Genomic DNA, 113858 nt, shown 5'->3' with positions numbered 1-113858 from the left:
TCATCCGCGGGCGCCGCCTCGGCAGCGGGCTCCTCGGGGGCGGGTTCCTCCTGGACGGGGTCGGCCATGACGTCGGCCAGGTCGGCCTCCACGTCGGCGGCTGCGTGCTCCACCTCGCTGGCCTCAGCGGGGGTCAGCTTGGCTTTCAGCTGGCGGTTCTCCTGCTCGATCGAATCAATCATGTCGATGTAGCGGTCCACCAGCGGCTGGTTTTCTTCGTTGCCCTTGGCCAGGCTGTACACCAGAGCGCCCAGCTGGCGCTGAGCCTTGCTGATTTTGGCCTGGTTGGACAGGATCTTGGCCTGGGTCTTGCCTTTTTCGGTCAGGTCGTTGGCGACGCTGACACCCAGCTCCACATATTCACGGCTCTTGGCCAGAATGGTATCCTTCCACTTTTCTGCATCCATTTTCAAAGACACCTCGCTTCTCGGTAATCTGCCGGCGGTCCGGGGTGTCGCACCCGGAACGCGGCCTGGTACAGCATCAGTATACCGCACTTTGGACCGGGATGCAACACGTTGCCCGACGCTTTTACAGTTTTGCGGCCTTCCGCCCGCTCACAGAACGCTGGTATAAAATTCCCGCAGCATGGCCCCTTCGGGGATCAGTTCCCGGCTGATGGGGTCCACGTGTTCAAAGCGGCGGGCGGTCTCATCCCACATCTCGGTGTAGCGGCTGTCGGGGGACATCTGGCGCCCCACCTCGGGCAGCAGTCCAGCGATGATGGACAGCTCATAGGTGAAAGCGGTGTCCAGCAAAAAGTCCGCCGTGTTCTTGAAACCCTTAATATACCGAGTCTCCCCGTCCAGCACCCGGTCCCACATGGCCAGGGTCTTTTCGGGGCTGCGGCCCCGGGCCGCGGCGTCCCGCAGGACCCGGCGGCACAGCCGGATGTCCTGGGTGCTGATGAGCCGCCGGCCCTCCTGGCAGTACTCCTCCCGCAGGCCGGCATAGATCCGGTAGATATGCCCCGAGGGCACCAGGCTGGTAAGGACGGGGTTGAGGGCGTGTATGCCCTCCACAATGCAGACGCCCCCCTGCAGGTCGATGGCCTCGGTCACATCCGAGCGCTGTTCGCGGACAAAGTCGTAGGTGGGCAGGACGGTCTTGTCGGTCTGGCTCAGCTCCTGGAGGCACTGGCGGATCAGGGGCATATCCAGGGTGTCGGGGTGCTCGTAATCCAGGGAGCCGTCCGGCATTTTGGGGTAGTACTCCGACCCGCGGAAGAAATTGTCCAGGCTGATGACCTGGGCGGGGGTGCCCCCGTCCCGCAGGGTGGCGGCCAGTTTGTGGGCGGTGGTGGTTTTGCCGCTGGCGGAGGGGCCGGTGAGCATGATGATCTTGGCCCCCGACTGCCGGATTTTCTTGGCGGCATAGCGCAGGCGGCGGCAGTAGCTGGCCTCGCTGATTTCCACCAGCTGGGCCGGGCTGCGGGCTGCCACGTTGCACAGATCAATCTCCACCAGGCGTTTCGGTACCCAAATCGTAATCATAAAACGCAGACACTCCTTTTTTGCGCTCCAGAACCTCGTCGAAGCGCTGAATGTATTCGTTGGGATACTTGAAGTTGAAGATGCGCTGCATTCGGTGGCCTGCGGTGTCCACCAGTTTGGTGCTGCCGCCGGCCCCCGCCGACAGAATGGTCTGCACTTCCTCCATGATATAGATGTTGTAGTAGCCCTCGCTGCCCGGCTTGCTCCAGCCGACATTTTCGAGGTTCTGGAGGGTGTTTTTCTGGCGGTAGAGGTAATAGGGGCGGTAGCCGGCGGCGGGCAGCAGGCTGCATTTTTCCAGCATGGCGGCCACGTCGGCGTAGGTGTTGTCCTCCTGATCTTCCATCACGATCCGGGAGGCCCGTTTCAGGGTCAGGGTGTGGACGGTGATATTCTCGGGGTCCAGGGCGATGGCGGTTTTCAGGCTGTGTTCAAAGCCCTCCACCGTGTCCCCCGGCAAGCCGGCGATCAGGTCCATATTGATATCGGTGTGGCCCGCGGCCCGGGCTGCCGCATAGCAGTCCAGAATATCCTGGGCCGAGTGGCGCCGGCCGATCCGGGCCAGCACCTCATCCGAGAAGGTCTGGGGGTTGATGGAAATGCGGGTGGCGCCGTATTCCTTGATGACCGCCAGCTTTTCGGCGTCGGTGCAGTCGGGGCGGCCCGCCTCCACGGTGTATTCGGCCAGGCCCTCCAGCGGGAACTGGTCCCGCACCGTACCCATCAGCTGGCGCAGCTGGTCCGCCGACAGGCTGGTGGGGGTGCCGCCGCCGATGTAGATGCTCTGCAGATGCAGGCCGGCCTTGTCCGCCTCCGTGCGGATGGCCTCCAGCTCCCGGCACAGGCAGTCCACATAGGGCTGGACCAGTTTGCGGTCCCGGTCCAGGTTGCAGCTGACAAAGCTGCAATAGCTGCACCGGGAGGGGCAGAAGGGAATCCCGATATAGAGGCTGTAGGCTTTGGGCTCCGACCCGCGGCGGAGAATGGGCTCCTGCAGGTCGGCGATGGCCTTGGCCATCCGGTATTTCTCCTCCGAGCAGTCGAACCGGCCCAGGAACCACTGGTCGATCTGGGCCTCGGTCCAGCCGGCGGCCCGCTTGTCGTGGATCAGGCGCACCGGGCGGACTCCGGTCATCTTGCCCCAGGGGGGACGCAGGCCGGTCCAGCTGCGGAGCAGGTCATAGGTCAGGCTGGCCAGGGCAAACTCGGGGGTATCCTCCTGGGGCAGCGGGGCGGACGCCCTGCGGCTGGCCCCCTTTTCCCGCACCAGCACCGAGAGGCCCGTGTCGTCCCGGCTGGCCCAAACACAGTCTTCGTCCTCAGCGGGCGGGGTCAGGGTCAGGGGCGCCATGGGGTAAAACAGCCGGACCAGATGTTCCACGTCGTACCCCGACGGCAGGCCGGTAATATAAATCTTCATATTCCAATTCCTTATGAAAGGGCTCCCTTGCAGGCGCTCTTGATATACCAGTTGTTTTTCAGTTCCTGGCCGAAGGTGGACAGTTCCCCGTGGCCCGGCAGGACCTGGGCCTCAGCGGGGATGGGCAGGGCGGCCAGCTTGCGCAGGGAGTCGTTGATCTGGCGGCTGCTGCCGCCGGGCAGGTCGGTGCGGCCGATGCTCCCTGCAAAGAGGGTGTCCCCGGTAAAGAGGTAGTTCTCGCACAGCAGGCAGACGCTGCCGGGGGTATGGCCGGGGGTGTGCCAGACGGTGAAGGATATCTCATCCACCTGGATGACCTCCCCCTCCTCATAGCCGCTGTCCGCCTCCTTCAGGGGGAAGAACTGGCTGTTCTCCACATCGGCGGCCTCGCACCAGAGTTTGGCGCTCCATTTGGCTTTCAGTTCCTCGGCGGCCCCCACATGGTCAAAGTGGCCGTGGGTGCAGAAGATATGGGTCAGGCTGGCGCCCTCTTGCTCCAGAATCTCGTTGTAGTCCGAGGCGGCCGCCGCCGGGTCGATGACCACGCCGTGGCCTGCGTCCGAGATCAGCAGGAAGGTATTGGTGTACATGGGGGCCTGCCCCACTACATGGTATGCCTTCATCTTATTCTCCCTTCTTCCACTCGTCGGTATCCATCACGATGGTGCAGGGGCCCTCGTTCACCAGGGATACCTGCATATCGGCGCCGAATTCTCCGTGCTGGACCTCCTTGAGGCCCTGTTTGCCCATTTCTTCCAGAAACAGCTCATAGGCCTCCACCGACAGGGGCGGCTTGGCGGCCCGGATGAAGCTGGGCCGCATCCCCTTTTTGGTGTCCCCGTACAGGGTGAACTGGGACACCACCAGGGCCGAATATCCATTGTCTTTGGCGCTGCGGTTCAGCTTGCCGTTCTCGTCGTGGAAAATCCGCAGGCCGGCGCACTTTTCCGCAAAGCGGGGCACCATGTCCAGGGTGTCGGTGTCCTTGACCCCGAACAAAATCACCAGCCCGGGGCCGATGGCCCGGGGCTCGCCGCCGTTCACCCGCACGCTGGCGGAGGACACGGCCTGTATCACAGCTCTCATGAACTTTGTTTAACTCCTTGTCACCTTGAGCACGTCCCGGATCTTGGCCAGACGGGCCACCACCCGGTCCAGGTGCTCGGTATTGTTGATGCCGACGGTCAAATTGATGACGCCGCAGTTGTCGGCCTGGCGGGCGTTCATGGTGTAGATGGGCACCCGCATATCCGACAGGGCGTTCAGCACGTCTTTCAGCAGGTCGGTGCGGTCCAGGGCCACAATTTCCAGCCCGGCCTTATAGCTCTCCTTGACGCTGTCGGCCCAGTAGGCCTTGACCCAGCGGGGCGCGTTGGAGGGGTCCCGCATGCTGGCCTGGGCGTTGGTGCAGCTGGCCTTGTGGATGGAGACGCCGAAGCCACGGGTGATGAAGCCCACAATGGGGTCCCCGGGCAGGGGGCTGCAGCACTTGGCGAACTTGATGGGGGTGTTGTCGAAGCCCTCCACCACCACGCCGTCGGTGGAATGCACCTTGCGCAGGTCCACCTTGGGCAGCTCCATGGGGGGATTTTCCGCCGCCCGCAGCTTCTGGTACTCCTCCTTGAACTTGGGGACGCAGTTGGCAATGGTGATGCCGCCGTAGCCGATGGCCGCGTACAGGTCCTCGGCGCTGTTCTGGCGCATCCGGCGGCAGCAGCTGCCCACGAATTCGTCCAGCTTGTCGTCGGGGATCAGAATGCCCTCCCGGCGCAGCTCCTTGGCCAGGGCGTCCCGGCCCTCCGCGATGTTTTCATCCCGGCGCATCTTCTTGAACCAGTTGCGGATTTTGCTCTTGGCCTCGCTGGTCTTAACGATCTTGAGCCAGTCGCGGCTGGGGCCCTTGTCGGCGGGTCCCAGAATCACCTCGATGATCTCGCCGGTGACCACCACATGGTCGATGGGGACCATCCGGTTGTTCACCTTGCAGCCGATCATCCGGTTGCCCACCGCCGAATGGATGGCGTAGGCAAAATCAATGCAGGTGGCCCCGGCGGGCAGATTGATGACGTCGCCCTTGGGGGTAAAGGCAAAGACCTCCTCGGGCAGCAGGTCGCTCTTGAGGTCGTGGAGCAGGTTGCCGGAATCCTCCGACACCCGCTGATTTTCCAGCAGCTGGCGGACCCAGGCCAGACGGTCGTCCAGCTTGTCGTGGCCGCCGATGCCCTCCTTGTACTTCCAGTGGGCGGCGACGCCGTACTCGGCCTGTTCGTCCATCTGGCGGGTGCGGATCTGCACCTCAAAGGGAATCCCCTCGTGGCCGATGACGGTGGTGTGCAGGCTCTGGTAGCCGTTGGGCTTGGGGGTGGAGATATAATCCTTGAACCGGTTGGGCAGCGGATGATACATATCGTGGATCAGGCCCAGGGCGCTGTAGCACTCGGTGATGGTATCCAGGATGATGCGGACCGCATACACGTCGTAAATCTCATCGAAGGCCTTGTTCTGGACGAACATCTTGCGGTAGATGCCGTAGATGCTCTTGACCCGGCGCTTCATGGTGGCGCCCTTGATGCCGCTCTCCTCCAGCCGCTTTTCGATGAGGCTGGAGACGTTGGCCAGGAACTCCTCGCCCGAGCGCTCGTTCAGCAGCTTGCTGATCTCCTCGTAGCCGATGGGGTCCAGATAGTGGAGGCTGCGGTCTTCCAGCTCCTCCTTGATGTTCAGGATGCCCAGACGGTTGGCGATGGGGGCATAGACCTCCATGGTCTCCCGTGCCTTGTCCCGGCGCTTCTGCTCGGGCCAGGCGTCGCCGGTGCGCATATTGTGGAGCCGGTCGCACAGCTTGATGATCATGACCCGCACATCCTGGCTCATGGCCAGCAGCATCTTGCGCAGGTTTTCGGCCTGCTGCTCCTCGATGCTGGAGAACTGGATCTTGGTCAGCTTGGTGACGCCGTCCACCAGCAGGGCCACGTCGGCCCCAAAGGTGGATTTCACCTCGTCCACCGTGGTGGGGGTGTCCTCCACCACGTCGTGGAGCAGGGCCGCCGCAATGCTCTCGCTGTCCATGCCCAGGTCCAGCACCAGCCGGGCCACCGCCAGCGGATGGCAGATATAGGGCTCGCCGCTGCGGCGGCGGACATCCTTGTGGGCGTCGTCGGCCATGCGGTAGGCCTTCTCGATCATCTCCATGTTGTAGGGCCGGCCGCTGGCCTGAATGGCCTCCAGCAGCTTGTCGTAGGTGATGATCTCGGGCCGCGCCTCCGAGGGGACCATATAGTCCACCGCCTCGGCGGGGGACGCGGTGGCCACCACGGTGCCCACCTCTCTCACCTGATGCTGCAGATGGCTCTTGGCGGTATAGGAATCCTGCTCAGGGGCAGGCGCAGCTGTCTTTTTTCCCTCTGGCATATTACTTTTCCTCCAAACACTTCAGGATGGGTGCATCGGCCAGGTTTTTCTTCCCGGACACCCGCACCAGCTCCAGATAGGGCACACCGTCCCTCTCTGCCTCCTCCACCAGGCCCACCTGTTTCAGGGCAGTCACCGCCACCAGGGTTTTGCCGGTGCTGGCGGTGCCCATCCGGGCGCACAGGGGCTGCAGATCATCGGCGTGCCAACGCCGGGTTTTCAGTTCGCGGTAGACGGCGGCCACTTCCTCGCGGGAGGGGCAGATGAGCTGCCGTTCCTCCGCCGAGAGGCTGGCGCCCCGCCGCAGCGCATCCACCAGCGCCGCCTGCCGGGGTGCGTCGGGCCCCAGGCCCGCCGGGTGCAGATCCAGGATGCGGCCCGAAATCTGGGCGCCCCGGGCTCCCTCATACACCGACAGGCTGAGGGCTGCGTCCACTGCGTCGCCGGTCTGGTAGGGCACCCGCTCGGGGGCCATGCCGAACCATACGGCGTACAGGCCCGCGCCTCCCTGATGGAGCCGCAGGCGGCTGTGTTTGCCCTCCGACACCGGGTAGATCCCCTCCACCACGGCGTTTTCCAGCAGAAAGACGGGGGCCGGGTTGTCGGCCCCAAAGGGGGCCATCCGCTCCACCGCCCGGATCTCTTCCACCGTCACCCGGGCCAGCCGCAGGGACAGGTCGCACACCAGGGGCGGCGCCTGGATGACCGGACACTCCCGGGCGGCCCACTCGTTCATCCGGCGGCGCAGCTCGGGCAGGTTTTCCTCCCGCACCAGCAGGCCGGCGGCCATGGCGTGGCCGCCAAAGCGGATCAGCAGATCGGAACAGGCGGTGATGCATCCGTGAAGGTTGAACCCCGGCACGCTGCGGCCGCTGCCCTTGGCCTCGCCGTTCTCAGCGATGGACACCACCATCACCGGGCGGCCGTATTTTTCCACCAGGCGGGAGGCCACAATCCCGATGACGCCCTGATGCCAGCCGCTGCCCCACAGGAGCATCACCCGGTCCTCGGTGCGGTCGGGCTCGGCGGCCAGCATTTCTTCCACGGCCCGCTCGATCTTCTGTTCGGTCTCCTGGCGCTGGGCGTTGATTTCGTTCAGATGATGGGCCAGGCAGGACGCCCGGTCCGGGTCCTCACACAGGACCAGCTGCAGGGCGGTGGCGGCGCTGTCCATCCGGCCGGCGGCGTTGAGCCGGGGCGCGATGCCGAAACTGACGTTGTCGGCGGTGACGTTCTTCCCCGCCAGGCCCACTTCTTCCAGCAGGGCCGCCAGACCGGGCCGCTCGGTGTGCTGTAAAATCTGGAGGCCTGCTTTCACGATGGTTCGGTTTTCGCCGTTCAGGGGCATGACGTCGGCCACCGTGCCGATGGCCGCCAGGTCGCTGCAAAATTCCAGCAACTCCTCGGGCATGCAGTCCTCCAGGGCGGCGCAGAGTTTAAAGGCCACGCCGGCGCCGCACAAGTCCTTGAAGGGGCTGTGGTCGTCCTCCCGCCGGGGGTCCACCACCGCCACCGCCTCGGGCAGGGTGCTGGGGGGCAGATGGTGGTCGGTGATGACCAGGTCAATCCCCAGAGAGGCCGCATAGGCCGCCTCCTCCACCGCCGAGATGCCGTTGTCCACCGTGACGATCAGGGTATAGCCCTTTTCGTGGATGCGGTCGATGGCCCGCTTGGACAGGCCATAGCCGTCCCCTTCCCGGCTGGGCAGCATGCATTTTACCACGCCGCCCAGGCCCTTGAGCTGTTCGTACAGCAGGGAGGTGGCCGTCACGCCGTCCACGTCGTAGTCGCCATAGACCACGATGGTCTCCCCCTGCTCCAAGGCCTGCCGGATGCGGGCGCAGGCCTTATCCATATCTTTCATCAAAAAGGGGTCGCTGAGGCTGTCCTCCCCCGCCAGGAAAGACAAAGCCTCCTCCGGCTGGGTGAACCCCCGGGCGGCCAGCAGACCCGCCAGCAGGCTGGCTCCCTTCATCTGCTGGGCAAAGACCGAGGCCTGTTTGGCGTCGTCCCACTCCTCCCCCGCAAAGGCGGCCTCCTGTTCCAGCTGTTCGGTCCGCTCCTCGGCAATGGCCTCCTGCAGGCCGGCCACTGCCTCCCGGTCCAGGGTGCGGAGCTCCCACGGGCGGCCGGTCATCGCAGACCCTCCCCCGTGAGGCCGTCGCTGGCCAGCATCCCCTCCAGGGCTGCAATTTCGCTGGACACGTCCAGCGCTGCGTCGGACAACAGGGTGTCATAGAGATTTTCGTACGCCGTATTCAGTGTATGCAGGATTCCGCCAATGTCCCGGCGGATGGCTTCGGCGTTGTCCCCCTTCTGGCCCTGCACGTCGTTGTAGGTGTGCAGCAGCTTGAGGGTGGTGGGGATATAATATTCCGCAAACCGCCGGGCCTTGGGCGCGCTCTCGGGATGGCTCTCCAGCCAGGCGCAGATGGATTCGGTGGTCTGCTGCATTTTTTCCAGTTCGTCGGCGGCGGTGGGGTCGGTCATCAGCCGGCGCTCCTCGGCCAGCACATGGGCGAACCGCCGTGCGGTGTCCAGGTGAAGGGTCTTGGGGCCCTGGGCCGGCTCCTCCGCCGTTTTTTCGGGTTCGGGCTGCTTTTCCGCCGCCGGGGCGGGCGGAATGTTATGGGCCGCCCGGTAATCGGCGGCGCTCAGATAGAGGCAGTCGTCCTTTTCATCCAGCCAGCCCACAAGCCAGCCCTTTTCGATCAGCTCCCGCAGCCGCTTGCGGAGCTTGCGCTTTTTCATCTGGAGCAGACCCGCCAGGTCGTCCAGATACACCCCCTGGGACACGTCCATGGCCGCAAAGGCGTCGGCACAGCGGTTCAGCAGCTTGGAAGCTTCCAGGTTCTCACTGCCCGCCACGGTTCCCACAACAGAACCGATGCCGATGCCCATCAGGCCAAAGCCGGTGGCCAGGACCACGGTGTATTCCAGGGTCCCCTCCCACAGCATATCGGTGGCCATGAAACAGCCCAGGCTGCCCAGAAAACCCGCAAAAATCAGGACGCCGAAGCAGATGACCATGGCCAGACCAATGCCAAAGCGCTTGCGGGCGTTCCAGCGGATGGTCTTTTCGTAGTCCGGGATGGGTTCGGAGGTCTCCGGGCGGGCATAACTGTCCCACCGGGTCCGGGCGCGGCCCGGCTGGCCCCCAAAGTCGGCGGTATAATCGTAGGGCTCTGCCTCAAAGGCCGAACCATTCCGGGCCGCTTCCCGACGGCGGCGGCGCTCCTCCCGATTCTGGCGGCGGGCCTTTCCCCGCTCCAGGTTGAAGGCGTCCCGCAGGGCGTCGTCCACCTCCCCCACCACGTCGTTCATCAAGTGGGTGAAGCTGCGGCCCACTTCGGCGGCCTGGCGGCCGATCTCATCGCCGTAGTCCTGAAACCCCTGGCGGAATGCATCCGAAACCGTCACGCCCAGGTCCCGCAGCTGCCGTTCCAGCTCCTGCTGGATGGCATCCTCGTCCTGTTTTCTTTTCCGTTCCTTCTCGTCCATGCGTTCTCCCTCAATCTCCCGCCGGGTGATACCGGCTCACCAGAGCCGAAGCCACCCGCAGGCCATCCACCGCGGCGCTCATAATGCCGCCGGCATATCCTGCGCCCTCGCCGCAGGGGTACAGCCCTGCCAGCTGGGTGCACTCATAGGTTTCGCCCCGCACCAGCCGCACCGGGCTGGAAGTCCGGGTCTCGAGGCCGGTGAGAATGGCCTCGGGGGCGGTATAGCCCGCCAGCTTGCGGTCAAAGGCCCGCAGACCGGCCCGCAATGCCCCGGTCAGCTCCGCCGGCAGCAGGCTGCCCAGATCCGCCGGCACCACGCCCCGGTTGTAGGTGGGCTGGACCCGGGTGATTTTCAGCTCGCCCCGGCCCTCCAAAAAGCTGACCACGTTTTCCGCCGGGGCCGCATAGGGTCCGCCGGCCCGGCCGGCCGCATAGGCCCGGGCCTCCAGCTCCCGCTGGAAGGCGATGGCCCGCCGGGGATCGTCCCCGAAGTCGGCGGGGCCCACCCCCGCCACCACCGCGGCGTTGGCGTTCCGGCCCGCCCGGGCATGGAAGCTCATGCCGTTGGTGACCACACGGCCGCTCTCGCTGGCCGCCGCCACCACCTGGCCGCCGGGGCACATACAAAACGTATAAACACCCCGTCCATTTACCTGCTGGGATAGCTGATACTCTCCGCGGGGCAGGGCCGGATGGCCTGCGGCGTCGTGGTAGAGGCTCTTTTCGATTTCGCTCTGCAGGTGCTCGGCCCGGAAGCCCACACTGAAGGGCTTGCAGGCGAAGGTCAAACCCCCGTCCATCAGGGCCTCAAAGGTATCCCGGGCGGAATGTCCCACCGCCAGTACCAGCGCCTCACAGGGCAGAGGCCCTGCGGTGGTGTCGATGCCGGTCAAAACGCCGTTGCGGGTGTGCAGGCCGGTGAGGGCGGTGTTAAACCGCACTTCGCCCCCCAGGGCCTCAATCTCCTTGCGGATGGAGGTGATGACGCCCCGCAGCAGGTCGGTGCCCACATGGGGCTTCTGCTGCCAGGCGATTTCCGCCGGCGCACCGTGGGCCAGAAAGACCCGGGTGACGTAATCGCACAGGGGGTCCCCGATGCGGGTGGTGAGCTTGCCGTCCGAAAAGGTGCCGGCGCCGCCCTCGCCAAACTGAATGTTGGCGTTTTCGTCCAGCTCACCGGTGGCGGAGAAGTGTTCCACCGCCCGGACCCGGTCTTCCAGAGCGGGGCCCCGCTCCAGGACAATGGGGGCAAACCCCTGCTGGGCCAGGGCCAGGGCTGCAAACAGCCCCGCAGGCCCCAGGCCGCAGACCACCGGCCGGGTTTTCAGGGTCTGGGCGCCGGGGGTCAGCACCAGCTGCGCCTCCTGGCGCAAAGCAACGCAGGGCAAGGCCCCTGCATAGGCAGGTTCCTCACCCTCATCTTTGAGCGTTACTGCAATGGTATAGACGAGCTTGGGCCGGCCGTGGCGGGCGTCCACCGACAGGCGGGCCACCCCCATCTGCCGGACCTTGCTCTGGGGCAGGCGCAGCAGGTGCAGCGCCTGGGCACGGGCCTGCTCCTCTCCGGCAGAGAGGGGCAGGCGGATATCTCGAACCAGGATCATGTGCTTGTGTTTCCGTTTCTCTTATAGTGTTGGACCGTTCAGTTGCTCTGAATCCGGCACTGGACGGTATAGCTGCCCAGGGCAAAGACCCGTCCGTCCGCCGGGACGTAGATGCTGCAGGCGATGTTCTGCTGTCCCAGGGATACCGCGAAGTCGTCGGCGTCGATCTGCGCCACCACCTGGTCGGCGGTGAGGCCTTCCAGCACCGAGGCCGGGCCGCAGAGGGTCACATTCATCAGCCGCTCGGTCTCCACCGTCAGCTGATAGGTGGAGGGCAGGTTGACCACCTCAATGTTGTCGGCCGGGATGTTCAAAGTCTTGGTGGCCATGGCGCTGCAGTTGAAGCTGACGGTGACGGTGTCCACGTTGTCCAGAGAGACAAGGCCCGAGGGCAGGGTGATGGGCATTTCGTAGACCTTGTCCAGCGCAAAGGTGGACAGGTCGATGGTGCCCACCGCCAGCTCGGAGAGGTTCTCCACCGTGTCGGCCGGGCCCGCCACCCGCAGCTCGGTCTGGCTGAGGGAATAAATCAGCACCGAGTCGTCAAAGTTGGGGGGCGTATTCACAAACCGCACATTGATGGGTAGGGTCGCCGTCTTGTACACCGTCAGGGTGACGTCCACCGTCTCATGGTCGGCGGTGACGTAGTTGAACTCCAGCTCGTGGCCGTTCTCGTTGTAGAAGCGAAGGTTGGTGTTCACCGTGACGCTGTCGCTGAGGATGTCGCTGTAGCTGACCTCGGCGGTGCAGGATGCCACGTCCGCCAGCTCGCTGGACGGACCGGTCAGGGTCACCGTCTCGTTGGAGGCGGCGGTGCTGTAGAGGATGTAGCCATCCTCAATGGTCAGGTAGCGGGTATTCACCTGGATGGGGAGGGTCTTTTCCTCCACCACGTCAAACACCACGTCCACCGTGTTGTCGGCGTCGGCGATGGACACCGAAATGTTGCTGGCCACAGCGGTGTTGACGCATCGGACCCGCAGCTGGAGGTTCTTGGTGCCGCTGGAACGGACCGAGGAGTAGTCGGGATAGACCACAAAGTCCTCCTGGGTCAGGTCGCCGATGGTGTAGCCGTCGCCCGAGATGGTCAGGTCCACGGTGCGCTCGGGTGCCTCCACAATGCTGAGGCCCCGGGAGGTATAGACGCTGGACTCATAGGTATAGTCCACCGGCACGCCCTTTTTCACGATGGTGGTGTTGGGTTTGACCACGGTGGTGACGGCCACCCACATGAGGAGCGCCACCAGAAAGGCAATGCCCAGCCGGACCCGGCGGTCCTCCAGAAGGGAACGGTTCTGCCCTCCGTCGGCACGGAACGGCTTTTTGATCGGATTCATTTCCCCTCTCCCTCCTTCTTTCTCCAGTCCATCAGGGACAGAACCTGTCCCTTGAAGGTATCAAAACCCTTGCTGCGGTCGGCAGCGGCTTCCTTGGGGATCATCTCGTCCACCAGACGGGTGTAGAGGGTCTGGCGGTCAAAGTGGCGGATCAGGACGCCGTTTTTGGCCATCGAGATGATGCCGGTCTCCTCGCTCACCACAATGGCGATGGCGTCGGAGTTTTCGGCAATGCCCAGGCAGGCCCGGTGCCGGGTGCCCATATCCTTGCCCAGATCCAGGTTGTTGGACAGGGGCAGCACGCAGCCCGCCGCCTTGATGCGGCCATCCTCAATGATGGCGGCGCCGTCGTGGAGGGGGGTGCCCTCGTAGAAGATGGTGCCCAGGATCTCGGGGTTGACCTCACAGTCCACCGGGGTGCCGGTGCGCTCGATTTCCGCCAGGTCGGTGCGGCGCTCCAGCACGATCAGGGCGCCGGTCTTGGTCTCGGAAAACCGCTCGGCGGCGTCGCAGATGGCAATGATGGCGCTGCGCCAGCTGCCGCGGGTGGCGGGGTCCACATGGCGGACCCGGAAGAACTTCAAAAACCACTGGTCGGTCTGGCCCATCCGCTCCAGAGCGCGGCGGATCTCGGGCTGAAAGACCACCACCAGGGTCAGCAGACCGACCTGGAGCAGCGAATTCATAATCCAGGTGACGGTGCGCATGTTGGCGGTGGTGGCCACCACATAGATCACGCCCACCACCAGGGCGCCCCGGGCCAGCTGGCCGGCGCGGGTGCGGCTGACGATGCCCAGGATCTGATAGATCACAAAGGTGACGATCAGCACATCCAGCAGGTCGGCCAGATTAAAGGTTTGAAAGTTTGCGATGATGGAACTCCAGTTCATTGGTTATCACTCCTGTCAGCGGGGCTGAATCAAGGCGACGGCGTGGGCGGCAATGCCCAGCCCCTCCCCGGTAAAGCCGAGATGTTCCTCGGTGGTGGCCTTGACGCTCACCGCATCCACCGGCAGGCCAAAGGCTGCCGCCAGATTCTGGCGCATGGCGGGGATATGGGGGGCCAGCTTGGGCCGCTGGCAGAGGATGGTGGCGTCGATGTTGCCCACCTTCCAGCCGGCCTTTTCCACCAGGGCGGCCACCGCCCGGGCCAGGGCCAGGCTGTCGGCCCCGGCATAGGCGGGGTCATTGTCGGGGAAGTGCTGGCCGATATCCCCCAGCGCCGCCGCGCCCAGCACCGCATCCATGACGGCGTGGGTCAGGACGTCGGCGTCCGAGTGGCCCAGCAGGCCCTTTTCAAAGGGCACGCTGACGCCGCCCAGAATCAGAGGGCGGTCCTCCACCAGGCGGTGCACGTCATAGCCATGTCCAATACGCATCTTGGTCTCTCCTTGCATCGGGGCGCCGGGCAGGTCCTCCCGGGTTGTAATCTTGTAGTTGGCGTAGTCTCCCTGGGTCAGCCGCACCGGCAGCCCCGACAGCTCAAACAGGCTGGCGTCGTCGGTGACCAGACGGGCTTTCTGGGGGTCCAGCTGTTCGGTGACCCGCAGGTATGTATCCCGGTCAAAACACTGGGGGGTCTGGATGGCGTACAGGCTGGACCGGTCGGGGGTCAGGCTCACCAGGCACTGGGCCGGGACGGTTCGTCCGTCCCCCGGGGTGCCGCACTTGATGGTGTCCTTCACCGGCACTGCGGGCGCCGCGGCGCCCCAGCCTTCGGCGCCGTTCAGGGCCGCCTCGATGACCTCCTGGCTCACAAAGGGCCGGGCCGCGTCATGGATGGCCACCAGCTCCTTCACCGCCGCCAGCACGCCGTTGCGGGCGCTCTCGGCCCGGGTGGACCCGCCCGACACCAGCCGCACCGGCTTGTGACAGCGGGCGGCCTCCTGTTTGGCCAGGGTCGGGTCGGCCCCGGTCACAAGGATGATCTCACTGATTTGGGGACACGCATCAAACGCCCGGAGGCTGCGGCCCAAAACCGTCTCGCCCCCCAGGTCAAAAGCAAGTTTATCAAAGCCCATCCGGCTGGAGGAGCCTGCTGCCAGTATCACGGCGGAAGCTTTCTTTTTCATTTGTCTGTCCTCATCCTTGTTACTGGCCTGCCAAATGCGCAAAGGTCCAGTATATCCTACAAAAATCCGATTATTATTATAACGCATCGACTTGTAAACTGCAACTGTTTCAGCCCCGCGCACAAAACAAAAGATCCCCGCCAGCCGGGGCGGGGAATTTCCATTTTTTTACACTTTTGCTCCCGGTGCCGAAAAACCCGCTTCCACAGTGGGATAATCCCCCGGCCGGGGCCCTTTTTGCCCCCCTGCAGCAAAAACAGCGCACGGACTTTCATCCGTGCGCTGCTTTCAACTTTTGTTCAATGCGGTGGTGCCGTCCAATGTTTTAGGCGAGCAGGGGCTGGAGAGCGGCAGCCAGAGCGTCTTTCTGGGCCTGTGCCTCGGCCAGGTCCTTGCCGAGGGTGGTGAAGTAGGTCTTGATCTTGGGCTCGGTGCCGGAGGGACGCACCACGACGGTGGCGCCGCCTTCCAGAGTGTAGATCAGGACGTTGGCTGCGGGCAGGCCAGTCTCCTCGGGTTTCTCGTAGTCGGTGACCTTGACCACCTTGTGGCCGGCGAACTCAGCGGGGGGATTCTCCCGCAGTTCCTTCATGATGCCGGCCATCTTGTCCATACCGGTCAGGCCGGGGAATTCGTAGCTGTCCACCTTGTTCAGGTAGCGGCCGTACTCCTTATAGATCTCCTCCAGGCGCTGCTTGATGGAGGAACCGATGCTGCGGTAGTAAGCAGCCATCTCGCAGATCAGCATGGAGCCGATGACGGCGTCCTTGTCGCGGACGTAGGGACCAGCCAGGTAGCCGTAGCTCTCCTCGAAGCCGAAGATGAAGCGGTCCACTTCGCCGGCGGCCTCCAGGTTGGCGATCTGGTCGCCGATCCACTTGAAGCCGGTCAGGACGCTGCGCATCTCGACGCCGTAGTGGGCGGCGATGGCATCGGCCAGCGGGGTGGAGACGATGGACTTGACCGCCACGGGGTTGGCGGGCATGGTGCCCTTCTCGATGCGGCCGGCGCAGATGTAGTCCAGCAGCAGAGCGCCCATCTCGTTGCCGCTCACCAGCTCATAGCTGCCGTCGGGGCACTTCATGGCGATGCCCACGCGGTCGGCGTCGGGGTCGGTGGCCAGCATCAGGTCGGCGCCGGACTTCTCAGCCAGCTCCAGGCCCAGCTTCAGGGCGTCGAAGATCTCGGGGTTGGGATAGGAGCAGGTGGTGAAGTAGCCGTTGGGGTACTCCTGCTCGGGAACGATGGTGATATCGGTGATGCCCATGTCGTTCAGCACGTGGGTGACGGGCACCAGGCCGGAACCGTTCAGGGGGCTGTAGACCAGCTTCAGGCCGGCGGTCTTGCACAGGCCGGGACGGACCTGGCGGGCCTCGATGGCCTCGTACAGGGCGTTCTTGCAGTCGTCGCCCACAAAGCGGATCAGGCCCTGCTCGACGCCCTCAGCGAAGGAGATGTACTTGGCGCCGGTGAGCACGTCGGTCTTCTGAATCTCGTCGTAGACGATGGCGGCGGCGTCATCGGTCATCTGGCAGCCGTCGGGGCCATAGGCCTTGTAGCCGTTGTACTTGGCGGGGTTGTGGGAAGCGGTGACCATGATGCCCGCGTTGCAGTTGTAGTAGCGGGTGGCGAAGCTCAGGGCCGGAACCGGCATCAGAGCATCGTAAATCCGGACCTTGATGCCGTTGGCAGCCAGAACGCCGGCGGCCGTCTTGGCAAAGATATCGCTCTTGAGGCGGCTGTCGTAGCTGATGGCCACAGTCTGGGTGCCGCCCTGGGTCTTGACCCAGTTGGCCAGGCCCTGGGTGGCCTGACGGACAACGTAGATATTCATCCGGTTGGTGCCGGCGCCCAGCACGCCGCGCAGGCCGGCGGTGCCGAACTTCAGCGCAACAGCAAAGCGGTCCTTGATCTCTGCATCATTTCCCTCGATTTTTGCCAGTTCAGGCTTGAGATCGGCGTCCTCCAGGTCGGCCGCCATCCAGCGCTTGTATTCATCCAGATACATTGTGAACACCTTACCTTTGCTTTTTTTCGCAGGGCATACTGCCCCTATCTTCGTGACTATACTTATAGTTTATGCCACCGGGACAAGTATGTCAATTCTATAATATGCAACAAGATGTATCCCGCAAAACCAGCAAAAGGCACAAAAAATGTGCAGTGCCTTCCGGCACTGCACGATAAGATGAAACCCTGTGGTTTTATTCCGTCTCGCCGGCGGCTTCGCTGGAAGCCTCACCGGAGGCGGCGCTGTCGGCCGAGGGGGCCGGCTCGCCGCTGAGGACCGACTGGAGCAGCGTCTGGGCGCCGGCCACCGATTCCTCGTCGGGCATCATGACATACAGCTTCTGGCCCTGGGCCGAGTAGCAGTGGGTGCTGGAGGAGCTGCTGCCGGTGACGGTATAGCTCTCGATGTCCCACACGGCAAAGTCGGACAGCTGCATCCGCACCAGGGCGGTGATCTGATTGGAGGACAGGCTGGTGACAAAGTTGTCCGACACCGCCGCCAGCAGGCGGCTGTAACTGGTGAGGATGGCGGGGCTCTTGATCTTGTTCAGCATGGCCTCGATGACCTTCATCTGGTTGATGCCGCGCTGGATGTCGCCGGTGGGGAACGCATGGCGCTCCCGGGCAAAGGCCAGGGCGGCGGCGCCGTCCAGATGGTTCCAGCCCTCCACAAAGTCGGTGGGATTGTAATAGCCGGGGCTGCCCACCGAGGTAAAGGTGTAGTCGGAATAGACGTCGATGCCGCCCAGAGCGTCCACCACATCAATGAATCCGGCGAAGTTGATCCGCACATAGTGGTCCACCGGCACCCCGTAGAGGCCGCCCAGGGTCTCCATGGAGGTTTCCACGCCGTAGAGGCCGGCGTGGGTCAGCTTGTCCTTGCTGTCGGTGCCGGCCAGGTCCACGTAGTAGTCCCGGGGGGTGTTCACCAGGGCCACCCGCTTGGTCAGGGGGTTGACTGCCGCCAGAATATTCACGTCGCTGCGTGCGTTGTCGGTCAGATCGCCCCGGGTGTCCACGCCGCTGAGGTAGACCACAAAGGGCTCGGTGGTGATGGCCATGGCCTCGTAGTCGGTGATGGTTTCATCCCCGATGGTGACCTTGTCCAGGGCGTCCAGGCCCTGCTGGGCCCAGACGCAGCCCACCGCCATGGCGGCGCTGAGCACCAGGGACAGAACCCGGGTCAGGAACCCCCGCACCTTGTACCGCTGGCACTTGTAGACCAGCAGCCAGACCAAAACCAGCAAAGCGGCCAGAACCGCCAGGTAATAGACGGGCAGCATCTTGGTGCGGTACAGCTGCACGAGAGCTGCCGCGCTCAGGACTGCCTGCAGGAACAGGATCAGCATAAGTAAGCCTCGGATGGGTGAATGTTCGGACGCTTTGGCGGCCGTGCGGGCGGTGGTGCGGGCCGGACGGGTCCCGCGGCCCGCATGGGCCGTGGGGGCCGCATGGGACGGCGCAGAAGGCGGCGGAGCGGGCGGCTCCTGGCCGGGCTGGAAAAAGTCCCGGCTGTCCACCGTCACCGGATCGGCAGCCGACTTTTCGTCGCTGCGCCGGATCTTCTGCGGCTGATGCCGCGATGTACCGGACGAGCGCTCCTCCGGCTCAAAGTCAAAGTCCATAGGGTTCAAGCTCCTTTGCATCAGCCGGCCGGCACAAGGGTCAGCACGGCGCGGGCGGGCAGGCAGGTGGCGGTCTGATCCTCCAGGGTCAGCCAGCCATACCCCTCGCAGACATGGTCGGGGCAGGGCGAATCCACAAAGCGGGCCGCCCCGTCCTTGATTTCAATGTGGACGGTGAGATAACCGGTATCCACGTCGTATCGCTGGTTCACGTCCAGCGGCAGGTCCAGAACGGTGCTGTCGTCGCCGTAGACCAGCTGGGCTTTCAGCGGGCGTTCGGGGTCCTTGCCGGCGTCCCGCAGCAGAAACAGTGCGGCCGCCGCGGCCAGGATCACCGCCGCAAACAAAAGATTCACAAGCAGTTTTTTGTGCTGCATAGACACTCCTTACTGGATGTTCAGCTCCTCCAGCTGGGCCAGCCAGGCCGCCGCCGAGGCGTCGCTGGGCATCCGCCAGTCGCCGCGGGGAGACAGGGTGACGCTGCCCACCTTGGGGCCGTCGGGCAGGCAGCTGCGCTTGAACTGCTGGGCAAAGAACCGCCAGTAGAAGCTGCGCAGCCACTTGTACAGCACCGCGTCGGGGTACTCGGGCCGGCCCGCAAAGGCGGCCTGTGCCAGCCGGAAGATCTTCCGGGGGCCAAAGCCGAACCGCAGGACGTAATACAAACAGAAGTCGTGGAGCTCGTAGGGGCCCACCAGCTCCTCGGTGCGCTGGGCGATCTCCCCGTCCTTGGCGGGCAGCAGCTCGGGCGAGACGGGGGTGTCCAGAATATCCACCAGCACCCGGCGCAGTTCCTCGCTGGATGCGGTGTCGGCCTCGTACTGAACCAGGTGGCGCACCAGGGTCTTGGGGACGCCGGCGTTGACGCCGTACATGCTCATGTGGTCGCCGTTGTAGGTGGCCCAGCCCAGAGCCAGCTCGGACAAGTCGCCGGTGCCCACCACAAAGCCCCCGTGCAGGTTGGCAATGTCCATCAGTTCCAGGGTGCGGACCCGGGCCTGGCTGTTCTCAAAGGTGACGTCGGGGGTCTGGCCGTCGTGGCCGATGTCCGCAAAGTGGCTGCGGACGGTGTTGGTGATGTTGACCTCCCGGAAGGACACCCCCAGCTCCTGGCAGAGAATTTCGGCGTTGCTGCGGGTCCGTCTGGTGGTGCCGAAGCAGGGCATGGTCACCGCCAGCACGTCGGCGGCAGGACGGCCCAGCTGGCGCATGGCACGGGCCGCCACCAGCAGGGCCAGGCAGCTGTCCAGGCCGCCCGAAATGCCGATGACCGCCGTTTTGGCGTGGGTGTGCTCGATCCGCTTGGCCAGGCCGTCGGCCTGCATCCGCAGGATCAGCTCGCACCGCTGGGCGCGGCGGAGGGGATCGCCCGGCACAAAGGGAGCCGGATCAATCCGCCGGGTCAGGACGGTGTCGGTGACCTCCAGGTCAAAGGACACAGTCTGATAGCCCTCCTCCGAGGGGACAAAACTGGTGTTGCGGGCCCGCTCGGCCAGCATCCGGGCGCAGTCCAGCTCGGTCTCGGCGTCCCCGCCCGCGAAGGGCTGGGACTCGGCCAGAAGGGCGCCGTTCTCGGCGATCAGGTTGTGGCCGGCAAAGACCATGTCCTGGGTGCTCTCGCCGTGGCCGGCGGAGGCGTACAGATAACCGCACAGCAGCCGGGCCGACTGGTTGCTCACCAGATCCCGGCGGTACTCCGCCTTCCCGACGGTTTCGTCGCTGGCGGACAGGTTGGCGATGACGGTGGCGCCCGCCATGGCGTGGAAGGTGGAGGGGGGCAGAACGCTCCACAGGTCCTCGCACAGCTCCACGCCCAGCACAAACTCGGGCATCTGGCGGCAGGCAAACAGCAGCGAGGTGCCGAACAGGGTCTCCTGTCCGCAGACCGTCACGGTGCGGACGGTCTTGCTGCCGGGGGCGAAGTGGCGCTTTTCGTAGAATTCACCGTAGTTGGGCAGGCAGGTCTTGGGGACGATGCCCAGCAGCCGGCCGCAGCAGACCACGGCGGCGCAGTTATACAGCTTGCCGTTCACCATCAGGGGCAGGCCCACCAGAGCCACCAGGTCCAGCCCTTCGCTGGCCCGGAGGATCTCCTCCAGCCCGGCCAGGGCCGCCTGCTGCAGCGCCTGCTGGAAGAACAAATCCCCGCAGGTATACCCGGTGAGGGCCAGCTCGGGCAGCACCGCCAGCTTGACCCCGCGCCGTGCGCAGTCGTTGAGGGCCGAGACAATCTGCCCGGCGTTATAGGCGCAGTCCGCCACCCGCAGCGCGGGGGAAAGGGCCGCTGCTTTCAGAAAACCATCCTTCATACAAGACACATCCTGTCCAATTTTACACCAGCATTTGACGCTCCAAAGAGCATGGATCGGCTTTAGTATAGCACATTTTCACCAAAACGAAAAGAAACAAACTGTTAAAATCGCAGAAAAAGGAGGCCTGCTGTCCAAAGCAGGCCCCCAAAACGTCTCAGGTGGAAAACGAGATAGACCGTAAGCCGGGTTCTGTATTAAACGACGATCTGTCTAGGCCCGCCATTGCTGACGGGCTCGTGCCGCCTTCAGGACACGCGAGCAGCGCTTGTACGTCCCATATAGGCGTTGCTTCCGGTAGGGTTTACAAAGCCGAATGGTCACCCATCCGCTGGTGAGCTCTTACCTCGCCCTTTCATCCTTACCGCACAAAGGTGCGGCGGTTTCCTTTCTGTTGCACTTTCCCTGGGGTCACCCCCGGCTGCCGTTAGCAGTTACCGTGCTCTGTGAAGCCCGGACTTTCCTCAGAGCGGTCAAGCCGCCCCGCCGCCGTATGTTCCACTCGTTTTCCACGCTACATGATACCATAATCCGGCGTCATTTGCAAGTCTTGGGATTTTTTGTTATACTTATATGACATTTCAGCCCGGAAAGGAGGCCCCAGGCCATGCGGCTGTATTTCCCTGTTCCCCCGCAGGCCGGGCCTGAGGGGGTCCTGCTCCGCAGCTTTCTGCGGGAGTGCCGCCTGTCCACCGACCTGCTGCGGGCGGTGAAGTTCCGGGGCAGCGGCTTTTGGGCCGACGGCAAACCGGTTCTGGCCAACCAGCGGGTCTTTCCGGGTCAGGTGGTGTCCTTCGCCTTCCCCGAGGAGGAGGGCGGCTGTGAGCCCCAGCCGGAGATCCCGGTGCGGACGGTTTACGAGGACTTTTTCGCGGTGGTGCTGGACAAGCCCGCCGGCATTGCGGTCCACCCCACCCTCAACTATCCCGGCGGCACCCTGGCCAACGGCTACGCCGCCCTGCGGCAGGCCGCCGGCCGCAGCCCGGTCTTTCGGCCGGTGAACCGGATCGACAAGGACACCAGCGGCCTGGTGCTGGCGGCCCAGACCAGTTACGCCGCTCCCCTGCTGGCCCAAAACGTGGACAAGCTCTATTATGCGGTGGCCGAGGGTGAGCTGCCCCTGGGTCCGGGGGTCATCGACGCCCCCATCGGCCGCCGGGGCGACAGCATCATCGGCCGGTGCGTTACCCCCGACGGCAAGCCCAGCCGCACCGAGTATACCATTATAAAGGCGGAAAATGGCCTCAGCCTGGCGGCCTGCGTCCCGGTCACCGGGCGCACCCATCAGATCCGGGTCCACTTCGCCTCCATCGGCCATCCCCTGGCTGGGGATGACCTGTACGGCGGGCACCGGGACCGGATCGGGCGTCAGGCCCTTCACTGCGGCCGGCAGCGGTTCCTGGTGCCGGAGGGACATCCCATGCCCGACGGCTTTTGGATCGACATGCCCCTGCGGCTCTCCCCCGTCACGGTGGAAAGCCCCCTGCCCGCCGACATAATTGCGTTATTTTCGTGAAAAGTCGGTGAAAGCTTCATCCAAATTCTGTGCAAAACCTTGCCTCAGGGCCTGCACGGTGTATAATTTAGTTAAGAACGTACGGTCCGGCAGCCGCTGGTCTGGCCGGGCTGTATTTTTTGCGCGTTCCGCGCCCCCGCTGCGGGGCGGGGCCGGACAGGCTTTCTTCCCTGTCCCGTTCCCGGCCGCCGCCGGGTTTTTGATGCGATATGCCTTCGCTTTTGTATAGATGCATCCAATCCCACCGGAAGGAGAACCACTCTTTTGATTGACGATAAAATCAAGGAGCCGCAGGACGTTCAGCCGAGCGCCCCGCCTCCCCTGACAACAAAAGAAAAACTGCGGGCATTCTGGGCCCGGGTGCAGTGCAGCAGCCTGCTGCGCCGCCACCATTTCCGCGCCCGGACCCGCCGCCGCATGGAGGGCTTCGGCGCCTTCCTCAGCCGTTTCCCGCTGGCCCGGCAGGCCGGCGACTTTCTGTATTCTCTGGGCTTCGCCGGCGAATACAGCATGATCCAGGCCGGGCGGGTCATTGAATCCGCCGCCATCTGGCTGTCCGCCGCCTTCCTGCGGGCGTGGCAGGATGTGGCCGACACCGCTTTCCCCGGCGCCCGGACGGTGCTGCGGGAGCTGTTTGAGCCTCTGTATGTGCTTTGCCGCGGTGTGCGCAACATCTGGGTTCACGGCACCAACGTCCGCCGTGAAAAAGGATTTTGGGCCGGCATTGTGGCCGACCTTCAGTACTTAGGCCGCGGTGCGGTCCGCTATGCAGGCCTGCTGCCCCGGATGGTGGTGTACCTGCTGCCCCTGGGCTCTCTGGCCATCCTGCTGACGGTGGTTCAGGTCATGGTGGGCAGCCCCTACACCCTGGCCGTGGACGTCAACGGCGTCACGGTGGGCCATGTGGCCAACGAAGATACCTTTGACTCAGCCCGTGAGGACGTGCTCCAGCGCGTCAACTACGCCGGCACCTCCGGCGAAGCCGAGCTGACCATCGAGCCTACCTACCGGCTGGCCATTTCCACCGAGGTTCTGGACGAAAGCCAGATGGCCGACGCCATCCTGTCCGCCGTCAGCGACGAGATCAGCGAGGGCACCGCCCTCTATCTGGATGGGGAACTGACCGCCGTCTGTGCCGAGGGCGACCAGCTGGAGCTGTACCTGGACGGGATGCTCTCGGCCTATCAGGATGACGCAGACCCCACCGCCGTGGTCAGCTTCAACCGGACCGTCACCCTGGAGGACGGGCTGTATTTCACCGACAGCTTCAAGGATTACGCCGATGTGGTGTCCCTGCTGTCGGGCGTGCGCCAGGCCGAGCGGGTCTACACCGTGCAGCAGGGCGACAGCATCAGCCTGATTGCCACCAAGAACAACCTTACCACCGCGGAGCTGTGCGAGCTCAACGACATCACCACCGATACCGCCATCTTCCCCGGCGACGAGCTGATCGTCACCCGGGAGGAGGCCATGCTGGAGGTCCAGATCACCCGGACCGTCACCTGGACCGAGGAAATCCCCTTCTCCACCCAGAAAACCCAGTCCAGCGAATACGCCTTCGGCACCACCCACACGGTACAGGAGGGTGAAAACGGCATCCGCACCATCACCGCCGAGAACGTCTACGACACCGAGGGCAACCTGCTGGAACAGACCATCGTCAGCAGCGAGGTCACCAAGGAGCCGGTCAACCGGGAGATCGTGGTGGGCACCAAGCTGCCCAGTGGCAGCGTCGCCCAGGTGGGCAACGGCACCTTCATCTGGCCGGTGCCCCAGTACACCTATTGTTCCCGCTGGTATTCCAGCAGCCACAAGGGCGTGGACATCTGCGCCCCCGCCGGCACTCCCATCTACGCTTCCGCCAGCGGCGTCATCAGCAAGGCCGGCTACGAGCGGAACGGCGCCGGCAGCGGCTACGGCTACTCCATCATCATCAACCACGGCAACGGCTACAGCACCGTTTACGCCCACTGCCTGTCCCTGACCGTCAGCGCCGGCCAGGCGGTCAGCCAGGGCCAGCTGATTGGTTACGTCGGCTCGACCGGCCGTTCCAGCGGCAACCACTGCCACTTTGAGATCCGTTACAACGGCCGTTACCTGCCGCCTCAGAATTACTTCAACAAATAAAGGAGGTTTGTCCCTATGTCCACTCCGCACATTGCCGCAGAACCGGGCGATTTCGCCAAAACTGTCCTGATGCCGGGCGACCCGCTGCGGGCCCAGTTCATCGCCGAGACCTTCCTGCAGGATGTCCGCCAGGTCACCGCTGTCCGCGGGATGCTGGGCTTCACCGGCACCTATGAGGGCCGCCCCATCAGCGTGATGGGCAGCGGCATGGGTATGCCGTCCATCGGCATCTACTCCTATGAGCTGTTCAAGTTCTACGGCGTCGAGAACATCATCCGCATCGGCTCCGCCGGCAGCTACACCGACAAGGCCAAGCTGTTCGACGTGGTGCTGGCCTCCGGCGCAGTCAGCGAGTCCAGCTACGCCAAGACCCAGAGCGGCTTTGAGGGCCACATCACCTTCCCCAGCCGTTCCCTGAACGAAAGGCTCAAGGCATCCGCTGCCAAGCAGGGCATCCCCCTCATCGAGGGCAACATCCACTCCTCCGACGTGTTCTATCGCCAGCCCTCGGACGAAAAGCCCACCTACTGGGAAAAGCTGCGGGACGAGCAGGGCTGCGTCTGCGTGGAAATGGAGAGCTTCGCCCTCTTTGCCAACGCCCAGATCCTGGGCAAGAACGCCGCCTGCCTGCTGACCATCTCGGACAGCTTTGTCTCCCCCGAGATCACCACCGCCGAGCAGCGCCAGAAGAGCTTCACCGACATGATGAAGGTGGCCCTGGGCGCAGAGTATTGAGGAGAACACCATGTCTGAACTGACCCGTGAGGAAAAACAGGAGCTGATCCGCCTGGCGCTGGACGCCCGCACCCGGGCTGTAGCCCCCTACAGCCGCTTCACGGTGGGAGCCGCCCTCCGCAGCACCGACGGTCAGATTTTCACCGGCTGCAACATTGAGAACGCCGCCTTTACCCCCACCAGCTGCGCCGAGCGCACCGCTCTGTTCAAGGCGGTCAGCGAAGGGGTCACCCATTTCACCGACATTGCGGTGGTGGGCGCCCGGATGGGCGAGGTCAACGAGCTGGTCACGGGGCCCTGCGGGGTCTGCCGCCAGGCTCTGTATGAGTTCTGCGGGCCCAGCCTCAATGTCATCATGGCCAAAACCCCCGACGACTTCATCGAGCGCACCCTGGGCGAACTGCTTCCCTTCGGTTTCGGCCCGGCCAACATCTGACGCAAATTACCTAAAATTCCAAAGCAAAACACCCGTGATTGTGTTGGTTTTCGCTATTTTTCGGCCAATATTGTAAAGATTTTGTAATGGAAAACCGCTTGAACCTCACACATTTTGTAGCTATACTGGAATATAGAGAATGCGGCGTTATGCCCCCGCATTCCGCATCATGTTTCTGTCCGTAAATGGTTGCAGACAACTGTTAAAAAGGAGATAATTCTTATGAATATGATTTCGCGTCGTAAGTTTATGGCCGTGGCTGGCGCAGCCGCTGCTGTTTCTGTTCTGACCGCCTGCGGCAGCTCCTCCAGCACCGCTTCCAGCACTGCTGCTTCTTCCAGCACCGCTTCCAGCGCTGCCTCCGGCGAGGCCGCTGAGGGCACCGCTGTTTCCTACGTGGCTCTGTGCTGCGACACCGGCACCATCGATGACGAGAGCTTCAACCAGGCTTGCTGGACCGCTGTCCAGAACTACATGGGCGAAAACTGCCAGTACTACATCCCCGAGGCTGACGCTTCCGATGAGGACCGCGAGACCATGATCCGTCAGGCTGTCAACGACGGCGCTGACACCGTTGTCTGCGTTGGCTACCTGTACGGCGCTTCCCTGGCCTGGGCTGCTGAGCAGTACCCCGACACCCGCTTCATCGCCGTTGACGTGACCCAGGCCGACATCGGCACCGACACCATCCCCGCCAACTGCTACTGCATCACCTTCAAGGAGGAGCAGGCAGGCTACCTGGCAGGTTACGCCATCGCCAAGGACGGCTTCACCAAGCTGGGCTTCCTGGGCGGCATGGCTGTTCCCGCTGTTATCCGCTACGGCTACGGCTACATCCAGGGCATTGACGCTGCTGCTCAGGAGACCGGCAACGCCGTTGAGGTGAACTACTACTACGGCGGCCAGTTCTACGGCGACGCCAACATCACCTCCCGTATGGAGGGCTGGTACACCAGCGGCACCGAGGTCGTCTTCGCCTGCGGCGGCGGCATCTACACCTCCGCTCTGGAGGCTGCCATCAAGTCCAACGGCTACGTCATCGGCGTGGACGTTGACCAGAACTACATCGGCGCCAACGGCGTGGCTGACGGCACCTACAGCTACAACCCCTTCATCACTTCCGCTATGAAGCAGCTGACCGTCGCTGTTGAGTCCGCTCTGGGCGACATCGACGACGGCGAGTGGACCACCATCGCTGCTACCAACGGCAACTTCGGCCTGGAGGAGGGCGACTACGTCGGCCTGCCCACCGCTGAGGACAGCTGGAATTTCCGCACCTTCACCGTCGATGAGTACGAGGCTGTCAAGGCCAAGATCGCTTCCGGCGAGATCGTTGTGGACAACTCCAGCGAGGACAGCGTGAAGCCCACCACCAGCGATCTGGTCAAGGTCACTTACGTTCAGTAAGCTGGTCTCATAACCAGGCTGGACAAGCTTCGGTTTCCATCGAGCGGGGCACCCCCACGGGTGCCCCGCTTTTTTGTCCCCTCTCTCCGGCCTCCCCTGCCTTCAACCCCTCAAAAAGTCGGATTTTCAGGGATTTTGCGCCGCAAAAAAGCGCATAAAGCTGTGCTTTTTTATCTTAATTTTTTTGCAGATTTTTCGGCAGGTTCCACAAGTAAAGTCATACTTTTTCGTCGAACTCACCGGTTTCAGTAGTATCCCACCGTTTCCGGCACAAAATCTCTGTCTTTTTTGCAAAATGCCAGATTTTGAGACATATTTTCCTTGCAAAGTAGCATTAGAATACGTTATAATGGATAAAGTGATAACAAAGCGTTACCATCATGTGAAAGGAGAGTGAGCAGATTGGCCGAGGATTATGTGATCGAGATGCTCCACATTACCAAGGAATTCCCTGGAATCAAGGCGAACGATGATATTACCCTCCAGCTGCGCAAAGGTGAAGTTCACGCTCTGTTGGGCGAAAACGGCGCCGGCAAGAGCACCCTGATGAGCGTGCTGTTTGGTCTGTACCAGCCCGAGCAGGGTAAGATTCTCAAGAGTGGCAAGGAGGTCCAGATCCGCAACCCCAACGACGCCAACGCGCTGGGCATCGGCATGGTCCACCAGCACTTCAAACTGGTGGAATGCTTTACCGTTCTGGACAACATCATCCTGGGCGTGGAGCCCAACAAGCTGGGCTTTCTGCAGAAAGCCGAAGCCCGCAAGAAGGTCATGGCTCTGAGCGAGAAATATGGCCTGCGGGTGGACCCGGACGCGCTGGTCAGCGACATTTCGGTGGGCATGCAGCAGCGCGTCGAGATTCTGAAGATGCTCTACCGGGACAATGAGATCCTGATTTTTGACGAGCCCACCGCCGTTCTGACCCCCCAGGAGATCGACGAGCTGATGGAGATCATGCGGGGCTTCAAGAAAGAGGGCAAGAGCATCCTGTTCATCACCCACAAGCTCAACGAGATCATGGCGGTGGCCGACCGGTGCACCGTCCTGCGCAAGGGCAAGTATGTGGGCGTCACCGACATTGCCAACACCAACCAGGAAGAGCTGTCCCGCATGATGGTGGGCCGCGACGTTCAGCTGCAGGTGGACAAGTCCCCCGCCCATCCCGGCGAGGTGATCCTGGACGTCCAGGGCGTGAACGTGCCCAGCTCCACCCACAAGAAGAGCGCCGTCCGGGATGTGTCGTTCCAGGTGCGAGCGGGCGAGATCGTCTGCCTGGCCGGCATCGAGGGCAACGGACAGACCGAGTTTGTCTACGGCCTCACCGGCCTGGAAAAGGTCACCAAGGGCAAAATCACCTTCTGCGGCAAGGACATCACCCACGCTTCCATCCGGGAGCGCTCCAAGTCGGGCATGAGCCACATCCCCGAGGACCGTCACAAGCACGGCCTGGTGCTGGACTACAGCCTGGAGAACAACATGGTGCTGCAGCGCTACTGGCAGTCCGAGTTCCAGAGCCATGGCTTCATCCGCAAGGACAAGGTGCGGGAGTATTCCGACCGTCTGATTGAGCAGTACGACGTCCGCAGCGGCCAGGGCAGTGTCACCATTGCCCGCAGCATGTCGGGCGGCAACCAGCAGAAGGCCATCATCGCCCGCGAAATCGACCGCGACCCCAAGCTGCTGGTGGCTGTGCAGCCCACCCGCGGCCTGGACGTGGGCGCCATCGAGTATATCCATCGCCAGATCGTGGCCCAGCGGGACGCCGGCAAGGCGGTTCTGCTGGTGAGCCTGGAGCTGGACGAGGTCATGAACCTGTCCGACCGCATCCTCGTCATGTACGAGGGCGAGGTCGTGGGCGAGTTTGACCCCAAGACCACCACCGTCCAGGAGCTGGGCCTGTATATGGCCGGCGCCCGCAAGCAGGGGAAAGGAGAATAAGCGCTTTATGGATACCAAGAAAAAGATGCTTTCCCGCGGGGGCAACAGCCGGTCGGCCTTTGTCAGCGTGCTGGCAGCTCTGCTGTGCATCCTGATCGGCCTGGTGTTCGGCTATCTGGTGCTGCTGGCCATCAACGCCGAGCACGCCTGGACCGACGGCTTTGTCCGCATCCTGAAGGGCGGCTTCTATGACGCCCCCTACGGCGTGGGCCGCACCCTGGCCAACGCCGCCCCCCTCATCATGACCGGTCTTTCGGTGGCCTTCGCCTTCAAAACCGGCCTGTTCAACATCGGCGCCGCCGGCCAGTACACCCTGGGCGCCTACGGCGCTCTGTACTGCGCCATCGTCCTTCACCTGCCCTGGTATGTGGGCCTGCTGGCCTCTGCCATTCTGGGCGGCCTGTGGGGCGCCATCCCCGGCCTGTTCAAGGCCTATCTGAACATCAACGAGGTTATCACCTCCATCATGTTCAACTGGATCGGCCTGTATCTGGTCAATGAGATTGTGTACGGCAACGGCACCGGCGTGATGTACGACTCCCGCAACACCCGTACCTGGAACCTCCGCCGCCTGGAAGGCGCCGAGGGCTCTATCATCCCCGACTTCGGCCTGAACAACATGTTCCAGACCAACAGCACCACCATCGCCATCTTCCTGGCCATCGTGGTGGCCATCGTGATCTGGATTGTGCTGGACAAGACCACCTTCGGCTATGAGCTGAAGGCCGTGGGCCTCAACAAGAACGCCGCCCGCTACGCCGGCATCAACGAGAAGAAAAACCTGGTGCTGTCCATGGTCATCGCCGGCGCTCTGGCCGGCTTTGGCGCGGGCCTGTACTACCTGTCCGGCGTGTCCGAGTGGAACCCCCTGAACTCCACCACCCTGCCGGCCATGGGCTTCAACGGCATTTCGGTGGCCCTGCTGGCCAGCTCCAACCCCATCGGCACCATCTTCTCGGCCCTGTTCATCTCCCACATCACGGTGGGCGGCTCGTTCCTGTCCACCCGCTACTACCCCACCGAGGTGGCCGACCTCATCAGCGGCATCATCATCTATCTGTGCGCCTTCTCGATGCTGTTCCGCGGCAAGATCGCCAAGCTCCTGTCCGGCGGCAAACGGGCAGATAAGACCGGCAAAAAGGAGGACTAAGCTATGCTGTTGCTCATCAAATATACCCTGCTGTACGGCATCGTCCTGATGCTGGTAGCCCTGGGCGGCATGTTCAGCGAGCACTCCGGCATCATCAACATTGCCCTGGAGGGCATCATGGTCATCGGCGGCGTCGCCGGCGTCCTGGCCCTGACCCTTCTGCCCGCCACCATGCCCGCATGGCTGATCGTAGTTCTGTCCATTGTGGCGGCGGCCCTGGCCGGCATGGTCTATTCCCTGCTGCTGGCCTTCGCCTCCATCAACCTGAAAGCCGACCAGACCATCGGCGGCACCGCTCTGAACCTGCTGGCCACCGCAGTGGCGGTGGTTCTGGCCAAGTACTTCAGCGAGAGCGGCAGCGCCAAGCTGAACTACACCAACCGTCCCTTCCTGTTCTCGGTGGGCGGGCTGGAGCTCAGCGTCTTTGTCCCTCTGGGCATTGTCCTGCTGGTCATCAGCTATATCGTCATGTACAAGACCCGCTTTGGCCTGCGTCTGCGGGCCTGCGGCGAACATCCTCAGGCCGCCGACTCGGTGGGCATCAACGTCTACAAGATGCGCTACGCCGGCGTCCTGATCTCGGGCGCCCTGGGCGCCATCGGCGGCATGGCCTATATCGTTCCCCCCGTCCAGACCTGGAACTTTGAGGTGGGCGTGGCCGGCGCCGGCTTCCTGGCCCTGGCGGTCATGATCTTCGGCCAGTGGAAACCCTTCCACATCTTTGGGGCGGCCATGTTCTTCGCCGTGTTCAAGAGCCTGGCCAACATCGCCGACTCCACCTTCCTGGCCAACCTGGGCTGGTCCAGCAACATCTACAACATGATGCCCTTCATCGCATCCATGATTATCCTCGCGTTCACTTCCAAGAACAGCATGGCCCCCAAGGCCGAGGGTATCCCCTACGACAAGGGATCGCGCTAAAAACACACCCAACGCGGCGGCAGGCGGCAACAGCTTGCCGCCGTTTTTGCCCTCTCCGCCGTGTGCGGGGAAGCTGGCGAGCGCAGCGAGACTGAGAGGGCCAAAGAAAGGACACTCCCATGCAGAAAGTTTTGGTCATTGGCTGTTCGGGGGCGGGCAAGAGCACCTTTGCCCGCCGCCTGCGGGATATCACCGGCCTGCCCCTGTACTACCTGGACAGGCTCTGGCACAAAGCCGACCGCACCCACATCACCCGGGAGGAATTTGACCGGGTGCTGGCGGAATGGCTGGCGCGGCCGGCCTGGATCATCGACGGCGACTACAGCCGCACCCTCCCCCAGCGGCTGGAAGCCTGCGACACCGTCTTTTTCCTGGACTTCCCCCTGGAAGTCTGCCTGGCGGGGGTGGAAAACCGCCGGGGCGCGCAGCGCCCGGACATGCCCTGGGTGGAGGAGGAGCTGGACGCAGAGTTCCTGCAATACATCCTCGACTTCGGCCAGGCGCAGATGCCCGCCATCCGCGCCGGGCTAGAGGCGTACCGGGGCCGCCGGCAGGTCTTTGCCTTCCACAGCCGGGCCGAGGCGGACGCCTGGCTGAACGCCCTGGCGGTGACCCTCCGCCCCTACCGCCCCGAGGACTGCCCCGCGCTGGCGGCCCTCTTTTACGAGACGGTCCACACCGTCTGTACCGCCCACTACACCCCCGCCCAGCTGGACGCCTGGGCCCCCGCAGAGGGCCCCGACCTCGCTGCCTGGGACAAGAGCTTCCGGGCGCACCGGGCCCTGGTGGCGGAGCTGGACGGGCAGCTGGCGGGCTTCGGGGATCTGGACCCCGCCGCCGGCTACCTGGACCGGCTCTACGTCCACAAGGACCTGCAGGGCCGGGGCGTCGCCACCGCCCTCTGCAACGCGCTGGAAGAGGCTGCCGCCGGGCCGGTGGTCACCCATGCCTCGGTCACGGCCCGCCCCTTCTTCGCCAGGCGCGGCTACCGGGTCCTGCGGGCGCAGCAGGTGGAGCGCAGAGGGGTGACCCTGGCCAACTATGTGATGGAAAAAGCACCGGCGGGCGATCTGTGAAGTTTCTGCCAACTTTCGGGCCGGGGCCTTGCCTTTGGGCAAAAGTCATACTATACTGGAAGCAACCTATCAATCGGGATTGGAGTGATCTTCTATGCGTATCTACGACATCATTGCAAAGAAGCGGGACGGCGGCGTCCACACCCGCGCCGAGCTGGAGGCCCTGATCCGCGGCTATGTGGCGGGCGACGTGCCCGATTACCAGATGGCCGCCTGGATGATGGCGGTCTACCTGCGGGGGATGACCGACGAGGAGACCGCCATTTTGACCGACATCATGGCCCGCAGCGGCGAGATGGTGGACCTGTCCCCCATTGCCGGCATCAAGGTGGACAAGCATTCCACCGGCGGCGTGGGCGACAAGACCACCCTGGTGATTGCACCCATTGCGGCGGCCTGCGGGGTCAAGATTGCCAAGATGAGCGGCCGGGGCCTGGGCCATACCGGCGGCACCATCGACAAGATGGAGAGCGTGCCCGGCACCCGCACCGCCCTGACCCAGGAGGAATTTTTCGCCCAGGTGAACCGGATCGGCATTTCGGTCATCGGCCAGAGCGAGAACATCGCCGCGGCGGACAAAAAGATGTACGCCCTGCGGGACGTCACCGCCACCGTCAGCTGCATTCCCCTGATTGCCTCCAGCATCATGTCCAAGAAGCTGGCTTCCGGCTCGGACGCCATCCTGCTGGACGTCACCACCGGCACCGGCGCCTTCATGAAGACGGTGGAGGACAGCGTCCAGCTGGCCAAGCTGATGGTATCCATTGGCGGCCACCACGGCCGCAAGGTGGCCGCCATGATCACCGACATGGACACGCCTCTGGGCCACAACATCGGCAACAGCCTGGAAGTGATGGAGAGCATGGAAGTGCTCAAGGGCCGCGGCCCCGCAGACCTGACCGAAGTCTGTCTGCAGCTGGCGTCCTATATGCTGGTGCTGGCGGGCAAAGGAACCCCGGAAGAATGCCGCGCCATGGCCCAGCAGGTGATTGCAGACGGCAGCGCCTTTGCCAAGTGCAAAGAGATGTTTGCGGCCCAGGGCGGCGACGTGCGGGTTCTGGAGGACTACAGCCTGTTTGACCAGCCGGCGGCCAGGTATGAGGTACTGGCCGAGGCCGACGGATACATTACGGCCAACGACGCCGAGAAGATCGGCATTGCCAGCGTCCTGCTGGGAGCGGGACGGGAGAAAAAGGGCGATCCCCTGGACTACGCCGCCGGCATCATCCTGCACAAGAAGCGGGGCGACTACGTACGCCGGGGCGAGAGTCTGGCCACCTTCTGCGGCGCGCCTGAGCGCTTTGCAGCCGCCGAGGCGGTCTACCGTTCCGCCTTCACCTTCGGTCCCGAGAAACCCTCGGAACTCCCCCTCATCTACGCCATCGTCACCGACACCGGCGTCTCTTACTTTTTTGAAAAAAAGTAAGCAAAAAACTTTTTACTGGGTACCATAAAGTTTCCGGATCTCCGGCAGTTCCGCGGGACCTTTACGCTCCGGCTCACTCGTTACGTTTGGGCCTGCGGCCCGGTACGATGCAAGGCAGCGGCGGCGACTGCGTCCGGTGGACGAAACAGGGAGCCGCCGCTGGCGCAGCGCTCCAATTTTCACAAGGGCATTCATGTCCGCCGGGAAAATTGGCTAAGCGCAAGAGGCACGAACGGCGACTGCGTCCTGAGGACGAAACAGGGAGCCGTGAGTGGCGCAGCGGTCTAAATTTTCGGCTCATCCAATGCGCCGAAAATTTAGGGAACCGCAAGAGGACAGCCGTCCCGCTCGCTCGTTACGTTTGGGCCTGCGGCCCGGTACGATGCGAAGTCTTACGATCTAAAAAGCACAAAAACCCCGCTCCTTCCATGGGAGCGGGGTTTTTATTTCAGCAACTCATTTCCTGGTTTCTACTTCAAGGATTTTCCGCAAAAAGGACATCGTTCCAGCTTTACTCCATTGAATGGAAAAATGCTTGCCGCAAAAGGGGTACCGCCGGAAAGCGAAATCAAACACAAACAAAAGGCTCAGAAGGACCGCGCCGCTGATAAAATGTTCAAAGGCCCAAAGAGCACATACCACCAGCACACCCACCACAAAAACCGCTTTGAACAGAGCCATCTGAAACGGTATCTTCATTTGTGTTCACCTCAGACCTTAGCTTTTGGGCAGCAACGCAGAATTTTTCAGTTGGCAGATCGAGGGCTATGCGGGTTTTTACGGATTACTGTGCAGCCTTCTCGGAAGCCGCCACCACATGGGCAGCCAGCACCGAGGTGGTCATGGCGCCCACGCCTCCCGGCACCGGGGTGATGGCACTGGCCACCGGCTCGGCCTCCGCAAAGCGGACGTCGCCGCACAGCTTGCCGTCCTCATCGTTGTGGATGCCCACATCCACCACCACCTGGCCCGGGGCAATGCAGTCCCCGCCGATGGCGCCGCGCTTGCCCATGGCCACCACCAGGATATCCGCCTGACGGCAGAGCTGAGGCAGGTCTTTGGTGCGGGAATTGCACATGGTCACGGTAGCGTTTTTGCGGTCCAGCAGCATGGCGGCCGGTTTGCCCACCACCAGGCTGCGGCCCACCACGGTCACCCGTTTGCCTTCCAGGGGGATGCCGTAATGGTCCAGAATATCCACACAGGCCTGGGCCGTGCAGGGGGCATAGCCCACCCCGCTGCCGGTAAACACTCCCGCCAGGGATGCGTCGGTGATGCCGTCCACATCCTTTTCGGGGGCCAGGGCAGCCCGGACCGCCTTGTCGTCGATCTGCGCGGGCAGCGGCCGGAAAATCAGGCAGCCGTGGACGCCGGCGTCCTCGTTGATCTCCTCCAGCACCGCCATCAGCGCCGCCTGCGGGGCGTCCGCCGCCAGCAGATAGGGCTTCACCGCGATGCCCAGCTTGGCGCAGCGGTTCATCACGCCCCGTTCATAGGACAGATCGTCCTCCCGCTCGCCCATCCGCACCACCGCCAGGGTGGGCACAATCCCTTTTTCCGCCAGGGCCGCCACACGGGCCGCCGTCTTTTCGTTCAGGGCGGCAGCGGCCTGCGCGCCTTTCAAAAGCGTTGCCATGGTCAATTTCCTCCCAGTCGTGCGCAAACCTTGGCGTAAACCGCCTCGGCCCGCGGTACATATTCTTTCAGCAGGGCCGCCACACGGGCGTCCAGCTCTTCCGCCCGGGCCCGGTCGGCCATCAGGCGGGTGTTGACGCTGACGTTCAGCCCGGCGCCCTCCAGCGCCGCCCGGCAGAACACCGCTCCGCATCCTGCATCCGACACCGCCAGCACGCTGCCCTTGGCCTCGTATTCTTCCAGCAGGACGATGGCCTCACAGCAGCACTCCATGATTTCCAGGGGCACAGCGGCGGCCTTTTCCAGGGCGGCCGCCATGATTTCGGCCCGGGCGGGTTCCTCTTTGGGGATGGAATAGGCCTTGGCCAGGGGCGCAAAGGCCTCGGCGTCCGCCTCTACCAGCCCTTCCAGCCGGGCCCGCAGGGCGGCGGCCTTCTCATTCAGGGCCAGGATGTCCGGCTCCACGGCGGCATATTTCTTTTTGCCCACCGTCAGGCAGCCCACCATGTTCCCCAGGGCGGTGCCCACGGCGCCCACCAGGGCCGACCCGCCGCCGCCCCCCGGTACCGCCGCTTTGGAGGCCAGTTCCTCCAAAAACTGCTCACAGCTTTTGTGCATCATTTCCATCTGTAAATTCCCCTCTCGGTGATGACGCCATCCAGGCGGATGTCCAGCGGCCCCGCGGCGGCCGCCTCCACTTTTTGTACCTCATAGGCCACCCCGTACACCGCCGCGCCGGTGCACCGGGGAAGATACCGGTCATAGTAGCCTTTGCCCATGCCCACCCGCCGGCAGGCCTCGTCAAAGGCGGTACAGGGCACCAGAACCAGGTCCAGGGTCTCGGGCGGAAAGATCTCCGCCCGTTCCAGCACCGGCGCACGGATGCCATACGCCCCCGTCTCCCAGCCCTTTTTCGGGTGGGGCCGGGCGGCGGTCATGGTGCAGTCCGGGCCGCACACCGGCCAGGCAATCCCATACAGGCGGCCTTCCGGGCCCTCCAGCAGGGCCGACAGGTCCGGCTCCCCGCCGAAAGCGGCATACCCCAGCACCCGTTTTGCGGCCTGCCAGGCCGGCAGGGACGCGATGCGGGCACAGATGGCCGCATCGGCGGCTTGCCGCACGGAGGGGTCCAGCGCCCGCCGCGCCGCAATCCCCTGCTGGCGCTGGGCTTTCTTGGCCTCGTCCAGGGTCATTGGCTCCGCCTCCTCTTTGCTGTTTCGGGCCTCAGTCCTCGAAATAAAACAGCTCCTCAAACTTTTTGTCCAGCGCGATGCACAGAATCAGCGCCAGCTTGGCGGTGGGGTTAAACTGCCCCGTCTCAATCGAGCTGATGGTGTTGCGTGAGACGCCCACCATCGCCGCCAGCTGTGCCTGGGACAGCCCCGCCGCCGCCCGCGCCTCTTTGAGCCGGTTTTTCAAAACCAGTTCCGAATTCATACGCCGCCTCCCTCACAGGTGCAGCCAAAACTGCACCGAAAAGATCACAAACGCCAGCAGGCAGCACAGCCCGCTCACCAGGTTGACCCGCTGGTCCAGCCGCTTGTACATCCACAGATGGACAAAGGCCGCATATCCCGTGGCAATGGCCGGATAGTCCCACACCTGGGCCAGCGCCTCGCCTGCAGCCCAGGCGCGGCCTGCCCGCACCAGCCAGAAGGCCGCGCACAGCCCCACCACAACCAGGGCACTGCGGGTCATGATCTGGCCCTGGATTCGCTCCTCGTATTCGCCGTCGCCCTCCTGCCGGGCTCTGCGCAGGATTTCTTCCTTTTTCATGGAACCGCCTCCCTTGGGTTTGACAAGTTTTATTTGCATTTTCAGTATAACACAGACAAGTGTACTTGTCAACACGCCGGGCGGGATACAAAACAGCCCCGCCTGTCACAGCGGGGCCGTAAAAACATTATGCGCCGAAGCCTGCCAGCACCGTCAGCACCGCCGACGCCACGCACTGGACGATCACCCAACGGATGACCACCTGTTCGTCGCTCCAATCCAGCCGCTTGCGGGCGTGGTCGTGGAGGGGGGTCAGGGTGTTTTTCAGCACGCTGATGTGCAGGAAACGCTTGAGGCTGATTTTAATGATGCCCAGGCTGCCGTCCAGGATAAACACCATCGCTGCCAGCAGGAAGGCAAAGGGATGTCCCGACTTGAGGGCCAGAACCGCTAGGAAAAAGCCCATGGCGCGGCTGCCCGCGTCGCCCATCAGGACGGTGGAGGGCTTGGCGTTGGACCACAGATAGGCCAGCAGAGCGCCCACAAACACCACCGTGGCGGTGACGTAGCTGCCCAGATACTCGCCGTACAGCATGGCAAAGGTGCCCATGCTCACCACCGCCAGGCTGGCGGACAGGCCGTCCACGCCGTCGGTGCAGTTCACCACATTGATGCTGGCCCAGATCAGGATAATGATCAGCAGCAGGTACACCGGGTACGGCAGCACAAAATACCAGCTCAAAAACCGGACTCCGCAGCCGTTGAAGTTGAGATAGGTGACGCCGGCCACCGCCGCAATCACAAAATCAATCAGGCCTTTTTTGTACTCGTTCCACGCGGTGTCCGAGGCATCGTCCAGATACCCCGACAGCATCGAAGCAATGAGCAGGACCATATAAATGACCGTCTCCAGGTGGAACGGCATAAACGCCAGGGCCACCAGCACGATGCACAGCACAAAAATCAATCCCGCGCCCCGGGCCTTGCCCTTGGACAGCGCGCCATCCACCGCAAACGCGCGGCCATGGTCCTGGGGCAGCCGGCTGCGGAACAGACTGGTCAGCAGGGCCGTCAGGACAAACGCCAGCACAAACGCCAGCGCATCCACACCCCGCTGGCCAATGGTGGACAACAATATTGTAACCATGATAGCTTCCTCATTTCTGTTTTTGCATTCCTTGTACTCTCTACAGAGGAAGTGTACCATGTCCGGCCCGAAAAATCAATCACAAGCTGGCAGCCGGCCTCCCCTGCAAACCAAAAAGGGGGCGGGCCTTGCGGCCCGCCCCCGGAAAACTGGGTCTGCACACCCAGCTGGTTCTTTTTTGGTGCGGCAAACTACAAATAATTTGTAATAAACCTTTGGTGCTATACGAAGCGCTTCGTATGTGTGCAAGATCAACGGACATCAAAAAGTGCGATAGACGCGCGTGCCCCTGCACGGACTGCATTCATACAACTAAAACGTGTAAAATGCGAGTATTTAAAGAACAGGTACTTATCAGACAGTAGCAGTCTTCACAGTGCAATTGTTGGTGATCACGATAGCAGCATAGTAGTTGGTAGTGCCATCCAGAGCGGTGGTCTCAACCATGCTAACGGTGCCAGCGTAATCATATGCAGCATACTTGCTGTTGATCTGGGCATTCTTGTTCAGAGAGTTCTTAACCAGATTCTGAGTGATAGCATCGACCTTATCAGCGATCTTGTTCAGAGCAGCATTCTCGCTGTAGTTAGCATCAACCTTAATAACACGAACGCCAACGATCTTCTCGCCGTCTTCGTCCACACTAGTAGACCAAGGCATAAAGTCGCCACCAACTGCCAGCGAGCCATTCAGCTTAACAATGTCGCCGCCAATGATCTTTTCCAGATTAGCCTGCACTTCTTCTTCAGTAGCCTTCTCTGCGCAAGCGTTAATAGCCTTGCTCAGCTGAGAATCCAGAGTAGCATCAGCGGTGAAGGTAACCTTCACATCGCCAGTCTGACCATTGTTGACAGCAGCAACAACGCCAGTAGCGGGAACCTGCTCGTCCTTATCACCATTGGTGTTGTTGGAGCAGCCAGCCAGCATGCTGACAGCCATAACGCCGGACAGAGCCAGAGCCAGAACCTTATTCAGTTTCATTTGGAAATTTCCTCCTTGTTGTTGTTTGTAACTCGCACCAAAACATTTGGGGAACAGGTCACCATCCCCGTTCCTTGAGCATAGTTTAACACAACACCGTTTCCTTTGTCAAGGCAGAAGTGCCAAAAGCTGGACAAAAAGGAAATCTTTATAAATTTTAGGCGTACAATCGACAATAAATTTTGGTCCTACACCCAAAATCTTCCATCCCTGCGCTCTTTTAAGGCGCAAAATAAGTGCGATGGTGCAAAAAACAAAAATCCACCGCACAGGGTATTCCCATGCAGTGGATTTTTGTTTAGGCTATGAAACAAAAGAGACTTTCTCTGTCTCTTTGACACTAAAAAGCCCCCAACGTCGCACCGTCAGGGGCTTTCTCCTCACGAAAAGGAAATAGGGTCATTGAGGATCACTTGTCAGCAGAAACAGTCTGCGTGATGGAAACGCCAACCACCCATGCGTCAAAAGCAGAATCGCCCTCGCCGATGGTCTTTTCGTAGGCAACCACGTTGCCCTTGTAAGAGTTGGTGTAGCCCTCAACCTTGGTAGCGGTATTGCTCTTCAGCTTCATGACCTCCAGCTTACCGGCAATATCGTTTGCCACTTCGCTGGCAGTGTCAAAAGCCTCGTTCTCCACATTGTAGACAAAGACCTTCACATAGGTCTCGCTGCCAACCGTGGTCTGAGCTTTCCATGCGCCGCCAAGACCCATATCACCATAGCCAGTCAGCTGGCGAACGGTGGTGCTGACACTGCTGTCTGCAATACCGTTGGTGACCTGAGCCGGGGTCAGAGTTCCTGCAACTTTGGAAATCGCATCATCCAGTTCCTTGTCGTTGCTCTTATAGCTCACCATGACCTGAGCACCATTCAGGGCACTGCGAACAGTAGAGGTACGATTGTCAAGGAGACTGCTGATGCTGCTGCCGCCACCGCAAGCAGTCAGCATGCTGACTGCCAGGACGCCGGACAGCGCCAGGGAAAGAATGCGCTTGAGTTTCATTGGACCTTTACCTCCTTTAAAGAAGTAAAATTTTGCCTGGGGTTACCTGTTTCGAGTCTTGGACCTTTGCGGGATAAGGACGGCCCCTACCCCGTCTAGTCATATAATAGTACAACTTCCGCGATTTGTCAATCGTACCATTTTTCGCCAAGAGTTCTTCTCAAAAAATTTACATTTAATAAAAACAAGCGCCCTTGCCTTTCGGCAGGTGCGCTTGTGGGCATTCGAGCTTTTGTTTTCAAAGTTGGGGTTCTGTTTCCCAACTTTGGTGGGATGATATTTCACCCAAAACTCAAATATTTTTACTGCTTTTTTATTGTAAATTTTTATCGTAAATCAGGTTTTATGTTCCTCTTTTGCGGTCTGGTTGATGCCGATTCCCACCACCCAGGCCGACGCCTGATCGCTGAACGCCTGGCGCACGCTGACCGAATAGGTATATGTATAGTTGAAATAACTGTCGATCACCACCTGGCGGGAGCAGGAGCTGCTCAGCAATTCATCCGCCATTTCGTCGATCTTATTCACGATGGCCCGGGCCACTTCGTCCTCGCTCCAGTCGCCAGGATAGATGAACAGCCGGGACATCCGGGTCACGCCGCTCTCGGTGGGGGCGCTCCGGGCACTGTACCCATCGGTGCAAGAGGCCTCCCGCAGCTCATCCGCCAAGGTTCCTGTATTCTCTCCACTGAGAGGGGTGCTGCGGCTCTTGATCATATAGGTGGCGGCAGCGGCGGTGCCGCTGTCCAGCGGGGCGTCGTTGGTGACCACCGTCTGGGCGGACATATTGGCGATCAGATCCGCCGCGCCGGCCATGCTGCGCGTCCCAACCTGTTTGGGCTGCGAACAGCCGCTCAACACCAAAAGAGCCAGCACTGCCAGCAGCAGGACCAGTCCGTGCTTCATCTTGCGCAACGCGCATACCCCCTTCCCGGCTCATGTCGGCACACAAGCCCATTGTGTTTTTATTGTACACCGCGCAGGCAGGTTTTGTCAACCGTCCGTATAGAGGACTTGATTTTGCGGGCCATTCCGGGTAATATGGAAGCAGCATTTTCAGCGTGCCGCCGTGCGGCAGGCTGCAGGGGCGCGCCGGCCGCGGGGCGGGAGTTTTCCCCTGAGATGCCGCGGACTGGCGGGTCGCATCGAGGGGTGACGCACGCCGCCGGACACCGCGCCCCGGCGCCGCGTCCGCCTGTGAATCCGGCAGGCCTGCGGCTCTGGCACCCGGGGCGAACCCCGGCCAAACGGACAGGGCCGGGCGCGTCATATCCTGTCCCATCGGAAGTAAAGGAGGAAATCCGGATGAAAACGATTGGTTTTATTGGCTGCGGAAACATGGGCGGAGCCCTGGCACGGGCGATCTGCCGCACGGTGGAGCCGGGCAATGTTGTTTTGGCAAACCGCACCCCCGCCAAGGCCGAGGCCCTGGCGGCTGAGCTGGGCTGCCGCACCGGCTCCAACCAGGACGCCGCCCTGTGCGATGTGGTATTCCTGGGCGTGAAACCCCAGATGATGGCCGACATGCTGGCCCAGCTGCAGCCGGTGCTGGCGGGCCGCAAAGAGCGGTTTATCCTGTGCACCATGGCGGCGGGCCTGACCATGGTACAGATCCGCCAGATGGCCGGGGGCGACTACCCGGTGGTGCGGATCAACCCCAACATTCCCTCGGGGGCCGGCGCCGGGATGATTCCCTACTGCACCCTGGGCCTGGAGGACGGCGAGGAAGAAGCCTTCTGCCAGCTGATGGCGGGGGCCGGCATGCTGGACAATCTGCCCGAAAACCTGATGGACGCCGCCTGCTGCGTGTCGGGCTGCGGCCCGGCCTGGGCGTATCAGTTTATTGAGGCCCTGGCGGACGGCGGCGTGGCCTGCGGAATGCCCCGGGCCAAGGCGCTGCAGTACGCCGCCCAGATGCTGCTGGGCAGCGCCAAGATGATGCTGGACACCGGCAGCCATCCCGGCGTCCTGAAGGACTCGGTCTGCAGTCCCGGCGGCACCACCATTCAGGGTGTCCGGGTGCTGGAGGAGCGGGGCTTCCGCGGGGCGGTGACCGACGCGGTCATCGCCGCCTATGAAAAGACCATCAAGCTGCGGGAGGGCTGATGTCATGCGAATTGTCGTCAAGGTCGGCACCTCTACCCTCACCTATCCCACCGGCCATCTGAACATCCGCCGCACCGAGGAGCTGGTGAAGGTCCTGAGCGACCTGAAAAATGCCGGCCACGAGATGATTCTGGTTTCCTCGGGCGCCATCGGCATGGGCGTGGGCAAGCTGTCCCTGCCCAGCCGTCCCGCCGACATGGCGGGCAAGCAGGCCTGTGCGGCGGTGGGCCAGTGCGAGCTGATGTACACCTATGACCGGCTGTTTGCCGAGTACAACCACACTGTAGCCCAGATTCTGCTGACGGGCGTGGACGTGGAGCACACCGAGCGCCGCCAGAACTTCGAAAACACCCTCTACCGCCTGCTGGAGCTGGGCGCTCTGCCCATCATCAACGAAAACGACACCGTGTCCACCATGGAGATTTCCTCCATCGGCGACAACGACACCCTGGCGGCCATTGTGGCCTGCTGTGCCCGGGCGGACCTGCTGGTGCTGCTCAGCGACATTGACGGGCTGTACACCGCCAACCCCCGCACCCATCCCGACGCCCAGCTGATTCCCCTGGTGGAGAACGTCACCGAGGACATCATGAGCCTGTCGGACGGGGCCGGTTCGGCCCTGGGCACCGGCGGCATGGCCACCAAGCTGCGTGCTGCCCGGATGGTCACCGCCGACGGGGTGGAAATGGTGATTGCCAACGGAGCCCATCCCGAGCTGCTGTACAGGATTGCCGAGGGCGAAGCCGCCGGCACCCGGTTTGCGGCGCGGCCCCGGGCCAACAAATAAAAAGGAGGCTGACCCATGACCACACACGAGATTCTCACCGCCGCCCGTGACGCCAAAGGCGCTCTGGCCCTGGCCGACACCCAGCAGCGGAACCATGCCCTGATGGGGATGGCCGACGCCCTGGACAACCCGGCCAACCGGGCCGCCATTCTGGCCGCCAACGCCGCCGACATCGAGGCCGCCCGGGGGCGGATCTCAGAGGTGATGCTGGACCGTCTGGCCCTGAACGAACAGCGGCTGGACGGCATGGCCCAGGGCATCCGGGACGTGGCGGCCCTGCCCGACCCGGTGGGCGCTGTGCTGCGCCGCATCGAGCGGCCCAACGGCCTGGTGATCGAAAAGACCGCCGTTCCCATGGGCGTGGTGGCCATCATTTACGAAAGCCGCCCCAACGTCACCAGTGACGCGGCGGCCCTGGCCCTCAAGAGCGGCAACGCCTGTGTTCTGCGCTGCGGCAAAGAGGCATGGCGCTCCAGCAAGGCCATTGTGGACGCCCTGCGCCAGGGGGTGACGGCCGCCGGTCTGCCGGCTGCTGCCGTCAGCCTGATTGAGGACACCACCCACGCCTCCGCCAACGCCCTGATGACCGCCGTGGGCTATGTGGATCTGCTGATCCCCCGGGGCGGCGCGGGCCTGATCCGGGCCTGCGTGGAAAACGCCAAGGTCCCCTGCATCCAGACCGGCACCGGCATCTGCCACATCTATGTGGACGACACCGCCGATCAGGACAAGGCCCTGGACATCATCGAAAACGCCAAGGCCAGCCGTCCCAGCGTCTGCAACGCCGAGGAGGTCTGCCTGGTTCACAAGGACATCGCCGGGGCATTCCTGCCCAGGCTGGCCCAGCGTCTGGGCCCCGATCGGGAAGCCCGCGGCCTTCACCCGGTGGAGCTGCGGCTGGACCAGAAGGCCGCGGCCATCATCCCCGGCACCCCCGCCGGGCCCCAGGACTTTGACACCGAGTTCCTGGACTACATCCTGGCGGTGGGGGTTGTGGAGGACGTGCAGCAGGCCATCGGCCACATTGCCGAGCATTCCACCGGCCACAGCGAGGCCATCCTGAGCCAGACCCAGGAACACATCGACCTGTTCACCGCAGCGGTGGACAGCGCGGCGGTGTACGTCAACTGTTCCACCCGCTTCACCGACGGCGGCGAGTTCGGCCTGGGCTGCGAGATGGGTATTTCCACCCAGAAGCTCCACGCCCGGGGTCCCATGGGCCTGGCCGAGTTGTGCACCTACAAGTACATCATCCGCGGCAACGGTCAGATTCGCTGACCGCCCGCCTTCAGCGCAAACAAAAGAGCCGTGGAGCGGCAAAGCTCCACGGCTCTTTTTTCGGTTTTATGGGGGTTCAGGGGATGCCCGGCCGGTTTTTACTCCAGACCAGCCATCTCCTTGATGGCCTTCAGAGCGAAGGTCAAGGTGCGGCCCATGGCCACGCCTGCCATCAGGCAGGGGTAGTTGTTGGCAAAGAAGCTGCCGGACATATCGCCGGTGATGTACAGGCCCTCCATGGGCTCGTTGTTGGTGTCCAGAGCCTGGCCCTTTTCGTTGATGGCGATGCCCTGCTCGGTGGTCAGCAGCGAAGCGCCCAGCCAGCAGCCATAGAAGGGAGCCTTGCGGATGGCGCTCAAACGGTAGGCCGGCTTGCCGAAATCGTCGTCCTTCTGCTGATCGTACAGCTCATTGTAACGCTCAACGGTGGCCAGGAAGGTGTCCTTGTCGGCGCCGGTGAAGCCCAGCTTGTCGGCCAGCTCCTCCAGGGTGTCGGCGCGGAAGAAGCAGCCAGCGGCCTCAGCCTCCTCCATCTTGGGCAGCACATAGTCCGGACCGCCGTTGCGGGTCTGGGCCGAGCAGCCGATGGTGTGGAAGCGCTGCACGTCCTCGTACCAGTTGTCGTCGTGGATCTGGGCGTAGACGCGGCCCGGCTGATGGGCGGCGGCGTAGACGATGTCGTTGTAGGGGCAGCTCTCGTTGGCAAACCGCTCGCCGCGGCGGTTGACCTTCAGGAAGGGCTGGGTGCCGGGGTTATACTGCTTGATGGGGCCGGGGAAAGCCTTGCCGCCAAAGGCGCTGGGGCTGTCGATGTAGCCGGCGTCCTGTCCCGGAGGCACCACGCCGCGGTCGAACAGCATGGGAGCGGACTCCTTGTCCAGGTTGGCGCCGGCCCAGACGGCGGCGCGGATGCCGTAGCCGCGGTCAGCCGGCGAGTAGGAGCAGGCGGTGGTGACGCTGGTGCCCAGGGGGTCCAGCTGCTCCATCATGTAGGGGTTGCCGGGGTAGCCGCCGCAGGCCAGCAGGACGCCCTTGGCCGCATTGATGCGGATGAAGTGGCCATCCTCGTTGCTCTGGGCGATGATGCCGGTGATGCGGCCGTCGCTGTTCTTCTCCAGCTTGGCCAGGGCGGTGTTGAAGTCGATGGAGTAGCCACGCTTCTCAATATAATCCTGGAATGCCTGGTTGCGCTGCATACCAGAAGCGGACTCAGAAGCCATGTAGTTGTGCTCCTGGACGGGGTAAAGATAATCGGTGTTGTGATCGGCGTTCTCGGCGGGCCATGTTGCCTCGGAGCCAGAGGTGAACTCACAGGTCCAGCCGTACTCGCCCTCCAGAATACCAGCCACAAAGTCGTGCATGGCGGCAGACTCATCGATCCAGGTCTTGACCACGCGCTGGTCGCACTTGCCGGAGGCATAGCGGGAAATCTCGCTCAGCAGCTTGGCGCGGTCGCAGGGCTCGGCGCCAGCGGCCTTGGCGGCGGCGGTGTCGATGGCTCCGTACCAGTGACGGGTATCCTGAACGGCAGCATTCTGCTCAATGATACGGAAATTCAGGCCGTTCTGTGCGGCAAAGGCAGCAGCGGCCATACCGCCGTTGCCAGCGCCCACGATGACAATATCGGTGTCCCAGGTATCGGTGATGGCCGCCTCATCGATATCGGGCTCGGTGCCCAGCCAGTCGTTCTCATCGCCGGAGGGCAGCTGGACCGAGGTCACAACCGCCTCACCCTTAGCCTGGGCAAAGCAGCTCTGAGCTGCCTTCATGACGGCATCCGAAGTGATGGTGGAGCCCGACACGCCGTCGATCTCAGCCGAGCCGGCGGCCAGCAGCTGCTCTTTCAGCTCCTCGGCAGCGGCAGCGCCATAGGAAGCCGTCTCACCCGAGGTATCCACCACCACGTCGGTGACAGCGCTTTCGCTGAAGGTCATGGTGACCTTGACGGTGGAGGAAATGCCCTGGGCGGTGCCCTCATAGGTACCGGGAATGTAGGTGGCCCCTGCTGCCACCGAACCCGAGCCCGAAGCAGCCCCCGAGACAGCCGAACCGGCCGACTCACAGGCGGCCAGGGCGCCGGCGGTCACGCTGCTCATGGCAGCAGCGGCGGCGATCTTCAGAAAACCTTTGCGGGAAATCTTCTTCATTCTGAATCCGTTCCTTTCTCTTCTTGGGTGTGTACACTTCCATAGGGCCGCCCGGTGCACGTCGGCCGGCCCCTGCCAAACGTCGCCCCCAGGCCTTCTCTCCTGGGGGCACAATCATTTGATCCTATATTAGGGTATCACATAGCGACGTGATTGTCTATCCGCTTTATACGAAAAAATCGGCCCAAAGTGTTTCCTTTTGCACCGTATTTCAGATACCATTTCAGATTTCCGGTCCCATCTTGCGTTCCGCAGAATCTTCTATATAATAAGGTAGAACCTTTCACCCCCACTGATGTACGAAAAGGAAATCATCTATGATTCATAACGCACAGGAAACTTCTCATCTCCCCTCTCCCCCCGCCGGGCTGGACGCCCTTGCGGCGCGGGTGGAGGAACTTCTGTCCCGGCAGGGCCGCGCCGTGGTGGCCATCGACGGCCGGTGCGGCAGCGGCAAAACCACCGTGGCCGCCCTGCTGGCCCGGCGGCTGGACTGCACCGTCCTCCACGCCGACGACTTTTTCCTCCGGCCCGAACAGCGCACGCCCCAGCGGATGGCCCAGCCGGGAGGCAACTTTGACCGGGAGCGGTTTTTCACTGAGGCCCTGTCCCCCCTGCTGGACCGCCGGGACGCCCTCTACCGTCCCTACGACTGCCACACCGGCCAGCTGAAGCCCCCGGTGGCCGCCCCCTGGAAGCCGGTCATTCTGGCGGAAGGCTCCTACAGCTGCCACCCCGACCTATGGGCCTGCTACGACCTCCACGTCTTTGTCACCGCCGATCTGGAGACCCGGCTGGGCCGCATCGCCCAGAGACCGGGGGTCAACCTGGAGAATTTCCGTACCAAATGGATACCTTTGGAAGAAAAATACATTTTGTCATCGAATCTGGAGGACCGCTGTGAGGTGATCCTCCACACCTGAGCCCCGAGGCGCCGTCTTTTCCACAGGACGGCGCCTTTTGCGTGGAAAGCCCCGTCTCACTCCATCCCCCTGGAACAGGGCGATTTCACCCAGCTTATCCATGTTTTTGGGGCTGCGTTCCGCTTTTTGTTGTAAAAGCAACATACATTTTCCCCGCATTGTACTATAATCACCTCAGAACCCCAACACATCCAAGGAGGATTTCCCCATGATTCGACAGATCATTCATATAGATCAGGAAAAATGCAACGGCTGCGGCCTGTGCGCCACCGCCTGCCACGAGGGCGCCATCGAGATGGTGAACGGCAAGGCCAAGCTGGTGCGGGAGCACTTCTGCGACGGTCTGGGGGACTGCCTGCCCGGCTGTCCCACCGGAGCCATCACCTTTGAACAGCGGGAGGCCCCCGCCTACGACGAGGCCGCCGTCCAGCGTGCCAAAGCCCAGCAGCAGGCCCCCCACCACGCGGGAGGCTGTCCCGGTTCCCGGGCCGTCCAGTTCCAGGCTGCCCAGGCCCCCGAGGCCCCTGCCGCCGTTCCCTCCGGCAAGCCGGTGTCCCGGCTGGGCCAGTGGCCGGTCCAGATCAAGCTGACCCCGGTGCAGGCACCCTTCTTCCAGGGGGCCAAGCTGCTGATCGCCGCCGACTGCGCCGCCTATGTCTATGCATCTTTCCACGAGGATTTCATGCGGGGCAAGGTAACCCTCATCGGCTGTCCCAAGCTGGACGGGGTGGACTACGCCGAAAAGCTCACCGACATCCTCCGCCTCAACGACATCCAGAGCGTCACCATCGTCCGGATGGAGGTGCCCTGCTGCGGCGGGCTCCAGTCCGCCGCCCAGCGTGCGCTCCAGGCCAGCGGCAAGTTCATCCCCTGGCAGGTGGTGACTCTTTCCCGCGACGGACGTATTTTAGACTGATTTTCTACACAAAGTAAACCGAAACACCAAAGGAGGTGCTCTATGCGCAATCTGAATACACGCAAACTGGCCGTCATCGGCTGCGGCTTTGTGGGGTCGGCCTCGGCCTTCGCCCTGATGCAGAGCGGCCTGTTCTCCGAGATGGTCCTGATCGACGCCAACCACGCCCGGGCCGAGGGCGAGGCCCTGGACATCAGCCACGGCCTGCCCTTCGCCAAGCCCATGAAGATTTACGCCGGCGACTACCCCGACCTGGCCGACGCATCCCTGATCGTCATCACCGCCGGGGCCGGCCAGAAGCCGGGCGAAACCCGGCTGGACCTGGTGAAGAAAAACATCTCCATCTTCCGGTCCATCATCCCCTCCATCACCCAGTACAACCGGGACGCCATCCTGCTGATTGTGGCCAACCCGGTGGATATTCTGACCTATGCCGCCGCCAAGCTCAGCGGCTTCCCCGAAAACCGGGTCTTCGGCACCGGCACCGTTCTGGACACCGCCCGCCTGAAGTACCTGCTGGGAGAACACCTGCAGGTGGACAGCCGGGCCGTCCACGCCTTCATTCTGGGCGAGCACGGCGACAGCGAAATTGTGGCCTGGAGCAGCGCCAACGTGTCGGGCCTGCCCCTCCACAACTTCTGCGAGATGCGGGGCTACTTTGACCACGACGCCGCCATGGAAGCCCTGGCCGCCGGGGTCAAGAACAGCGCCTACGAGATCATCGAGAAGAAAAGCGCCACCTATTACGGCATCGCCATGTCGGTGCGCCGGGTCTGCGAGGCCATCGTCCGGGACGAGAAGTCCATCCTGCCGGTGTCGTCGGTGCAGCACGGCAGCTATGGCATCGACGGGGTGGCCCTGAGCCTGCCCGCCGTGGTGGGCAAGGACGGCGTCGAGACCATCGTCCCCATCGCCCTCAGCGAGGAGGAAATCGCCGCTCTGCGGGCCTCGGCCCAGACTTTAAAGGACGTCCTGGCCGAACAGGACCTCTGATCCTCCGCCTGTCCGTCCAAGGCGGACAGGTGACCCCACGCATCGAGCAGAAATGCCCAAAGGAACCCGTTAAAATTTCATCAACCTGACGAAACGTTCTATACAACGCCTGTTTCTGTTGACATTCGGCTGTCTGCATGGTATTTTATAGACGATAATTAAAGTCTGCACTGTGGCAGACTTTCCAAGTTGGATTGTTACCGGTAATGCGGGCTAGACCAACTCCGAGGATGTCTTTTTTGTCGTAGAGAAAGAGGCATTGAGGGGGTTGGTCTTTTCTTTTTCCCGTTTTGCCGTTTAAATTGGCATACTGCGACAAGGAGGCTGCAGGATGCGCATTAAAAAAGTCATCAACAACAACATCCTGTGCGTCATTGATGAAAAGGGGCACGAGAGCATCGTCACCGGCCGGGGGCTGGGTTTTGGCCGGAAGGTGGGCGAATTCGTGAACCCCGCCGGGGTGGAAAAAATCTACCGGATGGAGGACAAGACCGGCCAGCGCCGGCTGCGGGAACTGGTGGAGCAGATTCCCCTGGAGCACCTCCAGCTGACCGAACAGATGATCGAGGCCATCCGCGCCGAGATCCACCAGCCCCTCAACGAGTCTCTCCTCATTACGCTGGCCGACCACGTCAGCTTTGCCATCCAGCGCAAGGCCCAGGGCATCGAGTTCAAAAACCCGCTGGCCGGCAGCATCCTCTGTTATTACCCCACCGAATACCATCTGGGCCAGAAATGCCTGGACATGATCCGCACCCAGTGCGGCGTCCAGCTCAACGCAGACGAGGCGGCCTTCATCGCCCTGCACATCGTCAACGCCGAGCTGAACACCGACATGAGCGAAATGTACGGCATCACCCGCCTCATCGACGGGGCGGTGGAGGTGGTGGAATACTTCTATCGGGACCAGGGCGCCTTTGACCGGGAATCCCTGGACTTCAACCGGTTTGTGGTGCACCTGCGCTACTTTGCCCAGCGGCTGTTCCAGGACAAGATGATCCCCGACAGCCCGGACGAAGGCGACGTGGCCTTCCGGGAGATGATCGCCCGCAGCTGTGCCCAGCACTACAAATGCGCCCAGTGCGTGGCCGAGTATGTGCGGAACACCTGGCACAAAGAGCTCTCCCAGGAGGAGCTGGTCTATCTGACCATCCACCTCAAGAGGGTGTCGGCCGGCCTGCGCCGGAACACCGGCACCGCTCCTACCCCGTAACGTCTGCGCCCCCGGCGCAGGCTGCACATAGAACCCGCGGCCTCCTGCCTGCCCGGCAGGAACCGCCTTTTGCCCGAATATCCACCCAAAAATGACAGGAGGTAAGCAATTTTATGAAAGACAAGATCTTCGGCGTATTGCAGCGTGTCGGCCGGTCCTTCATGCTGCCCATCGCCCTGCTGCCCGTGGCGGGCCTGCTGCTGGGCATCGGCAGTTCTTTCACCAACGAGACCATGCTGGAGGCCTACGGCCTGACCGGCGTCATCTACCCCGGCTCCATCATCTACACCGTGCTGGACATTATGAACCAGTGCGGCAGCGCCGTCTTTAACAACCTGGCCCTGCTGTTCGCCATGGGCGTCGCCATCGGCATGGCCAAAAAGGAAAAGGAAGTGGCCGCCCTGTCCGGCGCCATCGCCTATCTGGTCATGAACACCGCCATCTGCGCCATGATCAATGCCGCCGGCGGCGTGGAAGCCATGGCCCCCAACACCACCACCTCCATGCTGGGCATCACCACCCTGCAGATGGGCGTGTTCGGCGGTATCATCGTGGGTCTGGGCGTGGCTGCTCTCCACAACCGCTTCTATAAGATCCAGCTGCCCCAGGTGCTCTCCTTCTTCGGCGGCACCCGCTTCGTTCCCATCGTCAGCACCGCTGTCTACCTGCTGGTGGGCATCGCCATGTTCTACGTCTGGCCGGTGGTTCAGACCGGCATCGGCATGCTGGGCAACCTGGTCATCAGCTCGGGCTACGCCGGCACCTTCATCTACGGCCTGGTGGAGCGCGCTCTGATCCCCTTCGGCCTGCACCATGTGTTCTATATGCCTTTCTGGCAGACCGCCGTGGGCGGCACCGCCATCATCGACGGCGTCACCGTTCAGGGCGCGCAGAACATCTTCTTCGCCGAACTGGCCTCCAAGACCGTCACCGAGTTCTCGGTGGACGCCACCCGGTTTATGTCCGGTAAGTTCCCCCTTATGATCTTCGGTCTGCCCGGCGCCGCTCTGGCCATGTACCGCGCCGCCCGCCCCGAAAAGCGCAAAGTGGTGGCCGGCCTGCTGCTGTCCGCTGCTCTGACCTCCATGCTCACCGGTATCACCGAGCCTCTGGAATTCACCTTCCTGTTCGTGGCTCCCGTGATGTACGCCGTCCACTGCGTGTACGCCGGCCTGGCCTACATGCTGATGCACATCCTCAACGTCTGCGTCGGTATGACCTTCTCGGGCGGTCTGATTGACCTGACCCTGTTCGGCATCCTCCAGGGCAACGCCAAGACCCACTGGATCTGGGTGGTCATCGTGGGTGCTGTCTACTTTGTCCTGTACTACTTCACCTTCACCATCATGATCCGCAAGATGGACCTCAAGACCCCCGGCCGCGAGGCGGACAACGAAGAAACCAAGCTGTACACCCGTGACGACTTCAAGGAAAAGACCGGCATCGGCCCCGACGGCTCCAAGGGCGCCAGCGGCGATACCGTCTCGGCCACCATCCTGCGTGGTCTGGGCGGCAAGGCCAACGTCTCGGACGTGGACTGCTGCGCCACCCGTCTGCGCGTGACGGTGGTGGATTCCTCCAAGGTCAACGACGGTCTCCTCAAGCAGAGCGGCGCCTCGGGCGTGGTCCACAAGGGCAACGGCATCCAGGTCATCTATGGACCTCAGGTAGCCGTCATCAAGTCCAACCTGGTGGACTTCATGGAAACCCCTGCCGCCAGCGCTCTGGATACCGCTGCTCCGGCTCCCCAGCCGGCTGAGCCCGCTCCCAAGCCCGCCGCCCCCGCCAAGACCATGACCGCCGCCGTTCTGGGCGCTCACATGGCCGGCACCGTGGTGCCCATGGCCGAGGTGAAGGATGAGGCTTTTGCCTCCTGCGCACTGGGCGAGGGCGCCGCCATCGAGCCCACCGAGGGCAATCTCTATGCCCCCGCCGACGCCATGGTGGACAACCTCTTTGACACCCACCACGCCATCAGCCTGGTGACCTCCTCCGGCGCAGAAATCCTGCTCCACATCGGCATCGACACCGTCAAGCTGGAGGGCAAGTACTTTACTCCCCACGTCCAGGCGGGCCAGAAGGTCAAGAAGGGCGACCTGCTCATCAGCTTTGACATGGACGCCATCCGGGCCGCAGGCTACCTGTGCACCACCCCCATGATCGTCTGCAATACCGACGATTACGCCGCCGTCAAGGTGCTGGCCTCCGGCCAGGTCAAGCCCGGCCAGGATCTGGTGGGCCTCGAATAATTTCGTTTGCGTTTCTCCTCCTCATTGTTCCAGATACAGCCGCCCGTCTGCACTCCCTTGCAGGCGGGCGGCGCCTTTTTGTGCCCGGCGCTCCCCGCTCTGCGGTAAAGCTCTCCCGGCCAGGACAGCGGAACCGCGCCTCTCTCCCCTCTGTTCGGGCAAAAGCCGCTGTAAACTGCTGCCAGCTGCTTGCAGGCTGCACCAGGGCCGGCTTCGCCTGGGTGGACAGCCCCCCGCCGCCCTCTGGCCTCTCTCCACGCCCCAGTTTACCGCCCGGCCAAGAAAGCCCCACAGCCCCCGGCCCGTCCGCCGGGGGCTGTGTCTGTCTGACAAAGGAAAAGCGGCGCTTTCCAAAGGCGAAACCGCCCGGAAAGCGCCGCTTTCAGCGCAGGGATATAGAGATGCCGCCTTAGGCCAGACCAGCCAGCTGAGGCAGCGCCATACTGATGGCGGGAATATAGGTCACCAGCATCAGGCCCAGCAGGATGGCTACATAGTAGCACAGCATATAGGGCATGGTCTTGGACAGGCTGGTGCGGCCCACCTTAATGGCCACAAAGAGGGTGTTGCCCACCGGCGGGGTGATGTTGCCGATGCAGAGGTTATACACCAGGATCAGACCGAACTGGATGGGGTCCATTCCAAAGGTCTTGACGATGGGCAGGAACAGCGGGGTAAAGATCAGGATGGCGGGGGTGACGTCCATGAAGGTGCCTGCCACCAGCAGGATCACGTTCATGATGAGCAGGATGATGATGGGGTTGTCGGTGATGCCCAGCAGGGCGGCGGAAACTGCCTGGGGGATCTGCAGGAAGGCCATGACCCAGCCCAGAATGTTGGACACGCCGATCAGAAAGACCACCATGCCGCTCATCTTGGCGCTGTCCACCACGATCTTCCAGAAGCTCTTGAGGGTGATGTTGCGGTAGCAGATGCCCAGGATCAGGGCGTACACCACAGCGATGGCCGAGCCCTCGGTGGCGCTGAAGACACCGGCGATGATGCCGCCGATGACCACGATGATCAGGGACAGGGAGGGAATGGCCTGCAGGGTGGCCTTGCCCAGGTTGGACCAGCTGAACTTGCCGGGGGTGCCCTTATAGCCCTTCTTCTTGGCGATGATGATGGCCACCACCATGCAGCAGACCGCCCAGATCAGGCCCGGCAGGTAACCGGCCATGAACAGAGCTGCCACCGAGGTGCCGCCGGCGGCCAGAGAATAGGTAATCAGTGCGTTGGAGGGAGGAATCAGCAGGCCGGAGGGAGCTGAAGCGCCGTTGGTGGCAGCGCACAGGGCCTCGTCGTAGCCCTGCTCCTCTTCACCTTCACGGACCATGGAGCCGACGGCGGCGGCCGCAGCCGAGGCCGAGCCGGAAATGGCGCCGAACAGGGCGTTGGCGCCCACGTTGGTCACCAGCAGGGCGCCGGGCAGCTTGCCCAGAATGGCCATGACGAAGTTGACCAATCGCTTGGCGATGCCGCCCTGGTTCATCAGGTTGCCCGCCAGGATGAAGAACGGAATGGCGGTCAGGCTGAATTTACTCATGCCCACAAAGATGCGCTGGGCGCCGGTGACCACCGAAATATCCAGGGGAACGGTCTGCAGGATAGTGAACAGGGAGGCGATGCCGATGGAGTAGGAGATGGGCACGCCCACCACCAGCAGAACCGCGAGGATGACAATAATCATCCCGAGAGATTGCATGGCCATAACTTACGCTGCCTCCTTCTTGCCTTTGCAGATATCGTAGATGTTGAGGATGGTGTAGAGGATGTTGATGACGCCGCAGATGGGCATGGTGACATAGAACACGCCCACCGCAACCCCCAGCGAGGAGGTCATCTGGCCCATGGCCAGCTGGGTGATGGCGTAGCCGCCGTACACCAGGATGATGCCGGAGAAGGCCATAGCCACCAGCTCACCAAAGACAGCGAAGAATTTCTGCAGGGCAGGGGGCATTTTTTCCACCACCACGGGGATGTTCATGTGGCCCCGCTCGCCGGTGATGAGGGACGCGCCAAACAGGCTGGCCCAGGCAAACAGATAGCCCACCAGCTCCTCAGACCAGGTGGAGGGGTTGTTCAGGACGTAGCGGGTAAAGACCTGCCAGACGGTCAGGGCCGTCATGGCGATGAGGCTGACCCCCGCCAGACCATTCATAATGAGATTCAGCACCTTACGGATGGATTGCATAACGTGGAACACTTCCTTTCTCGCGCTCAGGCCTCGTACTCGGCGTTGTAGGCCTGGATCCGCTCATAAATGGGGGCCAGGTCGGGGTATTGGGCCAGCATCTCCTCGTGCATGGGGGCCACAGCCTCCTGGAAAGGAGTGATGTCGGGGTAGATGAAGTTGACCCCCTGCTCATTCTGGGCCTTGTCCTTGGCGGCCTCTACGGCGTCGCCCCAGGCGTCCCGCTGGGTCTGGTTGACGATCTCGAAGCCCTCGTCAAAGATGGCCCGCTCCTCGGCGCTCAGGTCCTCCATGAAGCCCAGGTTGCCGATGAGGATGTCGGGGATCATCTGGTGCATGGTGTAGGAATAGTACTTGCAGACGTCGCCGTGGCCGTTGTCGGTCAGGGCCAGCTCGTTGTTCTCGGCGCCGTCCAGCATCTGGGCCTGGAGGGCGGTATACACGTCACCGAACCCCATGGGGGTGGCCGAGCCGCCCAGCAGATCCATCATCCGCACGTTGGTGGGAGACTGCTGCACGCGGATCTTGAGGCCCTTCAGGTCGGCGAGGGTGTTGATGGGGGTCTTGATGGTGTAGAAGTTGCGGGTGCCGGCGTCCAGCCAGGTCACCGCCTCAAAGCCTGCCTGCTTGGTGGACTCAAAGATGGGGCCCACCACCTCGGGGTCATCCATGGCGGCATGGTAGGCCTCGGCGCTGGAGAACAGATAGGGCAGGTTGAACAGGGTGTAGTTCTGGGAGAAGGTCTCCAGCAGGGAGTTGGACGCCACGCAGAAGGTGATGGCGCCGGTCTGGGTCAGCTGCACCATCTCGTTCTGGGAGCCCAGCAGCTCGCTGGGGAAGATCTGAACGTCGTACTTGTCCCCCAGCTTTTCCTCGATGAAGGACTCAAAGGCCAGCAGACCGGTGTGGGTGGGGTGGTTGGTGGACTGGTTGTGTCCAATGCGGATGATTTGCAGGCCGTTGTCGGCAGAGCCGGCACAGCCGGACAAACCGCTCGCAGCCAGAACGGCCATCGCCGCCAGGAACGAGCGGCGAGAAATTTTTTTCATAAGCATTCTCTCCTCCTTGGTAACCAAAGTTATCCCGGCAAAAAGCCGCACTTTGTTTCATATTTCTACTATATCCTACTTGCATTCCAAAAGCCAGATGGAATACCTCACCAATTTACTCCCCATTCTTTGTACACAAATGCAATGTATGGCAAATTCTTCCCCGGTTGATGTAGACATTTTGCACAAAAACGGGTTTTATTTGTGCATATAAGTGAGATGGGGTCAAAAGGCCTTCCTTTTCCTCCCGGTTTTGCCAGCAAAAATCAGCCCCCGGGCGGGTTTAAGACGGCAGGCCGGGACCCGGCCGCTCTCCTTCCCTCTTGATTTACAAAATTCGTCAAAGGAAGCCTCTTTTCTCCACAGAAGAAGGCCGTTTCTTAATTTTTCTTTTCAATCAAAATATTTCAGCATAAAATTCTTGACAAGCCTGCGGCAGATTGCTACTATATGTGATACGGCATTTTGCGATTATACTGTGAAACAGGAAACAATCGGGAGGTTTTTTATAGTATGAAGAACAAGATTTTGATGGCAATGGCAGCCGCAACCGCACTGGTGGTTCTGGCAGGCTGCAGCAGTTCCTCCAGCACCGCTTCCAGCGCTGCGGACAGCACCGCCGCCAGCAGCACTGCCAGCAGCGCAGCTGCATCGGAGGAGACCACTGAGACCACCGGCAAGGCCGATGGTGTCTACACCGCCCAGATGGACGACGCCTCGGCTGAGGCTGCCTACGGCTGGCGCGACGAGCTGGTGGTGGAGTACAAGGACGGCAAGATCGTTTCTGCCACCTTCGAGAGCTACGACGCCGACGGCAACAAGAAGAGCGAGACCACCGCGGAGACCTACCCCATGGATCCCTCGCCCGCTGACTGGATGCCCGAGCTGAGCGAGAACATCGTGAAAGCCGGCACTTCCTCTGAGATCGACGGCATCACCGGCGCTACCCTGGCCACCAACAACGCCAAGGCTATGCTGGCCGCCATCGAGGCTGAGGGCGAGCCCGACCAGACCCTCGTGGTGTCTGAGCCGGAGGCCTAATCCACTTTTCTGTCACATTCCATAGCATTCCATCCTGAAGATCGGTATAAACCGTAGTCTGGGGCCGCATCAATCCCAGACACTTTACCATAAAACACACCGGCAAAGCCTCCCCCAGGGACCGCTTTGCCGGTGTTTTTTTGTTTGGGACAGGCCAGGTGCTTTCTTGACTGGGTCATCCCAGGGTGCTATATTTAACTATATAAAAAGGAAGATTCAACACACTGAATCATCGGGCACCATCCTTTGAGACAGCGCCCTTGAAAGGAGACTTTCGCTTTGAAACACCGTATTCTGGCGGCGCTGCTGAGCGCCGCTCTCTGTATCTCTTTGGCGGGCTGTGCCGACGCACTGGATATCCCGCAGCCCACCCTGGAAGAACTGCTGGACGAGGTAAATGCTGAGCACCAGAGTATCCAGAGGGAGGAGCTGGACCCCACGCCCTATCTGCGCACCAGCCTTTCCCTGGAGGATCAGTCAAAAGCCAGGGAGTACATGACAGAGACCTTCAGTGACTATAACCCCGATTTGAAACTGAACCACAGCCAGGCTGTGGAGGATGTCAACTACCTGTTTGAGGCCTGCTACTATGCCTATGGACTCTACGACTACTTTGGCGGACACCCGGCATTTGATGCTGCGCAGGAGGCTATTTTACAGGATCTGGAAGATCAGGACACTGTGACCTGCCAGCAGCTGGAACAGATCATAGCCAGTCACCTGGGCTTTATCAAGGATGGGCATTTCAGCATCAACCAGAACCATCCGGCACCCTTTCAGATCCCCTTTTTCTTCCGTCAGACCGCCTTCCTGAAAACGGAAAACGGCTACCAGACCGTCGATGGCAAAACGGTGGAGTCAGTGGAAAATCATGCAGACCTGGATGATCTGTTCAAGCGTTCCATCTCCAAGCAGGGGCAGATTGTTTACTATCCGGTACTGCTGAAAGAAGCAATGTTCGATGGACAGTCGGAGTTTGAAAAGCACACCTGCGATGAAGAACTGACGGTTCATTATACCGATGGCACCACTGAAACGCTGACAGCTGAACCCTGGAAACAGTATTTTGAACATCTGTCCAAGAACAAGAATACAGAACTGCGGCAGACAAAGGAAATCCCTGTCTTCCAGTTCAACAATTTTAACACAGAATATAGAGATGAGATTCTGGACGGTGCAGAGCAGCTTAAGGATGAACCCGTTTCCATGCTGGATTTGCGTTCCAATACAGGCGGGGACAGTACCATGGGTGACCAGTGGCTGAGCACCTACGGAAATACCGGGCGAAGCTTTCCCTCCAACAATGAATCTTTCAGTACGTTGAATGGTAAGTCATCGGGCCTGTCTCTGCCAGATAAATGGATCTCTCATGATAACCTGTTGATTCTTCTGGCCGGAAAAGTGTCCGGCTCTGCGGCAGAAGATCTGATTGAGAATGCCTGCAACCTTGAAAATGTGCTGATTATTGGAGAAAATACATTTGGCTCCTTGCTGGCCAATGCAGGATACATTGAACTGCCCAACAGCAAATGCAGTGTGACCATGTCAGCGTCTTATGTTTTTCTTCGCCCGGACAGTGACCCGTTTGAAGAATTCCGGGGTTTTGAACCGGATTTCTGGGTGCCCGCCGGCGAGGCCGAAGCCCTGGCCGCCAAGCTGATCCAGCGGCTTTCCGGGGCCGGCGAATGATTGGAGATGGGGGTGTGCCCTTGGGGCGCACCTTTTTTGCTTGGGCGGAGCTTCCCCGCCCGGGCCGGGACAACAAAAAAATCCCGAGTACCAAAGTACTCGGGATCTGGTGGAGGCAAGCAACCCAAATCCGAACCGCTTTCCCCGGAGGCAGCCAAGGCGGCTACGTCATCCAGTGAAATGATTTTGGTTCCTTCTTTGTAGTTGAAGGTAAGCAGGACTTTGTCATCATACAGGTAAATGGCATTCACAAAGGTGTTGACCAGGGTTTTCCGGTGGCTCTTAATCTGCGGGTTCAGCTTACGGAACCGGGTCAGCCAGAACCTGACGAAGTCGGCGCTGAGCTTGGGCTTTGCCAGCTTTTCCTCGGTGATCCTGACTTCCAGCTCCTTCTTCTGGGCCTCCAGGACTTCCAGGTGTTCTTTGGTGGAACTGGTCAGGATACCGGCCTGAATCGCGTTGAGCATATTCTGGATGCCGGTTTCGGTCTCCTTCAGCTGCTTTTCCAAGAGGGGGAGTGTGGTGTTTTCCTGATCCTGAAGCTGCATCACCATTTCCACAATGGCGTCGATGGCTTGGTCATCCTGGAGCATCTCCAGGGTGGCATTTACCACCAGGTCTTCCAGCCAGACTTTGCGGACTGTTTTCTTTTTGCAGCTGTGGGTGCGTTTGGCCTTGGCACACTTATAATAGTGGTGGACCGTTTTGTTCCGACCGGTGCCGCACTCGCCAAACATCATAGACCCGCACATCCCGCAAAACAGCTTGGTGGTAAGCAGATAATCATCCTCCGCTTTGTGCCGGGCAGGGGCCCGGCGATTTTTTGCAATCTTTTCCTGAACACGGTCGAACAGTTCCTTCTCAACGATAACCGGAATCGTGTCCGGCATCACAATGTCCTGAAACCGGTTTTCTCCGATGTAACGCCGGTTGGTCAGCAGGGTCTGGACGCTGTTATAGGTGAATTTCTGATTGCGGTTGGTTGTCACGCCCTGGCTGTTGAGCCAGTTCATGATCCCTTTCATGGTGGCACCCTCGGCATACCGTTTGAAGGCTTCTACCACAAAGGGAGCTTTCAAAGGGTCAATCTGGAAGTGATGGTCTGCATCAATCACATATCCGATCGGGACGGTACCGCCATTGTACTTTCCTTTCAGGACATTCTCGGTCATGCCGCGCACCACCTTTTCGGACAGCTCAGCCGAGTAATACTCGGCCATGCCGGTCAGCATACTTTCCATCATGATGCCGGCAGGGCTGTCTGAAATGGGTTCGGTGGCAGACACCAGCTTTACATGATTCCTTTGGAGAATGTGCTTGTAATGGGCCGCATCGTACCGGTCACGGGCAAAACGGTCCAGTTTCCAGACCAGGACCATATCAAACAGCCGCCGTTCGCTGTCCTTCACCATCCGCTGAAACTCCGGACGATTCGCGGTCTTGGCTGAATAGGCGCGGTCAATGTAGTGATTGACCACAGTGATGCCGTTCTTTTCAGCGTAGGCGGTACATTCGCGGATCTGGCCCTCAATGGACTCCTCCCGCTGGTTGTCGGAGGAATAGCGGGCATAAATGACGGCAGTCATGGCGGCCTCCTTTCAGGCAGGCAAGGCAAAATATATTTCGTATAATATATACCATATTTTGCGCCACTTCGCAAGAAATGTTTTTGTCATATTTTGTCAATCCAAACACGCCTACTTCATTGAAATCCACTTTGTATTTTGGTTGCGACAAAAATCAAACAGAATCAGCATGGTTCTGATATCAAACACCCTGGTTCTTCCGATACAATAGACGTATCAAATCGCTCTATGTCGGCGGCCGTTCAGGAAAAGACACATCTCAAAACAAGGAGGAACCATTCCATGGAAAACAAAATGACAGTCCCTGCGGCAGGCAAGCAGCTTTCGTACGAGGGATACACCCTGCGGTGGGAGGATGACTTCAACGCGCCTGCACTGAACCGGGAAGACTGGAACGTAGAGCTGCATGAGCCCGGCTGGGTGAATCACGAGCTGCAGGCCTACATTGATTCTCCCGAAACCATTTTCATCGAAAACAGCACCCTGGTGCTCAAGCCGGTGGAAACCAAGCAGAGCGACGGGACCATATCTTATGTCTCCGGCCGAGTGAATACGCAGCACAAGCACGATTTCCAGTACGGCATCTTTGAAGCCCGCATTAAGGTACCGGCAGGCAAAGGCTTTTTGCCTGCCTTTTGGATGATGCCTACGGAAGAAGAGCGGTATGGTCAGTGGCCCCGGTGCGGGGAGATTGACATCATGGAAGTTCTGGGCCATGATACTGCAAAGACCTATGGCACCATCCACTACGGCAATCCCCACCGCCAGAGCCAGGGTAGCTTCGCTCTGACGTCGGGCGACTTTGCAAAGGAATACCATAACTACGCCGTCCGGTGGGAACCGGGGCAGATCAGCTGGTATCTGGATGGCCAGCTGTTTTTCTCAGAAAGTCAGTGGTATTCGGTCACCGAGGGCCGGGGCCAGGTGCCCTATCCTGCTCCCTTTGATCAGCCCTTTTACATCATTCTGAATCTGGCTGTGGGCGGAGACTGGCCCGGCAGCCCCGATGAAACCACCGATATGAGCAAAGCAGCCCTTTGGGTGGACTGGGTCAGGGTCTACCAAAAGGAAAACTAAAATCCATCCCGCCAAACAAATGCCCCCGGCTGTCAGGAACAGCCGGGGGTTTTGCACGCTGTGATTCAGAAAAGATTATCCCCGCAGACGTTTGGTCAGGGCCATGAGCCGGCCTGCACAGGCGCGGATCGCTTCTTCGGAAAGATCGCCCCGGGCCCAGGCAGCCCGGATGTCGGCATCGTCATCCGGATTCCCCGGCATAATCACGTCGTTGCCGGCCCAGGCGCATTTCCAGGGCGTGCTGCCGTCGGCAGGCACGGTGGTGTTCCAGTCTGACATCATCAGGCCGCCAAATCCCCATTCCTGCCGGGCCACCACCGTGCACAGATCCCGGTTGTTGGCGGAGTAGACCCCGTTGATCCGGTTGTAGGAGGTCATGATGGCAGCGGGAGCAGCTTCCTTGACAGCAATTTCAAAGCCCCGGAGATAGATTTCCCGCAGCGCCCGCTCCGAGACCTGGACATCCACACCCATCCGGTTGTCCTCCTGGTTGTTGCAGGCGAAGTGCTTGACGGTGACGCCGCACCGGCCGTCCTTCTGGACGCCCCGGGTAACGGCAGCCGCCAGCAGGCCCGAAAGCACCGGGTCTTCGGAGTAGTATTCAAAGCTGCGCCCGCACAGGGGATTGCGCTGGATGTTCATGCCGGGGGCCAGCCACAAGTCCACCCCCAGCTCCTCCATTTCGCAGGCGATGGCCTGGCCGAACTCCTCCATCAGGCCGATGTCCCAGCTCTGGGCCAGGGCAGTGCCCACCGGGAAGGCCGTGCAGAACTGGTACCAGGTATCCGCATCCTTGTGCTGGACCGCCGGCTCCAGAAAGCCGTTTTCCAGAGAACCCAGCACACCCACGCCATAGACCCGGCCGGTGGCCCGGTCGGTCTGATAGCTCTGGCGGAGCCGCAGCCCGGCAGGCCCGTCCGCCATGATGAGAGAGGGAATACCCATGGTATCTTCCAGGGCCTCGGAAGTTTCTCCCGCCGAGCCCGGCACCCGGACGCCCGCCGACCCCAGGGTGCTGGTGCCCTTGGTGATGTTGCCGTAGAGCAGCGGGAACAAATCCTCCACAGGGCCCTCTGCCTGGGGCGGCTCTGCGCAGGCCGGCCGGGGCTCGGGCTGCGGTACAAAGTCATAGACCGGAAGATGGCTGTCCAGGACAGCGGCCTGCCGGGCCGGTTCGGCGGCCCCCAGCTCTTCAAAGGGAATCTGCACCGGGCAGATGGGATGGGTCTTCTCGATGCAGACATCTTCCCCCACCCGGATAACGGCGCAGGGGGTCAGCGCAGCACTGCTGTTCCCGATCCAGATGCCATACAGTCCCTTTTCCACCATCCAGCCCTGCTTTTCCTCAGAGAAGGAGGCAAGGACTTTCTGGGGGATGGAGATGGTCAGGGTCTGGCTCTGTTCCGGCGCCAGCAGAAGGGTCTTGGCGAAGCCGGCCAATCGGCGCAGCTCCCGGGCACCGCCCTTCTGGGGGCAGGACAGATAGACCTGCACCACCTCCCGGCCCGAAAAGCAGAAGCCCACATTTTTCACTGCGGCACGTACTTCCACACTATGGGGCAGCACCTGCAGCCCCGCCATTCGGATCTCAAAACTGGTGTAGGACAAGCCGTATCCGAAGGGAAACAGAGGCTTTACACCAAAGCTGTCAAAATACCGGTAGCCCACATAGATGCCCTCCCGGTAGACTGATTTTGTCAGGTCGCCGCTGAGGGCGCCGAAGCGGTCCGCCTCGGGATAGTCGCTGTACCGCCGGGCCCAGGTGGCGGTAAGTTTGCCCTCGGGGGTGACTTTTCCCAACAGGACATCCGCCACGGCTTCTCCGCCCTGCTGTCCCGGCTGGGAAATCTGCACCACTGCCTCAATATGGGTGGCCACATCCAGCAGACCGGCCAATTCAATGGGCCCGCCGGCATTGAGCAGCAGAACGATGGGCAGACCCACACTGTTCAGGCTGCGCAGCTCCTCCCATTCCTGGTCGCTGAGGTAGTAATCCCCTTTTTCCAGCCGGCGGTCCTTCCCTTCCCCCGAAATCCGGCTGAGGACGTAAACGATCACTGAGGCGCCTTCCACATCCTGGGGCAGGACAGGGCGGCCCTGGGGCAGAACAAAGGGATGGGAAGCGTAGGCGTCAAAGGGATTTTCCACCTGTTTGGCTGCTTCCAGCACCTGGGCTTTCCAGGCAGAACGGGCAGCTTTGTAGCGGGCTTCATAGTCTGTGATCCAGCTTGTACTGGTGATGGTGAGGCCGGCCGCCTGCAGACCCTGGAAAATCGATACATTGGCCCGGTTGTTGACATCGCCCGAGCCGATGCCTCCCTTGACGGTCCGGCTGGCGCCGGTGCCGAACAACGCCACGGCACAAGCCGGTTCCAGCGGCAGAACACCGGTATTTTTCAGCAGAACGATTCCCGATGCCGCAGCCCGGCGGGCCAGGGCTGCATGGGCGCGTTCACGGGCGGAAGGGGTTATCTCATGGGTGCCGCTGTGGGCAGAGATATATGCCATAAAAACCTCCTGAACATGACACTGCACGAGAAAAGCCGCCATAGCAGAAATCTATGGCGGCTTTCCTCAGCACTGTGTGGAGAAATGATGAAGAAGATGAAGGAGAACGCGATGAGAAGCTTGTTACTCTTTGACGCCGCCGAGGGTAATGCCGGCAATGATGTACTTGGAAAGCAGCAGATAGACCAGGATGATGGGGACGATGGCCACCATGATCATCATGTAAATCTTGCCCATGTCAAAGTTCATGTAATCGGCGCCGCGGAGGGTAGCGATCAGGATGGGGACAGTCATCTTGTCCTTGGACTGGATGATCAAAGCCGGGACGAAGTAGTTGTTCCAGGAGCCCACGAAGGAGAAGATGGCCTGGACTGCAATGGCCGGCTTCATGATGGGAAGGACAATTCGGTTGAAGGTGTGGAACTCGCCCGAGCCGTCGATCCGGGCCGCCTCCACCAGGGACAGCGGCAGAGAGGACTTCAAGTAGCTGTACATGAAGTAGAAGACCGCCGGCGAAGCGATGGAAGGGATAATCAGAGGCCACAGGGTATCATACAAACCCATATTGGTCATCAACCGCAGGAAGCCCATGGCGGTGACCTGGGTGGGCATGACCAGGATGGCCATGATGAAGGTGAAGGCGAACTTTTTCAGCTTAAAATTGTAGGCGTACAGTCCGTAAGCCGTCAGAGCCGAAAAGTAGGTGCAGAGGGCGGCCGAGCCGGAAGATACAATCAGGCTGTTGAGGATGCCTTTAAACATGGGGAAGCTGCCGTCGTTGGCCACGTTCTTCAGGTTTTCCAGGAAGTAGCTGCCCGGCAGCCAGGAGAAGCCTTTCTGCAGGTCCGCGTGGGAGCGGGTGGAGTTGACAATCAGGATGTAGAAAAAGAATAGGCACAAAAAGGACAGGATGGCCAGAACGACATAAGCGAGGATGGTCTCACCGGTCTTGTTTCTGTGATGTCTCATGCCTTGGCGCCTCCTTTCTGTTTGGCGGGCTTGACAGCGGTGTCATCCTTGCCGTTGGTCATCCGGTAGACGAAGAAGCAGAGAATGCCGCTGACGATGAACAGGAACACCGACAGAGCGCCGGCCATGCCGTAGTTGCGGCTCTTGAGGTGGTTGTTCAGGAACATAATCAGGGTCATGGAGGTGCGGTCGGGAGCGCCCTGGCCGTTGGTGAGGATCTGGGGCACATCGAACATCTGGAGGCCGCCGATGATGGAAGTGATCAGGGTGTAGGCCAGGATGGGACGGATCAGGGGCAGGGTGATGGAGAAAAACCGCTTGACGCTGCCGCAGCCGTCCAGCTCGGCGGCCTCAAAGATCTCGGGGCTGATGCCCATGATGGCGGCCATCAGCATGATGGTGGTGTTGCCGAACCACATCAGGAAGTTCATCAGGCCGATCAGGGAGCGGGTGCCGAAGGTTGTCCCCATGAAGTCAATGGGCGCATCGGTGATCCCCAGGCTCATCAGGATGGAGTTGATGGGGCCGCTGTTGGAGAACAGGGCGAAGAACAGCATGGCGAAGGCCGAAGCCATAATCAGGTTGGGCAGATAGATGACCACCTTGAAGAACTGTTTGCCCCGGATTTTCAGCCGCATATCGGTGAACCAGTTGGCCAGCAGCAGGGCGATGACGATCTGGGGCACAAAGCCGATCAGCCAGAGGATCAGGGTATTTCCTGCATATTTGAGCAGATCCGACTCCAGCAGACTCCCGTAGTTTTCCAGGCCCACAAAGTTGGGGCCGATCTCTTTGATGCCGGAGCGGTAGTACTCATAGAAGCTGTAGCGGATGGTATCCACCAGCGGGATCAGGGAAAAGATGAAAAAGCTCAGGAAGAACGGGATGATAAAGATATATCCCCATTTTGCATAGCTCAGGTGTTTGCGTTTTGGTTGTTTCATAGGTCACCGTTCCTTTCTCGTAAAAGACCGCCGCCGCAAAAGTGCGCGGCAGCCGGCCTTTCCAAAGAGAGGCAGCTTACTCTGCCCACTCGACTGCGGTGATATCAGGATAGCGCTCCATGATGCCCGTCTCAAAGTTTTCCTTGGCCCGGTCGAAATCCACATTGCCCTGGAAGTAATCGCTGAATGCGTTCTGAATCAGCTCGACGCAGCCCTGGTCGTAGGAAGACAGGGGGGCAATCTTGATGTTTTCAGCCACCGGAGCAAAGTACTCGTAAGCGTTCTGACCGCCCAGGAAGCTGGAGGCAAAGCTGTCGTCGGTGGCGGCATCCCGCATCCCGCTCATGGTGTTGGTGAAATCCATATAATCCTTGGAAATCTTGAGCAGGTTGTCTTTATTGGAGGTCAGAGCCAGGATGATATCCCGGACGTGCTCCAGGTTGTCGGTGCCGGTGCAGGCGTGGATGTAAGAGCCGCCCCAGTTGTATTCCTGGGGAGGATTGGTGACAGCCCAGGCTCCTTCGGGGCCGTCCCAGTTGGGGGCCAGGGTGAAGTCGATGCCCCAGGCCGGCAGCAGGAAGGCAAACACCTTGGAAGCAGAGCCCATGGCCTTGTTCCAGTCGTCGTTGAACTGGCCTTTGACCGTCTTGTCCAGATAGCCGGCGTCCAGCCATTCCTTGGAATCGCTGATCCAGTTCATGATCTGCTGGTCCACTTTGCAGACCGTCTCGCCGGGGGCCACCCAGGACTGGCTGATGCTGTTGCCGTACAGACGGAAGGTGTCGGCGTAGGAAGAGAAGGTGAAATAGCCTTTGGCCTTCAGCTCTTCCGCAGTGGCTTTGAGGGTGTCCCAGTCTTTCACCTTTTCGCCCACGGCGGCGGGGTCATCGGTGCCGAAGACGTCCTTGGCAATATCGCGGCGGTAAACCAGCAGGCCCGGGCAGCACTGCCAGGTGGAACCGCGCTGGACACCGTTCTGGTCCGAAGCGGTGGTCTTGGTGAAGGGGTACTGGTCGGCCAGGTCGGTGTCGGGGTCGATGCCCAGGTCGGTCAGGGGCATAGCCACATCGGCCTCGGCGTCGGTGTACTTGTAGACGTAGTCAGTCTCGGACAGGAAGATATCCACCTTGTCATCAGCAGAGCCGGAAGCCTGGTTCAGCAGGGCCTCGTCCAGCTTCTGCTGATAGACGCCGTCCTGGTTGGGGTTGATGATCCAGTGGATCTCGGTGCCGTCTTTCAGGGTGGTGACGGTGCCGTCGGACGAGGTGCTGGCGACTTCCGAATAAACGGCTTCCAGACGGGTGCGGAACTCGTCGTTCCAGCTGTAGATATTGATCACTTTGCCTTCCGCCGCAGCCTCTGCGCCGCTGCCCGATGCAGCAGTGGAATTCCCGCCGCAAGCGGCCAAAACGCTGGCAGCGCCCACGGCGCCGGCGCCCTTCAGGAACGAGCGGCGGCTGATGGCGCAGGATTTCTTCTCATTCATAGTACGAACCTCCTCTGTAATCTCATGGCCCGGGCCTCGGTGCCCGGCGTCTTTTGTGCCCCTATTATAGCGAAAGAAATCCCGCCGGATATATAATTATTCCATAAAAAATATCAAATTCTTGACAACGTTTTGTGCTGATAGATAAATATGGTCATGATTCTGACACTTTGATGCATGGTTTTGATTTTTGCCGCAGACGCCTTTCTATATAATAAAAACCGACATCCTACCATAGAAAGGAGAAGTATCATGAACCACCTGCATTTCGTGGACAAGTACGGCAGCTTCACCATGGACAAGCCGGAAAATGTCAGTTATCTGTACTTTCCGCTGGCCTCCGAGACAGGGCTGAAAAGCTCCCTCACCCCCAATCTGGGAGGGGACGCCAAAATTGACCAGGAGACCTTTTTGCTGGAACCGGTCAGCGCTGAAAATCTCCACAGCAACCGCGGCGTGCGGAACTTTTGGCTGGTGGATGAGGACGGGCAGGCTTTTTCGGTGTCCGGCGCTTCGGCCCGGCAGGAGGCCGACCGCTTCACCCCGGCCCAGGATGACAGCCGGCTCACCGCCGGCCTGATGTGGCAGACGGTGGAGCGCACCGCCCAGGACCTGGGCCTCGATACCGAAGTGACCGCCTTTTGTCCCCGGCAGGACAATGTGGAAATCCTCTGCATCACGGTGCGCAACCAGCAGGAACAGCCCCGCTGGCTCACCCCCATCGCAGCCGTTCCCCTCTACGGCCGCAGCGCAGACAACATCCGGGACCACCGGAATGTGACTTCGATGCTCCACCGGATCTGGACCACCGAAAACGGCGTCATGGTCCGGCCCACCATGTCCTTTGACGAGCGGGGCCACCGGCCCAACCACAAGGTATATTATGTAGAAGGCTTTGGGCCGGTGGGCCAGAAGCCGGAGGCCTTCTACCCCACTGTAGAAGCATTTCTGGGCGAGGGCGGCACTTACCTCCATCCCCGGGCCGTTTACGAGCAGTACCCCGGGGTCAAAGCGGGCAGCCGGGCGGAAGGCCGGGAGGCCATGGGAGCGTTCCGCTTCCCGGCGATTACCCTGGCCCCGGGGCAGCAGGCCCATTATGTCCTGCTGCTGGGGGTCGAGGACAGCGAAGAGGCCGTCAACGCCATTTGGGACAAGTACCACAGCTGGGAACAGGTGCAGGCCGCGCTGGATGAGACCCGCAGCTACTGGAAAGAGAAGGTCAACGTCTCTTTCCGCACCGGAGACCCGGACTTTGACAACCTGATGAAATGGGTTTGTTTCCAGCCCTTCCTGCGGCGGCTCTTCGGCTGCTCCTTCCTCCCCCACCATGACTACGGCCGGGGCGGCCGGGGCTGGCGGGATCTGTGGCAGGACTGTCTGTCCCTGCTGCTGATGGAACCCGGGGACGTGGGCCGGATGATTGAGAAAAATTTCGGCGGCGTCCGGATCGACGGCACCAACGCCACCATCATTGGGGCCGGCGACGGCAATTTCATCGCCGACCGCAACGGCATCGCCCGGGTCTGGATGGACCATGCCCTCTGGCCCCAGATGACCACCAAGCTCTACATCGACCAGACCGGCGATGTGGAAATCCTCAACCGGCAGGCACCTTATTTCAAGGATGCCCAGGCAGTCCGCGGCACCCAAATCGACGCCGAATACCAGCCGGAGCAGGGCGGCTGGCAGCGGACCAGCCAGGGCGAAGTCTACACCGGCACCATCCTGGAGCATCTGCTGATCGAGCAGCTGGCCGCTTTCTATGAAGTCGGCGAACACAACATCTGCCGTCTTCGGGGCGCCGACTGGAACGACGCGCTGGACATGGCGGCTGAGCGGGGAGAAAGCGTCGCCTTCACCTGCGCCTATGCCGGCAACCTGCGGGAGCTGGCCGGGATGATTCGGCTTCTGGAAAAGACCACCGGGTCCAAAACCACCCAGGTGCTGGAAGAGCTGCTGGTTTTGTGCGGCGACCAGACCGAAACCTTTGACGACGCCCGGGCCAAGCAAACCATTCTGACCCAGTACGCAGCCCGCTGCGCCCATCAGATCAGCGGCAAGCGGGTGGAAGTGTGCCTGTCGGATCTGGCCGACAGCCTGGAGCAAAAGGCAGACTGGCTCACCGGCTGGCTCCGGAAACACGAGTGGATTTGCGCCGGCACGGCGGAGGGCTGGTACAACAGCTACTATGACAATCACGGCCGTGCGGTGGAAGGCATCTTCCCCGAGGGCGTTCGGATGATGCTGACCGGCCAGGTCTTCGCCATCATGGGCGGCGTGGCCACCGACCAGCAGATCCGGCGGATCACAGCCAGCGCCGACCACTATCTCTACCGGAGGGAAATCGGCGGCTACCGGCTGAACACCGATTTTCATGAGCTGAAGTTCGATCTGGGCCGGATGTTCGGCTTTGCCTACGGTGAAAAAGAAAACGGGGCGGTCTTCTCCCATATGGCGGTGATGTATGCCAACGCCCTGTACCGCCGGGGTTTTGTGCAGGAGGGCTGGAAGGCTCTCAAGACTCTGGCAGACACCGCCCTGGACTTCGACACCAGCCGCATCTATCCCGGCATCCCGGAATATTTCCGGGCCGACGGCCGGGGGATGTATCACTATCTGACCGGCGCCGCCAGCTGGTACATGATGACCATGATCACCCAGGTTTTCGGCGTCCGGGGCGAAGCAGGCGACCTCCTGCTCCAGCCCAAGCTCACCGCGGCCCAGTTTGACGCCGAGGGCAGTGCCTCGGTCCATGTGACCTTTGCAGGGCGGCGGCTGGAAATCCGCTGCCAGAATCCCGGGCGGCTGGAATACGGGCAGTACCGGGTTCAGAAAGTCCTCTGCGGCGACGCCGAGCTGTGTGCAGGCAGCTGTGACAGCGTCATCATCCCCCGCCGGGTGATCGAGGCTCTGCCCGCCGAGCAGAAACAGGTTTTCACTGTATATCTGGGATAAAACAGGCAGGAATGATTTTTTGATAACGCCCAAAAGGCAGAAAGCAACGAGTATGAGATACGGATATTTTGATGACAAAGCCCGCGAATATGTGATCGATCGCCCCGACACCCCAGCCCCCTGGGTCAACTATCTGGGGTCGCCGGCCTACGGCGCCATCATCTCCAACAACGCCGGCGGCTACAGCTTTGAGCGGTCGGGGGCCAACGGCCGGATTCTCCGGTATGTGTTCAACCAGTTTGACCAGCCGGGCCGGTACATCTATCTGCGGGATGACGACAGCGGGGACTTTTGGTCCGCCTCCTGGCAGCCGGTGGCCAAGGACCTGAACGACTACCAGGTCAAGTGCTGCCACGGCATGGGCTATACCCGGATGGAAGCCAGCTATGCAGGCATCTCCTCCAAGGCTGTCTACTATGTGCCTCAGGGCAAAGCCTATGAGGTATGGGCCCTCACCGTCACCAACGATTCGGACCGGTCCCGCAGTCTGACCCTGACCGGCTATGCTGAGTTCACCAACCACAGCAACTACGAGCAGGATCAGGTCAACCTCCAGTATTCCCTCTTCATCGGCCGGACTGTGTTTGAAGGCAACCGGATCACCCAGCAGATCCACGGCAACCTGGACGCCCTGGCCCAGGGAGAAGATGTGGATGACAAGACGGTAACCGAGCGGTTTTTCGGCCTGGCCGGTGCGCCGGTCTCCTCTTACTGCGGGGACAAGACCGCCTTCCTGGGGGCTTATCATGGCTACGGCAATCCCCAAGGGGTGGCATCCGGAGATCTGGGCAATCTGGAAAGCTACAACGAGAACAGCTGCGGCGCCCTCTCCTGCAAGGTGAAGCTGGCCCCCGGCGAAAGCAAAACCATCCTGTTTGCAACCGGCATGAAACCCTCGGCCGAGGCCGCCGCCATCCTGGCGGGCTATGCCGACCCCGCCGCCCGGGTTCAGCAGGAGGTAGACGCCCTCAAGGCGGAATGGTACAGCCGGTTCAGCCACCTGCAGGTGGAGACCCCCGACCCCGCCTTCAACACCATGCTGAACACCTGGAACGCCTATAACTGCTTCATCACCTTCATCTGGTCCCGGGCCGCATCCCTGATTTACTGCGGCCTGCGCAACGGCTACGGCTACCGTGACACGGTCCAGGATATCCAGGGCATCATCCATTTGGAACCGGAAATGGCTTGTGAGAAAATCCGCTTCATGCTGTCGGCTCAGGTGGACAACGGCGGCGGCCTGCCTCTGGTCAAGTTCACCCACAACCCCGGCCATGAGGACACCCCCGACGATCCCTCCTATGTGAAGGAAACCGGACATCCCGCCTACCGGGCCGACGACGCCCTGTGGCTCTTCCCTACCGTCTACAAATATGTGGCCGAAAGCGGCAACCTCGCCTTCCTGGACGAAGTGATTCCCTTCGCTAACAAGGACGAAGGGACCGTCTATGAGCATCTCAAGCGGGCAGTGGAATTTTCCCTCAACCATCTGGGCCCCCACGGCCTGCCGGCCGGCCTGTATGCCGACTGGAACGACTGCCTGCGGCTGGGCGCCAACGGCGAGTCGGCCTTTGTGGCCTTCCAGTTCTACTACGCCATGCGGATTCTGCGGCAGTTTGCCGCCCACCGCGGCGCCGACCAGGATGTACGCTGGCTGGATGAAAAGCTGACCGAGTATCAGAGCCGCATCCAGGAGCTGTGCTGGGACGGCGACCGGTTCATCCGGGGCTTCACCGAGGCCGGCGAGCGGATCGGCGAAGCTGCCGCACCCGAGGCCAACTTCTGGCTGAACCCCCAGAGCTGGGCCGTCATCAGCGGTCTGGCGGATTCCCACCAGGCCGACACCGTCATGGAGGGGGTCAGCCAGCGGCTGAACACTGCATACGGCGCGGTTTTGATGGACCCGCCCTACCATGCCCACGCCTTTGACGGCGCCCTGGCTGTCATCTACAACCCCGGCACCAAGGAAAACGCCGGCATCTTCTCCCAGTCCCAGGGCTGGCTGATTCTGGCCGAGGCCCTGTGCGGCCACGGAGAGCGGGCTTTCGGCTACTTCACCGAGAACGCCCCTGCCGCCCAGAATGACCGGGCCGAAATCCGCCATCTGGAACCTTACTGCTACGGGCAGTTCACCGAAGGGCCGGCCAGCAAACACTTCGGCCGTTCTCAGGTCCACTGGCTCACCGGCACAGCCTCCACCGTGATGGTGGGCTGCGTGGAAGGCATTTTGGGCCTGCGGCCGGATCTGGACGGCCTGCGCCTGGCCCCCGCCATTCCCAAAGAGTGGGACGCCTTCACCATGGAAAAAGACTTCCGTGGCCATCGGCTCCACATCCGGGTGGAAAACCCCGGCCATCGTGAATCCGGCTGCCGCAGCCTGACCCTCAATGGCCAGGCCATGCCGGACAACTACATTCCCGCTTCCGCCCTTCAGGACGAAAACGACATTATCCTCACCATGTGATCCACAAAAAAGACCGCCGGGTGCTGCCTCTGGGGAGAAGGCAGCACCCGGCGGTGCTTTTGTTTTCAGATCAGGTGGTCAGACCGACGCCGTTCCCGGCGAGATCCGGGCGGGGAGACTCTGCCCCCCATTCCACCATATAGTAGGTGTCACGGTATTTCTTGGGGGTCATCCCCACCACCTCCCGGAATTGCTGGATAAAATGGCTCTGGGAGGAAAAAGAAAGCCGGTTGGCAATGTCAATCATGGAGTCGTTGCTGAATCGCAGCAGGTTTTTGGCCATGTCTATTTTGCGGTTGCGGATGTAGGCGCTGACCGAGACCCCGGTCTCTTTTTTAAACAGCCGGGACAGATAGCTGGAGGAAACGCCCAGCGCGTCGGCCAGATCCTCAATGGTGATCCGCTCCTTGATATGGGCGTAAATGTATTCCTTGCAGGCATTGATGTGCTTGGAGTTGGTGTTGTTATGATGGTAACGGCGCATCTTTTCGGTGTAGTCCATGACCATCTCGTCGTGCAGGCGCTTGATCTCGTCGGCGGTATGGATATCGTCCAGCTTCCGGATATAAAAATCGCTCAGCCGGAATGCCTGTTCCAGCTCCATGCCGTGCTGGCGGCACATCCGCGTCACCATGGCTGTGGTGACCACGAAATGATATTTCAGGTTGGTAATGGGGTCCTTGGACAAAACGCCAACCCCTTCTGTATCCATAAAGCGGCCCTGTTCGCAATTTTTTCGGACAGCATCCACATCGCCGTTGGCCACGGCACGGTAGAACAAAAATTCCTCGCTGGGTTCACGGTGCTCCATCTCATCGATGTCATCGTTAGCCTCGATTACAAGCCATTCATCTTTGTAACTCATTGCCGCATCTCCTTGAACCGCTTCTTGCTGTTCTGCTTAAAATCCCGCGTTCATGGAATCTTATTATGGTCAAATATACTATAACACAGCAGAGAAAACTTCTCAAGTTCTTAAAGATAGATCTTATCGCCGAATCTTGATTCGGTAAATACCTGAAAGCTGTTATGCGTTCACCAATGGAAGCCTAAAGTTTCTATTCTGTCCAACGGATTAAATCTATTCTTGTAGGATTTTCCAAATCGTTCGACAAATCGTTGACATTTGCATTTTTCAGTGATACCCTGTTCCTCAACAAAGCCGCTTTACTCAATGAAAGCCACTACATAACTTTGTTTGTCCGCTCCGCAGCTTCACCAAACCATTTTGCCGCCATCCACCCACGACAAAATCTTTTGGTGCTGCGGGGCCTTTTTCTTTTCGAGAGACTTGCAGCCGGGCAACCGGTTCGCAATTCTTCATACGTACTTTGATAACTTCATCAGCCGTCCGGACTGGATACAGCGCCATGACCTCGCAGAAATGCGGGCGAGCCTGACAACGCCGCTGCAAAACAGGGGCAGGAACTTAATTCGGATGTAAACGGCGACCCCACCAAGCAGGAGACACTGTGCACTTCCTACTTTGACCGATTGGAGACCGTTTTGAAATAAAAATTTTCAAAATGGCGGGAAAAGTAAAAAGCAAGTATCGACCCGTGGCCACAATTTCACGAATTGAAATTGATGCCGCACGCTCCGGTCGTACTTGTTGGGGAGTGCCTTCCCCAAACCCTGCTCATTTCGCGCTCTGCGCATTCTTCGGCTGCGCCGCACCTATACATAGCTCCCCACTTTCGATGGGAGCTAGTCAAACAGCAAGGAGGTACAATGACCAAGACAAAAAACTGTCCGAAACAGAACACCATTCAGAAAGACGGCCCGCCGAGGAAAACGCAATTCATCAAGTTCAGAGTTACCCCAGAAGAAAAGCGGGAACTGGAAATCATGTGCGAGATTCTCCATGTCAACATCTCCACTCTTATCCGTCGTTCCCTGCACAGTCAGTCCATCAAACAAACCATTGTTGTCACCGGCGGCGGAGAAGATGCACTGAGCATCCTCTCTGACCTGCTGGGACAATGCGGCAGGATCGGCAGCAATCTGAACCAGCTTGCCCGCCACTTCAACAGCGGCGGCAAAGATTCAGAACAAATTCGGGCACAGCTTTTGACCGAATTGTCTGCGCTCACACTCTTTCGGCTGGATGCCGAGAAAAAGATGGGAGAACTATATGGCAACCATCAAGCATACAAGCTCGAAGAACTCCGATCTTACGGCACCTGAACACTATCTGACCTTTCAGCACAACGAGTACACCGGTCTCCCAATTTTGGATGAGAACGGCCGGCCCAAACTGCGGGAGGAGTACTTACTGGACACCCTGGAATGCGGCGGACAGTCCTTTGCCATGGCCTGTCTGCTGGCAAACCGGAAGTACGGAAAGAACTTCTCTCCCGACGATGTGAAGACCCACCAATATATCATCAGCTTTGACCCACGGGACGCTGCGGACAACGGACTGACCCTGGAAAAGGCCCAGGCCCTTGGCCTGCAGTTCTGCAAGGAAAACTTTCCAGGACACCCCGCTATTATCTGCGCTCATCCCGACGGACACAACGGAGCTGGCAATATCCACGTTCACATTGTCATCGGCAGCGTCCGAATACGGACCATCCCGAGGCAGCCCTATATGGAAAAGCCCTGTGACTGGCAGGAGGGCATGAAGCACCGCTGCACGTCCGCGATGCTCCGGCACCTGCGGGTCGAGACCATGGAGCTTTGCCAGGAAGCCGGCCTCTACCAGATCGACCTGCTGAATGGCACCGGCGAACGGATTACCGAAAAGGAATACTGGGCGCAGCGGCGCGGCCAGCGCCGTCTCGACCACGCCAACCAGAAGGCAGCCGCTTCCGGCCAGCCCATCCGGCAAACCAAATATGAAACCGAGAAAGCGGCCCTTCGCCGGCAAATCCGTTCGGTTCTGGCCAAGGCTGCCAGCTTGGAGGAATTTTCCGCTCAGCTTTTGCAGGAGCATAGCATCACGGTTAGTGAGAGCCGTGGGCGGTTCAGTTACCCCACCGCCGGCCGGACCAAACCCATCTCCTCCCGCAAGCTGGGCGATGATTTTTCCAAAGAGAACGTTCTGGCTGTTCTCGCTGAAAACGCCGAGCGAAAGAAAACCGCCAGGCTCTACAGCTCTGATTCTCACCCCGACCGTATCAGCCGCCTGATTGACATTCAGGCCAAGCTGGCCACAGGCAAGGGCGCTGGTTACGAGCACTGGGCCAAGATTTTCAATCTCAAACAGCTGGCAAAGTCCATGGCACTATTCACCCGGTACAACCTGAACAGCGAGGAAGAACTGGATGCCCGTGTAACTGAACTTCAGGAAAAACGAGACGAGAGTCTCAAGGTGGTCAAAGACCTGGAGAACCGCATCAAAGCCAACCGGGAACTGAGCCGCCATGTAACATCCTATCTCCAGAACCGGAAGTTTGCTCAGCAGGTCAAGACAGCAAAGAACCCAGAAGCGTTTTGGGAACAGCACCGTGCCGAACTGGCAGCTTACCAGGCAGCAGCCGCCTATTTCAAGGCTCAAAAAATTACCAAACTGCCCAGCCTGAAACAGCTGGAAACGGAACGTGAACAGCTGATCTCGGAAAAAGCCAGGTTTTATGAGGCGTATCGTGAAGCAAAAAAGGAATGGATAGAACTCAGCACCGCACAGCAAAATCTGTTGTCGACCCTCCACCGAGAGGATCGCCAGCAGATCCAGGAAGGAGGGCTGCATGACCCAGACATTGCGCATTGATCCCGAATTCAAGGCACAGATTCCACCCCTGACCCAGGAGGAACGCAAACAGCTGGAAGAAAACATTTTGGCAGAAGGGGAGCTGCTGGCCCCAATCCTCGTTTGGAATGGCACCATTGTAGACGGACACAACCGCTATGAAATTCTGCAAAGCCATCCGGAAATCCCATGCAGCGTCCGAAACTTGGAGCTAGAAACGCGGGATGAAGTCCTCGTATGGATTTGCAAACATCAGCTTGGCCGCCGGAACCTGACGCCTGAACAGAAAAAGTTTCTGATGGGCAAGCAGTACGACGCTGAAAAACAGGCTGATGGATTTCATGGAAATCAACACACGCGCCCGGTCCCGTCTGCTGGTGCTCAAAATGAACATCAGCAGACCGCCGGGAAAACCTGTGAACGGATCGCGCGGGAGAACCATATCAGCCCCAGTGCTGTCCGCCGGGCAGCACTGTTCGCCGCAGGCGTGGATCTCGCAGAGGAGTTGTGTCCTGGCATCCGGCAGCGAGTTCTTTCCGGCGATTTGAAAGCGCCGGACGCACTCTTTGAGCGGCTGGCCAAGGCCAGGCCGGAAGAATATGCCGTCCTTCTGGAGCAGATCAAGAACCCTCAGTCCAGGGCAAAGCCTGCCTCCAAGCAGAAATTGTTTCAAACGGAGAAAAGCGTATCAAGCGAGCCGGTGTTGGCACCACACCAAGGCGAGAGCAAGCTGGTCCCTGAGAAGGCATCCTCCCTTTACAGCCAGATTGCCGATGCCTCAACGGCCATGCAGGAACGTTGGAGCACCATCTTCAAGCAAATGCCTACGCTGCTTACGTCCCCGGAACAGAGGAAAGAGGTACAGGCTATTCTTGAAAAGCATCTGGCATATCTCGCTTCGCTGGGTTTTGACCTGTCAGGCATGACGGAATCAAAGGGTGAACAATCTGCCTAGCTTTTCTTCCAGTCCACTCCGGCAGGATGAGATTAGGGCAGGCTGATGCGCCCGGATTGCGCCCGCTCATAAAAAGAGCGGGAAGTGAAAGTTTCCCGCCCTACGCGCCCGCCCGCCAAAAGATATCTTAGCTTTTAATGTAATAACGTTATTTTTAGAAGATTTCGCTTTTTGTTTTGCCGCCCTATCATCCGCCCAGAAGGGCGGTTCCGGGCGGGTAGGGCGGATCGGGCGGGTATTTTTGCATTCCTGCTTGTAATTTTTCCGGCTTCCAAAGGATAGGGGCCAGCTTTTCCACACTTGGGATTTCAAGATCCCGTATTAACTGGGTGTGTGGACCAGAACAGGAGGTGTCGTTGAACAAAAAGAAAAAAGCTCTAAACCATTCTTGCTACCCAGACGAAGTCATCGAGCAACTGGCCCGATGTTTTTATCCGGCGATTCTGGAAAGCTTCAACAACGAGGAGGACCAGAAAGCATTTGCCGCATGGCAGGCAGAACAGGCCCGCTGTTCGGCAAAAGAAAAGCAGGACGTTCCCAACGGGGAACGCCCTGATATCCATACACAGCTTTTTTCAGTTTGGGTGCATCCTTCGGGACGCACCCTTTTTATTTTGAACAAAGAAGATAAGCCAGCCTAATCTAGCTTTCGATGTGTCCGTACGATCAGCAATCCACCCATTCCATTTCCTGCTCGACTTCCCAAAAAGTCTTCCCATCGAAAATAGGGGCAGTTTGAAACTCTTCCTGGCCTTCCTTGATGGACGAACCGTTGTATTCCCAAACACAGTCTTCCGCATCAGGATCGGTTTGAGAAATTTCCATATGGACAGTGTTTTCATTGGGCATATATCCCTGAAACCAATACTTTCTACCTTTATAGATAAATACGGTATCCTGGCATGTGGAAATTCTATCTACAAATTCATTTGCACTTCCGTTTATCATCTTATCTTAATCCCCTTGGAAATTCCCCATACGTTTCTTTCATGAACATCTTTTTCAAACCGAAATGAAATAAATCAAGCTCACTGCGCTTTTGGAGAGATGCCCTGATTCAGTTCGCCCAGGAAAACAAAAAATCCGAACCCTTCTCCCACAGGAAAAAGGTTCGGATTTTTCTGATTTGGTGGGCGCGGGTGGATTCGAACCACCGAAGCATTAAGCAGCAGATTTACAGTCTGTCCCCATTGGCCACTCGGGAACACGCCCATATTCATTTTTGCGGTGTCCGTTTCGTTTGCCGGACGACTCATTTATTCTACCACAGGTGAAGCGCCTTGTCAAGAGTTTTTTCAGATTTCTTTTGGATTTCTGTCGGAACCCTTTGGGAAGACATTTAACTCTCCCCCTGCGCTGCCGTGGTTTTCCGGACCGCTTGCTTATTTTATCACCGAAGGCAGATTTTGTCAACGGGTATTTTTCGGTTTTTTGCCCAGGCCCCTTTCCGCCGACAAAATCCTGTTTTCTCTTGTGTTTTTTCAAGCTGTACTTTATAATAATGTCAGCGGCGACAAGGTTGGACGAGGGGTTTTATCTCCCCCCGCGGGCATCTGCCTGGACGGCAGCGGCTGACGGGTCTTTTTTGTTGTGCAAAAACAGCCGTCCGTTCCCAGCCTTCGCCGCGGTCCGCTCAAACCGTGAAGGAGGTATTTTGGAAACAATGAATTTTCTCGAACAATTCCTGGAGCTGTTCTCGAACTTCGGGAACCTGAATTGGCAGATGCTGGTGATGTGGGTCGTCGGCGGTCTGCTGATCTATCTGGCCATTGCCAAAAAAATGGAGCCCAGCCTGCTGCTGCCCATGGGCTTCGGCACCATTCTCGTCAACCTGCCCCTGTCGGGCGCCATCACCCAGGGCGACACCGAAGGCCCCCTGTCGGTTCTGTTTGAGGCAGGCATGTCCAACGAGCTGTTCCCCCTGCTGCTGTTCATCGGCATCGGCGCCATGATCGACTTCGGCCCCCTGCTGGAGAAGCCCTGGCTGATGCTGTTCGGCGCTGCGGCCCAGTTCGGCATCTTCTTCACCCTGTGCATCGCGGGTCTGTTCTTCCCCCTGAAGGACGCCGCTTCCATCGCCATCATCGGCGCAGCCGATGGCCCCACCGCCATCTTCGTGGCCAACACCCTGATGTCCGACTATCTGGGACCCATCATGGTGGCCGCCTACAGCTACATGGCCCTGGTGCCCATCGTTCAGCCCCCTGTCATCCGCGCCCTGACCACCAAGAAAGAGCGCTGCATCCGCATGTCCTACCAGAAGGGCAGCGTCAGCCGCACCACCCGCATCCTGTTCCCCGTGGTGGTCACCATCCTGGCCGGCCTGGTGGCCCCCGCCAGCGTGGCTCTGGTAGGCTTCCTGATGTTCGGCAACCTGCTGCGTGAGTGCGGCGTCCTGAACTCCCTCAGCGAGACCGCCCAGAACGCCCTGGCCAACCTCATCACCATCCTGCTGGGCATGACCGTGGCCAGCCAGATGACCGCCGACAAGTTCGTCCGCCCCGACACCCTGCTGATCCTGGCTCTGGGCCTGTTCGCCTTTGTCTTTGACACCGCCGGCGGCGTCATCTTCGCCAAGGTTCTGAACATCTTCCTGCCCGAGGGCAAAAAGGTCAACCCCATGATCGGCGCAGCCGGCATTTCGGCTTTCCCCATGAGCGGCCGTGTGGTCAACCAGATGGGCCTGGCCGAGGACAACCAGAACTTCCTGCTGATGTACTCCATCAGCGTCAACGTCTCGGGTCAGATCGCTTCCGTCATCGCCGGCGGCCTGCTGCTGGCCCTGATGGGGGTCTGATCCTCCGTCCCGCTGTCCCGGCGCCTGCCTGCGGCGGGCCCGGCCTCTCCATGTTACCATAAGAAAGGGCTTTGCATATGAACTTCGCTTCCCTGTCCCAGACCCTGCCGATGATGCTGATCGGCATGGTGGGCATCTTTATCGTGATTGTGGCCATCATCCTGGTCATCACCCTGCTGGGCAAGCTGTCCAACCGGTAAGCAAACGCAAAAGAAATCCCGTGTCCCCCAAAGGGACACGGGATTTTTTCGTTTAGGATTTTACAGCTCCGCTTTGGCCCGCAGCAGGAAGGTCTGGATCTGGTCCAGCTGCTTTTCGGCCACGGCGCGGCCGGTGTCATAGACCCGCTGCAGCTCCCGGGGGTCCCGCTCCATGGCGCCGATCTCCAGGGGGATGGGCGGGCGGATCACATAGGCGTCGCCGGCCTCCTCCAGCATCGAGATATAGGACAGAGTCTCGTTGTAGCGCTCGTGGCGGTCGGCCGCCGCGGCCACAAAGGCCGGATAGCGGGCGTACCGGGCCCGGATGATGGGCAGGAACTTGGTTTTCTTTTTCTCAAAGCCCTTGGGTTGGGTCAGGATGATGAGGTTCTTTTTGTAGCCGATGGATTCCAGGAACCGAACCGGGATGGAGTCCGCAATCCCTCCGTCCAGCAGGCGGTGGGGTCCGATCTTCACTGTGCGGGCCGCCAGGGGCATGGAGGCGGAGGCCTGCATCCATTTCAGGTCCTCCTCGCTGCCGGTGCGGCACTTGTGATAGACGGGGTCGCCGGTCCGCAGCTCGGTGCACACCACAAAGAATTCCATCGGGGACGCCGCAAACGTCTCGGTGTCAAACGGGTCCAGCTTTTCCGGGATATCGTGGTAGCAGAACTGCTCGCTGTACAAGTCGCCTGTGTGCAGCAGGTTGTGCATACTGGCGTAGCGCTTGTCGTTGCAGTAGGCCAGATTGTAGCGGATAACCCGTCCGGGCTGGTGCGACTTGTAGTTGCAGCCAAACACCGCCCCGGCCGAAACGCCCACCGCCCCGTCAAAGGTGACGTTGTGTTCCATCAAAACATCGGTGACGCCCGCTGTGAACATGCCGCGCATGGCGCCGCCTTCCAAAACCAATCCGGTTTTCATGATCTGCTCTCCCCCTCTGTGACGGCGGGCAGCCCCGCCGGCTGTCGTTGCGGCGGCGGGCCGTGTGAAGCCCCCGCCCGGAAAATGTTTTCTCCGTTGACCACAAGTATAATCAAAAACCGGCAAAAGTACAAGAGGCCCCCGCCCAAAAGGGGGCTGTAAAAAGGCGCGGTTTTTGTAAAATTTTCGCGCAAAAACCTATTGCCACCCCTGCCGCAATCCGGTATACTGTTGTGTATTGAGAGAAGAAGTGAAACCGCCGTCAGGCGGAGGGAGGAACCAGGCCATGAAACTTTTGGAAGAGCGCATCCGCAAAGACGGCATCATCCGCGAGGGCGGAGTGCTGAAGGTCGACAGCTTCATCAACCACCAGATGGACATTCCCCTGTTCCGGGAGATGGCCCGGGAGTGGAAGCGGCTGTTCGCCGGCAAGCCCATCAACAAAGTCTTGACCATCGAGGCCAGCGGCATCGGCATCGCAGCCATTGTGGCCAGCGAGCTGAACGTGCCGGTGGTCTTTGCCAAGAAGGCCATGAGCATCAATCTGGACTATGACAACTACGAGACCCAGATCCAGTCCTTCACCCACAAGAAGATTTACAACGTGATTGTCTCCAAAAAGTTCCTGACCCCCAACGATCATGTTTTGATCGTGGACGACTTCCTCGCCAACGGCTGCGCCCTGATGGGCCTGCTGACCCTGGCCCAGGAGGCCGGCGCCACGGTGGAAGGCATCGGCATCGCCGTGGAAAAGGGCTTCCAGCCGGGCGGCGATCTGGTCCGCGCCCGGGGCATCCAGCTGGAGTCCCTGGCCATTGTGGAGTCCATGGACGCCGCCACCGGCGAAGTGGTCTTCCGTCCCCAGCCCCACCAGAGCTGAGAAATGCAAAAAACTCCGTGTTTCCCCCAGAGGGAAGGCACGGAGTTTTCTTTTTGTCTCAATCGGCGTCAATGAGGCGGCCCAGGGCGAAGGAATAGATCCCCTTATAGGTGACTTTGCGGGGCGCAAAGCGTTTTTCCACCGCCAGGGCGTAGAGGTTCAGCTGGGGGCGGTAGGCCGCCAGAAACTCGGCCTCGGTCTTGCCCCGGTCGGTCTTGTAGTCCAGCAGTTCCAGATGATCGGGGAACACCAGCAGGATATCCGCGATGCCCTGCACCAGCACCTGTTCCCCCCGGACGGCGGGGGGCATTTCCTCGGGGGCCTGGCCCTGGGCAGCCAGCACCGCCCCCGCCGGCAGAGCCGTGATGAAGGCGTACTCCCGCAGGACTTTTTCCGCCGCCAGCACCCGCCCGAAGGCCTCCCCCGAAAAGAACCGGGCCAGCCGGGCAATGTCCAGCTTTTGGGCGATTTCGGGGGCGGTGAGCCGGGCCCCGGTCTGGCGGTCCCGCTCGGCAGCCAGGGCCTGGTCCAGGGCCTGGCCGCCCTGCCGGGAGGGTCCGGCCAGCGCGTCAAAGTCGGCGTGCTCCATAAAGGCATGGAGGGCGGTGCCCATCTCGGCGGCGGACAGGCCGTCCTTGGCCAGGAAGGCGGGCCGCTCCAACGTGACCTCCCCCGCCTTGTGAACGATGCTGGTGACGCTGACCTTGGCGGGCACCGCCGCCAGTCCTGCCGCCGGGTACTGCCACGCAAAATTGTCCCGCAAAGCCGCCGCCAGGGCGGGGTCCGCCGGGACAGGTGCAGGGGGCTCCGGCGGGGCCACCGGCTGGGCCGGGTCGGGGATGGTCAGGGTGATGACGCTGTCGGTCCGGACAAAGGGCAGCTGTAAATCCCCCGCCTGCCGCCGCAGGGGGCCGCCGTTGGGATGGACCAGCAGCGCGGCCCGCAGCCATCCCGCAAAGGAATTGCACTGGCTGTACAGCACCGGGCCCGCATCCGCCGCCAGGAAGGCCGCGGCCTTTTCCAGAGGATTGGCCGTGCGGGTTATCCCCAGAGGCAGGGTCAGAATCAGACGGTCCTGGGCCCGAGTCAGGGCCACATACAGCAGCCGCATCTGTTCGCTGCGCATTTCCCGCTCGTGGACGGCGGCCAGGGCGGTATAGGCCGCCGTCTTGTACAGCTCGCCCCCCTCCTGCCGCAGCCGCAGGCCCGCGCCGTAGACCCGGTGGAGGAGCACCGGCTCCCGCAGGTCGGCGGCGTTGAACTTCCGGGCGGTGTCGGCCAGAAAGACCACCGGGAACTGCAAGCCCTTGGACCGGTGGATGGTCATAATGGTGACGCAGCCGGGCCGGGCCGCCCCGGGCACCGTGTCGCCGGTCTCGCCGCCGGCGTCGCTGGCCGCCTCGATGGAGCGGACCAGGGCCGAAATGCCCCCGCTGCCCGCCCCGGCGCAGAAGGCCGCAAACCGCCGGGCATCCTCCCGGCGCCGCTGGCCGTTTTCCATGGCGCCCAGGGCAGCCAGATAGCCGGTGGAGGCGAAAATCTCCTCCAGCAGCCGTTCCGCCGGCATGCTGCGGGCCATCCGCCGCAGCTCGGTAAGCCGGGCATAAAAGCCCCGCACCCGGCAGGAAAAGGCGTCCTCTCCCTCCCCGGCGGCCACTTCCGCCACCGCGCCGTAGAGGCTGCCGCCTCGTTTGCGGGCCCGGAGTTTCACCATCTCGTCGTCGGTGAAGCCAAAGACGGGCCCCAGCATGGCCGCCGCCAGGTAGATGTCCTGGGCGGGATTGTCGATGATTTTCAGCAGGGCCACCAGGGGCCGGATGTGGGGCGCTTCAAAGAGGTTTTCCCGGGCGTCGGCATAGACCGGGATGCCCCGGTCCGCCAGGGCCCGGGTGTACACCGGAAATTCCGCCCGGGCCGCCAGCAGGATGCAGCAGTCCTCATACCGCACCGGCCGGGTGGAACTGCCCTCCCGCACCGGCTCTCCCGCCGCCACCAGGGCCTCAATCCGCCCGGCAATCCATGCGGCGTCGGTCTCCTGCTCGTCGTCGGGCAGCAGACAGGCCTCCACCGCGCCCTGGTATTCCCCCGGAGCGCCGCAGACCAGCCGCTGGCCCTCTCCATAGGCGGTATCGCCCAGATCGGGGCTCATGAGCTGCTCAAAGAAGAAGTTGACCCCCTCCACCACCGCCGGGGCCGACCGGAAGTTGGCGTCCAGGGCCAGCATGGCGTTTTGGGCGGGGCCATCGGGCTCCGGGCGGGCCCGCCCGCCGGGCAGCGGGGGCCAGGTCTCCAATTTTTCCCGGAAGATGGCCGGGTCGGCCTGGCGGAACCGGTAGATGCTCTGTTTCAGGTCGCCCACCAGGAACAGATTGCCCCCGTCGGGGGCCGCCAGACAGGCATACAGGGCGTCCTGGAGGGCGTTGGTGTCCTGGTACTCGTCCACCATCACCGCGCCATAGCCCGCCCGAATACCCTCGCACAGAGGGGTAGGCCGGCCGTCGGGGCCCCGGAGAAGTTTCAGGGCCAGGTGCTCAAAGTCGCTGAATTCCAGCAGCTTCCGCTCCTGCTTTTTGGCGCTGAACCGGGCGTCAAAGTCCCGCACCGCCTCCATCAGGGCCGCCAGACGGGGGGCGGCCAGGGCCCGGTCCTGTTCGGCCTCGGCCTCGCTGCAGGGGATCAGGTCCAGGATTTCCCCGAACAATCCCGCCGCCTCGTTGGCACGGGTGCGGACGGCGGCCTTCCGGGGACCGGCCAGACGGCCTTTCATCCCTTTCAGGCCCGGCTCCGGCTCCATTCCCAGCACATAGGGGGTCAGCAGGTCGTACAGGGCCTCCCATTCCCCCGCCCCGGCCAGCTGTTCCACCCGCTCCAACAGAGTCAGGGCCGATTCCAGCCGTTCCAGGGGCTCGGCAAATTTATCGTTGACTTTGGCGGCCGCAGAAGCCCGGGCCGCGGCGGTCTTTTTGCTCTCCTCCGCCCGGGCCCGCTCCTCTTCCAGGTCGGCCCGGCAGTCAGCAAAGGCTGCCCGCAGCAGCCCGCAGGCCGCCCGGGCCCGCTGTCCGGCCAGCTCCAACAGCAAATCATGCCACGACGACGATCCAAAGCTGCCCTCCTGCTGCCAGGGGGCCAGCATCTCGTCCATCTTTTTGTGGTAGTCGGGCAGAGCCCGCAGGAAGTCATAGACCTGCAGCACCGCCCGGCCCGCCGCATCGTCGCTGCGGCCCTTGCCGTACAGGTCGGCAAAGGCGCAGAAGTCGGGGTTTTGGCAGGCCTGTTCCAGGGTGTCGGCCAGGGCCGCCTCCCGCAATACCTGGACGCTGCCGGCGTCGGCGGGGACAAAGTCGGGCGGGATGTCCAGCGCCTCAAAGTGCCGCCGCAGCAGATCCAGACAGAAGGCGTCGATGGTGCAGATGGGAGCCCGCTGCAGCAGCATCCGCTGGCGGCGAAGCCAGCCGTTGGCAGGGTCTGCCTGGCTGAGCCCCAGCAGCTTTTCCCCGATGCGGGCCCGCAGCTCGGCGGCGGCCGCATTGGTAAAGGTGACGATCAGCAGCTGGTCGGCGTCCACCGGGTGGTGGGGGTCGGTGATGAGCCGCACCGCCCGCTCGGTCAGCACAGCGGTCTTGCCGCTGCCTGCCGCCGCACTGACCAGCAGCCCGCCGCCCCGGTCTTGGATGGCGGCCTGCTGGGCCGGTGTCCATTGGGGGGTCATGGCGCTTCCTCCTCTCCTTCGGTTTCTTCAAAGGGCTTGTCGGGGGCCAGGTCTTTCACAATCCGCTCGTCCTGGCCCAGCTCGTGGCAGCAGACAAACCCGTAGTCACACCACTGGCAGGGGCTCCGCCCTGCAATCAGGGGCGCGGCCCCGATCTCGCCTCCATAGAGCCGCTCTCCCATGCCGGTGACCAGGTTGTCCAGGTGGGCCTCGATGCGGTTCAGCTTGGCGGCGTCGGCCCGCCGGGCCTTCTGCCAGGGACTGGGCTTGCCGTTCACCCAGGTGAAGGGCAGATACCGCCCGGTCTTTTCGGGGTCCATGGCGTCAAAGAGTTTTTCCTCGTCCCGCACCAGGCCGTCCAGCTGACAGGGGGCGGCCGGACCGGCGGCGGCCCGGGCCGCAGTGGAGGGGTTGGGATCGGCCAGCAGGTAGAGCACACCCGCCGGCTCCGCCCCCGCAAAGCGGCCCTGCTCGTCCCGGGTCAGGCTGAACAGGTACAGCAGCATCTGGCAGTCCAGGCCGCAGTAGACTTCTTTCAGATCCAGCTTTTTGGTGCCGGTCTTGTAGTCCACCACCCGCACCCAGCGGGTGCCGTCCTGTTCCACCCATTCGTCGGCCCGGTCCACCGTGCCGATCAGCCGCACCGTCCGCCCGTTGGACAAATGATAGGTCTGGGGCTGGACGGCGCCGGCTCCCGCGCCGATTTTCAGCTCGCAGGCCGCCGGGGAAAAGCTGCTCTGGGCCTGCTCGTCCCGCAGATAACACAGCAGGGAGGCCATGCTCTTTTTCAGCCGGGAGAGCAGATACCGAAGCCGGGCGGTGTCCTCGGGCAGATACCGCCGGGCATATTCATCCACCAGTCCCGCCGCCAATGCCCCCAGCTGGCTGTCGGTCAGCTGGGCAAAGGGCGCGGGCAGAGCGCCCTTGCAGGGGTTGTCGGGGCCGGGATGAGGGTCCAGCGCCATCTGAAGCACCCAGTGCATCAGGGTGCCGCTCTGGTCCGCCGAGAGCCGGGCTTTCTTGCGGGGCTTGAGGCCCAGCACATACCGCAGAAAATAGCCATAGGGGCAGTTGGAATAGGCTTCCATCTGGCTGGGCGAAATGGCCAGCTCCAGCCCCAGCAGTCCGCCCAGGGCCGCCAGGTCCTGGATGTGATGGGGCGGGTTCTGGGCCATCCGGGTCAAAAGGTCCAGGCCGGCGCTGCCGCTGCCCGCCAGAGCCTGGGTCAGGCTGGCCCGCTCGATGTCGGTGAGGGGCCAGCCGCCCCCCAGACAGTCCAGCGCACTGCCGGGGGTGGCCGCCATATCCAGCAGGGTCAGGTCGGGGGCAGGCGGGTTCAGCGCGTCGGCGATGGGCTGGGCCGCCGCCGACAGGGTCAGCCCCGCCCCCTTGGGCCAGCTGATCCACAGCCCCCTGGCAGGGGCGGTCATGGCCTTGTAAAAGCAGACCTGTTCCCGGACCACACGGTTTTCAAAGCAGTCGGGCAGCTCAATTTCCTGCCGCATCAGGGCATCCCGGTCGGCGTGGGTCAGCAGGCCGGTCTGGCCCGGCGCGGCGGGGAATTCCCCTTCTGCCACCCCCAGCACAAAGACATAGTCCGGGGCGTCCAGACGCATCTTGCCCGCCGAGGCCAGCATGACGGCGTCCAGGGTCTGGGGGATATGTCCCAGGTCGGAGGAGCGCAGCAGCAGCCCGAACAGCTCGGCGTATTCCGCCGGGGCCACCGTCTCGCTGCCCAGCAGCTGGGCCATCTGGTTCAGCAGGTCCATCACCACGTTCCACTCCCGGGCAGCCTCCTCGGCGGCCGGGATGCCCCGGACCAGCCGCAAGGCTTCCACCTGCTGGTTCTGGGCCTCCTCGGCCCCCAGGGCCTCCAGGCAGAACCACAGGGCCTTGCTGATTTGTTCCGCACTGGCCTCCCGGCAGCGGCTTCGCAGGGTCTCGATGGGCCCCATCAGAAAAGCCCGGGCCTCCTCGGCCTTTTTCAGGTTATCCTGTTCCTCGGCGGTGAGCTTTTCGCCGCCGAAGCCACGGGGGCTCTTTTTGAATTCCTCCCGCCATTCCGACGCCCGGGGCGACCAGGTATAGGCGTAGTTTTCCAGGGCGCAGACCCGGTCCTCCGGCAGGCGGGTCAGCCCGGTTTTCACCAGGGCCGACAGCTGTTCGGTGTAGTCCGCCCCACGGACCAGTTCCAGCAGGGCGGTGACGGCCGCCGCCGGGGCGCTGAAGGCCGGTGTGGTGGCCTCGTCGCACCAGAGGGGAATCCCCGCCATCCGGAATTCATACCGCACGGCGGCCCGGTACTTGTCCAGGTCCCGGCAGACCACCGCGATTTTGCCGCAGCGGACTCCCTGGGCCATCAGACGCCGGATGGCGCCGGCGGCGGCCCGGGCTTCCTCCTCCCGGCTGGGGGCCGGATAAAGCCGGATTTCTCCCGCCGGCCCCGGCGGCGGGGTACAGCGGCCGGCGGCCAGCAGCTCTCCCAGAGCCGCCAGGGAGGGGGCGTCCTGATGGCGAAGGTCTTGTTTCAGCAGCAGGGGCACCGCTACCTCCGACCCGTTTTTCCGGGCCAGACGCCGCAGCTGGGCCCCCACCCCCTTGGCGCCCGAAAAGAGGCTCAAATCCCCGGGTTCGGCGGGGGATCCGTCGTCGCACAGGGCCACCGTCACCTGGGGCAGCGCCGCCAGCATGGCCCCCATCAGCCGCTGTTTGGGGGCGTTGAAGGTGTCGAATTCGTCGATGAACACCGCCCGGCCCTCCAGAAAGGACGGCATCCGGCCCTCGGCCAGGGCGGCTTCCAGACGGTCCGCCGCCAGTTGAATCCGGTCGGAGGGGTCCATGCCGGTCTGGGCCAGCAGGGTCTCGTATCCCTCATAAATCAGGGCCAGCTCCCCCAGCCGCCCGCTCTCGGGGCCGCAGCCCTGGGCCAGACGGGCAAAGTCCTCCCCGGTGACGCCGGCGCTTTTCAGCTCGTCGATGGTCTCGGCGGCCAGCTGGCAGAAGGCCGCGCTGTGGCGGTGGCGGTAATAGTAGTGGACGTTGTCCTGCAGTTCTTCCAGGGCGCGGCGCACCAGGGTGACCCGGCCCGCGTCGGTGAGGGTCTGGACGGCAGAGCCGCCCTCCTCCGACAGAATCCGTTCGGCCAGACTGGTGAAGGAAAAGCTCTCCACATAGCCCGAGCCCTCGTCCCCCAGTTCCCGGTAGATGCGGCCCTCGGTGGAGGAGGTGAACTGTTCCGGCACCAGCAGGATGCTGTACTCTCCCCGGGCGGCCCGCTCGGCCAGACGGGCGTAGAGCCAGCTGGTTTTTCCGCTGCCCGAGCCTCCCAACACCAGTTTCAGCATGGCGCAATACCTCCCTTTGGTCCAAAGAAAACGCCCCATTGCGCCGCCTGCGGCGGATGTGGTAGAATAGGCCTGCAAAGCAAAAAGCAAAGGAGCGTTCCGATGAAAATTTTAGCAGTTGATTACGGCGACAGCCGCACCGGGCTGGCGGTCTGCGACCCCAGCGAAATCCTGGCCACCCCCATCAAGCCCCAGATCGAAGAAAAGGCCATGGCCAAAGTGGCGGCCAAAATCTGCGAGGCGGCCAAAGAAAACCGCGCCGGGCTGATTGTCATCGGCCTGCCGCGGAATATGGACGGCACCGAGGGAGCCCGGGCCCAGAAAAGCCGCAAGCTGGGGGACATGGTGGCAGAGATGAGCGGCCTGCACGTCCGGATGTGGGACGAGCGCCAGACCACCATCACCGCCGCCGGTTTCCTGAGCGAGAGCGGCACCTTCGGCAAAAAGCGGAAGGCCATTCTGGACTCGGTGAGCGCCTCGGTGATTCTGGAAAATTACCTGGCCTGGCGGAAAAACCACCCCGGCGAGGAATAAGATTTACGGATAGGTTTCCAGGGTGACGCTGTTGATGGTGATGGCCTCGGCGGGGACCTGGTTTTCGTCCACGGCGGCAGCGCCGATGGCGTCCACCACCTCCATCCCCTCATACACCTGGCCGAACACCGTGTCGGTGTAGTCCAGATAGGGCGCACCGCCGGCAGCGGTATAGGCGTCGATGATTTCCTGGCGCCAGCCCTGGGCCGTCATCTGGTCCAGCAGCTCCTGCTCCATGCCGGGGGCGGTCTGGACCACATAAAAGACGCTGCCGCCCTCCCCGGCGTCGGTCATGGCGGCGCACAGGGCCCCCGAATAGTGGTGGAGCTTGTCGGTGTATTCCGGCGGGTAGCCATTGCCGTTCCAGATGGTGGTGGAACCGCCGGCAGCGTCCTGCCCTGCCTCCACCACAAAGCCCGACTCCACCCGGGTCACCGTCAGGCCGTTGTAGTACCCGGCCTGGACCAGGCCCACAAAGTTGGCGCAGGCCTGGGGAGCTTCCTCAGGGAAGAGCACCGCCCGGAACACCCCGGCGGACGTATCGAACACCGCTACCGTATCCCCCGACACCGGATGGGTGAACTGAAGCTCGGCGGATTCGATGGTCTCGGGGCGTTTGATCCCGCCCCCGGCCGGGCCGGAGCTGCCCTTCTGGCAGCCCGCCAGGCTCAGACCCAGCACCAAGACAAGGGCCAGCGCGGCCCGTTTCCATTTACCAGACATACTTTTCTCCTTGCGTCATATCATGTACCATGCAGCCCATGGACAAGGCCGGATCTGCACCGGCTGTTTGATGTTCAGTATACCACAGAACGCCCCCCGGCGCGAGGGCACTTGTGTGAAAACTGCAAAAAACCGTTTTTCATGATTTACCATCTTGACGAGGCGGCCAAAAAACGCTACACTATATGCAGGACGGGGACCGCACAACGGTCCCAGATGTGCATTCATAGACTGGAGTTTGGAACGATGGCTGAGGAAATGAAGACCCCCGGGGCTGAGAACGAATACGAGCCCGACCTGATGACCCTCGAGGACGAGAACGGCAACGAAATTACCTTTGAGGTGATTGATGCGCTGGACCACAAGGGCGTCCATTATCTGGCCGTCGTGGAATATGTTGAGAACGAAGAGGACATCGACGAGGACGCCCAGCTGGTGATCCTCAGCGTCGGCGAGGACGCCGACGGCGAGTACCTCGACGTGGTGGACGACGACGAAACCTTGATGGAAGTCGGCGCTCTGTTTGAGAAGCGTCTGAGCGACAGCTTCGACATCGGCTGAGCCCTCCACCGGGCCGGCCCCCAACCCGGCAGTAATCCTGCCCGGCACGACTTGTTGCGGAATATATGATCCTACTAATCATCCATCGGGAGCCTGGAGTCCGGTGGGGGATTGCAGACCGCCCCGTCAGGGTCCACCCTGGAGGCTCGATGCGGGAGCATGAAACCATTGGCAGGGCACCCACCTGTCCGTAAGGGTAGGTTTGATTCATCCGCAGACGACCGGGCGGGATTCTTTTTTAGGCATACAGCCGGAACTGTTGTTCCGGCTTTTTTTGTTATCTGTCCGCGGCTTTGCGGCGGCTGCGGGCGGTGGATGAGGGGAACACGCTCCCCTTTCGCCGGCATTCCTTGCGGTTGGACCCGGCTTGCACAATCTCCCTTTTCCCGTGCACGGCCGGACGGATTTGGGTTTTTCCTGGGTGTATCTGAGAAGTCATACGCGCCCCGTCACGCGCAGGGTTCCGCGGTGCGGCCCTGCCGGAGGTGACGGCGCCGAGAAGTTTTCCGCGATGCGCCGGAAAGGCTTTTTTGAAAAATGAAAAAGCAGGAAAGGATGTGTGCATCATGCGGACCGATCATCTGGCCGGTACCTCGATCCCCCGTTTCACCTACGACACCCCCTCGTCGCCGGGCAACGATTTTTTCGACCTGTGCGGCGGGGAAAAACCGCTGGTGATGATCTTTCTGCCCGCCTTTGACCACCCCATCACCCGGGCCTACATCACCCGCTACGTCCAGAGTCTGAAGGACCTGAAGGGGATCAAACTGGCCTGCGTGGTCCGCAGCAGCCCCCAGCACGTGGCCCAGACCCTGGAAGGGCGGGACCTGCCCTTCACCCTCATCTGCGACCGGCCCGGCGTGCTGTACAACTTCATGGGAGTGGAGACCGCCGGCCTGCTGAACTGGAGTTTTGAGGCCCAGCGGATTCTCCGCAGCGCCCAGGCCAAAAACCAGCCCTACGACCGCAAGGCGCCCCAGCTTCTCCCCCTGACCCTGGTGGTGGGCCCGGAAGGGGCCATCCTGTTCACCCACTACGGCCGCAACCTCACCGACATGCCGGGGGACTGCGGGGCCATCTACACCCTCTGCGACGAGGTCTGCGAGCTGACCCGCCGGGCCCAGGCCCAGGCGGCGGAGGAGGACAGTGCCCCCGCCAAGCCCAAGCCCAAAGCCAGCCCCCACTCGGACGAAACCCTCACCCTGCCCGATCTGGCCGGGGACCTGTCCGAGGAGGAGGACGCCATCGGCAAACTGTTCGACTAAACCAAAAGCGAGCCCCCTGACCCCAGGGAGCCCGCTTTCTTTTTGTCCGTTTATTCGCCGGCTTCCTCCCGCCGGAACCAGGCGTAAATTTCGGCGGCCAGCTTGTCCCCCACGCCGGGGGTCTGGGCCAGGGCCTCGGGTTCCGCGGCCCGCACCGCCCCCACGCTGCCGAACTGGTTCATGAGGGCCTTGGCCAGCTTGGGCCCCACTCCCGGAATCTGCACCAGGGTGGAGGAATAGCTCTTCTGGCGCATCTGCTGTTTGCGGTAGGCGTTGGCGAAGCGGTGGGTTTCGTCCTGAATGTTGGTGATGAAGGTGAAGGTGCCACGGTTCATGTTGATGGCGATTTCCTGGCCTTCCCCGTCCACAATGGCCCGGGTCCGGTGGTGGTTGTCCTTCACCATGCCATAGAGGGGCACATCCGCCAGCGGAGTCCCCAGCAGGGCCTCCTTGGCGGCGTTCACCTGGCCCCGGCCGCCGTCCATCAGCAGCAGGTCGGGCTTTTCGGCAAAGCCGGTGGTCTCCCCCGCCGCGGTGCGGGATACATACTCCCCTGCCCGCCGGGACACCGTCTCGGCCAGAGAGGCATAGTCGTCGGTGCCCGCCACCGTCCGCATCTTGAACCGGCGATAGTCGGCCTTGCTGGGCTTGCCGTCCCGAAAAACCACCATGCCGCAGACGCTGGTCCCGTCGCCCCAGTTGGAAATATCGTAGCTCTCGATCCGCTTGGGGGCCTCGGGCAGGCCCAGCACCTGGGCCAGCTCGTCCAGCAGTTTCTGTTCCCGGGCGGTGCGGCCCCGCTCCCGGGCCAGCCGCTCCACCGCATTGGTATGGGCCATCTCCACCAGCCGGGCCTTGTCGCCCCGCTGGGGTTCATACAGCTGCACCTCGCTGCCCCGCTTTTCGCTCAGGGCCTGGCGCAGGGCGTCGGCGTCCGCCGGCAGGGCGTCCACCGCAATGACCTTGGGGATTTCTTCGTCGTCCAGGTAGTACCGGGGCAGAAACTCCTCCCGGATTTCCTCCAGGTCCGACCGGTCGTGAAAGACAAACTCCCGCTTGTCGGTCAGCCGCCCCTGACGGTACCGCAGCACCGCCACACAGGCGCTGTCCGGCGTGCCGGCCAGGGCCACCACGTCCATCTCCAGGCTTTCATCCACCACCACTTTCTGGCCCTCGGTGACCTTGGTGATGGCGGCAATCTGATCCCGCAGCAGGGCCGCCGTCTCAAATTCCAGACGCTCGGAGGCCTCCTCCATCCGCCGGGTGAGGGTCTTGATGATGTCCTTTTTGCCGTAGCGGATCAGGTGGATGGCTCCCTTGACGGCCTGGTTGTAGTCCTCACAGCGGATTTTGCCGCTGCACACCCCCATGCACTTGCCGATATGGGCGTTGAGGCAGGGCCGCCCCTTCCCGATATCCTGGGGAAACCGCCGGTTGCACCGGGGCAGCAGAAAGGCGTCCATAGCGCTCTCGGCCATCTCCCGGGCCGCAAAGCTGGAAGTGTAGGGCCCGATATACTCCGCCCCGTCGTCGTCCTTCTGAAGGGCAAAGGAGAGGCGGGGCCACTCCTCTTTGGTGATCTTGACATAGGAGTAGCCCTTGCCGTCCTTGAGCAGGATGTTGTATTTGGGGGTGTGGGCCTTGATCTGGCTGGCCTCCAGCACCAGGGCTTCAAACTCGCTCTGGCAGACAATGACGTCAAAGCTGAAGGCGTGGGCGATCATCTGGGTGACCTTGTTGTCGTGGGGAACCCCTTCCCGGAAATACTGGCTGACCCGAATCCGCAGCCGCTTGGCCTTGCCGATATAGATGATCTCATCCGCCTTGTCCCGGATGATATACACCCCCGGCAGCAGCGGCAGCATACAGGCTTTCTGGTACAGCTCGGCCTTGGTCATGGTGTCACCTCTCCTGTGTCAAAAACCAAAAACAAAAAGGGCGGAACATCCGTCCGCCCCAACGTATACCCAATGTTCGCTGTGGTTATTCTGCGAAGCCAGACTCCACCAGCTTGATCAGCGCATCGACCGCAGCCTGCTCATCGGCGCCGTCCGCAATGATGCGGATGCTGGTGCCGCCCACGATGCCCAGAGAGAGCACGCCCAGCAGGCTCTTTGCATTCACACGGCGCTCTTCCTTCTCGACCCAGATTGAAGACTTAAACTCATTGGCCTTCTGGATGAAGAAGGTGGCGGGGCGTGCATGCAGACCGACCTGATTCTCAACGGTAACTTCTTTTACATACATAGTAAAACGCTCCTATCTATTGTCGTATTGGAATGGATGCAATGCATTACACCTGCTGTCTTGTATTATTGTATCGCAAGGGACGAACGTTGTACAGCCTTTTTTGCAATTTTGGCGGTTTTCCCAATCCGATCGGGGACATTTTTTGCAAATTGTACTTTTTTCCCAAAATAAATCCGTCTCTATTGGATGTGCATACAAAAGTTTTCAACACATCCAGGCCCTGCGGCCCCCGGGGTCAGGTTTCCTGGGGGGAATCGGGGGCGGTTTCGGCGGGGATTTCCGCCCCTGCGGGGGCCTCGGGGGCCGGAGAAACCGGCTTTTTCTTGCGGTGGCGGGAGGGCTTTTTGGGCAGCGGCGTGCCGTCCCAGCCGCCCGCCGCCAGATAGGCCTCCCACAGGTCGGGACGGCGCTCTTTGGTACGCTGGCGGCTCTGTTCGCCCCGCCAGTCGTCCACCGCCTTGTGGTTGCCGCTCAGGAGGATGGGGGGCACGGCACGGCCTTCCCACACCTCGGGGCGGGTGTACTGGGGATATTCCAGCAGGCCGTTCCAGTAGCTCTCCTCCTCATAGCCCTTCTGCTCGGCCAGCACCCCCGGCTGAAGCCGGAGGACGCTGTCCGCCACCACCAGGCTGGCCAGCTCGCCGCCGGTGAGGATATAGTCCCCGATGGACAGCTCCTCGTCGGCAAAGGCCTCGATGACCCGCTCGTCAATGCCCTCATAGTGGCCGCAGACCAGCAGCAGGCTGTCGTACTGGGCCAGGCGGCGGGCGTGTTCCTCGGTGTACCGGGGGCCGCCGGCCGTCATAAACACAATATGGGGCGCGGGGCGGCCCTGTTCGGCCACCTGGCGCTGAATTTCCCGGATGCAGTCGGCGATGGGCTGGGCATAGAGCACCATGCCGCAGCCGCCCCCGTAGGGGTAGTCGTCGGTCTGCTTCTGGCGGTTAAGGGTGTAGTCCCGAATCTGGTGGCAGTGGGTCTCGATATACCCTCTGCGGGCGGCCCGGCCCAGGATGCTCTCATCCAGCACCCGCTGGCACATCTCCGGGAACAGGGTCGCAATGTCCACACGCATCCCCATGGTCAGTCCTCCCGCTCGCTTGCGGCGCCGTCATCCAGCAGGCCGGGAATGGGCGTCACGGTGATATAGCCCTCGGGCGGGTTCCGCTCTTTCAAAAAGGCGTCCACCCCGGGGAACATATATTCCTTCCCGTTGGGGGCCTTGACGGTATAGATATCCTGGGGGCCGGGGCGGTCCACGCTGGTCACCACGCCGTAGACCTTGCCGGTGTCGGCGTCCCGCACTTCGCAGCCGATGAGGTCGGCCACATACCAGCGGCCGGGGGCCAGATGGACGTCGTTGCGGTCAAAATAGAGGGCCTGGCCCCGCAGGGCGCGGGCGGCGTCCATGTCGTCCACCCCGGCGAACTTCACCAGGGCCATCTGGCCCTGGGGGCGGATGCTCTCAAGTTCCAGGCTGCGGCCCCCTGCCGGGGACAGATACAGCCGGGGGGCCGGGCGGAGGAAGTCCACCCCGTCGCACCACAGCTCCATCTTGACCTCGCCCCTGACGCCATGGGTGGTGACCACCCGGCCGGCTTCCAGATACTGCTGCATAGCTTCTCCTTTTATCACAATGAAAAAGAGCCATCCGACCAAAGCGGCGGACGGCCCAGAAAGCGGTTCAGTCGATCTCGACAAGGATCTTTTCATCAACCCGCACGGCGGCGGCGCGCATGACCACGCGAATGGCCTTGGCGATGCGGCCCTGCTTGCCGATGACACGGCCCATGTCGCCCTCTGCCACGCTCAGGTGGTAGACGACGGTGCCGTCCTCACGCGGGGGGTCCACCGTTACGGTGACGGCGTCCTTGTCCTCCACGAGGCCGCGGGCTACAGTCAGCAACAGCTCCTGCATGTGACCGCCCTCCGCTTACAGAATCTCTGACTTCTTGAGCAGGTAACGGACGGTGTCGGTGGGCTGGGCGCCGTTGGCGATCCAAGCCTTGGCCTTCTCAGCGTCGATCTTGATGACGGCGGGGTCACGCATGGGATCGTAGGTGCCGATCTCCTCGATGAAACGGCCGTCGCGGGGGAAGCGGCTGTCAGCCACAACCACACGATAGAAGGGAGCCTTCTTAGCGCCCATGCGGCGCAGACGAATCTTAACTGCCATGATACATTTCCTCCTGAAATGGAATTTGTTCGCCCGGTGGGGCGGTTTGTTTCTATGCCAAAACCATCCCGCCGGAGCGGTTGGATTTGTACCTTAAAAATTTCTCAGCCGCGCAGGCCGCCCAGCATGCCGCCCAGCTTCCGCGCAAAGCCCTTGGGGCTCTTGCGCATCTGCTTCATCAGCTTCTGCATCATCTCGTACTGGCGCAGCAGGCGGTTGACGTCCTCGACGCGGGTACCGCTGCCGGCCGCGATGCGGCGCTTGCGCTTGGGGTTGATGATGGAGGGCTTTTCCCGCTCCTCCTTGGTCATGGAGTAGATGATGGCCTCGATCTGGGCGAAGGCCTTTTCATCCACCTGGCCGGCATCCAGATTGGCGCCGCCGGGCAGCATGCTCAGCATGGCGGATGCGCCGCCCATCTTGCGGATCTGGGCGAACTGGGCCAGCAGGTCGTTCATGTCGAACTTGTTCTCCATCATCCGGCGGGCGGTTTCCTCGGCCAGCTTCTCATCGGCGGCCTCCTGGGCCTTTTCGATGAGGCTGAGCACGTCGCCCATGCCCAGGATGCGGCTGGCCATCCGGGACGGATGGAAGGGCTCCAGGTCGTCCAGCTTTTCGCCGGTGCCCTGGAACTTGATGGGCTTGCCGGTGACGGCCAGCACCGACAGGGCTGCGCCGCCGCGGGTATCGCCGTCGGTCTTGGTCAGGATGATGCCGTCCACCCCCACCTTCTCATTGAAGGTCTGGGCCACGTTCACCGCGTCCTGGCCGGCCATGGCATCCACCACCAGCAGGGTCTCGTCCACAGGCACAGCCTGCTTGATCTGGACCAGCTCCTCCATCAGGACCTCGTCGATCTGCAGACGGCCGGCGGTATCCAGGATCACAATATCGTTGCCGTAGTCCCGGGCGTGAGCCAGGGCCTTGCGGGCAATCTCGGGGGGCTTGGCGCCGTCCAGGGTGAACACCTGGGCGCCGGCCTGCTCGCCCACCACCTTCAACTGGTCGATGGCGGCGGGACGGTAGATATCGCAGGCCACCAGCAGCGGACGCCGGCCCTGCTTGAGATAATATTTCGCCAGCTTGGCGGCGTGGGTGGTTTTGCCGTTGCCCTGCAGGCCGCAGAGCATCAGGACGGTCTGGCCCTTGTTCTTGATGACCAGGCGGGGGGCTTCCTCGCCGCCCATCAGGTTGGTCAGCTCTTCGTTGACGATCTTGACCACCTGTTGGGCCGGGGTCAGGCTTTCCATGACCTCCTGGCCCATGGCCCGCTCTGCCACCTTGTTGCAGAAGTCCTTGGCCACCTTATAGTTGACGTCGGCCTCCAGCAGAGCCATGCGGACCTCCCGCATGGCGGCCTTGATGTCGGCCTCGGTCAGTTTGCCGTGGCCCTTCAGCTTTTTGAACACGCCGGCCAGGCGGTCGGTCAGGGATTCAAATGCCATGTTGGGCAGTCCTTTCTATCAGAAATTCCGCGCGCCGCCCGGTCAGCTCTCGTTGACCTCGTCGATGGAGCGCAGCATGGAGAGGATTTTATTCAAAACTTTCAGGTACTCGCTGCTGGTCAGCCGGGCGTGGGGTCCCGTGCACTCAAACCGTGCATCGATGACCAGCTGTTCCAGCTCTTCCAGCGTCTGCTGCACCCTGCGGTACCGGGCCGCGAACCCCACCTTGCTTTCCATCTCCAGCAGGGTGTTTTCACCGTGTTTGATGGCGTCCCGGGCACCCTGACGGGTGATCCCGAAGTTCTCCCCGATTTCGCTCAGGGACAAGTCATCGTGATAGTACTGGTACAGCATTTCGCGCTGTTTCTCGGTGAGGACCTCACCGTAGAAGTCCAGCAGGTAGCCCATCTCCAGATTTTTCGCCACCGCTCTCCCTCCAGCGCTTTTGTAAAGGCATTTTGCTTTACGGACGCATCTGATTATACCAGACTTGGCCCGCCCTGTCAACAAAATGCGGTCAACTTTTTTGTGAAATAAGGAGAATTTTTCCGCAGGGCCGCCGGAATGCCATGTATACTTGACGTTCCGGCGGCTTTGCGATACGATAACAGAAAAGCGCGAAAGGAGGCGCACCCATGACCCTCTACCCCAACATCTACCGCACCCTTGCCCCCGGGCCCATGGTGGAGCTGCGGGGCTATGCCTCATCCTGCGGCCTGCCGGGCAGGCTGTACGCCTGCCTGGACTACGGCGGCCCCACCGGCACCGCCCGGGACGGCCTGGCGGAAGGGATGCTGGCGCTGGCGGCCCAGCGGCAGGTGCTGGCCCCCGGCCAGACCCTGATCGAAGCGGGCAGCGGCGCCTTTGCGGCGGCCCTGACTCTGGCGGGCCGCACCAGCGGGCACCCGGTCTGTCTGGCCATGCCCGACAACACCCCCGCCGCCCGCCAGGAACTTCTGTCGGGGCTGGGGGCGCAGCTGCTCTTTTCCCCCGCCCGGGAAGGCCCCGCCGGAGCCCGGGCCCTGGCGGCCGGCTGGGCCCAAAAGCGGGACTGGTACTACACCGACTGGCTGGCCTGCGACGACAACCCCGAATACCACCGCCGGGTCACCGGCCCCGCCATTGTGGAGGCCATCGCCCGGGAGGGCAGCAGCCTGGTGGATGCGGTGTTCATCGGGGTGGGCAGCGGCGGCACCATCACCGGCGTGGGAGAATGCGTCAAGGCCTGGACCAACGACGTCCAGATGGTGGCGGTGGAGCCCTACGAATGCCAGGCCCTGGGGGGCGGGCTGCTGGGACCCCACGGCATCCCCGACATCGGCTACGGCCTTATCCCCGAGAACTACAACCCCTATGTGGTGGACAAGATTGCCGCCATCTCCAGCGCCGACGCCGCCCGGGCAGCCCGCACCGTCCTTTTGACCGACGCGGTGCCGGCATCGGTCAGCGGGGGCGCAGCCCTGGCCGCGGCGGCCCGGTTCCTGGCCGAGGGGCGCAGCCGGTCTGCCCTCTGCCTCATCCCGGGCCGGGCCAGCCTCCTGTAACCTTTTCCTATTCCAATCAGAAAGAAGCGTTGTTTTTTCATGACACAAAACATGACCAGCGGGCCCATCACCCCGCAGCTGGTACGATTCACCGTCCCCCTGGTGCTGGGCAACCTGTTTCAGCTCACCTACAACGCCGCCGACAGCGTGATTGTGGGCCGGCTGGTGGGCGAGGACGCCCTGGCCGCCGTGGGCACCTCCAATCCCCTCATGACCCTGGCCATCCTGTTCATCAACGGGATGTGCCTGGGCGCCGGCATTCTGGTCAGCACCGCCTTCGGCGCCGGGGATTACGGCCGGCTGGAAAAACAGGTCTCCACCACCGCCATTGCGGGCGGCGTCTTCTCCCTGGCCTTTTCCCTGCTGTGCATCCTGCTGGCCACCCCTCTGCTGCAGCTGATGCAGGTCCCCGCCGAGGTGCTGCCCATCGCCTCCAGCTATCTGCGGGTGGTGTTCGCCGGACTGATCTTCACCTTTTTCTATAACTTCCTGGCCGCCACCCTGCGGGCGCTGGGAGACAGCCAGAGCGCCCTCTATTTCCTGATGCTGAGCGCCGTCCTGAACATCTTTGGGGATCTGTTCTGCATTGCGGTCATGGGCTGGGGGGTGGAGGGCGCCGCCCTCTCCACCGTGGCCAGCGAGGCGCTGTGCTGTCTGTGCTGCGCCGTCTACATTCAGATCCGGGTGCCGGTGCTCCGGCTGGGGAAAAAGTGGCTGGTGTTTGAGCCCTCTCTCCTGCGCCAGACCGTCTCCTATGGCTGGACCACCGCCATGCAGCAGGGCACCGTTCAGCTGGGCAAGCTGGCGGTGCAGGCGGTGGTGAACACCATGGGCGTCAGCGCCATGGCGGCCTTTACGGCGGCCAGCCGGGTGGACGACTTCGCCTACACCCCCCAGCAGAACATCGGCCACGCCATGACCACCCTGATGGCCCAGAACCGGGGCGCCGGCAACAGCGACCGGGTGCGGAAAGGCTTTCTGGCCGGGATGCGGGTCGAGGCGGTGTACGGCCTGCTGATTATGGCGGTCTGCTTTTTCGGGGCCGACCCCATCATCCGGCTCTTTGCGGATGACCCCGAGGTGGTGGACCTGGGCGTGCGGTTCCTGCGGCTGGTGTCCCTGTTCTACCTGTTCCCCTCCGCCACCAACGGCATCCAGGGCGGATTCCGGGGCATCGGCAAGCTGCAGATCACCTTCAACAGCAGCCTGCTGAACATGGGCGGCCGGGTGGCCGCCGCGGCCCTGCTGGTGCTGGTGTTCCATATGGACATCGAGGCCCTGCCCTGGAGCTACGGGGTGGGCTGGGTGTGCATGCTGATCTACGAGCTGCCCCTGCTGTTCCGCCTGATGAAAAACAAAGAATTCTGACCCCACTGCATCAAAAAGCGGCCCCTGCCCAAACGGACAGGGACCGCTTTTTTGATTCTTTACAGAAACGCTTACTGCTTCTGCTGAGCGTGGCTGGCCAGCAGAGCCTCGATCTTGCGGATGGGGTCTGCAATGGCGGAAACCGAGATGTCGTGGTTCAGAGCCAGGACGAAGTAAGCCGCATACTTCGACACATCCACATCCAGGTACCAGTCGCGCTGGAGCAGCTCGGGCTTGCGGTAGGTCAGGTTGGTGCCCACCATGAAGTCCAGGACGCCCTCCTCCACGGCGGCGTCAAACTTGCCCAGGCCGGAGGTGAACAGGGGGAAGGTGGCGTCTGCAATGATGCGGGCAGCGCCGCGCTTCTTCAGCTCGCGGGCCACTTCCAGCATGCTGTCGCCCGAGGCCACGATGTCGTCGGCCACAAAGACGGTCTTGCCTTCCACCGACTCACCCAGGTACTCGTGAGCCACGATGGGGTTGCGGCCATTGACCACGGTGGTGTAGTCGCGGCGCTTGTAGAACATGCCCAGGTTGCAGCCCAGAACGCTGGAGAAGTACATGTTCCGGCTCATGGCGCCCTCGTCGGGGCTGACCACCATGAAGTCGTTCTTGTCGAAGGACAGGTCCGGCATCTTCCGCAGCAGGCTCTTGAGAACCTGGTAGGTGGGCATGGCGTTGTCAAAGCTCAGCAGGGGGACGGCGTTCTGGACGCGGGGGTCGTGTGCATCAAAGGTGATGATGTTCTTGACGCCCATGTTCTGCAGCTCCTGCAGAGCCACAGCGCAGTCGAGGCTCTCGCGAACCTCGCGGCGGTGCTGACGGCCGCCGTACAGGCTGGGCATAATGACCGACACACGGTGTGCCTTGCCTGCCACAGCCTGGATCAGACGCTTCAGGTTGGAGAAGTGATCGTCCGGGGACATATGGTTCTCGTACCCGAACAGTTTATAAGTGACGCTGTAGTTGCCGGGGTCCACCACGATGAAGATATCATCGCCCCGCACCGAATCCTTGACCATGCCCTTGGCGTCGCCGCTCTGGAAACGGGGGCACTCGCAGGGAATGATAAAGCTCTTGGGCTCTGTCTCTCCGCTCTCCGCAGCCCACCGCATCAGGTGGCGGTCAATCAGGTTGGTCAGCTCTTCCGCACCGGGGCAGCACAGCAGACGCAGGTCTGCAACGCTGCCGCCCTGAGCAAAGATATCTTTGGCTTCGATCACATTGGACATTGTTTACGGCTCCTTTAATTCCTCTTTACCAGTGTTATGCCTATTTCATACGAAAAAGGATCATGCCGTCTTCATTTTATCACATTTTAGCCGTCCCGCCAGCAGGATTTACAAAATTCTGCGCCTTGCACAGCAGTTATCCTAAAATCAGCCCTGCTCTATCATTTATTGACAAAATCCTGCGTCCGATTTTAAGTCAACTTATTCTTACAAGCCAGCCAGAGCCTCTTTCAGAGCGGCGGCGCGGTCGGTGTCCTCCCAGCGGACGCCCAGGTCCTCACGGCCCATGTGACCGTAAGCGGCCAGCTTGCGGTAGATGGGCTTGCGCAGATCCAGATCCCGGATGATGGCGGCGGGGGTCAGGTCAAAGACCTTTTCCACCGCAGCTTCGATCTTGTCGTCCGAAACGATGCCGGTGCCGAAGGTATCCACCATGATGGAAACCGGCTTGGCCACGCCGATGGCGTAGGCCAGCTGCACCTCGCAGCGGCGTGCCAGACCGGCAGCCACCACGTTCTTGGCCACCCAGCGGGCGGCGTAGGCAGCGCTGCGGTCCACCTTGCTGGGGTCCTTGCCCGAGAAGGCGCCGCCGCCGTGGCGGGCATAGCCGCCGTAGGTGTCCACAATGATCTTGCGGCCGGTCAGGCCGCTGTCACCCTGGGGACCGCCGATGACAAAGCGGCCGGTGGGGTTGATGAAATACTTGGTCTGCTCGTCCAGCAGCTCGGCGGGGATGACGGCACGGATCACCTTCTCCATCACGTCGGCCCGCAGGGCGTCCATGGACACGTCTTCCCGGTGCTGGGTGGAGATGACCACCGTGTCCACGCGGACAGGGCGGTCGCCCTCATATTCCACCGTCACCTGGCTCTTGCCGTCGGGACGCAGGTAGTCCATCTCGCCGCTCTTGCGCACTTCGGTCAGGCGGCGGGCCAGCTTGTGAGCCAGGCTGATGGGCAGAGGCATCAGCTCGGGGGTCTCGTCGCAGGCGTAGCCGAACATCATGCCCTGGTCGCCGGCGCCGCCCACCTCGTCGTTGGTGCCCAGCGCAATGTCGGGGCTCTGGCCGTCGATGTTGGAGATGACGGCGCAGGTGTCGGCGTCAAAGCCGTACTTGGCGCGGGTGTAGCCGATGTCGGCCACCACCTCGCGGACCAGCTTCTGGAAATCCACATAGCAGCTGGTGGTGATCTCGCCCATGATGTGGACCAGGCCGGTGGACACGCAGGTCTCGCAGGCCACGCGGGCGTCGGGGTCCTGGGTCAGGATCTCATCCAGAATGGCGTCCGAAATCTGGTCGCAGATTTTGTCGGGATGCCCTTCGGTGACCGACTCGGATGTGAAAAGATGTCTTGCCATAAAATCTTGCCTCCTGTACAATCAAACATTCCTGTATCTTCAAACGTTTCAACCAAAAAGACACCCGGAACCCGAAGGCTCCGAGTGTCTCACTCTTATCTTCCGGTTTCCCGCAGGATTTGGCACCTTACGCACACGCGCAGGTTGTCGGGCTTCACAGGGCCTGTCCCCTCAGCCGCTCTTGATAAGCACGGTATTCATTTTGTTGCAGGGGATATTGTAGCATTCCTTCGTCAGATTGTCAAGAAGGTAGTCAGACTTTTTATACAGTCTGCCAACATTGCTCAGTACCCCTTGGCCTCCTCGCCCTTGATGAGCTTGATGGCGCGGCTGGTGCCCAGCCGGTCGGCGCCCAGGGCCAGGAATTTCTCCATGTCCTCCACGGTGGAGATGCCGCCGGCGGCCTTGACCTTGCAGCGGCCGGCCACCCCTTCCACCATCAGGGCCACATCCTCAAAGGTGGCGCCGGCGGTGGAGAAGCCGGTGCTGGTCTTGATATAGTCGGCGCCGGCCTCGCAGACGATGTCGCACATCTTCCGCTTTTCGTCGTCGGTCAGCAGGCAGGTCTCAATGATGACCTTCAGCACCTTGTCCCCCACAGCCTCCTTGACGGCACGGATGTCCTCCCGGACGGCGTCGTACTCGCCGTTCTTCAGGCGGCCGATGTTGATGACCATATCCACTTCCGAAGCGCCGTTGGCGATGGCGGTGCGGGCCTCAAAGGCCTTGGATGCGGTGTCCATGGCGCCCAGAGGGAAGCCCACCACACAGCAGACCTTGCAGCGGCCGGCCATGTAGTCGGCAGCCTGCTTCACATAGCAGGTGTTGATGCAGACCGATGCGCAGCCATACTCGATGGCCTCGTCACACAGGGCCTGAATCTGGGGCCAGGTGGCCTCGGGCTTGAGGAGCGTGTGGTCCACGTGGGACAGAATTTCCTTGCGATCCATTGCAGATCCTCCGTTTATGATGTAAAAAACCGGCAAGGCCAGGCGGGGCCGCAGGGCCGGGCGCCCGGCTTGCCGGAACGTTCCGGGAGAAGCCGCGCCTTGGTGCGGTCCTCCTGATCCCCTGCCCGACGGCAGGGTGTGGGGCAGCCTGGATGCGCCGGGGCGCTCAGTGCTGCTTTTTGGCTTTCTTCACCAGGCCGATGCCCACGCCGCTCAGGGCGATGGCGGTCACCGAAGCCACGGCGCCGATGATTCCCAGCACCAGGCCGGAAACCAGAAAACCAAAGCCTTTCAATCCGTGCACCATATTCGTTTACCTCCGTTGGATGGTTCCCGGGGACAGCCCCGGGGATTCTATGTTGCCGCTGCCGGTCCCGCGGGCTCAGGCCCGCTTTTTGAAGATCAGCAGCTTGCTGAACAGATAGTTCAGCACGATGACCAGCACATTGGAAAACGCCTTGACCCCCAGCCCCCAGAGGGCGAGGGCTCCGGCAGGGTCCAGCCAGCGGCCCAGCACAGCCAGCACCAGCCCCTGGCCCGGGGCGGCCAGCCAGTTGCCGCCCACAATCATGATGACAGCGTCCAGCACCATGGTGCCCAGACGGCAGGCCATAAACCGGCCGAACTCCACCGCGGCGTCCCGGCCACGGGTCCGGCTGGCAAAGACAAACCGCCGGTTGGTCCCGTAGGCAAAGAGGATGCAGAGAATATTGTCCAGCACATTGCCCCAGCTGTTGGCCGCGGCATAGCCGAACAGGGCCTGAAACAGCCCGTACAGCACCATATTCAGCAGGGTGGTCAGCACGCCGAACACCAGATACCGCAGCGCCTCGCCGTGGGCACGGGCCGCGGCCAGAATCTTTTTCACAGCAGCCATACCGTCCCAACCTGTCCTGTGCCCGGCCGGGCCGGACACAGCTTTTTCACAAAAGCCCCAGTTACCAAAAACACCCCGCCGCCTTGAACCGGCAACGGGGTAGTTTTTTCACAGTGTCAGAAAAGGCAGATTACTGCTCGTCTTCCTTCAGCAGAGCCTTCATGGACAGGCTGATGCGCTTCTTGTCGAAGTCGACATCCAGCAGCTTGACGTCCACCATGTCGCCGACCTTCAGCACATCGGAGACCTTCTCCACGCGATCATTGCTGATCTCGCTGATGTGGACCAGGCCGTCCACGCCGGGCAGGATGCGGACAAAGGCGCCGAACTTGGTCAGAGACACAACCGGAGCGTGGAAGGTGCTGCCCACGGGGTAGTTGTTGCGCAGCTGCTCCCAGGGGTTGTCCTCGCTCTTCTTGTAGCCCAGAGAAACCTTGTGGTTCTCCTGGTCGATATCCTTCACATACACCTCGATGGAGTCGCCCACGCTGACGACCTCGGAGGGATGCTTGATGCGGTTCCAGCTCAGCTCGCTGATGTGGCACAGGCCGTCAACACCGCCGATATCGACGAAGGCGCCGTAAGAGGTCAGGCTCTTGACCACGCCGGTGTAGGTCTTGCCGATCTCGACGCTGGCCCAGAACTCCTCGCGGCGGGCCTTGTTCTCCTCAGCGGTGACCTTGTTGATGCTGCCCACGATCTTGCGGCCGGAGCACTCGGTAACGACCAGGCGGACGTGCTTGCCCACCAGAGCGGTGTAGTCCTCGTCACGGCGCATGGTGGCCTGAGAGCGGGGCACAAAGACCTTCACGCCCTTGACGTTGACCACAACGCCGCCCTTGTTGTACTCGGTGACGTCGCCCTCGACGACCTCGCCGGACTCAGCAGCCTTGGCGATCTCTTCCATGCCCTTGCGCGAGGCAAGCTTCTTGCGGGAGAGCTGGATGACGCCATCCTGATCCATAACCTTCTCGACGATGAGGTCCAGCTCATCGCCAACCTTGACCAGGTCCTCGACCTTTGCGGAGGAGTCGTCGGTCAGCTCGCTCAGACGGACAAAACCGGTCTGCTTTGCGCCGATGTCGACCTGGATCTCGTTGGCGGAAATGCTGGTCACGACTCCTTTCACAATACTGCCTGCATGAACACGTTTTTCCTCGGATGCGTTCAGCATCTCCTCGAAGCTCATGCTGTCATTGATTTCTGTCATACTGTTAAGTACCTCCTCAATAATAGACGATGGCGTTGAAGCCCCTGCTGTCACGCCCGCCGTCCTCACATCTGCAAACCACTCGGGCTGAAGCTCGCTTGCTGTTTCAACCGTAACGGCCCGCGTATGTTTTGCGGCGACTGCGACTAGCTTCTGGGTATTAGAAGAATGATGACCGCCAATCACGACCACAAGGTCGCACTGACGGCTGAGGTCTTCCGCTTCCTGTTGCCTCGCCCACGTCGCATTACATATTGTATCAAAAATTTCGGCGTTTGTATAGGCTTTTTTCAGAAACTCCGAACATTCTTCCCATTTTGTTGCTTGAAATGTGGTCTGAGCAACCACAAACATCCGTTTTTCGGGATTTTCAGGGCCTTTCCAGCTCTTCAATTCGGCCAAATCTGCAAAGACGAAAGACTCCCCACGGGTATGCCCGACGATTCCCTGGACCTCCGGGTGGGTCCGGTCGCCGGCCACAGCCAGGCAGACCCCCTCCTGTTCGGCCCGCCGGGCGATGGCGTGGATCTTGGCGACAAAGGGGCAGGTGGCGTCCTGCCAGGACACGCCCAGGGCTGTCAGTTCATCGTAGACGCTCTGGGGCACCCCGTGGCTGCGGATGACCACCTGGTATCCCGGGGGCACATCCCCGGGGGCCTGGACCACCTTGGCGCCCCGGCGCTCCAGGTCCGCCACCACCTGGGGATTGTGGATCAGGGGGCCCAGGGTGGCCACCTTTTCTCCTGCATCCAGCAGGCGGCAGGTCAGCTGGACGGCCCGGTCCACTCCAAAGCAGAAGCCGGCCGTCTTAGCCAAACGTATTTCCATAGCGCGGTTCCTCCGGACATAATGTCAGTATGCGCACTGCGGGTGAATTTATGCAGAGGCAGCGCCATCAAATCCATACCGCTGGCCTAGGTCAATCCAGGCGTCGGTCAGGGCCTGCTTGTTGGCCCGCAGGGTCTTGATGTCGCGGCGGCTCTCCATGGCGAACTGGGCGGCCGGCATGGGCTCCCCAAAGACCACCCGCACCCGGCAGAACAGACGCATGTGTCCGTCGGGGGTGCCGTACAGCACCCGGCAGGGGATCACGTCGGTGCCGGCTCCCGCCGCCACCACAAACATTCCGCTCTTGGGCTGGATCAGCTTGCCCTCTTTTTCGCGGGTTCCCTCGGGGAACAGCAGCAGGCCGCGGCCCTTTTTGCACTCTTCAATGGTGTTCTGGAGGGTTTCCATCTCGTCCTTGGTGCCGCGGACCATCACACATCCGCACTGTTTGAGGAACCAGGTGACCACCGGGTTGATCTCAAACAGTTCCTTTTTGCCAAAGACCACCATCCGCTTGCCCCAGAACCGGGCAATGGCGACGAACACCGGGTCGATGGCCGAGATATGGGTGGGCGCCAGGATGAAGCCGGCCGACTGGATTTTTTTCAGGTTTTCCCGTCCGATCACCTGGATGCGGAACAGGAGATGAAAAATCACCCATGCCCCCGACAGAAGGATAGGATACAGCATCACATTTCCCCCACACGCTCTTTGATGATTTGTTTCATGGCGTCCAGGCTCTGGGCCAGGTCCATGTCCGAGGTGTCCAGCAGGACGGCGTCCTCGGCCTGGCGCAGGGGCGCCGCGGCGCGGCTGCCGTCCTGTTCGTCCCGGCGCTTGACGTCGGCCAGCACTTCCTCAAAGCTCTCGCTGCGGCCGGCCTGCTGGTATTCCAGCCAGCGGCGGCGTGCCCGGGCCTCGGGGCTGGCGGTCAGGAAGATCTTGACGGTGGCGTTGGGCAGGATCACCGTGCCGATGTCCCGGCCGTCCATCAGGATGTTCCCGGTCTTGGCCATATTGCGCTGGAGATCCAGCAGGAAGGCCCGCACTGTGGGATTCGCACCCACAGCCGAGGCGGCCATCCCCACCTGTTCGGTGCGGATCAGGCCGCTGACGTCCTCGTCATTCAAATAAATATGCTGTTCGCCGTCCAGCACAGCCAGACGCAGCTGAATTTCGGGCAGCAGCCGGTTGACCGCCGCCTGGTCGGCAGGGTCCTGCCCGGCCCGCAGGGCGTACAGCCCCACCGACCGGTACATGGCGCCGGTGTCCACATAAATATATCCCAGGTCCCGGGCCAGCTGCCGGGCCAGGGTGGATTTGCCCGCCCCAGCAGGACCGTCGATCGCAACCGATATCATACTTCTATATTCTCCTTCCGGCAGGCGGAACATTCCCGCCGCCTGAAACTTTTTTCGTTTTTACCCCAGGACCACAGCCGTGCCGCTGGCTGTGACCATCAGCATCCCATTGTCGGTGCCCAGGACCTCATAGTCGATGTCCACCCCCACAATGGCGTTGGCGCCCATGGCGGACGCCCGCTCCTGCATTTCGGCCAGAGCGTTCTGGCGGGCCTGGATCAGCTCGTCTTCATAGCTGCCCGACCGGCCGCCCAAAAAGTTGGTGAAGGATGCAGCGATATCCCGGATGAAGTTGACGCCCGAGATCACCTCGCCGCAGACAATCCCCTTGTATTCCACAATCCGCATTCCCTCCACGGACGGTGTCGTCGTAATAATCATAGGTTGTTACCTCCTTTATGTCAAAGCGCCTCAGTCCAGGTTGGCCGCGAAGGCCTGCCCGGTGCAGAAGGCGATTTGCAGGTTGTACCCGCCGGTGTAGGCGTCCACGTCCAGCACTTCCCCCGCGAAATAGAGGTTCGCGGCTTTTTTGCTCTCCATGGTGCGGGGGTCCACCTCCCGCACCGATACGCCTCCCGACGTGATGACCGCGTGGGCCAAATCGCCCCGCTGGTCCACCGAAACGGTCCAGTGCTTGCACAGACGCACCAGTTCCCGCTTCTGTTCCCGGGTGATCTGGTTGGCCCGGGTGGCGGGGTCGATGCCCCACCGCTCCACCATCACCGGCTGCATGCTGGCCGGCAGCAGCTTCACCAGGGCCCCCTGGGCCGCGTGGTTGGCCAGCAGGGCAAAGTCCCGGGTGATGCGGTCATACAGCTGCTCCTCGCTGAGAGCAGGCTTCAAGTCAATTTCCACATGATAGCGGTGTTTTTTCATATTCCCCAGATGGCTGGATGCGCTAAGGGTCAAGGGCCCGCTGATGCCGAAATGGGTGAACAGCATCTCGCCCTGTTCGCTGAAAATGGCCTTGTTGTCCTCAAAAAGGGTGAGCTTCACGTTTTTGAGGGCCAGGCCCATCATCTTTTTGCAGTCTGGGTCCCGGGAGACCAGGCTCACCAGGCTGGGTACTGGTTCCACAATGGTGTGGCCCGCCTGACGGGCCAGCCGGTAGCCGTCACCGGTGGAACCGGTGACCGGGTAACTCATGCCGCCGGTGGCCACCAGGACACAGTCCGCCCGGTAGCTCTTGCCCGAAGTTCCCTTGACCCCCAGACAGCGGCAGACGGGGCCCTTCTTGGGCTTTTTGCCGTCGGCGGAGGGAGCGGGCGGGTCCAGAGGTTCCAGCAGCAGGGCCTCGGCCCCGTCGTGGAGGATCTTTGCCCCCGCAGCATAGTCCAGCAGGGCCTGCCGCACCTCGGCGGCCTTGTCCGACACCGGGAACACCCGGCGTCCCCGCTCCACCTTGAGGGCGACCCCCAGGCTCTCAAACAATTCCATGGTTTTGGCGGGCGGGAAGGCATAGAGGGAGGAATACAAAAACCGCCCGTTGGTGCGCACATGGCGCAGAAATTCCTCCTCGTCGCAGTCGTTGGTGAGGTTGCACCGGCCCTTGCCGGTGACCAGAATTTTCTGTCCCGGCTTGTCGGTGTGCTCCAGCACCGTCACGCTGTGCCCCCGCCGTGCAGCGGCGCCGGCGGCCATCAGGCCCGCCGCGCCCGCCCCCACGATCAGAACTTCTGCCATGGATGAACGCCCCTTTTTCGTCAGATTCCGTACTTTTTAATAATACCAGAATCGGGCCGCAAAAGCAATCGCGAAAAAAAGGAGCGGCAGGACGCCGCAGCGCCTGCCGTTCCATGATGCTGTCAGCTGCCGATCAGCTTGACAGGGTCCAGATATTTGTCTCCATCCAGCACTTCCAGATGGATATGGGATTCCAGGGCGCTCTCGCCGGCGATGGTGCCGGCCTGGCCCAGCTTCTGGCCGGAGGTGACGGCGTCGCCCTGCCGGACGGCGGCGTCCTCCAGGGCCGAGATCCGCCACAGACGGCCCTCGGCGTCACGGATGGAGGCCACCACGCCCCAGTTGCCCTCTGCGGTCAGGCTCTCGACGGTGCCGGCCACCGGGGCCAGCACGTCCTCCCCTGCCTTGCAGGCGTAGTCGGTGCCGTTGTGGGTGCGCCAGTCGCCCAGGGTCTCGTTATAGACCAGCTCGTCCCCGCTCCAGACGGCGAGCACCTGACCAGAGACAGGCCGCGTATAGCCCGAGCCGGCTGATGCGCTGGCAATGGGCGATTCGGTTTGCAGCTCGGAAGGTTCGGACACCGAACCAGATCCAGACGACGCACCAGAGGATGCGCCAGACGAGCTGGATTCGGGCACGTCGGCCACCGACTGGGCCGCGCTGGTGGATTCCTGTTCCCATAGCTGTTCCTCCGTGTCCTGTTGGATTTCGGGGTCGATGCCGGGGAAGGTCTCCTCCCCGGTGATGCTCTGGCTGGGGTTTTTGCCCAGATCCTCGGCCATCTGATCCCGGACCGTCCGCACGGCCCACACGCCGACGGCTGCAGCCGCCGCCACGCAGGCCAGCAGGGCCAGCACAAAGCCCTTGCCCCGCAGAAAATTCCTGATATGCTCCATCGTTTGATTCTCCTTCGGTTGAAACCTGTGTACGGGTGTTGCCCTTAGTTTGAGACACTTCCCGCCCGAATATTCACCCAAAGGCCAACTTTCCGGGGATAAAATGCGGCCAGCCCCAAGTCAGGAAAACGGGCGGAAATGGCAGGCGGCGTTGGTGGACATTTTCCACACCCTCTTTTATAATGGTGCAAAAAAGGAGGCGAGCGCCATGCGTTTAGGAAACAATCTCTTCAAAGCCCGGAAAAAGAGCGGCCTGTCCCAGGAGGACGTGGCCGCCAAACTGGGGGTCAGCCGCCAGACCATCTCCAAGTGGGAGCTGGACGAGACGCTGCCCGACATCCGCCAGGCCAAAAAGCTGGCGGTGCTGTATCATATGACCCTGGACGAGCTGATCGAGCTGGACCCCGACGTGCAGGAAATCCAGCAGGCCATCGACAGCATCAGCGAGGAGAAGCAGCAGAAAGTGAACTGGACCGCCGTCTGGGGCAAAAAGTACCCGGTTCTGAACACCTACCAGGAGACGGTGGACGTGGCGGACTATGCCGCCCGGCTGCATCAGCTGCTGGACAGCCTCCAGGAGCGATACGGCTACAACCAGCTGGACGCCATGCTGGTGCTGAAAGACATTCTGGGCCACACCTGGAACAAGAAATAAACCAAAACCCCTGCCGTCCGTCCCGGAAAGCAGGGGTTTTTCCTTATAAAAGCAGCTCTCAGCCTCTCCACAGATAGAGGACGAACCAGACCACCGCGCTGAGAATCCAGCAGGCGGCGGCGAACAGATAGATTTTGCTGCCGCTCATCCGGTAGCGGCTGACGCCGCTGGTGGCCAGAAACACCGAGAACAGAACGATCAGGTTGTAACCCGTGCGGCCCTTCAAAAATACTTCCAGCAGCAGCATCACCACATAGGCCGCCGACATTCCCACAAAGCCCACCAGGGCGGACCTGGACGCAATCTCCCGGTCCCGCTCGTCGCCGTTGCGGTTTTCCTGACGGCTTTTGGCCAAAATTTCTTCTTTGTCCATTGGATCTCCTCCCCTCAGGTACGACAAGTTTTATTTGCACATTCAGGATAGCACAGACAAGTTTACTTGTCAATAGATTCTGCAAAGTTTTCTTTGCGCCGAATTGACAGCGGCCTCCGCCTGTGCTACACTGACAGAAACGAGAGGAGGAGCCTATGGTTTTTCTCACCACCCAGCGCCTGGTTCTCCGCAATGTTGCGCCGGAGGATGCAGACACCATGTACGATTACCGCAACAACGAACTTTGCGCCCGCTACCAGCGGGGCCAGGTCCGGGACCGGGAGGGCATTGCCGCCCTGGTGGAGCGCCGGCGCAGCGATGTGCTTGGCCTGGAACAGCCTGCCCTGCTGGCAGTGGCCCTGCGGGACACCGGCGAAATGATCGGGGAAATTGTGGTGATGCCCCAGGACGGGGCCATCTCTCTGGGCTATACCTTTTCCTACCGGCACCACCGGCGGGGCTATGCCTATGAGGCCCTGTCCGCCCTGCTGGAGCTTCTGCACAACCGCTTCCCCGAACAGGAGTTCATCTGCTTCACCGAGGCGGAAAATCTGCCCAGCAGGGCCCTTCTGCGCAAACTGGGGTATCAGGATTTGGGCTACGCACCCAAAATCCAGTCCCAGATCTTCGGCAAGTGGCTCACCCCGCAGTCCGAAGCCGAACTGCGTCAGGCCACCGATCCCGCCCGCTGAACCCCCTGCATCCCCTGTGCGAAAAAGGCACAGGGGCTTTTTTCGCCCCAAAATGTAAAAACATCTTGACATTTCCTCCCGGTCTGCTATACTGAAAATGTAAAGAGTATTTGACATTCCAGAGGAGGTATCTGCCATGAAGAAAATGGATGAAATGGACCGCAGTATCCAGCTTCAGGCCGAGGAGCTGGCCTATAAGGTGGTGTTGGGCGCTCTGGCCGGGTCCACCTGTGCCAACTGGGCCAACGCTGTTTTGTACAAAATGCCGCCCGACCTGGTGCCGGGGCTGATCCTCTGCCTGGCGGTGTGCGTCCAGGGAATTTCGCAGATTTTGTTCAAACAGGAAATGGTTCGCGGGGATGAGGAATCCCCGGAGCCCAACCGGGCCGCCCAGGTTCTGGGGGCAGCCGCCGCGCTGGGAGCCTTTGTGCTGGCGGCGGGCGTCCTGCTGCTGCGGGTGTAAACGGCCATGCGGAACAACGTCAAACAGCTGCGCAAGCAGGCAGGCCTCCGGCAGGAAGATCTGGCCCAGATGCTGGGGGTCAGCCGGCAGACCATCATCGCCATCGAGAACAACAAGTACGACCCCACCCTGGCCCTGGCCATGAAACTGGCCCGACTGCTGGGACTCCATGTGGACGAAGTCTTTTTCCTGGACGAATAAGCAAACATCCCCCGCACCTGAACAGGTCCGTAAAAAGTAGACAATAGACAAAAAACCTCCCCGTGTAGGATAATAGAACTACACGAGGAGGTTTTGCTATGCCCAGAAAATACACGAAAATAAATCAATATGAGAAA

Annotated in this window: 99 protein-coding genes, 1 tRNA gene, 2 other RNA genes, 1 pseudogene and 1 riboswitch (1 of these 104 running past the window's edge); of the genes and pseudogenes, 40 read left to right on the top strand and 63 right to left on the bottom strand. The window is 61.5% G+C overall.

Annotated features, from left to right (window positions below; translation table 11 throughout):
* From B5G28_RS03050 to rnpB, 17 genes are all read right to left on the bottom strand, one after another.
* Positions 1 to 407: the 5' portion of a zinc ribbon domain-containing protein gene (locus B5G28_RS03050; protein WP_087246273.1), read on the bottom strand. It extends 85 nt beyond the left edge of the window; the window shows 407 of its 492 coding nt (coding positions 1-407); its start codon is at positions 405 to 407; the stop codon falls past the left edge of the window.
* A 150-nt stretch (positions 408 to 557) separates the two neighbouring features.
* Complete coding sequence (locus tag B5G28_RS03045) at positions 558 to 1493, bottom strand: nucleoside kinase (protein ID WP_087246255.1); 936 nt, start codon at positions 1491 to 1493, stop codon at positions 558 to 560.
* The gene (gene hemZ / locus B5G28_RS03040) at positions 1453 to 2913 is read right to left on the bottom strand and encodes a coproporphyrinogen dehydrogenase HemZ (protein WP_087246254.1); all 1461 of its coding nucleotides are present in this window, start codon (positions 2911 to 2913) and stop codon (positions 1453 to 1455) included. The genes B5G28_RS03045 and hemZ overlap by 41 nt, the downstream gene beginning before the upstream one ends.
* 11 nt (positions 2914 to 2924) lie before the next feature.
* Entirely contained in the window at positions 2925 to 3536 is a 612-nt protein-coding gene (locus tag B5G28_RS03035; protein ID WP_087246253.1) for an MBL fold metallo-hydrolase, read from the bottom strand.
* Position 3537: 1 nt separating this feature from the next.
* Positions 3538 to 3999, bottom strand: a complete 462-nt coding sequence (gene dtd / locus B5G28_RS03030; RefSeq protein WP_087246252.1) for a D-aminoacyl-tRNA deacylase — start codon at positions 3997 to 3999, stop codon at positions 3538 to 3540.
* 9 nt (positions 4000 to 4008) lie between these two features.
* Positions 4009 to 6324, bottom strand: coding sequence for a bifunctional (p)ppGpp synthetase/guanosine-3',5'-bis(diphosphate) 3'-pyrophosphohydrolase (locus B5G28_RS03025; protein WP_087246251.1), 2316 nt, complete (start codon positions 6322 to 6324; stop codon positions 4009 to 4011).
* A 1-nt stretch (position 6325) separates the two neighbouring features.
* Positions 6326 to 8461 carry a single-stranded-DNA-specific exonuclease RecJ gene (gene recJ / locus B5G28_RS03020; RefSeq protein WP_087246250.1) on the bottom strand — a complete coding sequence of 712 codons (2136 nt, stop codon included), beginning with the start codon at positions 8459 to 8461 and terminating at the stop codon, positions 6326 to 6328.
* Complete coding sequence (locus tag B5G28_RS03015) at positions 8458 to 9825, bottom strand: 5-bromo-4-chloroindolyl phosphate hydrolysis family protein (RefSeq protein WP_087246249.1); 1368 nt, start codon at positions 9823 to 9825, stop codon at positions 8458 to 8460. The genes recJ and B5G28_RS03015 overlap by 4 nt, the downstream gene beginning before the upstream one ends.
* Positions 9826 to 9835: 10 nt before the next feature.
* Positions 9836 to 11431 (bottom strand): FAD-dependent protein, encoded by a 1596-nt coding sequence (locus B5G28_RS03010; RefSeq protein WP_087246248.1) that lies wholly within the window; start codon positions 11429 to 11431, stop codon positions 9836 to 9838.
* Between the two features lie 38 nt (positions 11432 to 11469).
* Entirely contained in the window at positions 11470 to 12768 is a 1299-nt protein-coding gene (locus tag B5G28_RS03005; protein WP_087246247.1) for a CdaR family protein, read from the bottom strand.
* A complete protein-coding gene (cdaA, locus tag B5G28_RS03000; protein WP_087246246.1) occupies positions 12765 to 13658 on the bottom strand; it encodes a diadenylate cyclase CdaA in 894 nt (297 codons plus the stop codon). The genes B5G28_RS03005 and cdaA overlap by 4 nt, the downstream gene beginning before the upstream one ends.
* Before the next feature lie 15 nt (positions 13659 to 13673).
* Positions 13674 to 14840, bottom strand: coding sequence for a 2-C-methyl-D-erythritol 2,4-cyclodiphosphate synthase (gene ispF, locus B5G28_RS02995; RefSeq protein WP_087246245.1), 1167 nt, complete (start codon positions 14838 to 14840; stop codon positions 13674 to 13676).
* A 325-nt stretch (positions 14841 to 15165) separates the two neighbouring features.
* Complete coding sequence (locus tag B5G28_RS02990) at positions 15166 to 16848, bottom strand: phospho-sugar mutase (RefSeq protein WP_087246244.1); 1683 nt, start codon at positions 16846 to 16848, stop codon at positions 15166 to 15168.
* Between the two features lie 196 nt (positions 16849 to 17044).
* Positions 17045 to 18475: an LCP family protein gene (locus B5G28_RS02985; protein WP_087246243.1), complete on the bottom strand. Its 1431-nt coding sequence runs from the start codon at positions 18473 to 18475 to the stop codon at positions 17045 to 17047.
* Between the two features lie 20 nt (positions 18476 to 18495).
* On the bottom strand, positions 18496 to 18852 hold the full coding sequence (locus B5G28_RS02980) for a NusG domain II-containing protein (protein WP_087246242.1): 357 nt from the start codon (positions 18850 to 18852) through the stop codon (positions 18496 to 18498).
* A 9-nt stretch (positions 18853 to 18861) separates the two neighbouring features.
* On the bottom strand, positions 18862 to 20784 hold the full coding sequence (locus tag B5G28_RS02975) for an NAD(+) synthase (protein WP_087246241.1): 1923 nt from the start codon (positions 20782 to 20784) through the stop codon (positions 18862 to 18864).
* A 165-nt stretch (positions 20785 to 20949) separates the two neighbouring features.
* An RNA gene (gene rnpB / locus B5G28_RS02970) (RNase P RNA component class A) lies at positions 20950 to 21289 on the bottom strand.
* 102 nt (positions 21290 to 21391) lie between these two features.
* Between rnpB and B5G28_RS02965 the strand changes: the two genes are divergently transcribed.
* The 10 genes from B5G28_RS02965 (at position 21392) to B5G28_RS02920 (ending at position 33516) form a co-directional block, all read left to right on the top strand.
* A complete protein-coding gene (locus B5G28_RS02965; protein ID WP_087246240.1) occupies positions 21392 to 22300 on the top strand; it encodes an RluA family pseudouridine synthase in 909 nt (302 codons plus the stop codon).
* 264 nt (positions 22301 to 22564) lie between these two features.
* The gene (locus B5G28_RS02960; RefSeq protein ID WP_087246239.1) at positions 22565 to 24427 is read left to right on the top strand and encodes a peptidoglycan DD-metalloendopeptidase family protein; all 1863 of its coding nucleotides are present in this window, start codon (positions 22565 to 22567) and stop codon (positions 24425 to 24427) included.
* A gap of 15 nt (positions 24428 to 24442) precedes the next feature.
* Entirely contained in the window at positions 24443 to 25162 is a 720-nt protein-coding gene (gene deoD, locus B5G28_RS02955; RefSeq protein WP_087246238.1) for a purine-nucleoside phosphorylase, read from the top strand.
* A gap of 10 nt (positions 25163 to 25172) precedes the next feature.
* Positions 25173 to 25598, top strand: coding sequence for a cytidine deaminase (locus tag B5G28_RS02950; RefSeq protein ID WP_087246237.1), 426 nt, complete (start codon positions 25173 to 25175; stop codon positions 25596 to 25598).
* A 222-nt stretch (positions 25599 to 25820) separates the two neighbouring features.
* Positions 25821 to 27005: a BMP family ABC transporter substrate-binding protein gene (locus B5G28_RS02945; RefSeq protein WP_242967447.1), complete on the top strand. Its 1185-nt coding sequence runs from the start codon at positions 25821 to 25823 to the stop codon at positions 27003 to 27005.
* A 426-nt stretch (positions 27006 to 27431) separates the two neighbouring features.
* On the top strand, positions 27432 to 28943 hold the full coding sequence (locus tag B5G28_RS02940; RefSeq protein WP_087246271.1) for an ABC transporter ATP-binding protein: 1512 nt from the start codon (positions 27432 to 27434) through the stop codon (positions 28941 to 28943).
* 7 nt (positions 28944 to 28950) lie between these two features.
* Entirely contained in the window at positions 28951 to 30093 is a 1143-nt protein-coding gene (locus B5G28_RS02935) for an ABC transporter permease (RefSeq protein ID WP_087246236.1), read from the top strand.
* 3 nt (positions 30094 to 30096) lie between these two features.
* Positions 30097 to 31014, top strand: coding sequence for an ABC transporter permease (locus B5G28_RS02930; RefSeq protein WP_087246235.1), 918 nt, complete (start codon positions 30097 to 30099; stop codon positions 31012 to 31014).
* Between the two features lie 119 nt (positions 31015 to 31133).
* Positions 31134 to 32090, top strand: a complete 957-nt coding sequence (locus tag B5G28_RS15225) for a GNAT family N-acetyltransferase (protein ID WP_343215538.1) — start codon at positions 31134 to 31136, stop codon at positions 32088 to 32090.
* 94 nt (positions 32091 to 32184) lie between these two features.
* Positions 32185 to 33516, top strand: a complete 1332-nt coding sequence (locus B5G28_RS02920; protein WP_087246234.1) for a thymidine phosphorylase — start codon at positions 32185 to 32187, stop codon at positions 33514 to 33516.
* Positions 33517 to 33972: 456 nt separating this feature from the next.
* Here B5G28_RS02920 and B5G28_RS02915 read toward each other — a convergent pair whose 3' ends face one another.
* From B5G28_RS02915 to B5G28_RS02870, 10 genes are all read right to left on the bottom strand, one after another.
* On the bottom strand, positions 33973 to 34215 hold the full coding sequence (locus B5G28_RS02915; protein WP_087246233.1) for a hypothetical protein: 243 nt from the start codon (positions 34213 to 34215) through the stop codon (positions 33973 to 33975).
* 85 nt (positions 34216 to 34300) lie between these two features.
* Complete coding sequence (locus B5G28_RS02910; protein WP_087246232.1) at positions 34301 to 35152, bottom strand: tetrahydrofolate dehydrogenase/cyclohydrolase catalytic domain-containing protein; 852 nt, start codon at positions 35150 to 35152, stop codon at positions 34301 to 34303.
* A 2-nt stretch (positions 35153 to 35154) separates the two neighbouring features.
* Positions 35155 to 35778, bottom strand: a complete 624-nt coding sequence (locus B5G28_RS02905) for a cyclodeaminase/cyclohydrolase family protein (RefSeq protein ID WP_087246231.1) — start codon at positions 35776 to 35778, stop codon at positions 35155 to 35157.
* Positions 35769 to 36344, bottom strand: a complete 576-nt coding sequence (locus B5G28_RS02900; RefSeq protein ID WP_087246230.1) for a 5-formyltetrahydrofolate cyclo-ligase — start codon at positions 36342 to 36344, stop codon at positions 35769 to 35771. The genes B5G28_RS02905 and B5G28_RS02900 overlap by 10 nt, the downstream gene beginning before the upstream one ends.
* A gap of 31 nt (positions 36345 to 36375) precedes the next feature.
* Positions 36376 to 36588, bottom strand: coding sequence for a helix-turn-helix transcriptional regulator (locus tag B5G28_RS02895; RefSeq protein WP_087246229.1), 213 nt, complete (start codon positions 36586 to 36588; stop codon positions 36376 to 36378).
* Positions 36589 to 36600: 12 nt separating this feature from the next.
* The gene (locus tag B5G28_RS02890) at positions 36601 to 36927 is read right to left on the bottom strand and encodes a DUF6442 family protein (protein ID WP_087246228.1); all 327 of its coding nucleotides are present in this window, start codon (positions 36925 to 36927) and stop codon (positions 36601 to 36603) included.
* Positions 36928 to 37054: 127 nt separating this feature from the next.
* Positions 37055 to 38014, bottom strand: coding sequence for a phospho-N-acetylmuramoyl-pentapeptide-transferase (locus tag B5G28_RS02885; protein WP_087246227.1), 960 nt, complete (start codon positions 38012 to 38014; stop codon positions 37055 to 37057).
* A gap of 354 nt (positions 38015 to 38368) precedes the next feature.
* The gene (locus tag B5G28_RS02880; protein ID WP_087246226.1) at positions 38369 to 38995 is read right to left on the bottom strand and encodes a hypothetical protein; all 627 of its coding nucleotides are present in this window, start codon (positions 38993 to 38995) and stop codon (positions 38369 to 38371) included.
* Between the two features lie 409 nt (positions 38996 to 39404).
* Positions 39405 to 39998, bottom strand: a complete 594-nt coding sequence (locus B5G28_RS02875) for a hypothetical protein (protein ID WP_087246225.1) — start codon at positions 39996 to 39998, stop codon at positions 39405 to 39407.
* Positions 39999 to 40334: 336 nt separating this feature from the next.
* Positions 40335 to 40913: a hypothetical protein gene (locus B5G28_RS02870; protein WP_087246224.1), complete on the bottom strand. Its 579-nt coding sequence runs from the start codon at positions 40911 to 40913 to the stop codon at positions 40335 to 40337.
* A gap of 390 nt (positions 40914 to 41303) precedes the next feature.
* Here B5G28_RS02870 and proC point away from each other — a divergent pair, with 390 nt between their 5' ends.
* Genes proC through B5G28_RS02855 form a run of 3 tightly spaced genes read left to right on the top strand, consistent with a single transcriptional unit; the run spans position 41304 to position 44169 of the window.
* On the top strand, positions 41304 to 42104 hold the full coding sequence (proC, locus tag B5G28_RS02865; RefSeq protein WP_087246223.1) for a pyrroline-5-carboxylate reductase: 801 nt from the start codon (positions 41304 to 41306) through the stop codon (positions 42102 to 42104).
* 4 nt (positions 42105 to 42108) lie between these two features.
* Entirely contained in the window at positions 42109 to 42891 is a 783-nt protein-coding gene (gene proB, locus B5G28_RS02860) for a glutamate 5-kinase (protein WP_087246222.1), read from the top strand.
* A gap of 15 nt (positions 42892 to 42906) precedes the next feature.
* The gene (locus tag B5G28_RS02855; protein ID WP_087246221.1) at positions 42907 to 44169 is read left to right on the top strand and encodes a glutamate-5-semialdehyde dehydrogenase; all 1263 of its coding nucleotides are present in this window, start codon (positions 42907 to 42909) and stop codon (positions 44167 to 44169) included.
* 98 nt (positions 44170 to 44267) lie between these two features.
* Here B5G28_RS02855 and B5G28_RS02850 read toward each other — a convergent pair whose 3' ends face one another.
* Positions 44268 to 46316, bottom strand: coding sequence for an FAD-binding protein (locus tag B5G28_RS02850; protein WP_087246220.1), 2049 nt, complete (start codon positions 46314 to 46316; stop codon positions 44268 to 44270).
* A gap of 317 nt (positions 46317 to 46633) precedes the next feature.
* On the opposite strand from B5G28_RS02850, the gene B5G28_RS02845 reads away from it, so the two are divergent.
* The 5 genes from B5G28_RS02845 to B5G28_RS02825 all read left to right on the top strand — a co-directional run bounded on the left by B5G28_RS02845 (position 46634) and on the right by B5G28_RS02825 (position 52610).
* A complete protein-coding gene (locus B5G28_RS02845; RefSeq protein ID WP_087246219.1) occupies positions 46634 to 47239 on the top strand; it encodes a hypothetical protein in 606 nt (201 codons plus the stop codon).
* A 208-nt stretch (positions 47240 to 47447) separates the two neighbouring features.
* The gene (locus tag B5G28_RS02840) at positions 47448 to 48155 is read left to right on the top strand and encodes a 4Fe-4S binding protein (RefSeq protein WP_087246218.1); all 708 of its coding nucleotides are present in this window, start codon (positions 47448 to 47450) and stop codon (positions 48153 to 48155) included.
* Between the two features lie 42 nt (positions 48156 to 48197).
* Entirely contained in the window at positions 48198 to 49148 is a 951-nt protein-coding gene (locus tag B5G28_RS02835; protein ID WP_087246217.1) for an L-lactate dehydrogenase, read from the top strand.
* Positions 49149 to 49479: 331 nt separating this feature from the next.
* Complete coding sequence (locus B5G28_RS02830; protein ID WP_087246216.1) at positions 49480 to 50361, top strand: PRD domain-containing protein; 882 nt, start codon at positions 49480 to 49482, stop codon at positions 50359 to 50361.
* 113 nt (positions 50362 to 50474) lie between these two features.
* On the top strand, positions 50475 to 52610 hold the full coding sequence (locus B5G28_RS02825; protein ID WP_087246215.1) for a PTS transporter subunit IIABC: 2136 nt from the start codon (positions 50475 to 50477) through the stop codon (positions 52608 to 52610).
* A gap of 409 nt (positions 52611 to 53019) precedes the next feature.
* Here the strand turns inward: B5G28_RS02825 and B5G28_RS02820 are convergent, their stop codons facing one another.
* From B5G28_RS02820 to dctP, 3 genes are read right to left on the bottom strand one after another with little or no spacing between them, the layout of a single operon-like run.
* The gene (locus B5G28_RS02820) at positions 53020 to 54321 is read right to left on the bottom strand and encodes a TRAP transporter large permease (RefSeq protein ID WP_087246214.1); all 1302 of its coding nucleotides are present in this window, start codon (positions 54319 to 54321) and stop codon (positions 53020 to 53022) included.
* Positions 54322 to 54324: 3 nt separating this feature from the next.
* Positions 54325 to 54804: a TRAP transporter small permease gene (locus B5G28_RS02815; RefSeq protein ID WP_087246213.1), complete on the bottom strand. Its 480-nt coding sequence runs from the start codon at positions 54802 to 54804 to the stop codon at positions 54325 to 54327.
* Positions 54805 to 54830: 26 nt separating this feature from the next.
* Positions 54831 to 55853 (bottom strand): TRAP transporter substrate-binding protein DctP, encoded by a 1023-nt coding sequence (dctP, locus tag B5G28_RS02810; protein WP_087246212.1) that lies wholly within the window; start codon positions 55851 to 55853, stop codon positions 54831 to 54833.
* A gap of 513 nt (positions 55854 to 56366) precedes the next feature.
* Between dctP and B5G28_RS02805 the strand changes: the two genes are divergently transcribed.
* The gene (locus tag B5G28_RS02805; protein WP_087246211.1) at positions 56367 to 56894 is read left to right on the top strand and encodes an FMN-binding protein; all 528 of its coding nucleotides are present in this window, start codon (positions 56367 to 56369) and stop codon (positions 56892 to 56894) included.
* Between the two features lie 495 nt (positions 56895 to 57389).
* Positions 57390 to 58451, top strand: a pseudogene (locus B5G28_RS15220) (S41 family peptidase); the annotation flags it as partial.
* Here the strand turns inward: B5G28_RS15220 and B5G28_RS02795 are convergent.
* Positions 58448 to 60169 (bottom strand): recombinase family protein, encoded by a 1722-nt coding sequence (locus tag B5G28_RS02795; RefSeq protein WP_087246209.1) that lies wholly within the window; start codon positions 60167 to 60169, stop codon positions 58448 to 58450. The pseudogene B5G28_RS15220 and the gene B5G28_RS02795 overlap by 4 nt on opposite strands.
* 282 nt (positions 60170 to 60451) lie before the next feature.
* Here B5G28_RS02795 and B5G28_RS02790 point away from each other — a divergent pair, with 282 nt between their 5' ends.
* Positions 60452 to 61246 carry a glycoside hydrolase family 16 protein gene (locus B5G28_RS02790; protein WP_242967446.1) on the top strand — a complete coding sequence of 265 codons (795 nt, stop codon included), beginning with the start codon at positions 60452 to 60454 and terminating at the stop codon, positions 61244 to 61246.
* Between the two features lie 75 nt (positions 61247 to 61321).
* Here the strand turns inward: B5G28_RS02790 and B5G28_RS02785 are convergent, their stop codons facing one another.
* The 4 genes from B5G28_RS02785 to B5G28_RS02770 form a co-directional block, all read right to left on the bottom strand.
* Entirely contained in the window at positions 61322 to 63754 is a 2433-nt protein-coding gene (locus tag B5G28_RS02785; protein WP_087246207.1) for a glycoside hydrolase family 3 protein, read from the bottom strand.
* A 123-nt stretch (positions 63755 to 63877) separates the two neighbouring features.
* Positions 63878 to 64723, bottom strand: a complete 846-nt coding sequence (locus B5G28_RS02780) for a carbohydrate ABC transporter permease (RefSeq protein WP_087246206.1) — start codon at positions 64721 to 64723, stop codon at positions 63878 to 63880.
* Positions 64720 to 65667 carry a sugar ABC transporter permease gene (locus B5G28_RS02775; protein WP_087246205.1) on the bottom strand — a complete coding sequence of 316 codons (948 nt, stop codon included), beginning with the start codon at positions 65665 to 65667 and terminating at the stop codon, positions 64720 to 64722. Before B5G28_RS02775 ends, B5G28_RS02780 begins: the two co-directional genes overlap by 4 nt.
* A 76-nt stretch (positions 65668 to 65743) precedes the next feature.
* Positions 65744 to 67153 (bottom strand): twin-arginine translocation signal domain-containing protein, encoded by a 1410-nt coding sequence (locus B5G28_RS02770; protein WP_087246204.1) that lies wholly within the window; start codon positions 67151 to 67153, stop codon positions 65744 to 65746.
* A 252-nt stretch (positions 67154 to 67405) separates the two neighbouring features.
* Here B5G28_RS02770 and B5G28_RS02765 point away from each other — a divergent pair, with 252 nt between their 5' ends.
* Positions 67406 to 70108, top strand: a complete 2703-nt coding sequence (locus tag B5G28_RS02765) for a cellobiose phosphorylase (RefSeq protein WP_087246203.1) — start codon at positions 67406 to 67408, stop codon at positions 70106 to 70108.
* A 52-nt stretch (positions 70109 to 70160) separates the two neighbouring features.
* Positions 70161 to 72572, top strand: a complete 2412-nt coding sequence (locus tag B5G28_RS02760) for a glycosyl hydrolase family 65 protein (protein ID WP_087246202.1) — start codon at positions 70161 to 70163, stop codon at positions 72570 to 72572.
* A 70-nt stretch (positions 72573 to 72642) separates the two neighbouring features.
* Here B5G28_RS02760 and B5G28_RS02755 read toward each other — a convergent pair whose 3' ends face one another.
* Positions 72643 to 73437 (bottom strand): AraC family transcriptional regulator, encoded by a 795-nt coding sequence (locus B5G28_RS02755; RefSeq protein ID WP_087246201.1) that lies wholly within the window; start codon positions 73435 to 73437, stop codon positions 72643 to 72645.
* Positions 73438 to 74303: 866 nt separating this feature from the next.
* On the opposite strand from B5G28_RS02755, the gene mobC reads away from it, so the two are divergent.
* The 4 genes from mobC (at position 74304) to B5G28_RS14925 (ending at position 77862) form a co-directional block, all read left to right on the top strand.
* Positions 74304 to 74759 carry a plasmid mobilization relaxosome protein MobC gene (mobC, locus tag B5G28_RS02750; protein WP_087246200.1) on the top strand — a complete coding sequence of 152 codons (456 nt, stop codon included), beginning with the start codon at positions 74304 to 74306 and terminating at the stop codon, positions 74757 to 74759.
* Complete coding sequence (locus B5G28_RS02745) at positions 74707 to 76287, top strand: relaxase/mobilization nuclease domain-containing protein (protein ID WP_087246199.1); 1581 nt, start codon at positions 74707 to 74709, stop codon at positions 76285 to 76287. Before mobC ends, B5G28_RS02745 begins: the two co-directional genes overlap by 53 nt.
* Positions 76265 to 77221, top strand: a complete 957-nt coding sequence (locus tag B5G28_RS02740) for a hypothetical protein (protein ID WP_087246198.1) — start codon at positions 76265 to 76267, stop codon at positions 77219 to 77221. Before B5G28_RS02745 ends, B5G28_RS02740 begins: the two co-directional genes overlap by 23 nt.
* Before the next feature lie 350 nt (positions 77222 to 77571).
* A complete protein-coding gene (locus tag B5G28_RS14925; RefSeq protein WP_242967445.1) occupies positions 77572 to 77862 on the top strand; it encodes a transposase in 291 nt (96 codons plus the stop codon).
* Between the two features lie 25 nt (positions 77863 to 77887).
* Here the strand turns inward: B5G28_RS14925 and B5G28_RS14370 are convergent, their stop codons facing one another.
* A complete protein-coding gene (locus B5G28_RS14370) occupies positions 77888 to 78169 on the bottom strand; it encodes a hypothetical protein (protein ID WP_144265466.1) in 282 nt (93 codons plus the stop codon).
* Positions 78170 to 78348: 179 nt separating this feature from the next.
* Positions 78349 to 78433, bottom strand: a tRNA-Tyr gene (locus B5G28_RS02725).
* A 451-nt stretch (positions 78434 to 78884) separates the two neighbouring features.
* On the opposite strand from B5G28_RS02725, the gene B5G28_RS02720 reads away from it, so the two are divergent.
* Complete coding sequence (locus tag B5G28_RS02720; RefSeq protein WP_087246196.1) at positions 78885 to 80018, top strand: sodium ion-translocating decarboxylase subunit beta; 1134 nt, start codon at positions 78885 to 78887, stop codon at positions 80016 to 80018.
* Between the two features lie 77 nt (positions 80019 to 80095).
* Positions 80096 to 80218 carry an OadG-related small transporter subunit gene (locus tag B5G28_RS02715; protein WP_087246195.1) on the top strand — a complete coding sequence of 41 codons (123 nt, stop codon included), beginning with the start codon at positions 80096 to 80098 and terminating at the stop codon, positions 80216 to 80218.
* Between the two features lie 60 nt (positions 80219 to 80278).
* Here the strand turns inward: B5G28_RS02715 and B5G28_RS02710 are convergent, their stop codons facing one another.
* Positions 80279 to 81142, bottom strand: coding sequence for a patatin family protein (locus B5G28_RS02710; protein WP_087246194.1), 864 nt, complete (start codon positions 81140 to 81142; stop codon positions 80279 to 80281).
* A gap of 286 nt (positions 81143 to 81428) precedes the next feature.
* On the opposite strand from B5G28_RS02710, the gene B5G28_RS02705 reads away from it, so the two are divergent.
* A complete protein-coding gene (locus B5G28_RS02705) occupies positions 81429 to 82022 on the top strand; it encodes a xanthine phosphoribosyltransferase (protein ID WP_087246193.1) in 594 nt (197 codons plus the stop codon).
* 58 nt (positions 82023 to 82080) lie between these two features.
* Here the strand turns inward: B5G28_RS02705 and B5G28_RS02700 are convergent, their stop codons facing one another.
* Positions 82081 to 85731, bottom strand: coding sequence for a UvrD-helicase domain-containing protein (locus tag B5G28_RS02700; RefSeq protein ID WP_087246192.1), 3651 nt, complete (start codon positions 85729 to 85731; stop codon positions 82081 to 82083).
* Positions 85728 to 89075 carry a PD-(D/E)XK nuclease family protein gene (locus tag B5G28_RS02695; protein WP_087246191.1) on the bottom strand — a complete coding sequence of 1116 codons (3348 nt, stop codon included), beginning with the start codon at positions 89073 to 89075 and terminating at the stop codon, positions 85728 to 85730. Before B5G28_RS02695 ends, B5G28_RS02700 begins: the two co-directional genes overlap by 4 nt.
* A 102-nt stretch (positions 89076 to 89177) precedes the next feature.
* Here B5G28_RS02695 and ruvX point away from each other — a divergent pair, with 102 nt between their 5' ends.
* Positions 89178 to 89609 carry a Holliday junction resolvase RuvX gene (gene ruvX / locus B5G28_RS02690; protein ID WP_087246190.1) on the top strand — a complete coding sequence of 144 codons (432 nt, stop codon included), beginning with the start codon at positions 89178 to 89180 and terminating at the stop codon, positions 89607 to 89609.
* Between the two features lie 3 nt (positions 89610 to 89612).
* Here the strand turns inward: ruvX and B5G28_RS02685 are convergent, their stop codons facing one another.
* Positions 89613 to 90332 (bottom strand): peptidylprolyl isomerase, encoded by a 720-nt coding sequence (locus tag B5G28_RS02685; RefSeq protein ID WP_087246189.1) that lies wholly within the window; start codon positions 90330 to 90332, stop codon positions 89613 to 89615.
* Between the two features lie 246 nt (positions 90333 to 90578).
* Here B5G28_RS02685 and B5G28_RS02680 point away from each other — a divergent pair, with 246 nt between their 5' ends.
* The 3 genes from B5G28_RS02680 (at position 90579) to B5G28_RS02670 (ending at position 92158) form a co-directional block, all read left to right on the top strand.
* Positions 90579 to 90893 carry a DUF1292 domain-containing protein gene (locus B5G28_RS02680; RefSeq protein ID WP_087246188.1) on the top strand — a complete coding sequence of 105 codons (315 nt, stop codon included), beginning with the start codon at positions 90579 to 90581 and terminating at the stop codon, positions 90891 to 90893.
* Between the two features lie 31 nt (positions 90894 to 90924).
* Positions 90925 to 91129, top strand: a non-coding RNA gene (gene ssrS / locus B5G28_RS02675) — 6S RNA.
* A 330-nt stretch (positions 91130 to 91459) separates the two neighbouring features.
* The gene (locus B5G28_RS02670; protein ID WP_087246269.1) at positions 91460 to 92158 is read left to right on the top strand and encodes a redoxin domain-containing protein; all 699 of its coding nucleotides are present in this window, start codon (positions 91460 to 91462) and stop codon (positions 92156 to 92158) included.
* 50 nt (positions 92159 to 92208) lie between these two features.
* Here B5G28_RS02670 and uvrC read toward each other — a convergent pair whose 3' ends face one another.
* The 8 genes from uvrC to B5G28_RS02630 all read right to left on the bottom strand — a co-directional run bounded on the left by uvrC (position 92209) and on the right by B5G28_RS02630 (position 98455).
* Positions 92209 to 94056 (bottom strand): excinuclease ABC subunit UvrC, encoded by a 1848-nt coding sequence (uvrC, locus tag B5G28_RS02665; RefSeq protein WP_087246187.1) that lies wholly within the window; start codon positions 94054 to 94056, stop codon positions 92209 to 92211.
* Between the two features lie 85 nt (positions 94057 to 94141).
* Positions 94142 to 94405, bottom strand: coding sequence for an HPr family phosphocarrier protein (locus tag B5G28_RS02660; RefSeq protein WP_087246186.1), 264 nt, complete (start codon positions 94403 to 94405; stop codon positions 94142 to 94144).
* 238 nt (positions 94406 to 94643) lie between these two features.
* The gene (gene trmD, locus B5G28_RS02655; RefSeq protein ID WP_242956858.1) at positions 94644 to 95489 is read right to left on the bottom strand and encodes a tRNA (guanosine(37)-N1)-methyltransferase TrmD; all 846 of its coding nucleotides are present in this window, start codon (positions 95487 to 95489) and stop codon (positions 94644 to 94646) included.
* Between the two features lie 2 nt (positions 95490 to 95491).
* A complete protein-coding gene (gene rimM, locus B5G28_RS02650) occupies positions 95492 to 96025 on the bottom strand; it encodes a ribosome maturation factor RimM (RefSeq protein WP_087246185.1) in 534 nt (177 codons plus the stop codon).
* Positions 96026 to 96092: 67 nt separating this feature from the next.
* The gene (locus B5G28_RS02645) at positions 96093 to 96326 is read right to left on the bottom strand and encodes a KH domain-containing protein (RefSeq protein WP_087246184.1); all 234 of its coding nucleotides are present in this window, start codon (positions 96324 to 96326) and stop codon (positions 96093 to 96095) included.
* Between the two features lie 15 nt (positions 96327 to 96341).
* Positions 96342 to 96584 (bottom strand): 30S ribosomal protein S16, encoded by a 243-nt coding sequence (rpsP, locus tag B5G28_RS02640; protein ID WP_087246182.1) that lies wholly within the window; start codon positions 96582 to 96584, stop codon positions 96342 to 96344.
* Between the two features lie 104 nt (positions 96585 to 96688).
* The gene (ffh, locus tag B5G28_RS02635) at positions 96689 to 98029 is read right to left on the bottom strand and encodes a signal recognition particle protein (RefSeq protein WP_087246180.1); all 1341 of its coding nucleotides are present in this window, start codon (positions 98027 to 98029) and stop codon (positions 96689 to 96691) included.
* A gap of 42 nt (positions 98030 to 98071) precedes the next feature.
* The gene (locus tag B5G28_RS02630; RefSeq protein ID WP_242967444.1) at positions 98072 to 98455 is read right to left on the bottom strand and encodes a sigma factor-like helix-turn-helix DNA-binding protein; all 384 of its coding nucleotides are present in this window, start codon (positions 98453 to 98455) and stop codon (positions 98072 to 98074) included.
* A gap of 209 nt (positions 98456 to 98664) precedes the next feature.
* Here B5G28_RS02630 and B5G28_RS02625 point away from each other — a divergent pair, with 209 nt between their 5' ends.
* Complete coding sequence (locus B5G28_RS02625; protein WP_087246178.1) at positions 98665 to 99573, top strand: pyridoxal-phosphate dependent enzyme; 909 nt, start codon at positions 98665 to 98667, stop codon at positions 99571 to 99573.
* Between the two features lie 39 nt (positions 99574 to 99612).
* A complete protein-coding gene (locus B5G28_RS02620; protein WP_087246176.1) occupies positions 99613 to 100941 on the top strand; it encodes an MATE family efflux transporter in 1329 nt (442 codons plus the stop codon).
* Between the two features lie 71 nt (positions 100942 to 101012).
* Here B5G28_RS02620 and B5G28_RS02615 read toward each other — a convergent pair whose 3' ends face one another.
* The 11 genes from B5G28_RS02615 to B5G28_RS02570 form a co-directional block, all read right to left on the bottom strand.
* Positions 101013 to 102173: a ribose-phosphate pyrophosphokinase gene (locus B5G28_RS02615; protein WP_087246174.1), complete on the bottom strand. Its 1161-nt coding sequence runs from the start codon at positions 102171 to 102173 to the stop codon at positions 101013 to 101015.
* Positions 102174 to 102380: 207 nt separating this feature from the next.
* Positions 102381 to 103532 (bottom strand): methionine adenosyltransferase, encoded by a 1152-nt coding sequence (metK, locus tag B5G28_RS02610; RefSeq protein ID WP_087246172.1) that lies wholly within the window; start codon positions 103530 to 103532, stop codon positions 102381 to 102383.
* Between the two features lie 92 nt (positions 103533 to 103624).
* Positions 103625 to 103723, bottom strand: a riboswitch (SAM riboswitch).
* A gap of 93 nt (positions 103724 to 103816) precedes the next feature.
* Positions 103817 to 104482: a deoxyribose-phosphate aldolase gene (deoC, locus tag B5G28_RS02605; RefSeq protein WP_087246170.1), complete on the bottom strand. Its 666-nt coding sequence runs from the start codon at positions 104480 to 104482 to the stop codon at positions 103817 to 103819.
* A 166-nt stretch (positions 104483 to 104648) separates the two neighbouring features.
* Complete coding sequence (locus B5G28_RS14780; protein ID WP_164488778.1) at positions 104649 to 104789, bottom strand: hypothetical protein; 141 nt, start codon at positions 104787 to 104789, stop codon at positions 104649 to 104651.
* A gap of 75 nt (positions 104790 to 104864) precedes the next feature.
* Positions 104865 to 105359 carry a GtrA family protein gene (locus tag B5G28_RS02600; RefSeq protein ID WP_242967443.1) on the bottom strand — a complete coding sequence of 165 codons (495 nt, stop codon included), beginning with the start codon at positions 105357 to 105359 and terminating at the stop codon, positions 104865 to 104867.
* 130 nt (positions 105360 to 105489) lie between these two features.
* Positions 105490 to 107397, bottom strand: coding sequence for a bifunctional 4-hydroxy-3-methylbut-2-enyl diphosphate reductase/30S ribosomal protein S1 (locus B5G28_RS02595; RefSeq protein WP_087246168.1), 1908 nt, complete (start codon positions 107395 to 107397; stop codon positions 105490 to 105492).
* A gap of 48 nt (positions 107398 to 107445) precedes the next feature.
* Positions 107446 to 108087 carry a lysophospholipid acyltransferase family protein gene (locus B5G28_RS02590; RefSeq protein WP_242956853.1) on the bottom strand — a complete coding sequence of 214 codons (642 nt, stop codon included), beginning with the start codon at positions 108085 to 108087 and terminating at the stop codon, positions 107446 to 107448.
* Positions 108087 to 108758 carry a (d)CMP kinase gene (cmk, locus tag B5G28_RS02585; protein WP_087246164.1) on the bottom strand — a complete coding sequence of 224 codons (672 nt, stop codon included), beginning with the start codon at positions 108756 to 108758 and terminating at the stop codon, positions 108087 to 108089. Before cmk ends, B5G28_RS02590 begins: the two co-directional genes overlap by 1 nt.
* Positions 108759 to 108818: 60 nt before the next feature.
* Positions 108819 to 109139: a putative heavy metal-binding protein gene (locus tag B5G28_RS02580; RefSeq protein ID WP_087246162.1), complete on the bottom strand. Its 321-nt coding sequence runs from the start codon at positions 109137 to 109139 to the stop codon at positions 108819 to 108821.
* A gap of 30 nt (positions 109140 to 109169) precedes the next feature.
* Positions 109170 to 110441, bottom strand: a complete 1272-nt coding sequence (locus tag B5G28_RS02575) for an NAD(P)/FAD-dependent oxidoreductase (RefSeq protein WP_087246160.1) — start codon at positions 110439 to 110441, stop codon at positions 109170 to 109172.
* 122 nt (positions 110442 to 110563) lie between these two features.
* A complete protein-coding gene (locus tag B5G28_RS02570; protein WP_087246158.1) occupies positions 110564 to 111337 on the bottom strand; it encodes a M23 family metallopeptidase in 774 nt (257 codons plus the stop codon).
* A gap of 208 nt (positions 111338 to 111545) precedes the next feature.
* On the opposite strand from B5G28_RS02570, the gene B5G28_RS02565 reads away from it, so the two are divergent.
* Positions 111546 to 111992, top strand: coding sequence for a helix-turn-helix transcriptional regulator (locus tag B5G28_RS02565; protein ID WP_087246156.1), 447 nt, complete (start codon positions 111546 to 111548; stop codon positions 111990 to 111992).
* A gap of 58 nt (positions 111993 to 112050) precedes the next feature.
* On the opposite strand, the gene B5G28_RS02560 is transcribed toward B5G28_RS02565, so the two are convergent.
* Positions 112051 to 112365 carry a DUF6442 family protein gene (locus tag B5G28_RS02560; RefSeq protein ID WP_087246154.1) on the bottom strand — a complete coding sequence of 105 codons (315 nt, stop codon included), beginning with the start codon at positions 112363 to 112365 and terminating at the stop codon, positions 112051 to 112053.
* A gap of 155 nt (positions 112366 to 112520) precedes the next feature.
* Here B5G28_RS02560 and B5G28_RS02555 point away from each other — a divergent pair, with 155 nt between their 5' ends.
* The 3 genes from B5G28_RS02555 (at position 112521) to B5G28_RS02545 (ending at position 113721) form a co-directional block, all read left to right on the top strand.
* Complete coding sequence (locus tag B5G28_RS02555) at positions 112521 to 113057, top strand: GNAT family N-acetyltransferase (RefSeq protein ID WP_087246153.1); 537 nt, start codon at positions 112521 to 112523, stop codon at positions 113055 to 113057.
* A 136-nt stretch (positions 113058 to 113193) separates the two neighbouring features.
* On the top strand, positions 113194 to 113520 hold the full coding sequence (locus B5G28_RS02550; protein ID WP_087246151.1) for a hypothetical protein: 327 nt from the start codon (positions 113194 to 113196) through the stop codon (positions 113518 to 113520).
* 6 nt (positions 113521 to 113526) lie between these two features.
* A complete protein-coding gene (locus B5G28_RS02545) occupies positions 113527 to 113721 on the top strand; it encodes a helix-turn-helix transcriptional regulator (RefSeq protein ID WP_087246149.1) in 195 nt (64 codons plus the stop codon).
* Positions 113722 to 113858: the final 137 nt, after the last annotated feature.

This window comes from Faecalibacterium sp. An77 (assembly GCF_002161315.1).
GTDB lineage: Bacteria > Bacillota > Clostridia > Oscillospirales > Ruminococcaceae > Faecalibacterium.
The sequence above is the reverse complement of the archived record's forward strand: the minus strand, read 5'-3'. Positions and strand labels throughout refer to the sequence as shown.

What these genes read in the sequence shown, in the direction of transcription:
- B5G28_RS03045 (WP_087246255.1), bottom strand. Translation starts at nt 1,493, where the DNA reads ATGATTACGATTTGGGTACCGAAACGCCTGGTGGAGATTGATCTGTGC.
- hemZ (WP_087246254.1), bottom strand. Translation starts at nt 2,913, where the DNA reads ATGAAGATTTATATTACCGGCCTGCCGTCGGGGTACGACGTGGAACAT.
- B5G28_RS03035 (WP_087246253.1), bottom strand. Translation starts at nt 3,536, where the DNA reads ATGAAGGCATACCATGTAGTGGGGCAGGCCCCCATGTACACCAATACC.
- dtd (WP_087246252.1), bottom strand. Translation starts at nt 3,999, where the DNA reads ATGAGAGCTGTGATACAGGCCGTGTCCTCCGCCAGCGTGCGGGTGAAC.
- B5G28_RS03025 (WP_087246251.1), bottom strand. Translation starts at nt 6,324, where the DNA reads ATGCCAGAGGGAAAAAAGACAGCTGCGCCTGCCCCTGAGCAGGATTCC.
- recJ (WP_087246250.1), bottom strand. Translation starts at nt 8,461, where the DNA reads ATGACCGGCCGCCCGTGGGAGCTCCGCACCCTGGACCGGGAGGCAGTG.
- B5G28_RS03015 (WP_087246249.1), bottom strand. Translation starts at nt 9,825, where the DNA reads ATGGACGAGAAGGAACGGAAAAGAAAACAGGACGAGGATGCCATCCAG.
- B5G28_RS03010 (WP_087246248.1), bottom strand. Translation starts at nt 11,431, where the DNA reads ATGATCCTGGTTCGAGATATCCGCCTGCCCCTCTCTGCCGGAGAGGAG.
- B5G28_RS03005 (WP_087246247.1), bottom strand. Translation starts at nt 12,768, where the DNA reads ATGAATCCGATCAAAAAGCCGTTCCGTGCCGACGGAGGGCAGAACCGT.
- cdaA (WP_087246246.1), bottom strand. Translation starts at nt 13,658, where the DNA reads ATGAACTGGAGTTCCATCATCGCAAACTTTCAAACCTTTAATCTGGCC.
- ispF (WP_087246245.1), bottom strand. Translation starts at nt 14,840, where the DNA reads ATGAAAAAGAAAGCTTCCGCCGTGATACTGGCAGCAGGCTCCTCCAGC.
- B5G28_RS02990 (WP_087246244.1), bottom strand. Translation starts at nt 16,848, where the DNA reads ATGTATCTGGATGAATACAAGCGCTGGATGGCGGCCGACCTGGAGGAC.
- B5G28_RS02985 (WP_087246243.1), bottom strand. Translation starts at nt 18,475, where the DNA reads ATGGACTTTGACTTTGAGCCGGAGGAGCGCTCGTCCGGTACATCGCGG.
- B5G28_RS02980 (WP_087246242.1), bottom strand. Translation starts at nt 18,852, where the DNA reads ATGCAGCACAAAAAACTGCTTGTGAATCTTTTGTTTGCGGCGGTGATC.
- B5G28_RS02975 (WP_087246241.1), bottom strand. Translation starts at nt 20,784, where the DNA reads ATGAAGGATGGTTTTCTGAAAGCAGCGGCCCTTTCCCCCGCGCTGCGG.
- B5G28_RS02965 (WP_087246240.1), top strand. Translation starts at nt 21,392, where the DNA reads ATGCGGCTGTATTTCCCTGTTCCCCCGCAGGCCGGGCCTGAGGGGGTC.
- deoD (WP_087246238.1), top strand. Translation starts at nt 24,443, where the DNA reads ATGTCCACTCCGCACATTGCCGCAGAACCGGGCGATTTCGCCAAAACT.
- B5G28_RS02950 (WP_087246237.1), top strand. Translation starts at nt 25,173, where the DNA reads ATGTCTGAACTGACCCGTGAGGAAAAACAGGAGCTGATCCGCCTGGCG.
- B5G28_RS02945 (WP_242967447.1), top strand. Translation starts at nt 25,821, where the DNA reads ATGAATATGATTTCGCGTCGTAAGTTTATGGCCGTGGCTGGCGCAGCC.
- B5G28_RS02940 (WP_087246271.1), top strand. Translation starts at nt 27,432, where the DNA reads ATGCTCCACATTACCAAGGAATTCCCTGGAATCAAGGCGAACGATGAT.
- B5G28_RS02935 (WP_087246236.1), top strand. Translation starts at nt 28,951, where the DNA reads ATGGATACCAAGAAAAAGATGCTTTCCCGCGGGGGCAACAGCCGGTCG.
- B5G28_RS02930 (WP_087246235.1), top strand. Translation starts at nt 30,097, where the DNA reads ATGCTGTTGCTCATCAAATATACCCTGCTGTACGGCATCGTCCTGATG.
- B5G28_RS15225 (WP_343215538.1), top strand. Translation starts at nt 31,134, where the DNA reads ATGCAGAAAGTTTTGGTCATTGGCTGTTCGGGGGCGGGCAAGAGCACC.
- B5G28_RS02920 (WP_087246234.1), top strand. Translation starts at nt 32,185, where the DNA reads ATGCGTATCTACGACATCATTGCAAAGAAGCGGGACGGCGGCGTCCAC.
- B5G28_RS02915 (WP_087246233.1), bottom strand. Translation starts at nt 34,215, where the DNA reads ATGAAGATACCGTTTCAGATGGCTCTGTTCAAAGCGGTTTTTGTGGTG.
- B5G28_RS02910 (WP_087246232.1), bottom strand. Translation starts at nt 35,152, where the DNA reads ATGGCAACGCTTTTGAAAGGCGCGCAGGCCGCTGCCGCCCTGAACGAA.
- B5G28_RS02905 (WP_087246231.1), bottom strand. Translation starts at nt 35,778, where the DNA reads ATGGAAATGATGCACAAAAGCTGTGAGCAGTTTTTGGAGGAACTGGCC.
- B5G28_RS02900 (WP_087246230.1), bottom strand. Translation starts at nt 36,344, where the DNA reads ATGACCCTGGACGAGGCCAAGAAAGCCCAGCGCCAGCAGGGGATTGCG.
- B5G28_RS02895 (WP_087246229.1), bottom strand. Translation starts at nt 36,588, where the DNA reads ATGAATTCGGAACTGGTTTTGAAAAACCGGCTCAAAGAGGCGCGGGCG.
- B5G28_RS02890 (WP_087246228.1), bottom strand. Translation starts at nt 36,927, where the DNA reads ATGAAAAAGGAAGAAATCCTGCGCAGAGCCCGGCAGGAGGGCGACGGC.
- B5G28_RS02885 (WP_087246227.1), bottom strand. Translation starts at nt 38,014, where the DNA reads ATGGTTACAATATTGTTGTCCACCATTGGCCAGCGGGGTGTGGATGCG.
- B5G28_RS02880 (WP_087246226.1), bottom strand. Translation starts at nt 38,995, where the DNA reads ATGAAACTGAATAAGGTTCTGGCTCTGGCTCTGTCCGGCGTTATGGCT.
- B5G28_RS02875 (WP_087246225.1), bottom strand. Translation starts at nt 39,998, where the DNA reads ATGAAACTCAAGCGCATTCTTTCCCTGGCGCTGTCCGGCGTCCTGGCA.
- proC (WP_087246223.1), top strand. Translation starts at nt 41,304, where the DNA reads ATGAAAACGATTGGTTTTATTGGCTGCGGAAACATGGGCGGAGCCCTG.
- proB (WP_087246222.1), top strand. Translation starts at nt 42,109, where the DNA reads ATGCGAATTGTCGTCAAGGTCGGCACCTCTACCCTCACCTATCCCACC.
- B5G28_RS02855 (WP_087246221.1), top strand. Translation starts at nt 42,907, where the DNA reads ATGACCACACACGAGATTCTCACCGCCGCCCGTGACGCCAAAGGCGCT.
- B5G28_RS02850 (WP_087246220.1), bottom strand. Translation starts at nt 46,316, where the DNA reads ATGAAGAAGATTTCCCGCAAAGGTTTTCTGAAGATCGCCGCCGCTGCT.
- B5G28_RS02845 (WP_087246219.1), top strand. Translation starts at nt 46,634, where the DNA reads ATGATTCATAACGCACAGGAAACTTCTCATCTCCCCTCTCCCCCCGCC.
- B5G28_RS02840 (WP_087246218.1), top strand. Translation starts at nt 47,448, where the DNA reads ATGATTCGACAGATCATTCATATAGATCAGGAAAAATGCAACGGCTGC.
- B5G28_RS02835 (WP_087246217.1), top strand. Translation starts at nt 48,198, where the DNA reads ATGCGCAATCTGAATACACGCAAACTGGCCGTCATCGGCTGCGGCTTT.
- B5G28_RS02830 (WP_087246216.1), top strand. Translation starts at nt 49,480, where the DNA reads ATGCGCATTAAAAAAGTCATCAACAACAACATCCTGTGCGTCATTGAT.
- B5G28_RS02825 (WP_087246215.1), top strand. Translation starts at nt 50,475, where the DNA reads ATGAAAGACAAGATCTTCGGCGTATTGCAGCGTGTCGGCCGGTCCTTC.
- B5G28_RS02820 (WP_087246214.1), bottom strand. Translation starts at nt 54,321, where the DNA reads ATGGCCATGCAATCTCTCGGGATGATTATTGTCATCCTCGCGGTTCTG.
- B5G28_RS02815 (WP_087246213.1), bottom strand. Translation starts at nt 54,804, where the DNA reads ATGCAATCCATCCGTAAGGTGCTGAATCTCATTATGAATGGTCTGGCG.
- dctP (WP_087246212.1), bottom strand. Translation starts at nt 55,853, where the DNA reads ATGAAAAAAATTTCTCGCCGCTCGTTCCTGGCGGCGATGGCCGTTCTG.
- B5G28_RS02805 (WP_087246211.1), top strand. Translation starts at nt 56,367, where the DNA reads ATGAAGAACAAGATTTTGATGGCAATGGCAGCCGCAACCGCACTGGTG.
- B5G28_RS02795 (WP_087246209.1), bottom strand. Translation starts at nt 60,169, where the DNA reads ATGACTGCCGTCATTTATGCCCGCTATTCCTCCGACAACCAGCGGGAG.
- B5G28_RS02790 (WP_242967446.1), top strand. Translation starts at nt 60,452, where the DNA reads ATGGAAAACAAAATGACAGTCCCTGCGGCAGGCAAGCAGCTTTCGTAC.
- B5G28_RS02785 (WP_087246207.1), bottom strand. Translation starts at nt 63,754, where the DNA reads ATGGCATATATCTCTGCCCACAGCGGCACCCATGAGATAACCCCTTCC.
- B5G28_RS02780 (WP_087246206.1), bottom strand. Translation starts at nt 64,723, where the DNA reads ATGAGACATCACAGAAACAAGACCGGTGAGACCATCCTCGCTTATGTC.
- B5G28_RS02775 (WP_087246205.1), bottom strand. Translation starts at nt 65,667, where the DNA reads ATGAAACAACCAAAACGCAAACACCTGAGCTATGCAAAATGGGGATAT.
- B5G28_RS02770 (WP_087246204.1), bottom strand. Translation starts at nt 67,153, where the DNA reads ATGAATGAGAAGAAATCCTGCGCCATCAGCCGCCGCTCGTTCCTGAAG.
- B5G28_RS02765 (WP_087246203.1), top strand. Translation starts at nt 67,406, where the DNA reads ATGAACCACCTGCATTTCGTGGACAAGTACGGCAGCTTCACCATGGAC.
- B5G28_RS02760 (WP_087246202.1), top strand. Translation starts at nt 70,161, where the DNA reads ATGAGATACGGATATTTTGATGACAAAGCCCGCGAATATGTGATCGAT.
- B5G28_RS02755 (WP_087246201.1), bottom strand. Translation starts at nt 73,437, where the DNA reads ATGAGTTACAAAGATGAATGGCTTGTAATCGAGGCTAACGATGACATC.
- mobC (WP_087246200.1), top strand. Translation starts at nt 74,304, where the DNA reads ATGACCAAGACAAAAAACTGTCCGAAACAGAACACCATTCAGAAAGAC.
- B5G28_RS02745 (WP_087246199.1), top strand. Translation starts at nt 74,707, where the DNA reads ATGGCAACCATCAAGCATACAAGCTCGAAGAACTCCGATCTTACGGCA.
- B5G28_RS02740 (WP_087246198.1), top strand. Translation starts at nt 76,265, where the DNA reads ATGACCCAGACATTGCGCATTGATCCCGAATTCAAGGCACAGATTCCA.
- B5G28_RS14370 (WP_144265466.1), bottom strand. Translation starts at nt 78,169, where the DNA reads ATGATAAACGGAAGTGCAAATGAATTTGTAGATAGAATTTCCACATGC.
- B5G28_RS02720 (WP_087246196.1), top strand. Translation starts at nt 78,885, where the DNA reads ATGAATTTTCTCGAACAATTCCTGGAGCTGTTCTCGAACTTCGGGAAC.
- B5G28_RS02715 (WP_087246195.1), top strand. Translation starts at nt 80,096, where the DNA reads ATGAACTTCGCTTCCCTGTCCCAGACCCTGCCGATGATGCTGATCGGC.
- B5G28_RS02710 (WP_087246194.1), bottom strand. Translation starts at nt 81,142, where the DNA reads ATGAAAACCGGATTGGTTTTGGAAGGCGGCGCCATGCGCGGCATGTTC.
- B5G28_RS02705 (WP_087246193.1), top strand. Translation starts at nt 81,429, where the DNA reads ATGAAACTTTTGGAAGAGCGCATCCGCAAAGACGGCATCATCCGCGAG.
- B5G28_RS02700 (WP_087246192.1), bottom strand. Translation starts at nt 85,731, where the DNA reads ATGACCCCCCAATGGACACCGGCCCAGCAGGCCGCCATCCAAGACCGG.
- B5G28_RS02695 (WP_087246191.1), bottom strand. Translation starts at nt 89,075, where the DNA reads ATGCTGAAACTGGTGTTGGGAGGCTCGGGCAGCGGAAAAACCAGCTGG.
- ruvX (WP_087246190.1), top strand. Translation starts at nt 89,178, where the DNA reads ATGAAAATTTTAGCAGTTGATTACGGCGACAGCCGCACCGGGCTGGCG.
- B5G28_RS02685 (WP_087246189.1), bottom strand. Translation starts at nt 90,332, where the DNA reads ATGTCTGGTAAATGGAAACGGGCCGCGCTGGCCCTTGTCTTGGTGCTG.
- B5G28_RS02680 (WP_087246188.1), top strand. Translation starts at nt 90,579, where the DNA reads ATGGCTGAGGAAATGAAGACCCCCGGGGCTGAGAACGAATACGAGCCC.
- B5G28_RS02670 (WP_087246269.1), top strand. Translation starts at nt 91,460, where the DNA reads ATGCGGACCGATCATCTGGCCGGTACCTCGATCCCCCGTTTCACCTAC.
- uvrC (WP_087246187.1), bottom strand. Translation starts at nt 94,056, where the DNA reads ATGACCAAGGCCGAGCTGTACCAGAAAGCCTGTATGCTGCCGCTGCTG.
- B5G28_RS02660 (WP_087246186.1), bottom strand. Translation starts at nt 94,405, where the DNA reads ATGTATGTAAAAGAAGTTACCGTTGAGAATCAGGTCGGTCTGCATGCA.
- trmD (WP_242956858.1), bottom strand. Translation starts at nt 95,489, where the DNA reads ATGGGGATGCGTGTGGACATTGCGACCCTGTTCCCGGAGATGTGCCAG.
- rimM (WP_087246185.1), bottom strand. Translation starts at nt 96,025, where the DNA reads ATGCAGCAGTATCTGGAAGCCGGCCGGGTGGTCACCACCCATGGCGTC.
- B5G28_RS02645 (WP_087246184.1), bottom strand. Translation starts at nt 96,326, where the DNA reads ATGCAGGAGCTGTTGCTGACTGTAGCCCGCGGCCTCGTGGAGGACAAG.
- rpsP (WP_087246182.1), bottom strand. Translation starts at nt 96,584, where the DNA reads ATGGCAGTTAAGATTCGTCTGCGCCGCATGGGCGCTAAGAAGGCTCCC.
- ffh (WP_087246180.1), bottom strand. Translation starts at nt 98,029, where the DNA reads ATGGCATTTGAATCCCTGACCGACCGCCTGGCCGGCGTGTTCAAAAAG.
- B5G28_RS02625 (WP_087246178.1), top strand. Translation starts at nt 98,665, where the DNA reads ATGACCCTCTACCCCAACATCTACCGCACCCTTGCCCCCGGGCCCATG.
- B5G28_RS02620 (WP_087246176.1), top strand. Translation starts at nt 99,613, where the DNA reads ATGACACAAAACATGACCAGCGGGCCCATCACCCCGCAGCTGGTACGA.
- B5G28_RS02615 (WP_087246174.1), bottom strand. Translation starts at nt 102,173, where the DNA reads ATGTCCAATGTGATCGAAGCCAAAGATATCTTTGCTCAGGGCGGCAGC.
- metK (WP_087246172.1), bottom strand. Translation starts at nt 103,532, where the DNA reads ATGGCAAGACATCTTTTCACATCCGAGTCGGTCACCGAAGGGCATCCC.
- deoC (WP_087246170.1), bottom strand. Translation starts at nt 104,482, where the DNA reads ATGGATCGCAAGGAAATTCTGTCCCACGTGGACCACACGCTCCTCAAG.
- B5G28_RS14780 (WP_164488778.1), bottom strand. Translation starts at nt 104,789, where the DNA reads ATGGTGCACGGATTGAAAGGCTTTGGTTTTCTGGTTTCCGGCCTGGTG.
- B5G28_RS02600 (WP_242967443.1), bottom strand. Translation starts at nt 105,359, where the DNA reads ATGGCTGCTGTGAAAAAGATTCTGGCCGCGGCCCGTGCCCACGGCGAG.
- B5G28_RS02595 (WP_087246168.1), bottom strand. Translation starts at nt 107,397, where the DNA reads ATGGAAATACGTTTGGCTAAGACGGCCGGCTTCTGCTTTGGAGTGGAC.
- B5G28_RS02590 (WP_242956853.1), bottom strand. Translation starts at nt 108,087, where the DNA reads ATGCTGTATCCTATCCTTCTGTCGGGGGCATGGGTGATTTTTCATCTC.
- cmk (WP_087246164.1), bottom strand. Translation starts at nt 108,758, where the DNA reads ATGATATCGGTTGCGATCGACGGTCCTGCTGGGGCGGGCAAATCCACC.
- B5G28_RS02580 (WP_087246162.1), bottom strand. Translation starts at nt 109,139, where the DNA reads ATGATTATTACGACGACACCGTCCGTGGAGGGAATGCGGATTGTGGAA.
- B5G28_RS02575 (WP_087246160.1), bottom strand. Translation starts at nt 110,441, where the DNA reads ATGGCAGAAGTTCTGATCGTGGGGGCGGGCGCGGCGGGCCTGATGGCC.
- B5G28_RS02570 (WP_087246158.1), bottom strand. Translation starts at nt 111,337, where the DNA reads ATGGAGCATATCAGGAATTTTCTGCGGGGCAAGGGCTTTGTGCTGGCC.
- B5G28_RS02565 (WP_087246156.1), top strand. Translation starts at nt 111,546, where the DNA reads ATGCGTTTAGGAAACAATCTCTTCAAAGCCCGGAAAAAGAGCGGCCTG.
- B5G28_RS02560 (WP_087246154.1), bottom strand. Translation starts at nt 112,365, where the DNA reads ATGGACAAAGAAGAAATTTTGGCCAAAAGCCGTCAGGAAAACCGCAAC.
- B5G28_RS02555 (WP_087246153.1), top strand. Translation starts at nt 112,521, where the DNA reads ATGGTTTTTCTCACCACCCAGCGCCTGGTTCTCCGCAATGTTGCGCCG.
- B5G28_RS02550 (WP_087246151.1), top strand. Translation starts at nt 113,194, where the DNA reads ATGAAGAAAATGGATGAAATGGACCGCAGTATCCAGCTTCAGGCCGAG.
- B5G28_RS02545 (WP_087246149.1), top strand. Translation starts at nt 113,527, where the DNA reads ATGCGGAACAACGTCAAACAGCTGCGCAAGCAGGCAGGCCTCCGGCAG.